Source organism: Bradyrhizobium icense (assembly GCF_001693385.1).
Classification (GTDB): domain Bacteria; phylum Pseudomonadota; class Alphaproteobacteria; order Rhizobiales; family Xanthobacteraceae; genus Bradyrhizobium; species Bradyrhizobium icense.
Window position 1 is genome coordinate 6,756,852 of the sequence record NZ_CP016428.1, and the last position, 115,343, is coordinate 6,872,194.

Genomic DNA, 115,343 nt, shown 5'->3' on the forward strand with positions numbered 1-115,343 from the left:
AACGAGCAGCAATCCAGACGAGCAGTGGGCTCAGCGCAGCGATCGCCAACTCAAAGGTCCAAGGCTGGTTCGGCAAGAAGACCATGCCCGCGCACAAGATAGCGGCCACTGTAAGCGCCAAAGCTCCTTCCCCGCGTTCGCGTCGTGTCGGAAAGTCACGCATCAACGACCCAAGCCCGATCGCTAGTGGTGCGACGCTGATGGTGCCAAGCGCGTCAGACGTGAGCCAGTGAAGCCAGATGGTCAGAATGGGCGCAGTCGAACTGTGGAACAAGACGAACCCGAGCGTGCCGACAACCCCTGAGATGGACGTTCCCGCAATCGTGACTGCGAAAAAGCCTATCACACGCCGCAGCTGGTTCAGCTCAAATGGCGAGCCGTAAATGCGTTCGATCAAGCCTGCTACGACAACAGCCTCACCGGCATTTGCCACCGCGGAGAAGATAGAGAGACCAAGATTGCGATCGCCAAGCAGATTGGCCGTTAACGTCGCTCCCATCACCCCGACGACAACCGGCCATCGCGCAGCAGAACCGACGCCGATCAAAATGCCGGAAGCCACCCCTGCAGCCGGCCAAAACACGGCAACGCCGTCAGGCTTTGCGAGCAAGGCAAGGCTTAAGCGCGCTGCCAGGAAATAGGCAATGGCCACGCCGAAAGTGGCAATTGCGAAAATGGCCCATGATGGCCGAGCTGTAGGCTGGCGCGCCGGCGACCAAATTCGTTCTAGTAACAGAACCACGGCCGATCTGCTTATTGGCTAAGGATGTGCAATCCTACCAATCAGGTCACGCCCCCGGCAACGTGGATTTCCGCGCTCTATCTGTCGCTGGCCCAGTTCCAATAGGCCGGCACGGCGACGGTTTGAAGGATGGGGAGGACTTCGATCATCATGACTGCTGTGGGTCATTTCGACCGAGTCTGCGGGCGCTCCCTACCATTTGACGTCTGCTTTGTCTCAGAAGCGACCGGCGGCCTGTGGCTGTGCGCTGACGAGTCCACGCCCTACTAGTTGGATCGCTGCGGCGGATTGGCGACCTGCGGCGTCAGCGCCAGCGGTGGACGCGGCGGCTTCGGTCTGGCGGCGCCTGGCGCGGGCCTCACATCGATCGGCGGCGGCAGCGGCGCAACCTGCGGCGCGCCTGCGACGGGCGCGGGCGGAGCGTTGACGGTCGGAGGACGCGGCGCCGCCGCCTTCTTCGCCGGAGGACGCCGCGGGGCGCCCTTCTGCGCCGCCGGCGCTGGCGGCGTCGCCTCCGGAATCGGCAATTGTCCATCCGCGGGCAGCACGATCGGCGGCGGCGCCGCCGGCGGCGACTCGCCACGCTCGATAGCATCGAGCCTTTTCGTTTCGTGATCGATCGCGCGGACCGCCAGCCACGAAGACAGAGGGGCAACGTCGACGCTGCGGCTCAGCGCGTCGGGCGTGCCCACGGCAAGCAGTTGAATTTCCGGACGCCCGGTCGTCATCGTGAGCGAAAGCGCGGTGCGGATATCGGCCTGATCGGCGGCAATATCATAGCCGCCTGAGACGGTGGCCCGCACGCCATTGCCATCGAGCGTCGTTGCGCCCACGCGAAGCCGGCCGTCCCTGATGGTGAACGGGATTTGTGCCGAAGGCACCGCAAGCACGCCGGCCGGAAGAGCGGATTCGACGATCTGCTTCAACCGGACGTCGTCCTTGGCCTGTCCGCTGTCATTGGCGCGGACCGCGACTTCGAAGGCGCGCGGATCGAGGCCTGAGATTCTCGCCGCTTCCAGCGTCAGCGTTCCGCTGCCGGACAGCGCGCCCGCCAGCGCCGAGGCGCTGCGGCCCTGGCCCGTCAGCGACATCTGCATCGAAGCGCGGCCGGCAGGCATCGCGAGATTGCGATAACGCAGCGCCGGGCCGTCAACACCAGAGAGCTGGACGCTCGCATTCACCGCAATTCCGTTCGCGCCCGGCTTCGCGTCCACGCTTGCGGTAACATCGCCGCCGCCGATCTTGCCTTTGATGTCCTCGAAGGTCAGCGACTGGCCGTCGCTCTTGACCACCCCACTCACCGGCTGCAATTCGCTTCCGCCCGGAAGCAGGCCGCGGAGCGCCTGAAACGCGATCCTGCCGCGCCAGCCTTTCGCGAGCCCGGCGCCGAGCGGCTCGGCGGCGTCGTGTCCGGCCGCGCCGACCGCCAGGGCAAAGGCTGGCGCCACCGCGACCTGCTCGGCGCCGATTTCACCCTCGATCTCCTTCTCCTCGCCAAGCGTCACCGCCACGCGGCCGCGCAGGCGCGAACCGCCGATGCTGCTGTCGAGATCGTCGAAGGTCAGCCGGTTGCCGGCGAGCTGCACGCGCGAGGAAAGGCCGATGTTCTGCGCCAGTGTATCCCCCGGTTTGAGATCGAGCAGCGGTCCGAAATCGGCGCTGCGAACTTTCAGGCCGAGAACTGCCGTCGGCTCCTGCGCCCATGGTTCGGCGGAGCCTTCCGCTTCGGCCTCGAGTCCCCCCATTCCCGAGATCTTTGCCTTGAGCCGCAACGGCGCACCCCACGCGCCCGTCGCGGTGCCCTCGAATTGCACGGGACCATCCTCCGCCGTGACCACGCGATCGAGGCCGAGCAAGACAAGCAAGGCGCGGCCTTGCTTGGACGATAATTTCGAATCGACCCAGACCTCGCTGCGCTGGAGCGCGGCGAGATCGATGCCCTGGATCGCCGCGGCGGCAGGTCTGGCGGTGATCGTGCTGGTGCCCTTGAGCAGCGGCGAGTCGAGGTCGGCCGTGGCGCGCGCCAGGACGCGATCGGACGGCCCGGCATTTTTGGTAAGGTCGAGCGCCAGTTTCAGCCGCGCCGGACCCGGGCTCGTCCCCATCGCATTGAGCCGCGCGGCCAACGGCGGTGAAAAGGGAACGATCAGGCTGGTCAGCCGGCCGAGCGAGGCGGCGCTCGAATTGAGCGCGAACCATCCGGTCGCGTTGACGCGGTCGAAATTGCCCGCGCCGTCCAGCGTCACGTTTTCAAGCTCGCCGATCTTCAACTGCTCGAGCGATATCTTCGCCGGCGAGTAAGCCAGCCTGGCGAGCAGCGGAGACAACTCCTGGCCGGCGAAGGTGGCGCGGCCGATATCGAGCGAAAGTTTTCCCTCGTCCGGCCACTCGCCTTGCGGGCCCGCAAGCGACCGCACAAAGGCCGTGGCGGCATCGAGATCGAGACGCGCCGCCTTCAGCTCCGCATCGATCCGGGAGCCGTGATCGGCCTGCCGGTGCGACACCGCCACCCGCCCCTCCACCGTGCCGCCATCGATATCGGCCTTCATGGTGTCGATGGCAAAGCCTTGGGGCGCCACGGTGATGTCGCCGCGCAGGCGAAGCGGCTTCTGGCTGCGATAGGTGCCGTCGCCGCGGCCCTGCAGCCAGGTCAAGAGCGCGTCCGGATCGGAGGAATCGACGCTGAGCGCGGCCTTGAATCGGTCCGGCACAGCGCTCTTCGCTGCAGCCTCGCTGAGCGAAACCCTGGTCGCGCCGGGCGCGCGGAACTCCAGCCTGTGGACGCGCCAGGACTTGGCATCGCCCTCAAGTTCGGCAGCGATGTCCTGCAAGGGGCGTCCGCCGAGTATGACCTGCTCGGAAGCGAGTTCGATCTGCGCGGGGATCGGCAGATGCGGAACGACCGATGTGAGCGCCCGCAGCGCCGGTAAGGCGCGCACCGGTTCAGAGGCATTGTCCTTGGTAACGAACCTGTCGGCATCGAGCTGACGCGCCGACAACGCCGCGCGCAACTGCGGCGTCGCACCGAAACGAATGTCGCCGCTGCCGGCAAGCTTCAGCCCGCGCTCCTCGGCGCCATAGGTCACCTCGACCTGTTCAAGCCGCGCCGCCGAATAGTCGGACTTGACCCTCGCCGCGATACGCCACGGTGGATCGTTGCCCTTGCCCTTCTGGCCGGGAGGAGCGACGAGCGTTATCGCACCTTCAAACCGCGGCGCGCGGGAATCGAAGTTCAGCGTGCCATCGAGATCGATGGCGAGCGAACGCTGGCCCGGATCGATATTGAGATGAACGCGGGTGCCGTTGCCGTCGGGGCCCTGCCCCGACGAGACGCGAAACGGATAGCGCGTGCCCGACAGCATGAAATTGCCGTCGCCGCGGATCGAACCGGCCAGCGAACGCACGTCGCCGCTGAACGCGATGTCGTTCAGTTCGAGCGTAGAGCGGCTGGCCGCGTCATGCAGGGCGATGCGGCCGGTGAGATTGAGCCGATCGATCGCCAGTGAACCCAGATTGAACGTCCCGGTCGATGCCGGCCAGTCGATCCGTCCTCTGGAATCGAGACCGAGATCGAGCGACATGCGGTTGATCGTCAGTTCGGTGGCGCGCACCTCGCCGCGCATCAGCGAGCCGAGGCTGAATTCCACGTCGAGCTTGTCGGCGCGAACCTTGCCGAGATCGTTGACGCCGCCGACCACGACCGAGTGCAGTTGCAGCGACGGCGCCGGCAGCAGGCGCGCGTCGAGCTTGCCGCCGACGCGGACCGGCGCGCCGATGATCCGGCTCGCCTCAGCCTCAAATTGCGGCCGGAACTGGTTCCAGTCGATGAAATACGGCCCGACCAGCGCGGCAACCAGCGCTAAGATGAAGGCGATTGCCAGGCCGAGCAGCGTCGTCTGCACGGTGCTTCCCCTTGAACCGCTCCGGCGCTGGCCGCGCGCCATGCCGGACCCGGACCCGGAGCTGCCCGGAATATAGAGAGAAGTGTGGCGAAGTCACAGCGGCATCCTGACAGGAGCCATTGCCCGGGCTCTGTCCACCAATCTGGGCCGCCGCAGGCGCTACCAGCTTGCCGGCAGGCGCTTCAGCCCACGCAGCACGAAGGTCGGCCGCCATTCCGCATTGACGGCGTCATCGAGCCGCAGGTCCGGGATCCGCCGAAGCAGGGTCGAGATCGCGATCTCGGCCTCGATCCGCGCCAGTTGGGCCCCGAGGCAGAAATGGATGCCGCCGCCGAACGATAGCGGCTTCACGTTGGGCCGGGTGATATCCAGCCGCTCCGGGTTATCAGGATAGACCGCCGGGTCGTGATTGGCCGAGCCGAGCAGGCACAGCACGCTCTCGCCCTTCGGAATGCGCTTTCCGCCGAGATCGTCGATGTCTTCCAGCGCCACCCGGCCGGTCAACTGCACCGAGGAATCGTAGCGCAGGAATTCCTCGATGGCGTTGGTGATGAGCTCGGGTCTCGCCTTGAGCAGCGCGAGCTGATCGGGATTGCGGTGCAGTGACAGGAGGCCGTTGCCGATCAGGTTGACGGTGGTCTCATGACCGGCGCCGAACAGCAGGATGATATTGGCGGTCAGCTCCTCGTTGGTGAGCTTGCTGCCGTCCTCCTCGGCCTGCACCAGTTGGGTGATCAGGTCGTTGCCTGGGCTCTTTCGCCTGAGATCGAACAATTGCTGGAAATACATCGCTGCCAGCGCGTTGCTGGCGTTACCCTGCTTGATCTCCTCCGGCGACAGCGGCACCGGATCGAGCAGGCGTCCGCCGTCGCGGGAGCCGGTATAGAACGCCTCGCGGTGGTCTTCGGGGATCCCGAGCATATCGCAGATGATAGTGACCGGCAGGCGGAACGCGAAATCCTCGATCAGGTCCATCTTGCCCTGCGGGATGATGCGGTCGAGCGTGTCGTCGACCACCTGCTGGATGCGCGGGCGCATGTCCTCGACCCGGCGCGCGGTAAAAGCCTTCACCACCAGCCCGCGCAGACGGGTGTGGTCCGGCGGGTCCTGCTGCAGCATCCAGTGGCTCATGCTGCGGAACACCGGCTCGTCCATGATCTTCGGGCCGTAGCGACGGATGGTGCGCTCGACATAGTCCTTGCCGAACCGCTTGTCGCGCATGACGAGGCTGACCTCGGCGTGGCGGCTTGCGACATACATGCCGAGCGGCGTCAGATGCACGGGATCGGTGGTGCGCATCCGCTCGTAGTGCGGGTAGGGGTTGCGAATGAATTCCGGGGCCAGCGGATTGAACAATGGCGCGCTGCTGGCAGGCTGAACATGCTCGTTCATGGTGACCTCATGCTGGCTATGCGCCATTCAGCGCGTTTTCCCCCGGGGCCGATTGAGACAAACTCGATACATTATTGTATTGAGTTGCATTCTCGCCTAAACTGGGCAGATGTCAAGAGTGCGAACCAGACCCACAAGGGACGATACCCGCGAAAAGCTGTTCGAGGCGGCGGCGCGCGTGTTCGAGGAACAGGGGATTGGCGGCGCCAGCATCGAGGCGATTGCGGCGGCGGCCGGCTTCACGCGGGGGGCATTTTATTCGAACTTCAAGAGCAAGGACGAGCTGATCATCGCCATGCTCGAGGATCACGTCGAGCAATCCATGAGGCGCATCCGCGATCTGCTCGAGCGGCATAAAAGCCTTGCCGATTTCATCGACGCGCTGAAGACCATGGACCGAAGCCAGCAGGATCCGCTCGGCCGCTCTCCCCTGCTGCACATGGAAATGATTCTGTTCGTGGCGCGCGCCGAAAAGCGCCGGCCTGAACTCGCCAAGCGGCTGCGCGCACGAAAAAAGCTGGTCACCGATATCATCGAGACCACGGCCAGGAACAGCGGCAGGACGACCATTCTCAATCCGACATGGGCCGGTGCGCTGGTGCTGGCGCTGGAGGATGGTTTTCGCCTGCACCGCCTGATCGATCCAGAGACCACGCCGCCCGACAGCTTTTTTCGCGCCATCGGCGACCTGCAGCGGGCGATGGGAATTTCATCGGCGTGAGGCGGAATGTCTTTCTCGCCGGAACGCGTCGCAAATGCTACCCTGCGCGAATGATCGCGACGCCAACACCGGACATTCGACACATTCTGCGTGCTAAACCGATGCGTCGCTTCGCTGCATCCGGATGGTCGCACCTGAATTACCTGATCCTGATTTCGCTGTGTTTTGCTACCGCGATCGGCGCCAAGGCCGAGGAAGTCATTTCGCTCGCGCTGCCTGTCAAATGTCAGCCGGGCCTGACCTGCTTCCTTCAAAACTACGTCGATCACGACGTGTCGGACAAGGCCCGCGACTATCGCTGCGGCGGGCGCAGCTATGACGGTCATGACGGCACCGACATCAGGATTCCGAACCTGGAAATGCAAAGACAGGGAATAGCGGTGCTTGCCGCGGCGCCGGGACGCGTCATCGGAACGCGAAACGATATGGAAGATGTCTCGGTTAGGACCGCGGGCAAGGCCGCGATCGCCGGGAAGGAATGCGGCAACGGCGCAGTCATCGAACACGAGGGTGGCTGGCGCACGCAATATTGCCACATGGCCAAGGGCAGCGTTCGGATCAACGCCGGCGATCAAGTCACGACGGGGCAGCCGATCGGCCTGGTCGGACTATCCGGCGACACCGAATTCTTCCATCTTCATTTCACGGTGCGGCATCGCGGAAAGATCGTGGATCCCTTTGCCTATGGTGCGGCCGAGAATTCCTGCGGCGGCGGCCGATCGATCTGGGCCGCTTCGCTCGGCGAACAGATGCAATACCGGCCCCGCGAAATCATCGATTACGGCTTTGCCGGCATCGCCCCGACGATGGAGCTGGTCGAGTCCGGAGAAATCGGCAAATATTCCGTCTCCTCCGCTTCGGACGCACTCGTCGCTTATGTGAGAGCCATAGGTTTACAGGCCGGCGACCAGCTATCCCTCGCGGTGCAAGGCCCGGGCGGCGTTTCTCTCTCGGCCACCGGCCTTCCCGCCCTCGACCGCGACAAGGCACAATTCCTTGTCATCGCCGGAAAGAAGCGCACGGAGGCAACGTGGCCCGCCGGCCGCTACACCGCGACGTATCGCGTGACCAGGGACGGTGCGGAAGTGTTGCGCAAAACGTTCGACGTTGAGCCGCGCCTGCGATGAGCCGTACCTCCAGTTGCGGCTACGCCTGGTCGTGCTTGAATGGCGCCTTGTGCATTTGTCCCGCGACCGCCCTCACCTTGCGCGGCGATGCCTGCCAGATCGCCACGGCCGACAGGATGCTGACGGCAATGCCGATCGCAAAGGCGAGCGTATAGCTGCCTGAAAGGTCGTACAGCAGCCCGGTCGCCCATGGGCCAGCCGCGCCGCCGGCCAGCGCCGCCAGCATAATGGTGCCGAAGATGCTGCCGTATTGCTTGCCCTGAAAGATTTCCAACACCACCGCGCCCATGATCGACGTCAGGCCATAGCCAAGCGCGCCTTGCGTGAAGATCATGAGATAGACCAGCGGTAATGCCGGTGCGAACTTCAAGGCGATCAGCGCCGCAAAGCAGATTGCAAAGCCAGCGCAACTGATCGCCCAGATCCATTCGCGCCCGATCCGATCGGAGAGATGCCCGAGCCAGACCTGGCCGGGGATGCCGAGCAGGCTGACGACGCCGAGCGCCCACACCGCGACGTTGGCGCTGAAGCCGATGTCGAGCAGGTACTTGGTCTGATGCACCTGCACCGCGTACCAGATGTAGAGGCCACAGAAATAGCCGAGTGCGATCCACCAGAATCGCGCGGTACGCAACGCGCGGCGCAGCGTCCAGTCGGTGGCGGCCCAGATGGGATCGACGACGTTCGAGCGAGGCGCGGCCGATGTCGCCGACGGCGCGGCGTCGCCATCTGGCAACAGCCCGATATCCTCCGGTCGCTTTCGCAGCAGGAGATTGATCGGCGCGAGCACGGCGAAGACCAAAATGCCCATCGCGGTACAGGCGGTGCGCCAGCCGGTCTGCTCGATCATGTGCTGCACCCACGGCAGCAAGGTCACCGAGCCGATGCCGACGCCGGCAAAGGCGAGCCCCATGGCGAGCCCGCGGCGGCGAATGAACCAGTTCGGCAGAAACAGCGATTGGCCGGAATAGCCGAGGCACACGCTGCCCGCGCCGACCAGCACGCCAATGGTGAGATAGAGATGCCAGGGCTGCGTCGTCAGCGGCGCGAGCAACAGCCCACCGCCCATCAGCGCGACGCCGAGCTCCATCACCGCGCGCGGCCCGAGGCGATCCATCATGCGCCCGATCAGCGGGCTGACGCCGCCGGAAACCACGAAGCCGAACGAAAACGCGCCCGCGGTGACGCCGCGATCCCATCCGAACTCGGAAATGATCGGCGGAAAGAACAGCGAGAACGCCGTCCGCGCATTGACCCCGATCGCCATGGTCACGAAGGTCACCACGACGATCAGCCAGCCGTAGAAGAAGGGAAGATGCATGGGGTTACAATCAGGTTGGTCGCTCTGACCGGGCGCAATCAACGCTTACGCCGTCATCGGAAGAACGTTGGTGACCCGGCTAGCTGCCTAGCGCGATCATGATTCGACGCGAAGAGCGATCACAATCTTATATTCGAACGAGCCCATTGTTTAAGTGTGTCCAGGACCTCGATTTCCGGCAAATCAAATATTTCCTGACGGGACGAAATTCCGATCGGATCTATTTCCTGGGTCTCCTTGAAAAGGAAGGCAGCCAAAAAATCCAGACCCAATTTGCGGAGACAAACGCCTGCCATGTATCGGCCGACTGAGCTCGCCGGCGGACCCAACATCGCTGCAACGATATATTCTTCGGCGGCCCGCTGCCAATTTTCCTGAAGATAATGTACCTGACCAAGCTCGACCCAGGCTTTTGAATCGAACGGATCTACGCGCGTTAGTTCGACCGCCCTCAATGCTGCCAGATCAAGATCATTCAGCCAAAGCGCCTCCTTCGTTCGACTTTCCAAAACGGCGTGCAGGTTTTCTCGATAAAGGATCTCATCCGCCGCGGTCGTCGGCGCGAGGTCCCGCGCACGGCGTTCCGCCATGTCCATCGTCCTGATCATCAATTCCCTGTCGCCGGCAGCTTGAGGAAGGAAGCCCATTCCGCGATGAAATCTGCTTTCAAACAATTGTGCAGTAAATGCATTCTCGTCGTCCTTCACGGCGGCAAAGGCAATTTCCAGCCGCTTGCTCCAATCGTCGAGCTCAGCGAGGGACGCGCGGGCCTTGGCTTTCTGAACGAAGACCATTGCTGTTGCATTGAATCTTACCGGCCCGTCGCTTCGATCATCGACAGCGATGTTCTCAAAAGCTGCCATGATTTCAGATTCATAACCCGATCTTCGCCTTGGCAATTCGTGCATGAACTTCGCCGACGCGCGGCAGAATACGAGTTGTGCAATAGAAGGATCGGAATCGCCTCCGCCGGGCCAATCCTGAGGGATGAGCTTGAGCAACAGCTCGTAGAAGCACATCGAATGAAGCAGTACCGCCAGCCGGTATTTGCGCGCAGACGAAAGTTTTGGCCAAAGCTCAAGATCGTGGCAAAGCTTGCGCCACCGATCGGTCCGCAGATCCTCGGCGAGGTCGCGGGGATCGCTGACTGCATAAGGCGCGCCGGCCTGCTCCGCGAGCTGCACGCGGAAGCCGGGAGATAATGCACGCTGCGGAAGGAAGATAGGGCCGTCCGGATCGGCATAGGCCTGCCAACCGGCCTCGATAGACTTGGCATGGGTGGGCCCGGCTTGGCACGGGCCCAGGTCAAGATACGGACGAAGCAGCCAGGTCGAAAAACGAGAGTCGAGACTGTCGCCGAGAGCCGGGTTAGCCAAATCGTGCATGCAAGAGACCGCCGCAGGCGGCACTCACATAGTCGCCGCTCTTCTTTTTCTTCTTTAGCCAGGCATGGTAGTCGGCATTCAGCTTCTCAAACTCAGCGGCAAACTCCGGGACTTCCTTCCTGAAATGCTTAATCGCCGGTTCGAGCGCCTTATACATGTGACATATCGGGGTGGCTTCGTAGATCTTGTCCTTGGTTCTGACACCGCGTATCAGAACCGCGATCGACTCCCATGTGACGATGAGGAGTTGAGCTGCCGCTCGCCCCTCGCTGGTCGATTCCGGACCGACTAGACCTTCGGCGCCGCCAAGATCGCGGCGCATCACCTCCGCCGCATAGTAGTTGGAGTCGCTTCGCATTCTTTCGATACCAAGCAGAAGCTCATTCTGATCCATGGGTGCCCCCGTTGCTTTGTACGAATGCCAAGCGCAAACGAAATCTATCCCGACATCTACAGCTTCACAAGCTCACCCCCAGAAACGCATCTCCATCGCGTCTGCCAGTGAATTGGAGATGCTGCGGTGGTGCTCTGCATTCGACTTCTGATGGCTAAGATCGAACACGTTGGCCAGCCCCTTATGGCAGTTCGCTTGTAGCGGCCGCATGCCTAATTCCTCAGCAAGCGTTAGGCCTTGAGTAAGCCAACTCTTCGCATCATCTAGGTTTCCCCGATACAGATCCACCTCGCCCAGCATCCGCAGCGAATAAGCCTCGTTTGCCCGCTCCTCATGTTTGCGGGCCAGTTCGAGCCCACGCGTGGCCGCCTTTAGCGCCTCGCCCTCCCGACCGAGTGAAAGGTAAGCCTCGCTGACGTAAGCCAAACGCAGCGAGTGACGGGCGACGAACCCCTTTGACTCCGCGACCTCGATACTCTGCTCCAGAATTGGAATCCCCTCGTTCGCCCGGCCGGCTAGAGCAAGGGCGTAACCAAAATGCAATGCAACGTAGGCAAAGCCGACGGGACTATCTGCAAACGCGCCGGCTGCCAGCGCGCGTTCGAACGAGCGTAGGGCGCGTCGCAAATTCCCCTGTCGCAAGGCGACGACACCGAGACCGAGATGCGCATAACCGCAACTGAAGGGATGACGGGCATTTTCGGCGATGCGAAGGGCATCTTCGCCGATATTGAAGGCTTCGGAAAATTGTCCGGTATCGGCCAAGCCCCATGCGATAAAGCTACGCGAGAACGCGGCGGGCAGGACAAACATCCCGAAGCGCTGGCTCGCCAGGCTGCCTTCCAACTGGGCAGCATTCCAACCGAAATGTTCGCGAGCCTTCTTGTAGTCTCCGCGGGTGTGGTGCGCCAATCCGAGCGGCAAATTGGTCACGACCTGGAGAGGCAAATCCGACTCCGCGGCGGCAAGAGCCCGCTCTCCAGCCTCGATCGACTCCCTGTATCGACCCAGCATCCAGAATTGTTCGGTCAAATAGGACTGCACCCATCCGTTGCGCTGCCTGTCTCCGATCCGATCCGCCAGTTGTTCAGCTTCGCGCAGACGAGAAGCGATTCGGTTGCGATCTCCGAGCGGTTGCAGCACATTGCGAATGTCGAATCGGATATCGATCGACTTCTGGATGGTCTCCCTGCTTTGCGGCAATCCAGCCAGCGCGTCGAGCGCTTGCTCGAAGAGTATTACAGCTTCAGGATAAGCTTCTCGATCCGCAGCCTTCGTTCCCGCTTGGCGCAGATACGTTACTGCCTTCTCCTGAAGCCCGCCACGTAGCGCATGATCTGCCAGGCGCTCAACATGCTCGCCTATGCGGCCAGCATAAATCCTTTCTATCGCAAGAACGACGCGCTGATGAATGTCGCGGCGCCTCTCGCTGCGCAGGCCTCCGTAGGCGACATCGTGGGTGAGAGCGTGCTTGAAGGAAAATTGAAGATCAGGAAACAACTGGGTGGGAAACACAAATTCGGCCGTCTGCAAATTGTTGAGGACTCCCCGGAGTTCGCTGTCGGGAAGACTACTTATTTCTTTCAGCAGCGAGAACGGAACGTCGTGTCCAATGACCGCCGCTTCCTGCAGCAACCTCTTCTCGGCTTTTGCCAGCGCATCGATACGCGCGGCTAGAACGGCCTGTACGGTAGGTGGTATTTCGTTTCCCGAAATAGCCTTAACCATCCTGTAGTTCTGTCGCGATCCCTCTAGAAGCTTTCGATCTACCAGCGTTCGAACGAGTTCTTCTACGAAGAATGGATTCCCGCCAGCACGATCAAGGACAAAGCTTTTTACGCTTTCGAGTGCCGGATCAGATCCCAGAAGCGAGTGCAGAAGCGTGGTGAGGCTTGTGCTCTGAAGAGGTTCAAGACGCAGGTTGCGGTAATTCGGCCGTCCCTTCCACCCGTCATCGAATTCCGGACGGTAGGTTACCAATAGCAACAAGCGCGCATCGCTTGCATTGACGACGATTTCGTTCAAAAGGCCCAAGGTAAGAGAGTCGTTCCAGTGCAGATCCTCGAAAACTGCCACGACGGGCTGCACGTTGTTTTCACGTAACAGCAATCTGGTAATTGCCTGGTAAGTGTGCTGTCGGTGCTGGAGCGGATCCAGCGCTTGGAATGGATGACCTGCATCCAATGCGTCCAACAAATCCAGCAACGGCGGGATAACGTCCTGCAGCGAGGGATCGAGTGCCAGAATCTTTTCTGTCACCTTCTCGCGGATCGACTTGGCGTTGTCGCGCTGACTGATCTTGAAATAATAGTGCCGGAGCAATTCGATCACCGGCAGATACGATGCCGCATGGCCGTATGAAGCCGAATTTGTTTCGAGAACCAGGCAGTCTTCGGTCCGGGATGAATGAACAAATTCATGAACCAGGCGAGATTTGCCCATTCCCGGCTCTCCGACGACTGCCACGACTTGGCCATGACCGCCACGGGCGTGATCCAGCGCCTGGGTGAGTCGCTGAATTTCCAGTTCGCGACCGACAAAGGGCGTCAACCCGCGCGAGGCGGCGGCCTGCAATTTTGTCCGCTCGAAGCCGCCTTCGGTGATCTCGAAGACTTCAACCGATTGCGCAAGCCCTTTTATCGTCATTTCGCCGAGCGACTTGGCTTCGACGTATCCCTCAACGAGCCGAATGGTATCGGCCGCGGCGAGCACAGAGCCCGGCATCGCCATTTGTTCCATGCGGGATGCCAGATGGGCCGTCTGTCCGACGACCGTGTAGTCCATGTAGAGATCGTTGTTGATTGAGGAGACGACAATCTCTCCGGAGTTGATACCGACGCGGATCGTGATTGGTGCTCCGTGAACGCGGCGGATCTCTTCCGCATAGCGGGCAATCGTCTGCTGCATTCTGAGGGCTGCATAACATGCGCGCACCGCATGATCTTCATGCGCGAGCGGGGCTCCGAACAGCGCCATGATGCCGTCCCCCATGACCCTGTTCACCATACCTTCATAATGATGGACGGCTTCGAGCATGTGATCGAGAACGGGATCGAGGAGCTTCTGTGCTTCCTCAGGGTCGCGATCTGCTATTATTCTGAGAGATCCGACGATGTCGGCAAACAGCACGGTGACTTGTTTGCGTTCCCCCTCAAGATCGCGTTTCGTCGTCATTATCCTGACGGCGAGATGTTTTGGAGTATAGTTGTCAGGTGACAAGAAGCGGTTTACCGCTCGATGTTCTTCGCCAAGTCCGATTGGATGGGCGCATTGGGAACAGAATTTGGCTCCCGATGACACGAAGCTACCACAATGAGGACAGCCGCGCTCGAAAGGAGCGGCACACTGCTCGCAGAACTTCGCTTCAGGCCGATTGTCGTGTTCGCACCTGGGACACTTCATCTGAACCGTCAGTTAAGCGGTTAGTATGCGACGTGATATCCTACTTCGCCAAACCGCATACAACAACCGGGAAGCGAGATCGCATGCGCTTGCTGACTGTATTGCGACTGGTAGGTCCTCTCCCAGCTTACAGGCCGCTCCTGCCGACCCGTGCACGTTGAGTGATAACACGAATGCTATCTTAACGGTTAAGAACTCCGCCGCTTCCAGCGCTGGGCATTGACCGCGCCGACCGGCACGTCGCCCGCAACAATGGCTTCGACCTGCCGCACCGTCTCCAGAGACTGGCTCTCGATCGCCGGCGGGGTCAGGCCGCCGATATGCGGGGTGGCGATGACGTTCGGCAAGCTTGCGAGCTCCGGCGATGGCATCTGGTCCAGTGCGCGGCCGACATCCATTGCGGCGCCGGCGATGCGGTTCTCGCGGAGCGCCGCTGCCAAAGCTGCCTCGTCGACGAGGTTGCCGCGCGACAGGTTGATGAAGAAGGCGTGCGGCTGCATGCGGGCCAGCGCCGCCTGCCCGATCAGATTTTCGGTCTGCTCGTTGGCGACCGCCAGGCAGACGACATAGTCGGAACGATCAAGCAGTTCGTCGAGCGGCACATGCCGGATCGCGGCGTCGCTCACCGTCGCAAAGGGATCGGCGACCATGATCTCCATGCCGAGCACCTTGGCGATATCAGCCAGGTAACGGCCGATGCTGCCATAGCCGATGATGCCGAGGCGGCTGCCGGCCAGTTGCCGGCCCATGATGATCTCAGGCTTGCGCCCGGCATGGTAGTCGGCGGTCGCGCGTGACACGCCGCGCGACAGATCGACCATGAAGCCGAGCGCGAGTTCGGCAACCGATTGAACGAAGCCGGGTCCCGCCCGCGTGACCAGAACGCCGGAGGCCGAAGCAGCGTCAACGTCGATGTTGCGGATGTCGACGGCGCAGCGAACGAAGGCGCGCAATCGTGGCAGCGCCGGAAATATCTCGCCCGGGCCCGCGGTGAGCCGGTCGGCCACGATGATGTCGACATCGCGGGCCGCCGCGATCAGGCCGGCGGCGTCGAGCGCATCGCCAGCTTCATGCAGCTTCACCTGCGCGATGGCTTGCAGCCCGTTGAGGCTGCGCGCGCCGTAATACTGGGCGCGGGACTGCGGCGTATGGGTCAGGAGGACTTTCAACGCGGAACGGCTTCCTATCGATCGCCGGCCAATGCAGCGCCCAAGGCCGGCCCATCTATCGCCAAATCGCCCTCGCGGGCAAGGCGGCGGGACCGCGTTGGACTACTTGGACCGGGCGATCGTCGTTCCGTCCCAATCTTCGCCGGCCGGGTTTTCGAGCTGCTGCCTGCAGCGTTCGATCATCGTCGTCGACGCTGCATCGTGCTCGCGGATTTCCAGCACCTTCTCGAACGCGCCGATCGCAGCCCGGAAGTCCCGCGCACGCCAGGCGGCCAGGCCGGCCTCGTATGAAGCCACCCAGGCGGGTGCGCCGACATCGTCGGCCATATCGAGCAATTCATAAATCTGCAATCCACCCGCACGGCCATAGACCGCCAGCCGGTCGAGTTCGCGAACCACGACGCGGTCGCCGGCGAGCCTTCGCGTTTCGGGGCCGATGATGATCGTGGAGCCGTAGGTCTTGTTGGTGCTCTCCAGCCGGCTCGCAATATTCACGGCATCGCCGATCACCGTGTAGTTCAGCCGCACCTCGGATCCGATGTTGCCGACCAGCATGTCGCCGGAGTTGATGCCAATGCGGATCCTGACCGGCTGGCCGTGGTCGTCGATGAGACCCGCCTCTTCCACCGCGCGCCGGCACGCCAAGGCCGCCCGGCAGCAATCGACGGCATGATCGGGATTGGGCACCGGCGCACCCCAGAACGCCATCACGGCATCGCCGATGAATTTGTCGATGGTGCCGTTCTGGTTTTGAATCTGCAGCGAGACGCAATCGAAATAGCGCGACAGCAGCGGGATGATGCGGTCGCCAAGCCGCTCCGACATGCCGGTGAAGCCGGCGAGATCGATGAACATCACGCTCATCGGCCGCACCGCGCCGCCAAGCCGCGCGCCGTTGCCGTCGCTGATCAGCCGCTTCACGAGGTCGGCGGGGATGTATTTGCGGAACGCGGCAAGCCCCTGCGCCATGTCGCCGATGGCACCCGAAAGATTCCCGATCTCGGTCAGCCGCGACGGATGCCGCCGCACCTTGTCGAGGTCAAAACGCTCGACATGCCTGATCTCGTTGACCACCTTGATCAGGGGAGCGGCGATCAGGCGCTGGGCAAGCCATGCCGACAGCACGCCAGCGAGAACGATCAAGACCGCAAGCCCGATCAGCAAATTCCGGATCGTCATCTGCACCGGTCCGAGAAATTCCGATTCCGGCACCACCGTCACCAGCGACCAGCCCGGAAACGAAATCGGCGTGATCACCGCCTGATAGGCCTTGCCGTCCCGCGTCACCGTCGTATTGAACGGCTGCCCCTCGCCGGGTTCGTAGGCGCTGCCGGCGTTTCGGATCGCATCGACCGCGACCGGAAACAGCGGATGATCGGTCTTCAGCGCCACCAGTTCGCTGGCATCGGGATCGGGCGAGGCCACCACCTTGCCGTCCCGCTCGAGAATGAAAGCGCCCGCCGACTTGCCGACCGTGAGCTGCGACAGGAAATTCGAGACGCGAGTCAGCTCGATGATGATCGCAACGACGCCGGCCGGTTTGCGATCGATTTCGATCGGGGCCGAAAAGGCCGCCGCCAGCCGCTCCCCGCGCGGATGCGTCGTCAGCGTCGACCAGTGTTCGTCGTTGGTCTCTTTGGCGACCCGAAACCATTCCTGCTCCGTCACGGAATAGTCGGTGTCTTCGAACCAGCTCCCCTTGAGCCGAAGATCGTTGCCGACGAGTTCGTAGCGATTGATGCGCAAATTGCGGTCGGGCGTGATCTCGAGCATTTCGATGACGTCGTTGCCGAGCTTGTGTCCGGCAAAGAACGAGCCGTCCGGCCATCCAAACGCCACCCAGGAAATCGTCGGTTGCGACAGCAACTGCGAGCGGAAAACGATCTCGCGTTTTCGGGCGTCGTGCGGATCGAACACTTTCTCCGCCAGCAGCGTTCGCACCGCCGTCATCGACGACCGCGCCTCCGTCGTGACCGACTGCAGTTCGTCGCTGACCGCCGATACGATCTGGTCGTTGATGGTGCTGGCGAGCGTCTGGCTGACCTGATGGGCGGTGCGCCACCACAAAAGATGCACGCCGACGGCGCTGACGACGATCGACGTCAGCACGAGGGCGGAAATGGCGCTGCGGATGCCAAGGCGCATACAGGGGTCCCGATGACGGTCTGATTACCGCCATACGGGACCATACCAGCGTCTGTTTCGCCGGCGAGGCAATTTCGGCGCCCCGGACACGGCTCTGTGACCGAAGGTGAGCCGTAATGACGACGAAACTTATCGATTGCCTGTTCCGTACAACCGAAGACGGCGCTATGCCTTGCGGCAGTTCTCGAAGGTCATGCAATGCACGATGTTTCCATCCCGGCGGCCCTGATTGCCGGTCTCGTCAGTTTCCTTTCGCCCTGCGTGCTGCCGCTGGTGCCGCCCTATCTGGTCTATCTCACCGGCGCGACCATCGAGCATGTCGCTAGCAAGGAGACGATGCAAACCTCCAAGCGCGCAGTGATGGCTGCGGCGCTGATGTTCGTGCTGGGCTTCTCCACTATCTTTGTCACTCTAGGCGCTACCGCGAGCTTTATTGGTCGGGGGTTACGCGATCTACGTGTCGCGTACCTCCATAAGGTTACAGAGATTCAGACTGCGTTGGGCTTCAATCTTCCATTCCCGGACGATCCGTTCGCGTTCTTAGCCGGCATCGTGATCATCATCATGGGCCTGCACTTCCTCGGCCTGACCCGGATCGGACTGTTGATGCGCGAAGGCCGGATGCCGATGCCGAAACCGGTCGGCCTCTGGGGCGCCTATGCCATGGGGCTGGCCTTCGCCTTCGGCTGGACCCCCTGCATCGGGCCCATTCTGGCGGCGATCCTGTCGATTGCGGCCGCCGAGGCCACCGTGACCAAGGGCGCCGGCCTGCTTGCGGTCTATTCCGCCGGGCTGGGAATCCCGTTCCTGCTGGCAGCCTTCATGATCGAGCAGTTCTCCTCGCTGTTTGCGCGGATGAAGCGGCATCTCGCCAAGGTCGAGCATGCCATGGGAATCCTGATGGTGATCACCGGCATCGGCTTCCTGACCGGCGCTGTTACCAGTGTCAGCATTTGGCTCTTGGAGACTTTCCCCGCACTGCAAAATTTCGGTTAGCCCCGTAACAAGCGGACCGGCATCAACGAAACTCCTCTCAGGACCAGACTGCCGCCACCGCGGCCGCGACGTTTTCCGCGCGAAGAGGCCGCAGGTCGCGGTTTCACGTCGCCAAAGTACTTGAAGGGGGCCGCATGTATTCCACCGTCAATCTCCTCATCCTGTTGCCGGCGCAGATCGCCTCGCATTTTTCCTGGGCTGGCCCCCTCATCATGCGGCTCATCGTCGGTTACACCTTCATGCTGGCGGGTTGGGGCAAGCTCACCCACCTGGAGCAGGTGACCGAAAACTTTGCCGGCTGGGGCATCCCTTTCCCGGCAATCCTCACCCCCTTCGTCTCCGGCGTCGAATTCTGCGGCGGCGCCATGCTGATCCTCGGCCTGTTCACGCGAATTCCGGCCGCGATGCTGGCGGTGGTCATGGTCGTCGCCATCAAGTCGGCGAAATGGGGCGACGTCGATTCGCTGGAGACGCTGCTCGGCTTCGAGGAAGCGACCTACTTCGCCGGCTTCATGTGGCTTGCGATTGCCGGCCCCGGCGCAGTGTCACTCGACCGGTTGCTGGTGAATGCCAGCGGTCAGCCCAAAGCTTCAACCTGACCCTCACAATCACGTGACATCGGCTAATGCTTGAGCCGTGATCGCGCCGCCTGCGTAGCTGGAGAGAACGCCACGCTTCCGGGAGCTACCATGAGACTCGTCCGCATTGCCGCCTTCGCCCTCGCCGCGCTTGCGGCATCGCCCTCGTTTGCTTCGGACGGGCCCAAATGGAGCGATTGGAGCGACGATCTGTTCGCCCGCGCGCAGGCTGAACAGCGCTTCGTCATCCTCGATCTCGAGGCGGTGTGGTGCCACTGGTGCCATGTCATGGAGAAGACGACCTACGCCAATCCCGAGGTCAGGGAATTGCTCGCCGCGAAATATCTGCCAGTGCGGGTCGATCAGGACGCCAACCCCGAACTGTCGAGCCGCTATGGCGACTGGGGCTGGCCGGCGACCATCGTGTTCGGCCCCGACGGCAGCGAGATCGCCAAGATCAGGGGATATATCGAGCCGGAACGGATGCAGGCGCTGCTCAAGGCGATCATCGACGACCCTTCGCCTGGACCGTCGGTCGCCGAAGCCTTTGAGGTGAAGCCATCGACCTTCGCTGTCCTCGACAAGGAACAGCGCGCCGCGCTGATGAAGAATGTCGACGAATCCTTTGAGGAAAAACTCGGCGGCTGGGGCGAGAACCAGAAATACATCGACGCCGACAGCATGGACCTCGCGATCACCCGCGCCGAGTCCGGCGACGCCATGGCGGCCAAGCGCGCCCGGCAGACGCTGGATGCCGCCATCGCGCTGATCGATCCGGTGTGGGGCGGCGTCTACCAATGTTCCGAAGCGGGCTCCTGGACGCATCCGCATTTCGAAAAGATCATGTCGTTTCAGGCACAATATCTCCGGCAGTACAGCCAGGCCTACGCGCTGTGGAAGGATCCGAAATACCTTGCTGCCGCACGTGACATCGAACGCTATCTCGCGGAATTTCTCAGGAGCCCTGAGGGCGCGTTCTATGTCAGCCAGGATGCCGACCTCGACCACGACACCGATGGACACAAATACTACGCACTGTCGGACGGCGAGCGCCGCAAGCTTGGCATGCCGCGCATCGACAAGAACCTTTATGCCCGCGAAAACGGCTGGGCGATCTCGGGGCTTTCGGCCTACTACAACGTCACCAATGATCCGAAGGTGCTGGCGATTGCCGAACGCGCGGCGAAATGGGTGATCGACAACCGCGCGCTGCCGCACGGCGGCTTCCGCCATGGCTCGAAAGATCGCGGCGGGCCATTCATCGGCGACACGCTGGCGATGGGCCAGGCCTTCCTCGATCTCTATGCTGCCACGGGAAACCGCGACTGGCTCACCAGAGCCGCCAAGGCCGGCGATTTCGTCGCGACCTTCCACGATGAGGCCGGCGGCTTCGTGACCTCGAAGACGGAGGAAGGCAAAACCGGCGTGCTCGCAAAACCTGCCAAACCGATCGACGATCAGGTTCAGGTCGCCCGCTTCATGAACTTGCTCAACCGTTACTTCGGCAACGAGTCCTATCGCGACGAGGCCGCGCACGCGATGCGCTATATCGCCAGCGCCTCGGCCGGGATGATGCGTCCGCTGCCCGGTGTTCTGCTCGCCGACGAAGAGCTCGCGGTGGAGCCTACCCACATGACGATCGTCGGACACAAGGACGACGCCCGCGCGAAAGACCTGCATGCCCTCGCCCGCGAGCTGCCGGCCCGCTACAAGCGCCTGGAGTGGCTTGATTTGCGCGAGGGCAAACTGCCCAACCCCGACGTCGAATATCCCGATCTCGGCGAACCCGCGGCGTTTGCCTGCAGCAACCGCATCTGCTCGTTTCCGTCCTTCAACGCCGAGGAGTTGCGGGCCACGGTCGCACAGATGGCGAAGCTGAAACCTGTGCGGGATAGCTGAATCGAATTTCCTTATGCAACGCAAACACCGCCGACACTCGGGCTAATCCGTTGAAGCGCCGCGCTTTCTGCGCGGCGCGCGCTTACGGAGATCACTGCTGCACGCAACGAAATACTCTCAAGCCGCCGGGGTTAGACATGGACGGGATGTCCAACCGCAAAAAAGAAAATTTTCTTTGAAACGCTGTAACCGCCCGATGCCCCGTAGCTGGTTTCGGATGAGCACTCAAATCACGGAGACCTGACCTCTTCCGGCACGCCACCGCGATCTGATTGCCATCCGTCCCTCCCCTGCGTCAGCGGGGTCTGTGATCGAACGATCAATAGGCCTCACGGCGTCACTTTTTTGTCTTCACACAACCATCGAGGAGATCGTCATGAAGTTGAATTCCAAATCCGGTGCGACGCTCGCCGCTGCCGCCGCCACGCTGTTCCTCGCCGGCTCGGTGGTATCGACGGTGTCGACGCCTGCGAACGCCGCCCAGGGCAAGTGCATGGCCGGCAATGCTTGCAAGGGCCAGAGCGCTTGCAAGGGCGCGGCCAACGCCTGCAAGGGCCAGAACGCCTGCAAGGGTCAAGGCTTCTCGGCGACCTCCGAGAAGGCTTGCGCCGCCATGGGCGCCAAGTTCGTCAAGGGTTGATCGATCCGATCAGGTGCCCAGACAGAGGGCTCGGCGCTGCCGGGCCCTCGTTGTTTCGTCTCGGCGGCTGAAATAAAATCGGCTCCGCGTGTAACTAAATCCAGACCCGCCACGTAGCTATCGCTGGGTGCAGTTTGTCGGCCGGAACTGTCGCGGCTTGCGAGCGATGCACCCTCACACTTCCTTCGGAGGATACAAATGAAGATGACTTCCAAGTCCGGCGCGACCCTCGCCGCCGCTGCAGCCACCCTGTTCCTGGCCGGCGCCACCGTGTCGACAGTGGCCCATGCCGCCGGCGAAGGTAAGTGCGTCGGCGCCAATGCCTGCAAGGGCCAGAGCGCTTGCAAGGGTGCCAGCAATGCCTGCAAGGGCCAGAACGCCTGCAAGGGTCAGGGCTTCTCGGCCATGACCAAGGAAAAGTGCGACGCCGCCAAGGGCAAGTACATGCCGTCTTAAGTCACGGTCCGATCGAGGCCCGGTGTAGGCCGGGCCTCGCATCCATGCTAGGTTGACGGTGCAGTTTGGGACGCCGAGCGGAGACGAGATGAACGTCGCAAGCAGATTGCCAGATACCTCGGCGGCCGCGCTTGCAGACCGCGCGGCGACATCGGCCAAGCCGCCCTTCCTCGGCTTCGGCCTCGGCTTGCGCCATCAACACTACGACGAAATCCTGAGCGGCAATCCGCCGATCGACTGGTTCGAGGTGATCAGCGAAAACTACATGCTGCCCGGCGGCCAGCCGCTGCGCACGCTCGACCGAATTTGCGAACGCTACCCCGTGGTGATGCATGGCGTGTCGATGTCGATCGCCTCCACCGCTCCGCCGAATTTCGAGTACCTGCAGGCTCTGAAGGATCTCGCTGGGCGTGTCGAGCCGAAATGGGTGTCGGACCATCTGTGCTGGACCGGCGTGCACGGCAAGAACCTGCATGATCTGCTGCCGATCCCCTACACCAGGGAAGCGCTCGATCACATCGTCGGCCGGGTCCAACTGGTGCAGGATTTTCTCGGCCGCGCCATCGTGCTCGAGAACGTCTCGACCTACGTCCAATTCAGCAATTCCGAAATGACGGAGTGGGAATTTCTGTCCGAGCTGTCGCGCCGCTCCGGATGCTGGCTTCTGTTCGACGTCAACAACGTCTACGTCAGCGCCTTCAACCACGGCTACGATCCCTTGACCTTCCTCAACGGAATTCCGGCGGATCGCGTGGTGCAGTTTCACATGGCCGGCCACAGCCATATGGGTACCCATATCATCGACACCCACGACCACCCGGTATGCGAGGACGTCTGGGAGCTCTATGCCGCGGCGTTGAAACGTTTCGGCCGGGTCTCGACCATGATCGAGCGCGACGACAACATCCCGCCGCTCGACGAATTGTTGCTTGAGGTTGCCAGGACCCGCGAGATGGCCGAGAAAATCTTGCCGAGGTGCACGCAGGCGGAATGAGCGATTTTGCGCGACAGCAAGCCGAGTTTCAGCGCGGCATCCTCGATGGCGACGATACGGTGCTGGCTGAAATCCTCGACAGCCCGCGCGAGAAGCGCGAGACGCTGTTCGGCGTCTATCGCTATGCCTACGGCTCGCGGCTGGTCGAGGCAATGCGCAACGACCATGAACTCCTGCATCTTTACCTCGGCGACGAAATGTTCGACGAGATGGGGCACGCTTACGTCAAGGCGCGCCCGTCCGCGCATCCGAACCTGCGCTGGTTCTCGCAAGGCCTGCCGGAGTTTTTGAAATCGGCGAGGCCCTACTCGGACCATCCCGTACTTTCCGATCTGGCCGCGCTGGAAAAAGCGCTCAACGACGCCTTCGACGCCGCGGAAAGCAAGGTCGTCGAACTGACCGACATGGCACGCTTTGCGCCGGAGGCATGGTCCGGCCTCAGCTTTCAGCCGCATCCCAGTGCATCCAGGCTCGAGCTGGCGACCAACGCGGCCGCGATCTGGCTCGCGCTCAAAAACGACGAAACGCCGTCGGACGCGACCCGACTGGAGCAGCCGGCGCATCTTCTGATCTGGCGTCAGGACGTCACGCCGATGTTCCGCGAGCTTTCGGCGGAAGAGGCGATGATGTGGGATGAGGCCGCGAACGGTACTCCCTTCGGCGTGCTCTGCGAGATGCTCGCGACCTATGACGACCCCGACGGCGCGGCAGGCCGCGGCGCCGGCTTTCTGCACGGCTGGATCACGGCGGGACTTTTGACGGATGTTTCCGTCGGCTCATGAAGGGGAGCGCTCGGCGAATGGGAATAGACACCGATCGCCACTTCATCGAGCGCATGCACTGGGACGAAGTCGCGCGGCGCATCGGTGATGGCGCGGCGGCGATATTGCCGATCGGCGCCGCCGCCAAGCAGCACGGCTTCCACCTGCCCCTCAACACCGACCGCATCCAGGCCGAATGGCTCGCAGCCAGGATGGCGAAAAAGATCGACGCGCTGATCTGGCCGACGCTCACCTACGGTCATTACCCGGCCTTCGTCGATTATGCCGGCAGCAGCAGCCTGTCGATTTCGACCTTCGAGGCGCTGGTGCGCGAGATCGCCGGGCAGATTCTCGCCGGCGGCTGCCCAAAGCTGCTGGTGCTCAATACCGGGATCAGCACGTTGGCCCCGGTCGATCGCGCACTGGCGCGCCTCGACAACGCGCGGATCAGGCATTTATGGATCCATGAAGGCCCGCGCTATCCGCGCGTGGCCAGGCAATTGGCCGAGCAGAGCCATGGCAGCCATGCGGATGAGCTGGAAACGTCGTTGATGCTGGCGCTGGCGCCGCATCTGGTCGACATGACCCGCGCCGAAGCCAGCCCCGTGATGAACCATGAGACACCGGGTGCATTGACGCCCTCGGATCCGAATTCGCCGAATTACAGCCGCTCCGGCAGCTATGGCGATCCGACACGGGCGACGTCGGCCAAGGGCGAAGCCTTGCTCGCCGCCATGCTCGACGATCTCCACGAGCAGGCCGCCTCGTTCATCGCGCAGGACCCCGCCGAGGACCGGTCGGCCGCGGTGCAAGCCGTGCTGAGATGAAGGTCGCCAGCGCCTTCCGCTGGACCGTTGCAGCCGCTGTCATCGCCGCGATGCTGCCAAGCGCCATTTCGTTCCGCGCCGACGCGCAATCGGAGTATATGCGCGGCGCCCGTATGCCGTACGATGCGTTCGACCGGCTGCCCAAGACTGACCTCGAAGTGCCCGGCGGCACCATCCATGTCGCGTTCGCGCCGGGCGACTTCATGCTATCAAGGGAAAAGCTGCTCGACTGGATCAGGATGTCGGCTCGGGCCGTGACGACCTATTACGGGCGATTTCCCGTCAACTCGCTCCGGCTGCTCCTGGTGCCGGTCGATGGCGGGCGCATTCGCGGCGGCACGACGTGGGGCTATCGCGGCGCCGCCATTCGCATTCCGCTCGGCCGCGATTCAAGCGAGGATGTGCTGCGCCGCGACTGGGTGATGGTGCACGAGATGGTGCATACCGCCCTGCCCGACATGCCCGACCGCTACGCGTGGCTCTCGGAGGGGTTGGCCGTTTATATCGAGCCGGTCGCGCGGGTGCAGGCCGGCGACCTCACGGCGCGGGAAATCTGGCAGGCGATGATGCGCGACATGCCGAAGGGGCTGCCGCAAGCCGGCGATCAGGGCCTCGACAACACCGGCACTTGGGGGCGGAAATATTGGGGCGGCGCGATGTTCTGCCTGCTCGCCGATATCGAAATCCGCAAAGCTACCGATAATCGCCTCGGCCTGCAGGACGCGATGCGCGGCGTGCTCGCCGCCGGCGGCAATCACGAGCAGGACTGGCCGATCGAGCGCATCCTTGCAACCGCCGACAAAGCCGTCGGCGTCGATGTGCTGACCCGGCTTCACAACGAGATGGGGCCGAAGCCGGTGACGCCCGATCTCGCGTCGCTGTGGCGCGACCTCGGCTTGAAGCGGACTGGCGAAGATATCGAGTTCGACGACACCGCGCCGCTGGCTGCAATCCGCAAGGCGATCACCGCGCCGCACGCACGATAAGACCGATGGGGAAGCGCGACATGATGATCCGGCAGCCAGCGCCGCCGGACCACCACAAGCGAAGTATCAGAACCGATAACTGGCGCCCACGCGCACGAAGTGCATCTCGTTGCGGAATTCAGCCCGCGTGCGGTCCCGGCTGGACAGCGTGACGCTGCCATAGTCGGCGTAGAGATACTCAGCGCGCCCGACGAAATGCTTGGTGAAAGCATACTCGATGCCGGCGCCCGCGATCAGCCCGGCCTTGACCTGTTCGTCCCAGATAGCCTGCTCCAAGGTGTCGCAACCCCTTTGCACCGTATAGCGGTAGCCATTATCGATACTGGCCACGCCGACACCGACCGCACCAAATGCGAGCAGGCGGTCGAACGCGTAGCCGGCGCGCAGGCGAGCCGAGCCGAACGCGCCGAACCGCGACAGCAGCGCGCTGTCGGCAAAGACGAGTTCGTCCCGCGACGAAGTGGACTTGCCCCAATCGAATTCGGCGCCAATTACCAAGCGGTTGGCGAACTGATAGTTGTAGCCGCCATAGACGCCGACGGCGAAGCCGCCCGCCTGCCCCTCCGCATGACGACAAGCACCATTTCGGCAGTAATCGGCCGCCCACGCCGCATACGCACCGCCGCCGTAAACGCCTGCATAGAATCCGGTCCAGTTGTAGTGAGGCGAAGGCAGGTCCGGAATACGGATTTCGGCAGCCTTCGCCGCCGGACCTGCCAGCAAAAAGCCGCAAGCGGCAACAATCCCCCAGGAAAGAAAACGCATTAACGCACCTCATCACGCACGACACTCGCAACACATGTTGCGGATCCAAGCTGAAGAGGGAACTTCGGGCGCGACGATGTTTAAGTCGGGCGGCGCTGTGTTGAAACGAGGCTATGTTTGGAACGAAATTGGGATCGCCGCCACAATGTACAACCTATGAGCGAAGAGCGTTGTTGCTGGCGCTTGCCCGCCACCTGCGGTTACAGTGCCAAGGTGGCGGGCCCGCGGGCTTACCTAGTTCGCCGGCACGATCTTGCCGGGATTGAAGATGTTCTGCGGATCGAGCGCGTGCTTCAGCGCGCGCATGGCGTCGATCGCCTCGGGGCCGAGCTCGGCCTTGAGGTATTTCTGCTTGCCCTGCCCGATGCCGTGCTCGCCGGTGCAGGTGCCGCCCATCGACTGCGCGCGTTCGACCAGGCGGTGCATGAATTCCTCGCCGCGCGCCATTTCTTCCTTGTTGTCGACGTCGCAGACCAGCGAGCAGTGGAAATTTCCGTCGCCGACATGGCCGACGATCGGCGACAGCAGGTTGAGCTGTTTTAAGTCTTCCTCGGTCTCGGTGACGCAATCGGCTAGCCTCGATATCGGCACGCAGACATCGGTCGCCACCACGCCGGCGCCGGGGCGCAGCGCCTTGACGGACCAATAGGCGTCATGCCGCGCCTGCCAGAGTTTTGTGCGGTCCTCAGGCTTGGTCGTCCAGGTGAAATCCCCACCGCCGCATTCCCTGGCGATCTCGCCAAAGTTCTTCGACTGCTCGGCCACCTCGACCTCGCTGCCGTGGAATTCCAACAGCAATAGCGGCGTCTCCGGCAGGGTCAGCTTGGAATAGGCGTTGCAGGCGCGCACCTGCTCGGCGTTGAGCAGTTCGATCCGCGCGAGGGGAATGCCGGTCTGGATCGCAAGGATGGTCGCCTGGCAAGCACCGCGCACCGTCTCGAACGAGCAGGCGGCGGCCGCGATCGTCTCGGGAATGCCGCGCAGCTTGATGGTGAGTTCGGAGATGATGCCGAGGGTACCCTCGGCGCCGACGAACAGATGTGTCAGGTCGTAGCCGGCCGCGGATTTTTTCGCTCGCGTGCCCGTCGTGATGATCTCGCCGTCGCCGCGCACCACTTTCAGCGCCAGCACGTTCTCGCGCATGGTCCCGTAACGCACCGCATTGGTGCCGGACGCCCGCGTCGCGGTCATGCCGCCGAGCGAAGCGTCGGCGCCGGGATCGATCGGGAAGAACAATCCCTGGTCGCGCAGATGCTCGTTCAGCGCCTTGCGGGTGACGCCGGGCTGGATCACGCAATCCAGGTCCTCGGCGTGAACTTCGAGAATCCGGTTCATGTCGCGCAAGTCGATGCAGACGCCGCCGGCCGGCGCATTGACCTGGCCCTCCAGCGAGGTGCCGGTTCCGAAGGCGATCACGGGCACGCCGTGTTTGGCGCAGATCCGCACCACGTCCTGGATGTCGGCAGTTTCCTGCGCCATCACCACCGCATCCGGCGGCTGGGTCGGCAGCCAGGTGGTGGTATGGGCATGCTGTTCGCGCACCGACTGCGAGGTGATCAGCCGGTTGCCAAACCGCGCCGCCAGCGCCTCCACGGCGCCTGCCAAAGCCTGCGGTTCCGGCCGCTTCACACTACCTGATATCGTCGTCGCCACGTCAAATTCCTCCCGAATTTGAGCGGACCGTGGCAAAGGATATAAATGGGGTCAAGATAGCGAAACGACAAAGGGATGGATGATGACGACCGCTGCCGCCGCCGGGGAAAAACTGAAAGATATACCGCTGCCGCCGGTCCCGTTTCTGTCCTCGGTGATGCGGATCGAGCCGCAATGGATCGACTATAACGGCCACCTCAACATGGCCTATTACAACGTGATGATGGATCGCGCCATCGACGAAATGTGGCTGCAGCTCGGGATCGGGCCGGCCTACATGAAGGAGCGCCACTGCTCGACTTTCACCGCGGAAGCCCATGTGCGCTACGTCAGAGAAATTCATCTCGGCGACCCCGTTCAGATTTCAGTTTATCTGTTGGGTGCCGACGAGAAGCGGCTGCACACGTTCGAGGAACTGCGCCACGCGACGGAAGGCTGGATCTCCGCGACTTCGGAAAACATGACGCTGCATATGGACATGAAGGCGAGGAAAGTTGCCCCCTTCCCGCCCGATATCCGCGCGCGCATCCAGGCGGTGATGGATTCGCACGCAACCGTGCCGCGGCCCGACGGGATCGGCCGCAAGGTTGCGATGCCCTCGAAATAACCTCTGAGCCTATGCCGGCAGACCTGCCTCGTGCAGGGTTCCGACCACCAGATCACGGTAATCTTGCGGCAGCGGCGGCATACCCCGCTGCACCTCCGACACCGTGAGATCAGGATAGTGGTGCCGCAGCGCCCCGAGACTGCGTCGGGCCTGTGGCCCTTGCCCGGCGAGCACGTGCGCCGGGCATAGCGTTCGATGCACCCAGCTTGCGGAAGGGTGCTCGGCCAACGCCCGCTCCTGCCAGTACGCCGCCTTGGCATATTGGCCGGCCTTGAAATGAGCACAGCCGATCCCGACCATGCTGTTGAAGGCAAGCGGATCGTGCGGCGCCAGATCGAGCGCGATCTTCAAACGCTCGATCGCGGATTCCGGTTCGCCCTTGTAGACGTCGATCCATCCGCTGCGGCTCCACGCCCAGACCGATCCACCGTCGACGGCGAGCGCCTTGCGAATGACCAGGTCCGCAGTATCGAGCTCCCCAAGCAACGTCAGCGCATTGCCGAGCACGGCAAGCACGGTAGCGTCGCCGCAAAGGGACTGAGCCCGACGCGCCAATTCGAGACTTCGGGACTTCTCTTCCACTGGCGCGGACGTGAAATGATAGACCGCGCGCTGAACGTACGCCCAGGCCGCCAGCGCAGTGGCGAGCGGATGGGTCGGGTCCTGGTCCATCGCGCGCTCCAGTAATTCAAGCGCGCGGGCATTGCCGTCGGCATCGAGAGCGACAACGCCCGGCATCGCACGCAACGCGAGATCGTGCGCGCTGAGCCCAGCGGCCGGCTTGTGCTGCGCGCGATCGATCTCGGCAAGGCGCAAACCTGACTGAAGCATCGCAGCGATCCTGATCGCGAGATGTTCGCTGGTTGCGGTTTCGTCGCGCAAGATATTGTCGGTACGATGCGCCCAAATCTGACAACCGGTTTCGCTGTCGATCAGACGGAAGATCAGGCGTGTCTGTGCGCCCGATCCCCGGATCGTGCCGGTCAGATGGTAGCGTGCGGTCCTCGACTGGCTTGCCACCGAAATCCCTGCGCGGCTCAGAGCAACGAGAAGGTCATCGGCGATATCGGCTGCGATCTCCTTACACTCCGCAGCCGTTTCGATCGGCCCAAACGCCAGCATGGGCCGGTCGCGCCGCGACACGAATAGCGAAGGCATCGCACCGAGCGTCGCCGTGAACGCCGCCTGCCGCTTCAGCGTCTGCGACGGCGTCTCGCCGTAGCGGCGGCGATACTCGGTCGAAAACCGCCCGAAATGGGGAAAGCCGCAGCGCAGCGCGACATCCATGATTTTGGCGTCTGGCGCACCCTGCAACAGTTCGCGGCGGGCGCATTCGAAACCGATTTCGCGAAGCACGGTGCGGGGCGTCTTGTCGAGAAACCGGAGGAATTGCCGTTGCAATGCCCTGGTGGATAGTCCGGCGACGGCGGCGAGTTCCGCCAGGTGCCAATTGTGGCCGACATTGGCACGCATCGCGTCCAGCGCACGCCTGACACCGCGGGGCAGTGGCGATGTCGCCGATGAAACCTTCTGGTCAGCAATCATCCGATACTCCGAGGACGCCTGGTGGTGAGTCCTGGGAACGGCAGAAAGGTTCACGTTCGGGATAGCCGTGTCGCGAACTGGATAGGCCTCTGGCGGCCTCGGTACTAAGCCGGCAGCACGCTGAAATCGGCAAGTTCACCCGCTCAAAGGATTAGAACATGGCTACATCCGCTGCCGCTCAAACCCTGCAACCCGGCCAGATCGATCTTTCCGCCCTGAAAACCAAGCAACACGGCGCCTGGTCCTCCGGCGATTACGCCGTCGTCGGCACCACGCTGCAGATCGTCGGCGAAGAACTGTGCGAAGCGCTAGATCTCAGAGGCGGCCAGAAGGTGCTCGATGTCGCCGCCGGCAACGGCAATGTCACTCTTGCTGCGGCGCGCCGCTGGTGCGAGGTAATGTCCACGGACTACGTGCCAAGCCTGCTTGAGCGCGGCCGCACCCGCGCCGCCGCGGAAGGCCTGTCGGTCCAGTTCAAGGAAGCGGATGCGGAAGCGCTCAACTTCGATGACGCCACGTTCGACGTCGTCGTTTCGACTTTCGGCGTGATGTTCACGCCGGACCAGGACCGCGCTGCTTCCGAATTGCTCCGGGTATGCAGGAGCGGCGGCAAGATCGGTCTCGCCAACTGGACGCCGGAAGGTTTTATCGGGCAGTTGTTCAAGACGCTCGGCAAATACCTGCCGCCGCCGGCGGGCGCGAAATCGCCCGCGCTGTGGGGCACGCAGGCGCGCATCACGGAGATGTTCGGAACGTCGGCCGCATCGATCAAGGCCGAGAAGCGGCACTTCATGTTCCGCTACCGCTCGCCGCTGCATTTTCTCGACGTGTTCAGGAATTACTACGGCCCGACGCTGAAAGCCTTTGCCGCGCTTGACGAAACCAACCAGCGTCGCCTTGCCGACGACATCCTGACGCTGATCGCGTCGATGAACCGCGCCGAGGACGGCACCATGGTGCTGCCGAGCGAATATCTCGAAATCGTCATCGTCAAACGTTGACGAAATCCAGCCGTAAGGCGGCGGCCCTGGGCTGGCCGCCGCCCGTCGGTATACTCACGAAGGAGCTTCCGAGATGATTTACCAGACGCCCGGGCTCATCGATTACCAGGAGGCCGGCAAGGGTCCGACCGTTGTGCTCGTACCGGGTTCATGCAGCACCGGTGCGGCCTGGCGCGCGGTCATGGCTCATTGGCAGGGCCGGTTCCGCTGCGTGACCACCAGCCTGCTCGGATATGGCGGCACCGCCGAGCGCCGCACCTCGGCTGATACGGATATCGCATATGAGCGCGAGGTACTCGAGGCGGTGATCCGTCGTGCAGGCGGTCCGGTGCATCTCGTCGGTCACTCGTTCGGCGGCTTGACCGCGCTTGCGGTCGCATTGCGAGGACGCGTTCCGCTGCTCAGCCTGACGATCGCCGAAGCACCGGCCGTGGACATCCTGAAAGAAACCGGAGAGCACCAGCACTATGATACTTTCCGGAACATGTCCCGCGCCTATTCAGATGCTTTCAGACGCGGTGAAGCCGATGCGATTGCGCGAATGATCGATTTCTACGGCGGCGTCGGCACGTTCGCCGCATGGCCGCAGCGCGTGCGCGACTACGCCATCGAAACCACACCGGCCAATTTGCTGGATTGGGAATCGGCGTATGGCTTTCGTCTTACGCCCGCGTCGCTGGCGACCGTGAAAATTCCCACGATGGTCTTGTGGGGTGAGACCAGTCATCCGGCCGCACGCCGGGCGAACGAGCTACTGAGCCGGTACATTCCACGTGCCGAGCGCGCCGCGATTGCCGGCGCGTCTCATTTCATGATCGCCACCCACCCGAAGCAATTCGCGGACCTGATCGTCCGCAATATCGAGCGGTCCTGTCTGGCGCTGGCTGCCGCGCAGTAGCGCGGCGCCACGCTTTTGTCGGTGCCGCGCTAGATGTTGCTTCGTCCACGCACCAGTCCGACAACGGCCGAGACCAGGAACAGGATTACGGCGATAAAGAAGATCGCCTTGGCGATTTCGACTGACGCGCCGGCGATTCCGCCGAAGCCAAGAACACCCGCGATCAGCGCGATGATCAGAAACGTAACGACCCAACTCAGCATGTCACGACCTCGATTGCCTGTTGCTCCTTCGATGGCGGCGACTGAGGCGTCGCACATCGCCTGCGGGACCAATCCGGGCCGGGAATGATGGTTCCGGGCGGCAAAAGCGCGAAATTTGACGTTTCGAGCGGAACAAAATCGCCGCACAGCCGCGAAATCAGGCCCGCAACCGCTACCGCATAAAACCTGTCAAAACGGCCGGACAGGCCCTATATGGCCCTTGATCCCTGCTATGAAGGCTCCCCTTTACCGCCTCACGGTGCCATCGTGGGGGCCGAGACGATTCGAGAAATGACCGAGCCGAGCAAACTGCCCCATCACGGCGTCCCCGAGCACCAGCCTGCGGCCGGCGGCATCGCCGCGCGTGCGCGGGCCGCCGCCGGCCCGCAATATCTGAGCGGGCTCAATCCGGAGCAGCGCGAGGCGGTCGAGACGCTGGACGGGCCGGTTCTGGTGCTGGCCGGCGCCGGCACCGGCAAGACCCGCGTGCTGACCACGCGCATTGCGCACATCTTGAGCCAGGGCCGCGCGCGGCCGCACGAAATTCTCTCGGTGACCTTCACCAACAAGGCCGCGCGCGAGATGAAGCTCCGCCTCGGCCAGATGCTCGGCCAGGCCGTCGAAGGCATGCCGTGGCTCGGCACCTTCCACTCGATCGGTGGGCGCATCCTGCGCATCCACGCCGAGCTGGTGCAGCTCAAATCCAATTTCACCGTGCTCGACGTCGACGATCAGGTCCGCCTGCTCAAGCAGTTGTTGCAGGCCGAGAACATCGATGACAAGCGCTGGCCCGCGCGGATGCTGGCCGGTCTGATCGACGGCTGGAAGAACCGTGGGCTGGCCCCCGGCCAGGTGCCGTCGGGCGAAGCCGCGATGTTCGGCAACGGCAAGGGCGGCAAGCTCTACGCCAGCTATCAGGAGCGGCTGAAAATCCTCAACGCCGCCGATTTCGGCGATCTGCTGCTCGAGAACATCCGGCTGTTTCGCGAGAACCCTGATGTGCTCAGGCAATACCAGAACCGCTTCAAGTTCATTCTGGTCGACGAATATCAGGATACCAACGTCGCGCAATATCTGTGGCTGCGGCTGCTGTCGCAGGCGCCGTCGAGGCCGGGCGTGCCGCTGTCGGCGATCATTCCCGGTGCTCCCGTCATTCCGGGGCGCGTCGGAGACGCGAACTCTGATGTGCAATCGCACATCAGAGAATCTGGAGATCAAGAGGACTCAGCTCGAGATTCCGGGTTCGCACCTGTCGGTGCGCCCCGGAATGACGCGGGAAATGCCGTCGCTCAGCCCTCTCCTCCCAAAAACATCTGCTGCGTCGGCGACGACGACCAGTCGATCTATGGCTGGCGCGGCGCGGAGGTCGACAACATCCTGCGCTTCGAGCACGATTTTCCCGGCGCAAAAGTTATCCGCCTTGAACGCAATTACCGCTCCACCGGCCACATCCTCGCCGCCGCCTCGCATCTGATCGCGCACAACGAAGGCCGGCTCGGCAAGACGCTGCGCACCGAGGATGTCGACGGCGAGAAGGTCACCGTCACCGGCTCCTGGGATTCGGAGGAGGAAGCCCGCGCCATCGGCGAGGAGATCGAGCAATTGCAGCGCGCGGGCGAGAACCTCAACGAGGTCGCGATCCTGGTGCGGGCCTCGTTCCAGATGCGCGAGTTCGAAGATCGTTTTGTGACCCTCGGCCTGCCCTACCGCGTGATCGGCGGTCCGCGGTTCTACGAACGCGCCGAAATCCGCGATGCGCTGGCTTATCTGCGCGTGATCAATTCGCCCGCCGACGACCTCGCCTTCGAGCGCATCGTCAATGTCCCGAAGCGCGGGCTCGGCGACGCCACCGTGCAGATGCTGCACGACCATGCTCGCAAGCGGCGCATGCCGCTGTTCGAGGCGGCACGGGCGGTGGTCGAAACCGACGAATTGAAACCGAAGGCGCGCGGCGCGCTGCGCGACCTCATTTTGCAGTTCGACCGCTGGCGCGCGCAGCGCGAGGTCGCCGCGCATACGGAGCTGGCCGAAATCGTGCTCGACGAGAGCGGCTATACCGAGATGTGGCAGAAGGACCGCTCCGCCGACGCCGCGGGCCGGCTGGACAATTTGAAGGAGCTGGTGCGCTCGATGGAGGAGTTCGAGAACCTGCAAGGATTCCTCGAACATATCTCGCTGGTGATGGACCGCGACGGCGGCGCCGAGGAAGAGGCAGTGTCGCTGATGACGCTGCATTCGGCCAAGGGGCTCGAATTCGACAATGTATTCCTGCCGGGCTGGGAGGAAGGCCTGTTTCCGAGCCAGCGCACGCTCGACGAACAGGGCCGCGCCGGCCTCGAAGAGGAGCGGCGCCTGGCCCATGTCGGCCTGACCCGCGCGCGCCGCCGCGCCAAACTCTATTTCGCCACCAACCGCCGCATTCACGGCACGTGGTCGACCACGATCCCCTCGCGTTTCCTCGACGAACTGCCGTCGGCCAATGTCGAGATCACCGAGTCCAAGGGCGGCTCCGGCTGGGGCGGCACCGGCGGCTACGGTCCGTCCCGTTTCGACAACGTCGAATCCTTCGGCTCCAGCTATTCGACACCGGGCTGGCAGCGCGCGCAGGCCAATCGCAACCGCGGCCAGGGCGGCCGCAGCGGTCAGGCCCGTGGCGGTTTCGAAGAAAGCCAATCGTCATTTTCAGGCGGCTTCTCCCGCAACAAGCGCGGCCCGCTGGTGATCGAAGGCGAGCTGGTCGCGAAATCCACCGGCACGGTTTCGGAATTCTCACTCGACGATCGCGTCTTCCATCAGAAATTCGGCTACGGCCATGTGGTGAAGATCGACGGCAACAAGCTGACGATCGCGTTTGAAAAGGCCGGCGAGAAGAAGGTGGTCGATAGCTTCGTGGAGCGGGTGTAATGGCTGTGCGCAGGACCCTTGCGATCTAAGCCCCATTGGGGTATCATCGTGAGATGGCTAAGCGCCCCGTTTCGGTGATCGAATTCGCAGGATATCGCCGCCGCGCTAGCGAACTTTTAACTGACAGACAGCGCGACGCCGTCATTGACATGGTTGCTTACGAGCCGACATGCGGCGACATCATGGAAAGAAAAATGACGAGCAAGAGAAGCCGGCTTGCCGACGACATTCGCGCGAGTCTACGCGACGCGCACAATCATGCTTCGGGAAAGACGACAAAGGCAATTGTGCATCGTGTCACTCCAAAGGAAACCGACGCGCGCGAAGCGCGGCTAATGCTTGGTCTGTCACAGGACGAGTTCGCCGCCCTGATTGGAACGGGAGTCGGAACTGTACGGAAGTGGGAGCTTGGTACGCGCCGCCCTTCCGGCGCAGCCCGCACGCTTATTAGCGTCATCAAGAAGGAACCCAAAGCTGTTCGTCGCGCTCTCGCGAAGGCAAACGAGGTGGCGTAAACAACGCTCTGATTTGACCGCTGCCTAGATCAGGATGAGATTAGGTTGGGCCGTGACGGCGGACCATCTCGTGCCCCGGACGCAAGCGGCGTGAGTGCCGCGAGCCGGGGCCCATTTTACTTTGCATGGGGTTGTTTTCGCGTTTTTGTGTCTAGGCCCTGCGGTGTACGCCGAAGAGTATCTGCACTGCGTCCGGGACACGAGATCGTTAGCTTCGCGCTAATGGCAAATCGCCTCGACTCCAACCCATTTCGCTCTAGCGTTGCGCAGGTCTGAACGGCCTGGCCGCTCGCGCCGCGGAGTAGGCGCTTTTCTCAGTTCTCCGCATTGCGGAGGACCTTCCGCGTTCCTATCTCCCGGTTCCCACCCCTTCCCAGCCTCGACCCGGCCGAAGCGCCGCTGTGTCGTTCGCCCATTTCCATTTCAGACTGCCATGCTCGCGATGCCCTCCATCATATCCGTCTCAAATCTCTCAAAAACCTACGGCTCCGGCTTCAAGGCGCTGAACGGCATCAATCTGGACATCAAGCGCGGCGAAATCTTCGCGCTGCTCGGGCCGAACGGCGCGGGCAAGACCACGGTGATCAGCATCATCTGCGGCATCGCCAATCTAAGCGAGGGCCGCGTCACGGTCGGCGGGCACGACATCAACCGCGACTATCGCGCCGCGCGCTCGCTGATCGGGCTGGTGCCGCAGGAACTGCACACTGATTCGTTTGAAACCGTATGGGCAACCGTCAGCTTCAGCCGCGGCCTGTTCGGCAAGCCGAAGAATCCGGCTCACATCGAGAAGGTGCTGAAGGACCTGTCGCTGTGGGACAAGAAGGACTCCAAGATCATCACGCTCTCCGGCGGCATGAAGCGCCGCGTGATGATTGCAAAGGCATTGTCGCACGAGCCGCAAATCCTGTTCCTGGACGAGCCGACCGCGGGCGTCGACGTCGAATTGCGCAAGGGCATGTGGGACGTGGTGCGCGGCCTGCAGGCCTCCGGCGTCACCATCATCCTGACCACGCATTACATCCAGGAAGCCGAGGAGATGGCCGACCGCATCGGCGTGATCAACAAGGGCGAGATCATCCTGGTCGAGGACAAGGCCGGGCTGATGCAGAAGCTTGGCAAGAAGCAATTGACGCTGCACCTGCAGCAGAAAATCGACGCCATTCCGTCCGCCCTCGCGCCTTACAAGCTTCAATTGTCCGGCGATGGCCGGCTGCTGACCTATGATTACGATACCAAGGGCGAGCGCACCGGGATCACCAGCCTGCTGACCGACCTCCGCAACGCCGGCATCCACATCTCCGACCTCGATACCACCCAGTCTTCGCTGGAAGACATCTTCGTCAGCCTGGTGAGGGCGCCATGAACTACCGTGCGATCCGCGCTATCTATCTGTTCGAAATGGCCCGTACCTGGCGCACGCTGCTGCAGAGCATCGTCTCGCCGGTGGTTTCTACCTCGCTCTATTTCGTGGTGTTCGGCGCCGCGATCGGTTCGCGCATCACCGAGGTCGAGGGCGTCAGCTACGGCACGTTCATCGTGCCGGGTCTCGTCATGCTGTCGGTGCTGACCCAGAGCATCGCCAACGCCTCGTTCGGAATCTATTTTCCGAAATTCGTCGGCACTATCTACGAGATACTGTCGGCGCCGGTTTCCTATATCGAAATCGTGATAGGCTATGTCGGCGCGGCCGCAACCAAATCCATTATCCTCGGCGTGATCATCATGGCGACCGCCGCGCTGTTCGTGCCGCTGCACATCCTTCATCCCTTCTGGATGCTGACCTTCCTGGTGCTGACGGCGGTGACGTTCAGCCTGTTCGGCTTCATCATCGGCATCTGGGCCGACGGGTTCGAGAAGCTGCAGATGATCCCGATGCTGGTGGTGACGCCGCTGACCTTTCTCGGCGGCAGTTTTTACTCGGTCAACATGCTGCCCTCTGGCTGGCGCACCGTCACCCTGCTCAATCCGGTCGTGTACCTGATCTCGGGCTTCCGCTGGAGCTTTTACGAGATCGCCGACGTCAGCGTGGGCTTGAGCCTCGGCATGACGCTCGGCTTCCTCGCCATCTGCATGGTGCTGGTGTGGTGGATCTTCAGGACCGGGTACCGGCTCAAGAATTGACGCGGGATCTGTAGCTCGCTCGCGAAAATGTCAGCACTTTGCCGCCGATTGCGCCGTCCCGCCGCCTTGTTTGCGCCGCGGGACGCGTTAACGATTGCGGACGCAGGCCACTGGAACCAGTGCCGGTTTCCGGGCATATTGGATGCCGGGGACGGAGAGCCGGCGCTTCATACAGGGGCCTGGAGGCCAAAGGTAAAATGCGTTCCTTCCTCATTGCCGTCACCGCCCTGACGCTGTTCGCCTCCGGCACAGCCCAAGCCAAAGTCGCCATAACTGTCGATAAGGACAACCAGCAGATGACCGTCGCCGTCGACGGCGTCGAGCGTTACCGCTGGCCGGTGTCTTCGGGCCTTCCCTCCTATGAGACTCCGAACGGCAGCTTCCGCGCCTTCCGGATGGAAGAGGACCACTATTCCAAGGAATTCGACGACGCGCCGATGCCGCATTCGATCTTTTTCACCAAGATCGGCCATGCCATCCACGGCACCGATTCCGTGAGCCGTCTCGGCAGCCCGGCCTCGCATGGCTGCGTACGGCTGTCGCGCGAGAATGCGGCGAAGCTCTGGGATCTGGTGAAGCAGGTAGGCGTGCTCAACACGACGGTGACGTTGACCGGCTCCTCCCAGGTCGCCCTGGCGCGCAATCCGCGGCGCGCCAATACGGCCGTGGCACGTCGCGCCCCGCAACCGCAATATGAGCAGCAATACGACGCCGCCGGCGATCCCGTCGTGATCACCCCGCCGCAGCAACGCACGGCACCGGTGGCGCGGGCCGACGACGGCTATATCTATCCCGCCGATGGCTCGTCGAACGAAGCGCGCTATCCCGCGCCCGGCCGCCGCGTCTACGACACCCAAGCCTATCAGCAGCAGCAGCAGTATTACGCCAACCGCGGCTATGCGCCGGCGCCGCAGGGCTACTATCAGCCACGGCCTTATTATCAGCAGCGCGGCCTGTTCAGCTATCAGGATTAGCCCGTGAGTTCATTGTGGTCGCAGCATCATCTGCGACCACGTCTCAGCCGTCCGTCGCGCTCGCCAACGGCCGGTCGCGTTGCGCGGTCGGCCGCGACTGTTGCCTAGCGTCGTTAGCAATCATCCCTGCCGCCATGGCGGCGACGAAGACGATGACCCCGGGCGACAGCGTCGCCAGGCTCTCCAGCGCCGGCCCAGGGCACAAACCGACTAATCCCCATCCGATTCCAAACAGCCCGGCGCCTGCGACCAGCGGCAAATCGATTCCCGATTTGCCCGGCCGAAAATATTGCCCGGCAAACCAAGGCCGTGCACCGCGGTCAGCCAGTCTGAAGCCGGGTATCGAAACAGCCAGCGCCGCAGCCATCACCACCGCGAGACTCGGATCCCACGCGCCGAAGATATCGAGGAAGCCGAGGACTTTGGTCGGCTGTACCATGCCTGATATCAGGAGGCCCGCGCCGAAGATCAGGCCGCAAATCAGGGGAGCAATGATCCACATGGCCTACCTCACAGTACGTGACGGGTGATCGCGACGGTGATAACCGCCGTCACCATGAAGACGATCGTGGCGGCTATGGAGCGTGGGGAAAGCCGCCCTATGCCGCAGATGCCATGACCGGAGGTGCAGCCGCCGCCGAGCCGCGTGCCGAAGCCGACCAGCAGGCCCGCCACGACAATGACGGCCCAACTCATCGGCAGCTTGGGTTGCGCCATTCCGTAACCGATCAGGCCGGCAAGAATAGGCGCCAGAATGAGCCCTGCGACGAAGGCAATGCGCCAGCCCTTGTCCTCGCCGCGCAAGTTCAACAGGCCGCTAAAGATGCCGCTGATCCCGGCGATCCGGCCGGTCGATAGCATCAGCAGCACGGCGGAAAGCCCGATCAGGACGCCGCCGATCGCGGCCGATACGGGAGTGAAATTGGCCATCGTCGCTCCATCGGTTCAGGGCTGACCACGATCATAGCCGCACCCTGCCCGGCTGCAACTCGCCTATTCCTCGCCTTTTCTAAGCCGCCGCCATACCGCGCCCAGCACGTTGGAATAATCGTCGGTCCAGACCCGCTGGTTTTTCCTGGCTTCCGTCAGCGCCCATTGCTCCGACGATGCCAGCTTGCCGACATCGGTCTCTTCCCTCGCCGAGACCACGACCGAGGTCGAGAAGATGTATTCGCTGTCGCGCCCGGAATCCTCGCTGTAGACCCAGCTCTTCAAGTCGTTGGCGTCGGCGATGCCGACGACCACGCTCGACAGTTCGAGATGCCGGTTGGAGACGTGCATCACCACAGCGCCCTGCGGCGCCAGCTTGGACTTGTAGATTTCCATCGCCTCTTCGGTCGCCAGGTGAACCGGGATCGCATCCGACGAATACGCATCGACGATGATCAGGTCATAGACGCCGTCGGGCTCGCGCGCGAAGGTGAGCCGCGCATCGCCGATCACGGGCTGCAGGTTCGGTTCGCAGACCTGGATGTAGGTAAAGTATTTCGGGTCACGCGCGGTATCGACCATGGTCTGGTCGATCTCGAAGAATTTCCAGTCCTCGCCGGGCTCCGAGGCGCAGGTCAGCGTGCCGGAGCCGAGCCCGATCACGGCCACACGCAGCGGCGCGCCCTTGCGTTCTCGGATCGCGGTGATCGCCTGACCGATGCCGCCGCTCTTGTGATAATAGGTGATCGGTTCCGGCTGTCCGGTGACCGGCGTGCCGTCGTCGTTCTTGAATTTCTCGGCGCCGTGGATCGTGGTGCCATGCATCAGCACGTGATACTGGCCGTTCGGCGTCACCACGATCTTGTGGACGCCGAAGAAGCTGCGCACCGTCTCCACCCGGCCGTCATCGGAAGGATAAGCGCGCAGCAGTACCAGCGCCACCGCGACGGTCGCAAAGATCTTCCAGCGGCCGGCGTTGAGCGCGAGCGCCAGCAGTGCCGCCAGCACCCCGACCGCGCCGATCACCCAGACGCGGTGATCTTCGAACCAGTTGAACACTTTTCCGGTCGACCAGGACGGCGCGATCAGCGCCACCGCCAGCACCGCAAGGAACGGCCAGTACCACGCGTTCCAGCGCGGCAAACGTTCGCCGCCGGCCGGGCGGCACAGCGCCGCGAGCGCCAGCAGGATCGGATATTCGGCGACCCATGAGAAGGTGAACGGCGCGATCAGGCCGGCGAACAAGCCGCCGACCATGCCGCCGAACGACAGCGCGACATAGAAGCCGGTGAGGTATTTCGCCGCCGGACGCGTGCGCGCCAGCTCGCCATGGCAGGCCATAGCAATGACGAAGAAGCAGAACTGGTGCCCGCCGAGCGTCAGCAGCAGATTCTGTTCACCGCCGAACGCGAGCAGCACCACGATGCCGGCGATTGCCAGCGGCTGTGCCAGCAGCATCCATTTGTGCGGCAATAGCGGGCGCGACTGGAAGACGAGCACCCAAGTCAAGAGATAAAGCGACAACGGCAGCACCCACAGCAAGGGCGCTGCGGCGACGTCGGTGGAAATATGGGCTGTCACTGCGATCAGCAGCCCCGACGGCACGGCGGCGAGGAATATCCAGCGGGCGCGCAAAATCCATGACGGCGCCGGCACGTCGCTATCGTCTGGCGCCAAGTTCAGTTCCCCCGCCCTCACTGGCGAGCGCAGCAGCAACACCCCGCAGGTAGCAATCAGCACGATCAGGAGGCCATAGCCGCCGGTCCAGATCAGGTTCTGCATGCGCAGCGTGAACATCGGTTCCAGCAGCACCGGATAGGACAACAGCGCCAGGAAGCTGCCGACATTCGAGGAAGCGTAGAGGAAGTACGGATCGGGACCGTTGGGGTGCCCGGTGCGGACGAACCAGGCCTGCAGCAGCGGGTTGTTGGCCGCGAGCGCGAAGAACGGCAGGCCGATCGACACGGCAAAGAGGCCGAGCAGCCAGAGCGCATAGCCTGAATTCGGCGGATCGCCCCACCCGCTCGCGATCGACAGCGGCATCGTCAGCATCGCAACTGCAAGCAGCAATAGATGGACCGCTACCGGAATCGTGCGATTACGGATCTGCATCAGAAAATGCGCATAGGCGTAGCCGCCGAGCAGCAGCGACTGGAAGAACACCATCGCCACCGACCAGACCGCCGGCGAGCCGCCGAGCCGCGGCAGCACCATTTTGGTGAACAGGGGTTGCACCGAAAACAGTAACAGCGCACTGACGAAGATCGCAGCAGTATAAACGACCAGCACCAGCCGGTTTCGCGAGGCAGACGGCTCAGAAATCATGAAAGCTCCGGCTTGAACCCGGCGGGAGCCGGCGGCGAGCATTCCGGCAGGTTGTGCCGGAAGCGCAGATAGGAGCATATGGCAACATGGCTAGCAAGAAACCGCAGGCTTGACGGAACGCTGATTGAGCGCGACAGCACGTGTGTTTGAGATGTCATTCTGGGGCGATGCGAGACATCGAACCAGGGTATGCCATTGCATATCCGAGAATCTCGAGATTTCCGGGTGTGGTCTGGTCCTTCGGACCATCCCGGAATGACGAGCCCATGCTAATCAAACCTTCTTGAAGCGGACATGAGCGAAACCGAAATCGTCATCATCGGTGCGGGGCATAACGGCCTCACCTGCGCGGCCTATCTGGCGATGGCCGGCCTGCGCGTGAAAGTGGTCGAGCGCCGCAAGACGGTCGGCGGCGCCGCAGTGACCGAGGAATTCCATCCCGGTTTCCGCAATTCGGTGGCCGCCTATACCGTCAGCCTGCTCAACCCGCAGATATCAGCCGACCTGAAGCTTGCCGAACACGGCCTGCGCATCGTCGAGCGCCGAGCACAGAATTTTCTGCCCGCCCCCGGCGGCAGCTTTCTCCTGACCGGCGAGGGCCGCACCCGGCAATCGGTGGCAAAACTCAGCGAGCGCGATGCCGTCACGATTGAGGCCTTCTCGCGCGAACTGGAAGCCATCGCCGATGTGCTCCGGCAATTCGTGCTGCGTGCGCCGCCGAACCTCGTCGAGGGTTTTGGGATCGGCGCGATCCGCGAGGCCTTCAACGCAGTCGGCACGGCCGGCATCCTACGCAAGCTCTCGCTCGAACAGCAGCGCAGTCTGCTCGACCTGTTCACGCGTTCGGCCGGCGAAATGCTGGACGAGCGTTTCGAGAACGACCTGGTGAAAGCGCTGTTCGGCTTCGACGCCATCGTCGGCAATTACGCCAGTCCCTACGCCGCCGGCTCCGCCTACGTGATGCTGCACCACGCATTCGGCGAGGTGAACGGCAAGAAGGGAGTATGGGGCCACGCCATCGGCGGCATGGGCGCGATCACGCAAGCGATGGCGCGTGCCGCGCGGGCGCATGGCGCCGAGATCGAAACGGAAGCCGGCGTGCGCGAGGTGATCGTCGAGGGTGGGCGCGCGATTGGCGTCATCCTCGACAATGGCGAGACCGTCCGCGCGAAGTACGTCGTCTCCGGCGTCAATCCGAAATTGCTGTATACGCGGCTCGTGCCGTCGGGCGCGCTGACGCCGGAATTCCTCGAACGCATCGCGCGCTGGCGCAACGCCTCCGGCACGTTCCGGATGAATGTCGCGCTGAACGCGCTGCCTTCCTTCACTGCCCTTCCCGGCGCCGGCGATCATCTCACCGCCGGCATCATTCTCGCGCCCAGCCTCGGTTACATGGATCGCGCCTGGCAGGACGCGCGAGAGCATGGCTGGAGCCGCGAGCCGGTGGTGGAAATGTTGATCCCCTCGACGCTCGACGATTCCCTCGCGCCGGACGGCCAGCATGTCGCGAGCCTGTTCTGCCAGCACGTCGCGCCAGAATTGCCGGAAGGAAGGTCATGGGACGATCACCGCGAGGAAGTCGCCGACCTCATGGTCGCGACGGTGGATAGATATGCACCGGGCTTTGGGACAAGCGTGATCGGCCGCCAGGTGCTGTCGCCGCTCGACCTCGAGCGGCAGTTCGGCCTGCTCGGCGGCGACATCTTTCACGGCGCACTGACGCTAAACCAATTGTTCTCGGCGCGGCCGATGCTGGGCTATGCCGATTATCGCGGGCCGCTGAAGGGCCTCTACCATTGCGGTTCGGGCGCGCATCCCGGCGGCGGCGTCACCGGCGCCCCCGGCCACAACGCCGCGAAGGTGATCCTGGGCGATCACCGCGCCCTGTTCAGGTAGCCAGAACGCAGTGGACAATGTGGGTAAAGCCGGTGGGCAACGACGGAAGAAGCCTGTGGATTGCCTGTTGATAACCCGTGGTAACTGCTGTGGAAGATCTCGGTATGCGTCCGTCGATAGCCGGTTGGTAATTTCCCAGTTCGGCTGTGGATAGGCGGTGGAACCATGCACCTTTTCCGAGTAGTCCGACATGAAACTTGCTCAAATTTGAACGAAACGCCCATACCCGATCGTATCCTTTCCCGCTTTCGCCAGGTCCTTCAATGACTTCCCTCGCCCCTACACATCGCGTCCATTTCGCTGTCGGCGACGAGCACACGGCTAAAGGCGTCGTCGACGTCCTGACCGAAGTTTTTTTTGAGGGCCAGGCCGCGATCGCCGCATTCGAACGGCCGGATGGCCGATGGGACGTTACGGTGCATTTTGCCGCGCCGCCCGATCAGACGCTGGTCCGCGAACTGGTGGCCAATGCGGCCGGCGCGGAAATCGCAGCCGGCATCGCCTTCGACACGGTCGAAGCCAAGGATTGGGTCAAGGCCAGCCTCGAAGACCTCGTACCGGTGGCTGCCGGACGCTTCGTGGTCCACGGCCAGCATGACCGCGACAGGATCGCCCCCAACAAGGTCGGCATCGAGATCGAGGCGGCGCTGGCCTTCGGCACCGGCCACCACGGCACCACGCGCGGCTGCCTGCTGCTGCTCGATCATGTCCTGAAAGCCTGGCGCCCGCGCCGCGTGCTCGATCTCGGCACCGGCAGCGGCGTGCTGGCGATTGCGGCGGCGAAGGCGCTGCACGAAAGGATACTGGCAAGCGATATCGATCCGCCCTCGGTGCGGGTCGCGCGCGACAATGCGCGGCTGAACGTATCGGGGCATCTGGTGCGGGCGGTCCGCGCCACCGGATTCTCGGCGCCGCAATTTGCAGAAGCCGCGCCGTTCGATCTGGTGCTGGCGAATATTCTGGCCAATCCATTGCGGCAACTGGCAGGGCCGATGGCACGGCATCTGGCGCCGTCGGCGCTGGTCATTCTCTCAGGGCTCCTGACGCATCAGGCGCCCGCCGTCATCGCCGCCTATCGCGCCCGCGGGCTGGTGCCGGTACGGCACCTGCGCATCGAAGGCTGGAGCAGCCTCCTGCTGCGCAAGGTGAACTAGAATCTAATCGGCTGGCTTGTGCCGGTTGCGGGCGATGACGCCCTTCTCTTGCTTCAACGACCGCTTGACGCGCGCTTCCGCGAACCGGTCGAGTATCTGAACGATGACGCCGCGCTGCTTCTTGTTGGCGACGGGCGGGACCGGGCCGCGGCGGTCCGGCGGCGAAATCTTCTCAAACGTGAAAGCAGGCATGGTGTATCCCCTCTTCGTTGAGTTGGAACACTCCTGGAGCTCTCTCCCGGTATCTTTGAGCTGAACGGCTACACCGCAACCGCTCCGTCCGACTAGCGCGGACGGACATATTGGAGCACAGATTATGCCAAATTGTGGCCGGTACCGCCAGATTGCGGACTGCTCCACCCAACCCTAAAGTGACCAGGCGATGTTCGAAGCCCATTTCCAGACATTCGAAGAACCCGAAGGCGGCGTGGCGCTGACCGCGCGGCTGGCCCGCTTCCGCGAGGAGCTGGCACGGCGGAAGCTGACGGGATTCGTGGTTCCGCGCGCCGATCAGCAGCAAAACGAATACGTCCCGGCCTCCGAAGAGCGCCTGGCCTGGCTGACCGGCTTCACTGGTTCGGCCGGCACGGCGATCGTCCTGACGCGCGAGGCCGCCGTTTTCGTCGATGGCCGTTACACGCTGCAGGCCGCCAAGCAGGTCGACCGCAAGGCCTGGCAGATCGAGCCGCTGGCCGATCCGCCACCGGAGCACTGGCTGACCAAGCACCTTGCGGCCGGCGACCGCCTCGGTTTCGACCCGTGGCTGCACACTTCGGCGGCAGCCGAGCGTCTGGCCGCTGCCTGCACCAAGGCGGGCGCGGAGCTGATTGCGGTCGAGAGCAACCCGCTGGATTCGATCTGGACCGAGCGCCCGGCCCCGCCGCTCGGCCGCGTCGCCACGCACGGCGTGCAGTTTTCCGGCGAGATCGAGGCCGAAAAACTCAAGCGCATCCGGCTGGAGATCAACAAGCTCGGCGTCGATGCGCTGGTGCTGTCGGACAGCCACGCGGTGGCCTGGACCTTCAACATTCGCGGCGCCGACGTCTCGCATACGCCGCTGCCTTTGTCCTACGCGCTGGTGCCGAAGGACGGCCGCCCTACCATCTTCATCGACCATCGCAAGCTTTCCAACCTGACGCGCGACCATCTCGAACAATCCGCCGACGTCCGGGAGCCCGACGGGTTGGTGCCTGAACTGACCGAGCTTGCGCGCAGCGGCGCCGCGATCGCCCTCGACAACGCCACCGCGGCGGACGCGCTGAGCCGGCTGATCGCGAGCGCCGGGGGAAAACCGGTCCGCGGCAACGATCCGGTGAGCCTGTTGAAGGCGGTGAAGAACATCACCGAGATCGAGGGCACGCGGACCGCGCACCAGCGCGACGCGGTGGCGCTGGCGCGCTTCCTCGCCTGGATCGACCGCGAGGCGCCATCGGGTGCGTTGACGGAGATCGACACCGTCGAGGCGCTGGAGACGTTCCGCCGTCAGACCTGCGCGCTGAAGGACGTTTCGTTTCCGACCATCGCCGGCACCGGGCCGAACGGCGCCATTGTGCATTACCGCGTCACCCGCAAGAGCAACCGGCGGATTTCGCCGGGCGATCTGCTGCTGATCGATTCTGGCGCGCAGTACGAGGACGGCACTACCGACGTCACCCGTACGATTGCGATCGGCAATCCCACCGACGAAATGCGCGATCGCTTCACCCGCGTGTTGCGCGGACACATCGCGATCGCCCGCGCAATTTTTCCCGACGGCACCACCGGCGCGCAGCTCGATTCCTTTGCGCGGCAATTCCTCTGGCAGGCCGGCCTCGATTTCGAGCACGGCACCGGACACGGCGTCGGCAGCTATCTTTCGGTGCATGAAGGCCCGGCGCGCATCTCGAAGCTCGGCACCACGCCCTTGAAGCGCGGCATGATCCTCTCCAACGAGCCCGGCTACTACAAGACCGATGCCTACGGCATCCGGATCGAGAACCTCGAACTCGTCATCGGCACCGATGTACCCGGCGCCGAGAAGCCGGTGAACGCGTTCGAGACGCTGACGCTGGCGCCGATCGACCGCCGCCTGATCGACGTGAACATGCTGAGCGCGACGGAGCTGAAATGGCTCAACGACTACCACGAACGCGTCAACCGCGCGGTGCGCCCGCACCTCGACGACAACGCCACGAAGCTGTGGCTGGATGAGGCGACGGCGGCGATGCTGCCGCTTTGATCGTTGACTAAAGCCGTGGCCCCGCGCCTCCTACAGCGATACGGCGCGGGCGCCGGACACAAAATCGCGAAAACAACCCCATGCACAGTAGAATCCAGCGGCCCGGCCTCGTACCCGCCTCCCCAATTCAGCATGGCCGCATGCCGAAACGTCCCTGTTCGCGCCGAACCACCACGCTACAGTCGATTCAACCAATAGGATCGGAACTGAATGCACGGCGTCGCGGGCAAGCCGCCCGACGCGGCGGCGAATGCCGTCGCGACCTCGAAGATCATGCTGCTGATGCTGGTCGCCATGACCGGCGTCGCGCCGATCTCGCTCTACATGCTGGTGCCGGCGCTGCCCGTGCTGGCAACGACGTTCGGCGGCGATATCTCCATCGCACAGATGACGGTGTCGCTTTACATGGTCGGCATCGCCTGCTCGCAGCTCATCATGGGGCCGCTGTCGGACAAGTTCGGACGCCGCCCGGTGCTGCTCGCGGGCCTTGCCCTGATGGTGGCGGCGAGCGTCGGCTGCTCGCTGGCGCAGACGCTGCCGCAACTGATTGCCGCACGTTTCCTGCAGGCGCTCGGCGGCGCGACCGGCATGGTGGTGAGCCGCGCCATCATTCGCGACCTCTACGGCCGCGACCGCATCAGCTCCATGATCAGCCTCGTGATCGCCGTCATGATGATGGCGCAGATGCTCAGCGCGCTGGTCGGCGGCCTGCTTGAGACCGCGTTCGGCTGGCGCGCCATCTTCTATTTCATCACGGCGGCGTCGCTCAGCGTCGCGGTGCTGATCGCGCTGGCGCTGCCGGAGACGCGCGGCGAACGCAGCGAGAGCAGCAGCTTCCGCGGCGACGTCGGCAAGCTGATCCGCAACCGCGCCTTCATCGGCTATGTGCTGTGCCAGGTGCTGGCTTCCCAGATCATTTTCATGTTCGCCGGCGGCGGACCTTACATCGTGGTGACGCAGATGGGCCGAACCACGGCCGAATACGGCGCGTGGTTCGCGACGACGGGATTTGCGTATCTGATCGGCAATTTGTTCTGCGTTCGCTTCGCGCCGCGGCATTCACTGGAGAAGCTGATCTGGTTCGGGCTCGCCGTGCAATTCGCCGGCAGCCTGCTGAACCTCGTCTGGAGCATTGCCGGGATCAACCAGGCGCCGCTCTGGCTGTTCGGCACCCAGATGATCGTGATGGTCGCCAACGCTTTCGTGATGAACAATGCCGCGGCCGGCGCCATCAGCGCCCGTCCCGAGGCCGCCGGCACCGCCTCGGGCGCGATGGGTTTTCTGCAGCAGGGCCTCGGCGCGCTGGTCTCGCAATTCGGCGCCTATCTCGGCGGCCACTCCACCACCACGCTGCCGCTGACGGCGGCGATCTTCGCACTCTCGATCGCGTGTGCCTCGGCGATGTTCTTCCTCGTGCCGCGGCGAAACGTCGTGGTGAGCGAGGAGCTGGTGAAGAAGGCGGAGGAGGAAGACTCGCGGATGTTGTGAGCCCCCGTCACTCCGGGGCGGCTCGAAGAGCCGAACTATGGTGCGCAATTGCGCCCCTGAGAATCTCGAGATTCCCCGGTGCGCAATTGCGCACCTGAGGTCTGGTCCTTCGGACCATCCCGGAACGACGGCGCCAGAACGGTCATATAATGCTTCGCCCGTCATTGCGAGCGATAACAGGCTCCGCGAAGCACGCCCTACTTTCTTACGCCGCAATGGATTGCTTGGCTGGCATCATGCCTGATTTTCTCAAAATTGTTGCGCTCGGCGCGCTGCTTGCGCTCTCGTCCAAGCCGCTTCTCGCAAGCGATCAGGGCGCGGCCGCGCCGGCGGCCTTCGATTGCTGGGAGCCGGAGCGCATTTTCAAGCAGTGTGCGGCGATGGGCCCCGACGGGCGGCCGCGCCTGAAGCGATCCTATCTGGCTCGACTTCGATATGACCGTGATGGGCTGGCCTCCGTCTTGCTAATGGGTGGGCCTGACACACGCGAAAGCCAATGGTTCTACGTTCGACGTGGCGTCATCCCGGTTCCGGTTGAATCAATGGACAACGGCCCCGACTATTTCGAGGATGGTCTTGCGCGGTCGCGGGTCGGAGGCAAGATTGGCTACATCGATCGCAAACTCAATCTCGTGATCCCAGCGGAGTATGACGGAGCCTATCCATTCAAGGATGGAGTTGCTGTCGTCTGCACGGCCTGCACGATTGCCGGCGAAGGTGAGCATAGCTGGTACGAGGGCGGGCAATGGGGACGCATCGACCGCAAGGGACGCGTGGTTTCGCCCTTCCGGCCGTGGGAGAAAGGTAAGCGCCTCGAATTCGACTGAGGGCTGGACGTCTGCGAAGAATTGATCGAGCAGGCGAAGTAATGCGCGACGTCAGCGCTCCACACTCTGGTGTCATCGCACGCGAAGGCGGGCGATCCAGTACACCGCGGCTTCTCCATCTATAACCAATGTGTCTGGAATACTGGTTCACCCGCTTTCGCGGGTGACGACAGCGGAGTGTGTCGCGCGCTTCCTCACTCCCCGATCAGCTTCAGCCACTCGTCCTCGGTCAGCACCGGCACGCCGTGCTTCTTGGCCTCCGCGAGTTTTGAACCCGCCCCTGGCCCTGCGACGACGTAATCCGTCTTCTTCGACACCGAACCCGCAGCCTTTGCGCCCAGCCGCTCAGCGGTGGCCTTGGCTTCGTCCCGCGTCATCTTTTCCAGCGAGCCGGTGAACACCACGGTCTTGCCGGCGACGGCCGAATTGCTCTTGGGCTTTTCGGCGTCGATGATCTCGTTGAGCTCCTTGACCAGGCGCTCGACGATGCCGCGGTTATGGCTTTCGCCGAAATAGGCGGCGACGCTCTTGATCACGGTGTCGCCGATCTGGTCGAGCGCATCCATCTCGGCAATGGTTTCCTCGTCGCCCTTGGCGACCTTGAGGCAGGCATCGTGGAAGGCATCCCACGAACCGTAGCCGCGCGCGAGCGCAAGCGCCGTGGTCTCGCCGACATGGCGCATGCCGAGCGCATAGATGAAGCGTTCCAGGGAGATGCGGCGGCGGCTGTCGATCGCCGCAAACAGGTTGCGCACCGAGGTTTCGCCATAGCCCTCTATTTCTTCGAGCTTCAGCTTGGCGTTGCGTTTTGGCAGCGTAAAGATATCGGCCGGCTCCCGCACCCATTCGCGGTCGAAGAAGTACTGGAGCTGCTTCTCGCCGAGCCCGTCGATGTCGAAGGCCCGGCGCGACACGAACAGCTTCAAGTGCTCGATCTTCTGGAACGGACAGGCGAACTCGCCGGTACAGCGGGCGCGCGAGCCTTCTTCGCCGGTCGCGGTCTCCTCGCGCACCACGTCGGTATGCAACGGGCACGGGCACTTCTTCGGGAAATGAAATTCCTTTGCGTCCTTCGGCCGCTTGTCGATGACGACATCGACCACCTGCGGGATCACATCGCCGGCGCGCTGGATCACGACGGTGTCGCCGAGCCTGATGTCACGGCCCTCGCGCAGCACTTCGCCCTTGTTGCCGATACCCTTGATGTAGTCCTCATTGTGCAGCGTGACGTTCTGCACAATGACGCCGCCGACGCCGACCGGCTCGAGCTTGCCGACCGGCGTGAACGAACCGGTGCGCCCGACCTGGATCTCGATGTCGCGCAGCACCGTCATGGCCCGCTCGGCGGGGAATTTGTGTGCAATCGCCCAGCGTGGCGTGCGCGAGACGAAGCCGAGCCGCTCCTGCCAGTCGATACGGTCGATCTTGTAGACGACGCCGTCGATATCGTAGTCGAGCTCGCCGCGCTGCTCCTCGATCTGGTGATGGAACGCGATCAGGTGCTCGACGGAGTGGCAAAGTTTTGTCAGCGGATTGGTCTTGAAGCCGCAGCGCTCGAACCAGTGGATCATGCCGGTTTGAGTCTTTTCCGGCATCGCGCTCATCTGGCCCCAGGAATAGGCGAAGAAGCCGAGCGGGCGCGAGGCGGTGATGGAGGGATCCTTCTGACGCAGCGAGCCGGCAGCCGAATTGCGCGGGTTTGCAAAGATGGTGTCGCCTGCGGCCTTCTGCCGCTCGTTCAGCGCGAGGAACGCCTTCTTGGTCATGTAGACCTCGCCGCGCACCTCGCAGACATCAGGAACGTTGCGGCCTTTCAGCTTCTGCGGCACGTCCTCGAGCGTCCGGATATTGGCGGTGACGTCCTCCCCTTCCGCGCCGTCGCCACGGGTGGCGGCAGTGATGAGTTCGCCGCCCTCGTAGCGCAGCGACATCGAGAGCCCGTCGATCTTCGGCTCGGCGGAAAAATCGATCTTGTCGTCGCTTAGCTTGAGAAAGCGCTCGATGCGGCCGATGAAGTCGAGCACGTCCTGCTCGGCGAAGGCGTTGTCGAGCGACAGCATCGGCACCGCATGCCGGACTTTCCTGAAACGGCCCAATGGCGCCGCGCCGATCTTTTGCGACGGCGATTCCGCTGTAACGAGTTCGGGAAACCGCTTTTCGATCGCATTGAAGCGCTGCCGCAAGGCGTCGTATTCGGCATCGCTGATGCTGGGCGCATCTTCCTGATAATAGCGCCTGTCGTGCCCTTCGAGCTCCAGCGCCAGCCGCATGTGCTCGACCTTGGCCTGGGCCGTGGTGAGTTTGGCGACGTCGGTGGGGGTTTTTGTTTTCGCTGTCTTGGCCATGTAGGTTGAATACGACGAACGTCGCTCGGAGAAAAGGCGGTGGCGGATATCGTTCCCCGGCTCTGCGGCGCAGCGTTTCACGCTGCACCGCGTCCGGGACACGAGCAGATCACGCCGTGGCCGCCCTTAACAGCCGCTCCGCCGCCGCCCGCGCCTCGGCGGTGATCTCCGCCCCTGCCAGCATGCGGGCGATTTCCTCGCGGCGGTGGTCGGCGGCGAGGGCGTTGACGCGGGTGGCGACGCGCTTGCCCTTGTCGAGCGCGTCCTTGGAAATCAAAAGATGCTGATTCGCCCTTGCGGCGACCTGCGGCGCATGCGTCACGGCCATCACCTGGACCTGGCCGGCGAGCCGCGACAACCGCGCGCCGATCGCATCCGCGACCGCGCCGCCGACTCCGGTATCGATTTCGTCGAACACCAGCGTGGGCGCGGAGCCGCGATCGGACAGCACCACTTTGAGCGCCAGCAGGAACCGCGACAGCTCGCCGCCGGAGGCGACCTTCATCAGCGGTCCCGGTTTTGTCCCCGGATTGGTCTGTACCCAGAACTCGACGCGATCGATGCCTTGCGGCCCCGGCGCATTCGCATCGGTTTCGACCTGCGTCATGAACTTCGCGCGATCGAGTTTCAACGGCGCCAGTTCGGCGTTGACGGCCTTGTTGAGTTTTTCGGCGGATTTGCTGCGGGCTGCCGACAGCTTCGCCGCCGCCGCACCGTAGCGCTGGTCGGCCTCGGCAGAAGCCGCTTCCAGCTTCTTCAGCCGATCGGCGCCGGCGTCGATCAGTGCGACATCGGAGACAAATTTGGCGGCCAGTGCCGCCAGTCCATCCACCGGCGTGGAGTATTTGCGCGAGGCGGCGCGCAGCGCAAACAGCCGCTCCTCGATGCGCTCGAGCTCGGCCGGATCGAAATCGGCCGCGATTAGGGCGGCGCTGAGATGTTGATCGGCCTCTTCCAGCGCGTTGATGGCGATGTCGATCGCCTTCACCGCCGGCTCGACCAGCGCCGGCGAATTGGCGGCGCGGCGCTCGAGGCGGCGCACGGCGGCCGCCAGCGCGGGCACCGGCGAGTTGTGGCCGCCGACAGCCTCCTGCGCCTCGCGCAGGTCGCTGGCGATCTTCTCGCCCTGCATCATGGTGGTGCGGCGTTCGGCGAGCGCCGTCTCCTCGCCATCCTTCGGCTTCAGCACTTTGAGCTCGTCGGCGGCGTGGCGCAGATAATCCGCCTCGCGGGCGGCGCGCTCCATGCTGGCGCGATGCTCGTCGAGCGTCTGGTTGGCGGTGCGCCGCGCCTCCCACAGCGTCTCCAGCGCCGCGACCTCTTTCTCCAGCCCGGCAAACGCATCGAGCAACTGCCGGTGCGTCGAGGCGTCGACCAGCGCGCGCTCGTCATGCTGGCCGTGAATCTCGACCAGCGCCGCCCCGACCGCTTTCAAGGTCTGCACGCTGATCGACTGATCGTTGATGAAGGCGCGGGTGCGGCCGTCGGCAAGCTGCACGCGGCGAAGAATCATCTCCCCGGTGTCGTCGAGGCCGTTCTCGGAAAGGATATTTGTCGCGGGATGGCCCTTGGGAACGTCGAAGGTGGCCGTCACCTGGCCCTGCTCCGCGCCATGGCGGACCAGGCCGGCATCGCCGCGGCCGCCGAGCGCCAGCGCGAAGGCATCGAGCAGGATGGATTTGCCCGCGCCGGTTTCGCCGGTCAGCACCGCGAGGCCGCGGGAGAATTCGATATCGAGCCGTTCGATCAGGACGATGTCACGGATCGACAGACGCGCCAGCATGCGAAGTAAATTCCTAGTGGTCCGGTTCTAACATTCGCTCCCCGTCCTGGGAGCCACTTTTGCGAATGTTAGAATCAAAAGGACCACTAGCAAATATCAAGCTGGTAGTGGAGCTTTATGGATTTGACATTCGCTTCACGAAGTCGCGGCAAGTATCGAGCGAATGTCAAATCCGCCCCCCTAGAGCATGCTTCAACTGAGTTGAATCATGTTCGTCGGTCATCTTCTTGTTTGAGCATGATCTTTTCGGAAAACCGGCGCCCACTTTTCCGGATCATGCTCTACCCGAGACCCAACTTCTTGAAGGCCCTGGAAATGTAGGAACCCTTGTTCTCGCTCGGCTCGAGACCGCCCGACTTTACAAGATTATAGGCGTCCTTGTACCAGCGGCTGTCAGGAAAATTGTGCCCAAGTACGGCCGCCGCCGTCTGCGCCTCGCCGACGATTCCGATCGCCATATAGGCTTCGGTGAGCCGCGCCAGCGCTTCCTCGACATGCCGCGTGGTCTGGTAGCGGGTGACCACGGTCTTGAAGCGGTTGATGGCGGCGGTGTAGTCGCGCCGTTCCATGTAGTAGCGGCCGACGTCCATTTCCTTGCCGGCGAGCTGGTCGCGCGCGCCTTCGAGCTTGGCCTTGGCGGAGTTGGCGTATTCCGAGGTCGGATATTTGCGAATCACCTCTTCGAGCGCCGCGATCGCCTTTTCGGTGCGGCCCTGGTCGCGGGAGATGTCCGGGATCTGGTCGTAATGCGAGGCCGCGATCAGATATTGCGCGTAGGCCGCGTCGGCACTGCCGGGATGCAGCGTGACGTAACGCGTCGCGGCGCCGATGCAGCTATCGTAATCGCCGGCATTGTAGAAGGAATAGGCCGACATCAGGAGCGATTTGCGCGCCCAGTCGGAATAAGGATGCTGGCGGTCGACTTCTTCGAACTTCTTCGATGCCGCCTTCAGATCCTTGCGCTGGTTCATCAGGTACAAGCCCTCATTGTAGAGCTTGTCCGCGGGCTCCTCGTTGAAGGTGTCGTCCTTGGCGGTGAACTTGTCCCACAGTGCGCCCGTGCCGCAACCGCTCAAGGGAATCGCGAGCGCAATCAGGCCAGCCGCCAGCCGCAGCGACCGTGCGGCGCGAGCGAAGCTGGAGCGCCCGAGTGATTTGCGTGGTTCGAGCGTCATACGCTGTGCCGACATGGAATCTGTGACCTGACGCCTTTGATGCGGCTAATGACTGAGGCCGCCCGTCCATGAACCGCGGTCATGGATGCCATAATTTCCCCTACCCCAAATTCCCAGAGCCCAACGCGTTTGTGCCCAAGTGTTTTTGTGCCCAAGTGTTCAAGAGCCTGTGGGGCTTTGTCATGCAGCCGCAGGTCTCTGTAGCCGAAAAATGGTCCTCGACCAACCGAATACGCAGCCAATTCGCCCGGATTAAGGCGGCTGAACGGCGTCCTTAGCAATTGTGGTTACTACGGAAAACGCGCGTGTACGGCCCGAAAAGGCCAGCATTTCGGAAAGCCAAAATCAGCCGATTTCGCAAGCAAAATCAGGAAACGTCGGGACCATAGGCCGGGGCAATCATGCCGCCCACCATGCCCGCGCCGGCCTCGACATGGGCGCGGGGACGGCGTGCCGGTTCGGCCTCGACCACCCGCCAGGCGCTGCGATCGGCCAACAGGGCAGTCAGCACGGCGTGGTTCAGCTTGTGGCCGCCACGTACCGACCGGTAGGCGCCGAGCAGCGGCAAACCAGCCAGGGTAAGATCGCCAACCGCATCCAGCGCCTTGTGGCGGGCGCACTCGTCGCTGAAGCGCAGCCCTTCGGTGTTGAGCAGACGGGCTTCGTCGAACACCACCGTATTCTCAAACGAGGCGCCACGCGCAAAACCGGCGCTCCAAAGCCGCGCGACGTTATTCATGAAGCCAAAGGTCCGGGCGCGGGAAATCTCGCGGCGGAAGCTTTCGGGGTTGAGATCGATGGAATATTTCTGGCAGCCGATCATGGCGTTATCGAAATCGATCTCGACCTCGACGCGGAACCCGTTCGCATGTGGGCGCAACTCGCCAAAACTGTCGCCGATTGCGATCTGCACCGGCTTCAGCACCTGAATGAAGCGGCGGGAAGCTGACTGGGTGACGATGCCGGCCTGATCGATGGCGGCGACGAATGCCGCCGCGCTGCCGTCCATGATCGGAACTTCGGGACCGTCGACTTCGATGATGGCGTTGTCGACACCCATGCCGCGCAGGGCAGCAAGGACATGTTCGGCAGTGGAGACCAGCGGACCTTCGCGGTCGCCAAGAACGGTCGCAAGGTCGGTCGCGGTGACGGATTCCGCGACCGCGGGAACCTCGCGGTCGGCCTCTTCAAGGCCGGTACGGACGAAAATAAAACCCGCATCCACGGGAGCCGGTCCAAGCGTCAGGCTGACAGGTAAACCGGAATGAACGCCAACGCCCGTTACGGTGGCTTGCGACCGAAGCGTGGTTTGGCGGCTGAATTTCATCGATAATTGCCCACTACCCGACTTAACCCAAAGACGGGAACCGCGCGCTAGCGCCGATTCGCGTTCTAGGCATCCCCAAGTCACGGCAGACCATAGTCATTGCCCTAAAGCGCACAACTCACGCTTCTTTACGGATTGTTACCCTATCTCTGCCGCATTCGCGCCAAGGGTTAACCAAATTCCGGCACGGCCGGACGCCGTTCGAGCTGCGATATCCGACCACGAAATGAATAATTAATGATTTAAAATCAGTTGGTTAGCCTGTCTGCCGAATCTGGGCACGGGGCCAAAGAGAAGGGCCTCGGCTGTTCCTGCCGAGGCCCTTTGGATCACTTCGATTGTAACAAATCTCAGTTGGCCTGACGTCGCAGGAAGGCCGGGATATCAAGATGGTCGTCTCCCTGTGGCGTCGGAGCAACAGGTGCCGGACGGCCATGGGCGTCCAGACCCTGCGGCGCCGGACGCTTTGCATACTCCGACACCGGCTCTTGATTCGCCATTTGCTGGGCGACGGTGCGCTGCGGCTTGCGTTCGGGCAACGGCGCCATCGACGGGCCGGAGGAACGTGCCGCGATCGGCGGCTCGGTCTCTTCGTCGCGACGGCCGAGGCCGACATTGGCGAGCCGCTGCAATAGCGACAGCCGGGTCTTCTGCGGATGCTCCTCCTCGGGCTCGCCACGGGCGTGCCGGATTTCGGCCTGCGCCGGCATGGGAAGTTCCTCGAACTTCGGCATCCGTGGCGTACGGGCCGGCGGACGTTCGGCCGCCTGCGGGATGAAGGTCTCGGGCGTCGCCGGCGCCTCCGGCTCGCCGCGGGCGGCCTCCTTGTCCGGGAACAGGGTCGGCTTCTGCGCGATCGGGCGAACCGTGACGTCGCCATAGGACGCCGGCTGAATCGGAGCCTGTTGCGGCGTCTCAACCGCCGCGGCAATCGCAGCAAGCGCCGCACGCTCGACATTGCCGCGCTGCGCCGGCGCAGCGGCAGGTGCCGGAGCAACCGCCTGCGGGGCAGCCGCCGGCTCGAGCTTCTGGGCGCGTTCGGCCAGGCGCGCATTGTCGGCGCGCAGGCGAGCGGTCAGTTCGGCCAGCCGGTTGTCCGGCGAGGACGTCGTGGCAGCGGCGGCCGGGGTGGCGGCGGCGACGGCGGGGGTGCCTGCATTGCGCGCGATCTGCGACTGGTCGATGCCGGTCGCGACCACGGAAACGCGAATGATGCCGTCGAGCGATTCGTCGAACGTGGCGCCGACGATGATGTTGGCATCCTGGTCGACTTCCTCGCGAATCCGCGTGGCGGCTTCGTCGACCTCGAACAGCGTGAGGTCCTTGCCGCCGGTGATCGAGATCAAAAGGCCGCGCGCACCCTTCATCGAGGAATCGTCGATCAGCGGGTTGGCGATCGCGGCTTCGGCCGCGGTCAGCGCGCGCTTCTCGCCGGTCGCCTCGCCGGTGCCCATCATCGCCTTGCCCATTTCCCTCATCACCGCCCTTACGTCGGCGAAGTCGAGATTGATCAGGCCTTCCTTCACCATGAGATCGGTGATGCAGGCGACGCCCGAATAGAGCACCTGGTCGGCCATCGCGAAGGCGTCGGCGAAGGTGGTCTTTTCGTTGGCGACCCGGAACAGGTTCTGGTTCGGAATGATCAGCAGCGTGTCGACCACCTTGTGCAGCTCGGCGATGCCGGACTCGGCGGTGCGCATGCGGCGCTGGCCTTCGAAGTGGAAGGGCTTGGTGACGACGCCGACGGTGAGGATGCCCAAGTCGCGCGCAGTCTTGGCAATCACCGGCGCTGCGCCGGTGCCAGTGCCGCCGCCCATGCCGGCGGTGACGAACACCATGTTGGCGCCCGAGAGATGGTCGCGCAGCTCGTCGATCACTTCCTGCGCCGCCGCCGCGCCGACATCAGGCTGGGACCCCGCGCCGAGGCCCTGCGTCACCTGGGTCCCCATCTGCACGATGCGCTGGGCCTTCGACATGGTCAGCGCCTGCGCGTCGGTGTTGGCGACGACGAAATCGACCCCCTGCAACCCGGCAGTGATCATGTTGTTGACGGCATTGCCGCCTGCTCCACCGACGCCGAAGACGGTAATCCGCGGTTTCAGCTCGCTGATGTCAGGGGGGGTCAGATTGAGTGCCATGGTTGCCTCTCTTACGACGCGCGCGTTGGTTCGCCCCGGCCGGCGGCCGCGGGATTTGGTGAAAATCGTTTGGTTACAGGACCGGTCATCAGAAGCCCTCGCGAAGCCATCGTCCGACCTTTCCGAAATAGCCGTCTGTCCCTGTCTTGAGCTGCCGCGTATGCCGCGGTTCGACGTGTTCGAGGTGAGCGTATTGCGGATAGACCAGGAGGCCGGTGGGCACCGCGAACGAGGCGCTCTTGGCCTCGCTGGGCAGCCGGCCGAAACCGAGCGGACGGCCGATCCGGACCGGCCGGTTGAGAATGCGGGTGGCGAGTTCCACGGTGCCGGTGAGCTGGGAGGCCCCGCCGCTCAGCACGACCCGCGCCCTCGGCTCTGCCGCAAAGGGGGAATCCGCGAGCCGGTCCCGGACCATTTCAAAAATCTCCTCGGCGCGATGCCGGACGATGTTCGCGATCGTGGCGCGCGAGACAATCTGCGGAGCGTCGTGTTCCTCGCCTGCAGCCGGCACGGACATCAGCTCGCGCGCGTCAGACCCGCCGGTCAGCACGGTGCCATATAAAGTCTTGATTCGCTCGGCATCCGCAATGCATGCGCCGACGCCGCGTGCAAGATCCATCGTCACGTGCTGGCCGCCGAGCGCAAATCCGCTCGCGTGCACGAAACGGCCGGCGGAATAGGTCGCAATCGTGGTCGATCCGGCGCCCATTTCGACCACGGCGGCGCCGAGATCGGCCTCGTCGTCGGTCAGCACGGACAGGCCTGCGACATAAGGACTCGCCGACATGGCCTCGACGTTGAGATGGCAGCGCTCGACCACCAGCATCAAATTGCGGGCGACCGTGGCATCCGCCGTCACCACGTTCATGTCGACGCCGAACTGGCGCGCAACCATGCCGCGGGGGTCGCGGATGCCCTTGACGCCGTCCAGCGCATAGCCGACGGGGAGCGCGTGCAGCACCGTGCGCCCCTCGCCCGTGGCGTGGCGCATGCCGGTAGAGGTCACCCGGGTGACGTCCTCGGCGGTGACCGCGCCGCCTCTGATATCGGCGGCCGCCTCGACAAGCTGCCCCTGCAGCCGGCCGCCGGAAACCGACAGCAATATTGATTCAACGCGGACCTTGGCCATGCGCTCGGCCAGCGCCACCGCCTGCCGCACCGCCTGCTCGCATTCGGCGAGATCGACCACTGCGCCCGCCTTGACGCCGCGCGACTGGATCTGGCTGTAGCCGATCAGTTCGACCGCATGGGTACGGCCGCGCAGCGCGTCGCTCGGCGGCGACGGCTTCAGCCGCGCGATCATGCAGGCGATCTTACTGGTGCCGACGTCGAGCGAGGCCACCAGCGCCGTGCGCTTGTGGTCGACGGGGCGTGTCTTCGGGGTCTGGTTGCGATCGAGGCCGGTCATGCTGAATCACCGGCCTTCTTCTTGGTCTTCTTGTCCTTGAACAGTTCTTCGCGGGCCTTGGCCGCATCTTCCGACAATTGCACCGTCAGCCGGTCCGGCAGGCGCATGTCGACGGCGACGATGTCGCGCGAGAACAGCCGGTCTTCCTTGTCGAGCTTGCTCAACGTCGCCAGCGCGTTGCCGACGTCGTTCTCCGGCAGGCGAACGTCGAGGCCGTCCTTCAGCCTCAGATTCCACCGCCGCTCGCCGACCAAAATTGCAGCCTTGGTCACCGAGCGGACCTGCGGATAGCGGTCGAGCAGCGCGAGGAAATCACGGGCCCTGACATCGGCACCCTTTCCAACCACCAGCGGCAGCGTCACGAAGCGGCGCGACACATAGGGCTCCAGCACCGCGCCATCCTCGGAGATCACGGACAGCCGGCCGTCCTGCTGCCACAGCGCGAACGCCGTGCGCTCGACGATGTCGATCTGCAACTGGCCGGGATAAAGCTTCAGGATGGTGGCGTCGGCGATCCACGGATTCGCCTTGAGCTTGTCGCGCACGGTGGCCGCGTCGAGAAACAACAGCGAGGAGCGGCCACTGACGCCGCCGATCGCAAGCACCTCGTCCTGACTCAACTGCTTGCGGCCGTTGATAACGACGGTCGTGATGCGGAACCCGGCCGAATTGGCCAGCGTGTTGCGGGTATCGCGGAGCGCAACCATGAATTCGTCAACATGACCGCCCTTGACGATGCCGAGGCCGGCGCTGCCGAGCAGCATCAGCACGGTCAAAGCAATGCCGGTCCGATTCGGCAGATAGCGTTCGACCAGAAGGACCAGGCGATTCGGCGGCTCGCGATCGATCACAGGCTTCGCCGGGACACGGGCGCGACGGCCCAGCCGCTCGCGCAGCAGCACCACCGCTCCAATAGCGGCTGCTTTCAGGTCAGCCTGGGGCCCCACCGATCTCAGCGACCGCGTGAGGCGTCCTGCACCATCCATTGCACGAGCCTGTCCAAGTGTTGTTCCCGCAAGCTTTTTTGCGGGTCTTGGCCCAGATGACGTCTCGGCGGTGCCGGACTTAAGTGCTGACCTGAAGTCGGAACAGCGCACACCCCGGCAGCCAAGCGCCACATGCGCCGCCAGCGTTAACCTTCGGACTTAGTGGTAAACAAAGTGTAAAATCGGGGGGCTGCGGATAAGTTTTGGTGCGTCTTTTGAGTAGTTTGCCGGCCAACTGTTAGGATTTTGAAACAATTTTCATGGTCGGGCCGTGGTTCCCCGTTAACGACCGGCCGGGCCGGTCAGGCCCGCTCCCGGCTGCGCCGTTCGGCCAAGACGATCTGGTCACGCAGGAAATCCGGAAATTCGATCCCCTGGGCCTTGAGCGCCTTCGGGTAGAGCGAGGCCGCGGTCAGCCCCGGCAGGGTATTGGTTTCGAGGTAGACCGGCCCCTTCGCCGAGACGATGAAGTCGGTCCGGGAATAGCCGCTGCAGGAGAGCGCTTTGTGCGCTCGCAGCGCCTGATCCTGCAGTTGCACAGTGACGTCCGGAGAAAAGCGTCCCGGGCAGATCTCCTGAGTCGATTTGAGCAGGTATTTGGCGGTGTAGTCGAACGTGCCCTCGCCCGGGACGATCTCGATCGGCGGCAGCGACATCAATGCGCCATCCGATTGCTCCAGCACGCCGCAGGTTGCTTCCACGCCGGCGATGAACGGCTCGATCAGATATTCTTCGGTCCTGGCGGCGTTGCGGACCGCGACGAGGTCCTGCTTTGCATTGACGAAGATCAGGCCATAGCTCGAACCGTCCCGCGCCGGCTTCGCGATCAGCCTGCCGTATTCGGCAAACGCTCCGTCGAGGTCTTCAAGGGCAATACCTGCCGGAGCCGCGACACCTGCAATCGCCGCAAACCGTTTCGCCGCCACCTTGTCGAAGGCGAGGTTCGACGACGCCGAGCCGGACCCGGTGAAGGGAATGCTGCGCATTTCGCACATCGCCTGCAATTCGCCGTTCTCGGCCCGGCCGCCGTGCAGCCCGAGCACCAGCACGCGGTCTTCCGCCCTCGCCTTGTCGAGCGCCGCTTCCAGCGCAATGCCGCGGTTGCCGGGCTTGAATTCATCCTCGAAGGGACGCGAATGCTCGAGCAGCGCGTTCGAGCCGACCTCGTGGACGGTATCGGCGACGCACCAGAACCAGAGATCGGCTTCCGGCAAGGCGCGGTGCAACGCCTGCGCGCTCGCCACCGAAACCAGCCGCTCTTTATTGGTACCGCCGAACAGAATGGTCGTTCGCATCAGCCTTGCTGCCTCGCTTGCTTCGTCATTCCGGGGCGATGCGAAGCATCGAACCCGGAATCTCGACTATGCGGGAATTCCGATCCGCTTGATTTCCCAATGTAGCTCTATGCCAGAATTCGCTTTAACGCGCTCGCGCACGGTTTCGCCCAGCGTTTCAATATCATGCCCGGTGGCGTTGCCGGTGTTGATGAGGAAATTGCAGTGCATTTCCGAGACCTGCGCCCCGCCGACGCAAAGCCCGCGGCAACCGGCGGCATCGATCAGTTTCCACGCGCTGTTGCCGGGCGGATTCTTGAAGGTGGAGCCACCGGTCTTTTCGCGAATCGGCTGCGCCGTTTCGCGATGGTTTTGCACCTCGTTCATCCGCGCGCGAATGGTTTCGGCGTCCGCGACCTGCCCGCGAAAGCGCGCGGAGGTGAAAATGACTGATGGATCGATGCCGCTGTTGCGGTAGACGAACTTCATGTCGGCATTGGAGAAGACATGCTTCGTACCGTCACGGCCGATGCCGGTCGCCTCGACCAGCACGTCCTTGGTCTCGCTTCCATTGGCGCCGGCATTCATCCGCAGCGCGCCGCCGATGGTGCCGGGAATGCCGAAGAAGAATTCCATGCCGCCGATGCCGGCCGCCGCCGCGGTCTCCGCCACGCGCTTGTCGAGCGCGGCCGTGCCGGCGGTGACCGTATCACCTGAAGCCGAAGTCTCGCCGAACGCCCGCGGCGACAGGCGGATCACCACGCCCGGCATACCGCCGTCGCGCACGATCAAATTGGAGCCGACGCCGACGACATAGACCGGCAACTCGTTCGGAAGCAGCTTTAAGAAGTAGGCGAGATCCTCTTCATCCGCCGGCGTGAACAGCACCTGCGCCGGCCCGCCGACACGAAACCAGGTCAATTCGGCCAGCGACTGGTTCGCCAGCAACCGCCCGCGCAATAGCGGCATCGCGGCTTTCAGATCGGGCGTGATGTCGGGGAAGGTCACAGCTAATCCAACGCCTTCAGTTCGCCGGGCAGTGCGTAGGCCCATTGCGTGATGTTGCCGGCGCCGAGGCAGACGACGAGGTCGCCGGGGCCCGCGATGCCGCGGACGACTTTTGCCAGTTCCGTCGAACTCGGCAGCGGAATCACCTCGCGGTGGCCGTGGGCACGCAAGCCGAGCACAAAATGGTCGCGGTCGATGCCTTCGATCGGCGCCTCGCCGGCCGGATAAACCTCGGCAACAACAACCGCGTCGGCATCGTTGAAACACGTGCAGAATTCCTCGAACAGCGATTGCAGGCGGGTGAAGCGGTGCGGCTGCACCACGGCGATGATCTTGCCCCTATAGGAGTCACGCGCAGCCTTCAATACCGCGGCGATCTCGACGGGATGATGGCCATAATCGTCGATGACTGTGACGCCGTTCCACTCGCCGGTGCGGGTGAACCGCCGCTTGACGCCGCCGAACGCCGCGATTGCCTTGCGGATCGCTTCGTCGGAAATGCCGAGTTCGTGCGCTACCGCAATTGCCGCCGTCGCATTCGACGCATTGTGCCGGCCCGGCATCGGCAACACGATGTCCGTTATCTCGTGCGTGGCATCGGTCTTGCGGTTGCGGATCGCGACCTTGAATTTCGATCCGCCGGCGATCGGCGTCAGGTCCATCAGCCGTGCATCGGCCTGCGGGTTCTCGCCATAGGTGATGATGCGGCGATCCTCGATCCTGCCGACGATGCTCTGCACCACCGGATGATCGATGCACATCACCGCAAAACCGTAGAACGGCACGTTCTCGACGAAATTGCGAAACGCCTCCTGGATCGCCTCGAAGGTCTTGAAGTGATCGAGATGCTCGGGGTCGACATTGGTGACGATGGCGATCTCGGTCGGCAGTTTCAAAAACGTGCCGTCGCTCTCGTCGGCCTCGACCACCATCCAGTCGCCCGCCCCGAGCCGCGCATTGGTGCCGTAGGCGTTGATGATGCCGCCGTTGATCACCGTCGGGTCGAGATTGCCGCCGTCCAGAAGGGCTGCGACCATCGATGTCGTCGTGGTCTTGCCATGGGTGCCGGCGATCGCGACGCAGCTTTTCAGCCGCATCAGTTCGGCCAGCATTTCGGCCCGGCGCACCACCGGAATGCGCTGCGCGCGCGCTGCCATCAATTCGGGATTGTCGCGCTTGATCGCGGTCGAGACCACGACCACGTCGGCGCCGTCGACATTCTCCGCCTTGTGGCCGACCGAAACCTTGACGCCCTTCTCCCGCAGCCGCGCGACATTGCCGCTTTCGGAGGCGTCCGAGCCCTGCACGGTGTAACCGAGATTGACGAGCACTTCGGCAATGCCGCTCATGCCGATGCCGCCGATCCCGACGAAGTGAATGGGTCCGATCTCGCGCGGCAGTCTCATTGCATTCTCACCTTCGTCGTCATGCCCGGGCTTGTCCCGGGCATCCACGTCTTCTTCTCACTGACTTATGAAAGACGTGGATGGCCGGGACAAGGCCGGCCATGACCCGATAATGCTGAAAAATCATCTGGAACAGCCTAGATTCCGGCCGTTTTCGTCACCAGATCGGCCAGCCGTTCCGCGGCATCGAGCCGGCCGACCCGGCGGGCGGCCTCCGCCATCGCGATCAGGCGTACAGGCTCGGCGGCAAAGGCAGAGATTTCGGCAGCCAGCCGGTCGGGCGTGAATTCTGCTTGCGGAATCCGCAAAGCACCGTCCACCTTCGCCAATACACCGGCATTGGCGAACTGGTCCTGGTCGATCGCGCCGGGCAGCGGCACCAAAATCGAGGGCCGGCCGATCGCGGCGAGTTCCGCCACGGTACCGGCGCCGGAGCGCGAGACCACGAGATGGCTGGACGCCAGCCGCGCCGGCAGGTCGGCAAAGAACGGCGCGAGCTCGGCCTTGATCTTGAGCCGGTCGTAGATCGCCCGCACCCGCGCCATGTCTTCCTCGCGCACCTGCTGCGTCAGCACGATGCGGCTCCACAGCACCGGCTCCAGTCGTTCGATCGCGCCCGGCACGATGTCGCTCATCACCCGCGCGCCCTGGCTGCCGCCGACCACCAGCAAGCGCAGCGGCCCGTTCGGTTCGGGCGATGCAAACGGCACCGCGGCAGCGTCGAGGATCGCCGGGCGCATCGGCGTGCCGACCGTCGTGGTTTTTCCCCCGAGCGAGGGATCGCGATCGAGCACGCCGGGCAGCGAGGTCGCGATCGCATTGACGTGCTTGGAGAGAAAACGGTTGGCGCGGCCGAGCACGGCGTTGGCATCGTGAATGACGCCGGGCACACCGAGCAGCCGTGCCGCGATCAAGGGCGGCAGCGTCGGATAACCGCCGAAGCCGACCACGGCTGCCGGCTTCAGCCGCCGCACCAGATTGAGCGCTACGCCCGTTCCGTAGCCGAGCGTGATAATGGTGCGCGCCACCGACAACGGATTGCGGCCGCGCACGGTCTCGCTCGGCACCACATCGATACTGTCTCGGGTGAACAGGCCGCTGTAGCGCAGCGCACGGGCGTCGGTGGCGAGCCGAACGCGCAGGCCGCGCTTGATGAGCTCAACGCCGAGCGCTTCGGCGGGAAACAAATGGCCGCCTGTGCCGCCCGCGGCCAGCAGAATGAGGGGCGTGTTGTCCATGGCTTCAAATAGCCGACGCCGCAGCGCTAGTCACGCCCTCAAGCGTAGCTGCGCGCCACGCCGGCCGCGTTCATCGATTCCACTTCGGTGCGCGGGCGCTGCCGCGTCAGCGCCAGCATCATGCCGACGCCATAGGCGAGCGAAATGATCGAGGAACCGCCATAGGAGATAAAGGGTAGCGTCATGCCCTTGGCCGGAATCAGTTGCAGATTGACCGCCATGTTGATCGCGGCCTGCACGCCGAACAGGATCGCCAGTCCCGACGCCGCAAAGCGCGCGAACATGTCCTCGCTGGCATAGGCGCGCGTCAGCGTTCGGATCACGACGAAGGCAAATAGTGCAACCAGCGCCAGACACAGGATGATGCCGAATTCTTCGGCAGCGACCGCAAACACGAAGTCGGTATGGCTGTCCGGAAGACTGCGCTTGGCAATGCCTTCGCCGGGCCCGAGCCCGAACCAGCCGCCGTTCCAGAACGCCTCCATCGCCATGTCGACCTGAAAGGTGTCGCCGGAGGCCGGGTTCAGGAAGCGCCTGATGCGTCCGGCGACGTGCGGGACCAGGAGATACGCGCCGAACAAACCAGCCATCGAAACGCCGGCAAGGCCGAACACCCAGATCATCCGCATGCCGGCGATGAAGAACAGAGCGCCCCAGACCATCAGGATCAACATGGTCTGGCCGAAGTCCGGTTCCATCACCAAGAGCGCGACCAGCGTCAACAGCAGCGTGATCGCCATCGAGGTCGCCGGCATTTCCGGTCGCCTCGTCGATTCCGCAAACAGCCACGCTGCCATCACGACGAAAGCGGGCTTGGCCGATTCGGAGGCCTGGATGTTGACGCCGAGCAGCGTGATCCAGCGCCGCGAGCCCTTCACTTCGGCGCCGAACGCCAGCGTCGCCACGATCAAAACAACACTCACCACGAACACCAGCAGCGCGAGACGGCGGATCTGCCGGGGCGACAGGAACGATACCCCGATCAGCACCAGCAGGGACGGCAGCAGGAACAGCATGTGCCGGCTGAAGAAATGGAAGGGATCGAGCCCGATCCGCGTCGCCACCGGCGGGCTCGCCGCCAGCGACAGGATGACGCCACCCAGCATCAGCGCACCGATCGCGAGCAGCAGCGGCTTGTCCACGGTCCACCACCAGTCCGAAAACGGGGTGCGTTGGTCACGGGCGAGCATGGGCGTCCCCAAAATGGCAGAGTAACGCCCATTGGTGGCGCAGGATGGTTTATGGGGGGTTAATGAATTGCAAATGATTGCGGGATCTCGTGCCCCGGATGCAGCGCAGCGCGGAGCGGCGCGCTGCCAGGCCGGGGCCCATGGTGCTGTGGGTCCCGGCTCTGCGTCGCGGCATTACATGCCGCAACACGTCCAGGATATGATAGCGATCGGCAAGATTCATCTTATTCTTGTCTCGGCTGCGATTAGCTCTCTCCCGTCCGCGGTCATGATCGTCAGCCGCACCTGTTCGCCGCTGCCGCCTGCAGGAATCGGCGCGGAAATGCGATTTCCGTTTTTCGGGTTGGCTTTCACGGCGTCATTGAACAATATCGCATCGCCGCGTTTCAACGTTACGCGCAACGGCGCGGCCGGTTCGATGCTGAAGAACTGAAGATTCACGCCGGAGGCCGCGGCCGAGAGATTGATCACGATATTCTCGTTCGCATCGGTCGCATTGCTCATGCCGACGATCGGGCTATAGGTCTCCGTAACAGACACTTCGCCCCCTGCGGGAAGCTTGGCGCGGTGGAAAAACTGGTCCGACACGCCCGCCCACAATTCGACGTAAGGCCGCGCTTCGCTCGGATCCTTGCGTGCGTCGGCTTCGTTCGTGAACGACGGAAATCCCCACGTCCACATCTTCAGGCCCGGCGTGACCCTATTGTCAGCGATGCGGATGATCCCCTCTTCGTTGTCGTGATTGATGACACCCCAAAAATTCCCGCCTTGCATATCGGGCGCCGCGTACGCGATGCCCATAGTCGGCCAGTTCTTGAAGTAGCGCAGTTTTTCAAAACGGCTCCTGCCCAGACCCAAGCTCTCGTCGCCTTCGGAAAGGTTGGCCGACCAGGCAGGCGTGCTGTAGGCCTGGATCGGCGCAATGATTTCGGCGCCGCCGGTCGTCTTGGGATTGTTCGGGTCCGATCCCGGCGCCAGCGTCATGCACGTCCAGTACTCGTAGTCGACGGTCTTGTCCTGCGGATTTCTCAGCAGCACGCGCGTATCGAGCGCGGCGCGATCGGCTTTCAGCGTGACATAGTAAGTCGCTTCGATGCCCGTCGCCCCCTTGAGGAACTGCGCTGGTGCCGCAGAATATGCGAAATCATCCTTGAGCGACATCGACACCGTCACCTCTTGGGCACTCTCCTTCACGATCTTAAAGTCCCACGGCTTCAGCCACGTCCGGCCGTGCTCGGGATCCGGGAATGTGGGAAAAATGCCGCCATACACCATCAGCCAATCGTAATAAAAATTCCCGGCACTGATCCCGTAAGGTACGCCGACTTCCGTGCGATACAGTTGTTCGTGACCGGTCGGTTTGTAGATGATGGAAAGAATGCGCCCGCCAAATTCGGGGACCAGCGTCACCTTCAGATAACGATTTTCGAGCACGTGGGTCTTGAACGTGCGATCGACGATGGTCTTCTTGTCGAGCGACCCGCTGACGAATCCGCTCTCCGCAGAGGTCGCGTATTTGACCGTGCTCCACGAAATCGACGACTCGCTGAGAGATACACTGTCGGATATCGGCGCCGCATCCACGGCGGAATGAAACGCGAAGGCCGCCGATAGTGCAGCCGCGAAACGGACACCGGAGCGTGCGGGAACCTGAGTTGCCATTTACGAAGCCTTCGAATGAGCAGGAGCGACCATCCAGCGCGCCCGCAGCAATTTCGAAACTGCGGCATGCCGGCTCATTCAGCCGAGAGCAATCCCTTCAACATAGGCACCTCCGGCACGTCGGAAACCCGGTCTCGCGCCGCGCGAAGCAGATCCCGATCGGCTTTAGGAAGAGACGGCAAATCACCGTCCTTAAAGAAACCTAGGGCCCTCAGAGGAAGTGCGGGATCTCGTCGGTAGTTTACCGCAAACGCCCCCAATGCCTTCTCCAGCGAAACACCCGCGGAGAGCATTGCAGAGATGTCGCGATAATCCTTGGCTTCGGCGCGATCCAAAATCGCCTTCAGCTTGGTCGCAAGCAGGTCTTCGAGCGAAGCTACGAACAGTACCGAATCCCGTGTTCGAAGCGGATCGTTGATCCGCCCAAGCGCGAGCCCCCCAAAGAAGGACACCTTGACCGATCCGGACGACATCGGCACGTCCATGACCAGGGAATTTTTGTCTTCCTGAATAGTCCGTGCATTCCGGACAAACTGAAAACTTGTCTCGATGCGCGCTTTGTCCAAGGGCTCGGCCTTGAAGAAATCAAAATCGATCGAGACGCGATGACCCAAGTGGAGCGCAACGGCAGTGCCGCCATACAACACGAATGACAGATCGGGTGCCGGAGCCAGTTGAGGCCAGATCTCCTTCTGGGCCGGCGGAAGGATTTCGATGCGGGGTTCAAACGGATCCGGCATCGAACGATCTCACCGGAGCGGCGTCGGGTATCCGGCGGCCGGTTGCGCGCATCAGGCGGCCACGCCAAAATTCCCATGACCGCTCATCGATCCACCCCGGCTGCGCCTGAAGCATCGTTTCGGCAAGTCGATCGTAGCCAACCATCTGCTCCAACTGCCTCACCTCCTCAAAACCCGCCATGCTCATCGCCTGGGCGAGAATCCTAATATCCGAGCGGGGCTGAGGACCAACAGGCTCCCACCAAAAAAACTTCCTCTCCAGATCAGACAAAAACTCCTTGGGGAGGTCGCGGGTCGGTGAAGTTTCCATGGCAATAAGTTTAGCACGCGCCGCCAAACTAAGCCAGTCGGGGCCCAAGTGGAGCCGATGGTTCGGCCCTTACACCACCGGCTTCACGCCGGGCATCGCCGTCACCAGATCGCGGAACGCCGCGCCGCGGATTTCGAAGTTGCGGTACTGGTCGAACGAGGCGCAGGCCGGCGACAGCAGCACCACCGGATCGATGAGCCCCGACGCCTCCGCGTCTCGTGCGGCATTGGCAACCGCTACATCGAGTGTCTCCGAAATCTCGTGCGGCACGCGCTCTCCCAGAGTGTCCGCAAACTCCTGCGCGGCCTCGCCGATCAGATAGGCTTTTCGGATGCGCGGAAAGTATTCGGTGAGACCCGTGATGCCGCCCTGCTTCGGCTTGCCGCCGGCGATCCAGAAGATGTCGGCAAAGGACGACAGCGCATGCGCGGCGGCATCTGCGTTGGTGCCCTTGGAGTCATTGACGAACAGCACGTTGCCGCGGCGGCCGACCTGCTCCATGCGGTGCGCGAGACCCGGAAAGCTGCGCAGGCCGTTCTGCAACGTGTCGGTCGAAATGCCCATCGCCAGCGCGCAGGCCGAGGCGCAGGCCGCGTTCTGCGCGTTGTGCAGCCCGCGCAGCGAACCGATGCCGCCCAGCCTTGCAACCTCGTTGCGTGCGCCGCCGGATGCCTGCACGACGGTTTCGCGCTCGACATAGATGCCGTCGGGCAAAGGATCCTTCACAGATATCCGCACCACGCGCTTGCCTGCCTGGTCGAGCCGGTCGGCGATGTTGCGGCACCAGATATCGTCGACGCCGACGATGGAGGCGCCCTGCGGCTGCACGCCGGCGACGAGCCGCGCCTTCACCGCAGCATAGTTTTCCAGCGTGCCATGGCGATCGATGTGGTCTTCGCTGACATTGAGCAAAATGCCGACGGAGGGATCGAGCGAGGGCGCGAGATCGATCTGGTAGGATGACATCTCGACCACATGCACCCGTCCCATCCGCGGCGGCTCCAGCGAGAGGATCGCCGTCCCGATGTTGCCGCCCATCTGGGTGTCGTAGCCGGCGACCTTCATCAGATGCGCGATCAGCGCCGTCGTGGTCGACTTGCCGTTGGTGCCGGTGATGGCAACGAAGGGTGCGTCCGGCGCGTGACGGCGGCGCTCGCGGCAAAACAGTTCGATGTCGCCGATCACCTCACAGCCGGCCTGCCGCGCCATCAGCACGGACCAATGCGGCGCGGGATGCGTCAGCGGCGCCCCGGGCGTGAGGATCAGCGCCGAGAAATTCGACCACGATACCGCACGAAGATCGGCGGTGGTGAAACCGGCTTGCGCCGCCTTGGCGACATTGTCGGCGCTGTCGTCGCCCGCGATCACTTCCGCGCCGCCGGCTTTGAGCGCGTGGCAGCTCGCAAGGCCCGAACCGCCGAGGCCGAACACGGCGACCGTCTTGCCCGCGAATGACGTGACGGGAATCATGATGCCTCGACGGTCATTCCGGGGCGATGCGTCAGCATCGAACCCGGAATCTCGAGATTCCGGGTTCGTGCTTCGCACGCCCCGGAATGACAGCCGTAGAATTGCATGATTGTCACCGCAGCTTCAGCGTGGAGAGACCGGCGAGCGCCAGCATCACCGAGATGATCCAGAACCGGATCACGATCTGCGGCTCGGTCCAGCCCTTCTGCTCGAAATGATGATGCAGCGGCGCCATCCGGAACACGCGTTTGCCCGTCAGCTTGAACGAGGCCACCTGCACGATCACGGAGACGGCTTCCAGGACGAACAATCCGCCGATCACGGCGAGTACGATCTCGTGTTTCACCGCGACCGCAGTGGCGCCGAGCATACCGCCGAGCGCGAGCGATCCGGTATCGCCCATGAAGATCGAGGCCGGCGGTGCGTTGAACCAGAGGAAGCCGAGGCCGGCGCCAAGCACAGCGCCGCACAGCACCGCGAGCTCGCCGGTGCCGGCGACGTAGCGGATCTGCAGATAGTCGGAGAACACCGCGTTGCCGGTCAGATACGAGATCATGCCGAAACTGGCGGCAGCGATCATGACGGGCACGATCGCAAGCCCGTCGAGACCGTCGGTCAGGTTTACAGCGTTGCCGGCGCCGACGATGACGAAGGCGCCGAAGATCACGAAGAACCAGCCGAAATTGATCACCACATCCTTGAGGAAGGGTACCGCCAGCGACGTCGATGTCGCATCGCGGCCGAGCCGCACCAGCGCGTAGCAGGCCGCGATCGCAATCACCGCTTCGATCATAAGCCGCAACTTGCCGGCAAAGCCGCTATGGCTCTGTTTCGTCACCTTCAGATAGTCGTCATAAAATCCGACGAAGCCGAAGCCGAGCGTCACCGCCAGCACGATCCAGACATAGGGGTTGAGTGGGTTGGCCCACAGCAGCGTCGCCACCACGAGGCCCGAGAGGATCATCAGCCCGCCCATCGTCGGCGTGCCCTTCTTGGAAATCAGATGCGATTGCGGGCCGTCGGTGCGGATCGGCTGGCCCTTGCCCTGCCGGAGCCGCAAGTGATCGATGATCCAGGGCCCGAACAGGAACACGAACAGCGCGCCCGTCACCATCGCCCCGCCGGTGCGGAAGGTGATGTAGCGAAACACGTTGAAGAAGCCGCGGAAGATGCCAAAACCGGGAACGGTGTTGGAAAGCTCGATCAGCCAGTAAAACATTCAAAAGGCCCTATCACGCGGCTTGGTTGCGCCGTCTTTGGCGGGAAGCGCTCCGGGAACGCGTTCGTTCCGGGAACGCCTTGATAATCGTTTTCATCCTCAAACCAAGCAAATCTTGGTCACGCACGGGGTATTGACGAATCGCGTTTCGCGGAAGCAACGCACCCGCCGGGTGCGGACAGTTTACGCCTTTGCCTGCAAGGCGGCCAGCAGCCTGGGCACAAACTTGTTCACCCAGAACATCTTTTTGCTGCCCTTGACCACCACCACGTCCCCGTCCCGCAGCAGTGCGGCGATTTGTTGGGGATCGAGCGTGACCGGGTCTTCATGCCAGCCGAGCGCCCGCTCCGGCGGCACGAGGTCGTATAGGTGGCGCATCAGGGGGCCGACACAGTAGATGCCGTCGATATCAGGCAGGTCCTTCGCGAGTTTCTCGTGATAGGCGGGCGCATCCGCGCCCAATTCCAGCATGTCGCCGAGAATGGCAATGCGCCGGCCTGATTTCACCGGCCGCGCTTTCAGACTGCCGAGCGCGGCCACCATGCTGGCGGGGTTGCCGTTGAAACTGTCGTCGATCACGGTGACGCCATGAGCCGCCTGCTCCACGCCGCGGCCGGTCATGATGCCGACATCGCCGAGTTCCTTCGCCAGCGCCGCCGGATCGAGCCCCGCGGCATGGATCGATGCCAGCGCGGCCAACGCGTTCTGCAGACGATGCGGCGCACCAGGCGTCAGGCCGAATTCGATTGGCTTGCCGTTCACTTGCGCGGCGACGTCCCAGCTCTCGCCCCGGGCGGTATGCCTCAATGCGTGAATATCCGAATCTTCACCGAAGCGAACGACCTTGCCGTTCCATTCCGGCGCCTCGACATCATCAGGCAACACCAGCACGCCGTCCTTCGGCAAGCCTTGCGCGATACTAACCTTCTCGCGCCGGATCGCTTCCAGGCTGCCCAGCTTTTCCAGATGCACAGGCTGCACGTTCACGACCAGCGCGACGGTTGGCTTTGTCAGCTCGCTCAGCCGCGCGATCTCGCCGGTCTGGTTCATGCCCATCTCGACGACCCATACGCTCGCTCGCGGGCTGGCATTGCAGAGCGTCAGCGGCACGCCCCAAAAATTGTTAAAGCTGCTCGGGCTGGCATAGGCATTCGGATAGGCGGCGAGGAACTCCTTGGTACTGGTCTTGCCGGCACTGCCGGTCAGGCCGATTAGCGGCCCGGCAAACCGCGCCCGCGCCGCGCGCGCGAGCGCCCACAGGCCATCGATCAATGTATCCTTGACGATCAACTGCGGAACGCGGACGCCATCGATGGCGTGCGGGACGATCATCGCCGCCGCGCCGGCCGCCCCGGCCTTGTCGGCGAATTCCCAGCCGTCGCGCGCGCTGGCGAAACTGGAGATGAAGCCGCCGCTCGGCGTGCCGCTCAACGCCACGAACAGGCTTCCGGGCTTCACCAGGCGGCTGTCCTGGGTGACGAAATCAATCGGCGTGTCGGGGTATTCGCCTGATAGTCCCAGCGCGCGTGCAATCTCGGCAACCGTCCACAATGGTGTCGCGCTCATGCCAGCCTCGTTGCGAGCGCGGCGGCCACCGCCTCGTGATCGCTGAACGGCAAAACCTTGTCGCCGACGATCTGGCCGGTCTCGTGGCCCTTGCCGGCGATCAGCAGCGCATCGCCCGGCTGCAGCGCTGCGATCCCTGCCCTGATCGCCTCGGTGCGATCGCCGATTTCGGCTGCGCCCTTGGCCGCGGCCAGAATGGCGGCGCGGATCGCTGCCGGATTTTCGCTGCGCGGATTGTCGTCGGTGACGATGACCTGATCGGCATTCTCGGCCGCAATCGCGCCCATGATCGGGCGCTTGCCGGCGTCGCGGTCGCCGCCGGCGCCGAAGATGACGACGAGCTTGCGCTTTGCATAAGGCCGCAGCGCCTGCAACGCCTTCGCCAGCGCGTCCGGCTTGTGCGCGTAATCGACGAAGATCGGCGCGCCATTGTGTTCACCGACCCGCTCCAGCCGCCCCTTGGCGCCTTCGAGATGTTCGAGCGCGTCGAACACGGCCGCCGGCTCGCTGCCGGTGCCGATCGCGAGCCCGGCGGCGACCAGCGCGTTCTCGATCTGGAACTCGCCGACCAGCGGCAGCTTGACCGTGTAATTGCGCCCGCGGTGTTCGAGCGCGAGGTCTTGCGCGAATCCTTCGACGGTGACGCCAACCAGGCGGATGCCTTCACCGGCGCCATCGGCATTGCTACCGACGGCAATGACTCGCAAGCCGCGCGCCTGCGCTGCCTCGATCGCCTGCTGCGAACAATCATGATTGGCCGAAACCACGGCCGCGCCTTCGGGCGCGATCAGATCGCGGAACAACCGCAGCTTGGCGGCGAGGTAATGCGCCTCGTCCGGATGGTAATCCATGTGGTCGCGCGAAAGATTGGTGAAGCCACCGGCGGCGATGCGCACGCCGTCGAGCCGGAACTGGTCGAGCCCATGCGAGGAGGCCTCAAAGGCGAGATGCGTGACGCCATCGCCCGCGATCTCGTCGAGCTGCCTGTGCAGCGCGATCGGATCCGGCGTGGTCAGCGAGCCGTAGACCGTGCGTGTGGGCGACACCAGACCGATGGTGCCGATGCTCGCGGAAGCGTGGCCGAGCCGTTCCCAGATCTGCCGCGTGAACGCGGCCACCGAGGTCTTGCCGCTCGTACCCGTGACGGCTGCGATCGTTGCAGGCTGCTGCGGATAGAATCTCGCCGCCGCCAATGCCAGCGCGCGGCGCGGATTCGGCGTGACGACAAAGGGAACGCGGGCGTTCGAAGAGACGCGTTCGCCGGCTACCGCAACCGCGCCCGCCTTGACCGCGGATTCAATGAAGCGGGAGCCGTCGGTCTTGGTCCCCGCGAGCGCGAAGAACAGATCACCGGGCTTCACCGCTCGGCTGTCGACGCTAAGACCTTTCACTTCGACGGCTTCCGCCTGCGGTTCGATCGCAGCGTCATCGCTGAAGAGGTCGCGAAGTTTCATCTCGTTCCAGTCCGTCCCGGCGCAGTCTGGCGCGCGTGACAGTACGCCTTACTGGGTTGTCTTCGATGCCGCAAGAATAAGGCGGTCGGACGGCGGCAGGTCGAAGCGCGGCTCAATGCCCAGCAGCGGACCGATGCGGGCAATCACCTTGCCGCCGGTCGGTACCGCGTTCCAGCCCGAGGTGATGAAGCCATGGGTCTCCGGCAGCGCCTTCGGCTCGTCCAGCATGACCAAAAGCTGATACTGCGGATTGTCGGCCGGGATGATCGCGGTGAAGGAATTGAGCACCTGCTTCTTGGAATAGCGGCCGTTGACCACCTTTTCCGAGGTGCCGGTCTTGCCGCCGATGTAGTAGCCCTTCACGTCGGCCTTCTTGGCGGTTCCGATCTCGGCGTTCTGCCGCATCAGATACCGCATCTTGTCGGAGGTTTCGGTTCGGAGCACCTTCTTGGCGATGGCGCGCGCCTCCTCTTCCGACCGCTTGAGGAAGGTCGGGGGAATCAGAAGACCGCCATTGATGCAGGCGTTGATGCCCATCACGGCCTGCAACGGGGCCACCGCGATACCATGGCCGAACGACGCCGTGATGGTGTTGAGCTCGGTCCAGCGCTTCGGCACGATTGGCGAAGCGCTTTCTGGCAGTTCGGTGCGCAGCCGGTCCATCTGGCCGAGCTTTTTCAGGAATGCCTTGTGTGCCTCGACGCCTTGCGCCAAGGCGATCTTGGCCGCGCCGACGTTGGAGGAGAAGGTGAACACTTCCGACAGCGTGATCGGACGGCCGACCGGATGGGTGTCGTGAATGGTGAACTTGCCGAACTTCAGCGTCCCGCGCCCGTCATAGAGCGTGTTGAGGTTGGCCTTGCCGGAATCCAGCGCCATCGCCAGCGTCAGCGCCTTGAAGGTCGAGCCCATTTCGAACACGCCCGTGGTCAGGCGGTTAATGCGGTCGGGGTCGTGCGCCTCCTTCGGATTGTTCGGGTCGAAATCCGGCAGCGACACCAGGGCCACGATTTCGCCGGTCCGGACGTTGGAGACGAGGCCGGAAGCCGCCTTGGCCTTGTACTTCTCTTTCGCCTTCAGCAGCTCGTCCCGCAGCGCATGCTCGACGCGCAGATCGATCGACAGTTCCACCGGCTTCTGCAAGCGATCGGTGGCAAAGCCCGCGCGGTGCAGGTCGGCCAGACCGTTATTGTCCAGCCATTTCTCCATTCCGGCGATGCCCGCGTTGTCGATGTTGACCAGGCCGATCAAATGCGCGACGGCGGCGCCGGTCGGGTAGACGCGCTTGTTCTCGCGCAGGAAGCCGATGCCGGGAATGCCGAGTTTGTGAATGTCGTGCTGCTGTTTTGGCGTGATCTCGCGCTTCAGCCAGACAAAGCCCTTGCGTGACGACAGGCGCGTGCGCGCCTCCGCGATGTCGAGGTCCGGCAGGGCTGCGGTCAGCAGCTCGATGGCCTCGTCCTTGTCGATGATGCGCCTGGGCTCTCCGAACAGGCTCGGCGCCTTGACGTCGGTCGCCAGCACCTCGCCGTTGCGGTCGACGATGTCGGGCCGCGCGGTTGCAATCGCGTCCTGCGAGGCGGTGCGGCGCGCGCCGTGGCTGTCGGCGCCGATCGCGAACATCACCAGACGTCCGGCCAGCACCGCATAAATCGCCGCGAATAGCAGGATCGCAAGGCCCACACGGGCTCGCGCCTTGGCGGCACGGTCGACGTTACGCCCGTAGAGCAGGCTGCGGATCAACCGCTGCCGCCACGGCTCCGCAGGCCTCCTGGAGGTGGTAAGCGACCGGCCGGTCATTGCTGATCTCCCGGTGCGGGCACGGAGCCGGTTGTGGGCGGCGCCTCGGCGGCAGCCTCGATGGTGTTGATCATCGCGCCGATCGGATCGGGGGCGCCCGGCCGTGCAAAAGCCGGCGGCCGCTCCGGCAAGTTCTTCAACTGGTCATACTGCGTGGCGACCAGCGGCTTCAGGCCGAGATGACGCTCGGCAAGTCCCTGCAGCCGCGCCGGCGCATCGAGCTTGGCCCATTCGGCGCGCAGCGCCGCAATCGCATCGCGCTGCTCGCGGATCTCGGCATTCAGCCGCAGCACACGCTCGACGCGCGCGGTCGATTCCATCTTGATCCGGTAGACATAGGCGGCCGCGAACACCAGCACGCCGATGACGAGGAAGTGGATGATCCGCATGGTCAGCCTCCCCTCATCACGTCGGCAAGCGTAGGCCACGCCGGCAGGCGGCCTGCTGCATGCGCCGGCGCCGCGGTGCGCTCGGCCGCGCGCAGTTTTGCCGAACGCGCGCGCGGATTGGCGGCAAGCTCGGCTTCACCGGGGGTAACCGGACGCTTCGTCAGAATCTGAAAACTCGGCACCGCCTGCGCCACTTCGGGCAGATGGCGCGACCCCCCGCCAGCCTTGCCGCGCGCGTTGAGGAAATCCTTGACGATTCGGTCTTCCAGCGAATGGAACGAGACGACCACCAACCGCCCGCCGGGCTTCAGTACGCGCTCCGCCGCCGCAAGCGCGAGATGCAGTTCGTCGAGTTCGGCATTGACGAAGATCCGCAAGCCCTGGAACGTGCGGGTTGCCGGGTGAATCTCGCTGGGCTTCGAGCGAACCACCCTGCCAACGATATCGGCCAGTTGTTGGGTGGTCGTAATCGGCGCCTCTTTCCGCGCCGCCACGATAGCGCGCGCGACGGCGCGGGAATGGCGTTCTTCGCCAAAAATATAGATGATGTTGGCGAGATCGGTCTCGGAGGCCTTCGCCACCACATCGGCCGCCGTCGGTCCGTCATGGCCCATCCGCATGTCGAGCGGGCCGCCGAGCCGGAACGAGAAACCGCGCTCGGCCCGATCGAGCTGCATCGAGGAAACGCCGACGTCCATCACGACGCCGTCCACCGCCTCCACGCCTTGCGAGGCGCAGATTTCGGCCATGTTGGAGAATCGATCCTCGACCAGGGTCAGCCGGCCGCCGGACTGCTCGACCAGATCGAACCCGCCGGTAACCGCCGACCGGTCGCGGTCGATGCCAATGACCTGAGTTCCCGGAATCTCGAGAATCGCGCGGCTGTAGCCGCCGGCGCCGAAGGTGGCGTCGACATAGGTGCCGCCGTCCCTGGGACCTAGCATCTCGACCGCCTCGCGGCCGAGCACCGAAATATGGAGGGGCGCAGCCGGGCTCATGCGCCATCCTCTGGCGTTTCCCAGTCTGTGGTACGAAAACTGGACGCGAACGGGCCCATTGCGCCTCAAATCTTTGCGCCTCGCCGGGCTTTTCCGGCCCAAAAGCCGCGAACAGGCGGAATTGCCGCTTCTCGCCCGGCCCCGCGACCCCTCATTTCCAGACGGAATTTGCTGGGTTGCCATAGCATTTTCGAGCGTGAAAGAGGGCCTCGGCCGTCCCCAACCCGGTTCGGCTCTTCACCACTTAGTAACGGCACTTAGCGTTAAGAAAGCGTTGATGGTCGCTCGCGGATTTTGCGCGCTTTCGAAACACTGAGAAATGGTGATGCGCCTCGCACACACTTGGTCAAAATGCGAGATGGAACTCGGCCGGTGGATTGCGCGACTGCACCGCAAATGAATAGTAAACAGCATTGCCCTTGAACACGATGTTGCCGCTCTGCCGCCCAGTTTGGGTTTAAAAAATGGCTACTGGTTCGTTCACATCTGCTGGTATTGATTCGAGGCGTCAACGCGCCCTTCCCGTGCCCAGGGCCAACGCCGACATGAAGACCTTTACTCCGGATTCCTCGATCGCATCCGATGTCATCCCGTCGCCGAACTGTGGCGACCGCAACAACGGCCGCGTCGCCGACATGATCCTGCTGCACTACACCGGCATGCCGGATGTGGAAGGCGCAATCGCCCAGCTCTGCACCCCCGGCACCGACGTATCAGCCCATTACATCGTGCTGGAGGACGGCCGCATCGTGCAGTGCGTGCCGGAGGCCAAGCGCGCCTGGCACGCCGGGGTATCGTGCTGGGCCGGCGAGGAAGACATCAATTCCTGCTCGATCGGCGTCGAGATCATCAATCGCGGCCACGATTGGGGCTATCCGGATTTCCCGTCGCGCCAGATCGCGGCCGTGATCGCGCTGTGCCGCGGCATCATGCTCCGTCGCAAGATAGCTGCGCATCGCGTGCTCGGGCATTCCGACGTCGCGCCGGCGCGCAAGAGGGACCCCGGCGAAAAATTTCCGTGGCATTTGCTGGCGAATTCCGGCGTCGGCCATTGGGTGCAGCCGGCGCCGATCGTGCGCGGCGAAACGCTCAAGCTCGGCAGCATCTCAGACGGCGTCGCCAATATGCAGGCGGCGCTGGCCAAATACGGCTACAAGATCCCGACCCAGGGCAAGTTCGACGGCCCGACCATGGAAGTGGTCACGGCGTTCCAGCGCCACTTCCGCCCCGCGCGCGTCGACGGCATCGCCGATCACTCGACCATGAGCACGCTGCACGCGCTATTGGCGAGCCTGCCGGCAGAGGCGACGACGGTGGTCGCGGCGAGGTAACTGCGCTCCTCGCCCCGCTCTTGCCGGGTCGAGACGAGCGAAGCTCGCGCTTAGAGGGTCGGGGTGAGGGGCTGTCTCCGCAAACTCGAAAGATCTGAGGACGCGGTGAGCCCCCCTCACCCGAATTGCACCGGCGATGCTTCGCATCGCCGAGGCAATCCGACTTCTCCCCGCAAGAGCGGGGCGAATCTAACCCATCTCCGCAATCCTTCGCGCATACAGCCTTCGCAGCGGCTCCAACTGCGTCGCAGCCGTCGCCTCCTGATAAGCCTCCCGCGCCGCGTCATTCCGGCCGAGCCTGCGCAGCAAATCAGCGCGGACGGCCGGCAGCAGCTCATAGCTCTTCAGCTCGCCGCGCGCCTCCAGTGCATCGACCAGATCGAGCGCCCGCGCTGGGCCATCGACCATCGACACCGCTGCGGCGTGATTGAGTTCGATCACCGGCGATGGGCTGATCCGCAGCAGCACTTCATAGAGGCCGGCGATCTGCCGCCAGTCGGTGTCTTCATAACCGGGCGCCCGCGCATGAAGCGCGGCGATCGCCGCCTGCACCGCGTAGGATTGCGGCCGGCCCGGCATCCGCAGCGCCTCTTCTACAAGGAGCAATCCTTCCGAAATCTGCGCACGATCCCATAATTTGCGATCCTGCTCTTCCAGCAGCACGATATCGCCGCCCGCGGTCTCGCGGCGGCGCGGCGTGAATCGTGCAGCAGCATCAGAGCCAGCAGCCCCTTGATCTCGCCGCGTTCGGGCATCAACGCATCGAGCAGCCGCGCCAGCCGAATCGCTTCGCGCGCGAGATCCGGCCGCATCAGGCCTTCCCCTGACGTGGCGGCATATCCCTCGGTGAAGACGAGGTAGACCACCGCGAGGACGCCGCGCAGCCGCGGCTCCAGTGCTTCGCATTCCGGCACCTCATAGGGAATGCCAGCGAGGCGGATTTTTTGCTTGGCGCGCAGCAGGCGTTGCGCCATCGCATCTTCGCTGGCGAGAAAGGCGCGCGCGACCTCGGCTGTCGTGAGGCCGCATACGGTGCGCAGCGTCAGCGCGACCTGTACTTCGGTGGCAAAGGACGGGTGACAGCAGGTGAAGATCAGCCGCAGCATGTCGTCGTCGAGCACGTTGCCGTCGTCCTCGTAGGGTGCCGACGCATTGAGCAGGATTTCGCGCGTCAGTTCCTCCTGCTTGCCGCGAAACACGACGTTGCGTCTGATACGATCGATCGCCTTGTTTCGCCCGACATTGACCAGCCAGGCGCGCGGATTGGACGGCGGGCCCGCGGCAGGCCAGCGTTCCAAAGCCACCGCGAACGCATCCTGCAAAGCATCCTCAGCCAGATCGAAATCGCCGACGAGACGGATCAGCGTGGCAAGCGCCCGCCCCGTCTCGTCGCGGAAGACTTTTTCGATTTCGCGAGGTGTCATTGGTATCCAACGTCGTCATTCCGGGGCAATGCGAAGCATCGAACCCGGAACGACGCCTAGTCATAAATCATGATCGGCCTGACCTCGATCGAACCATCCTTGGCGCCGGGAATGCGGGCGGCGATGCCCAGAGCCGTGTCGAGATCCTTGGCTTCGACCAGATAATAGCCGCCGAGCTGCTCTCGCGTCTCTGCGAACGGACCGTCCGTCGTCATGACCTTGCCGTCGCGGACCCGCACGGTGGTTGCCGTCGTTGACGGCTGCAAGCCGTCGCCGGCCTTGAAATGGCCGCTCTGGATGATGGATTGGGTGAACGCGCCGTATTCCGCCGTCATCTGCTTACGTGCCGCTGCGTCCATTTTGCCAAGCTCGGCTTCGCTTCGATAGATCAACAACAGGTACTGCATTTCGAGAACTCCTCTTGATCGGCTGGATTGCCGACACCCAGTCGAACGGGCCCCTCGCTAGACGACATCGTCACGATAATTTTTTTGAGCGGCGCGGGGGAGCCGGAATCCGCGCGGGCAAGGACGGGATCAAGACTGGCTCCCGGTCCCGGCGAGCCGCCGCTTCAACTCCCTCACTTCGGCAAAGCGCTTGGTCACGTCGCGCATGACCGCCACGGTGCCCGCAACCTCCTGCGCTTCGTCCCGCAGCAGGACGATGGTGAATTCGACCGATATTCTTCGGCCGTCCTTCGTCAGGCCAGGCACCGACAACAAATCGCCATGCCCGTATCGGCTCGTTCCCGTCTCCATGGTGTGCCGAAATCCGGCCCAGTGCCGTGCGCGCAAATTTTCAGGAATGATCAGGTCGAGCGACTGGCCGGTGGCTTCCGCAGCCGTGAAGCCGAATATCCGCTCCGCGCCGGGATTCCAGAACGTGATGCGCCCATCGCGATCGGTCGCAATGATCGCGTCAGAAGCGCTGTGCAGCAGAGCTTCGCCAAGACCGGAAGGAATGTTCATCGCTCGCATCCAGAAATCGAACCTACCGGCATCAAATGCCGTGCTGTCGCGCATGTCAAAATCACGCTGACGGAACCGGATTAACCTTGACGGCGCGCCCCCGAGCCCCCATTCGTAATGGCATCAGTCGGCCGGACGGCCGCTTCCGCTATGGTCGAAAGGCTGCGGGGGAGGAAAGTCCGGGCTCCATCGACATGCGGTGCCGGATAACGTCCGGCGGGGGTAACCCCAGGGAAAGTGCCACAGAGAACGAACCGCTCCCCACCCGAAAGGGAGGGGAGTAAGGGTGAAAAGGTGCGGTAAGAGCGCACCGCGTTTCCGGCAACGGAGACGGCATGGCAAACCCCACCGGGAGCAAAACCGAATAGGGACGGCAACGCGGGCTGTTCGCGAAAGCGATAACGCCGCAGGGCGATGTCAAGCTCGCCGTCCGGGTAGGTTGCTCGAGACCATGTGCGAACATGGTCCCAGAGGAATGGCCGTCACGTACCATTTGCAAGAATGGTACCCTACAGAACCCGGCTTACAGGCTGGCTGATATCTCATAAGCGTTTTCGAGCGAAGTGGTCTTCCGGTTCGCTTAAAGAAAACGCGTCTTGCTGAGGAAGTGAATGAGGGGCTCGGCGCGAATACGCCGGGCCCCTCGCCATTTTCGATCAGAACCTGTAGCGAGCGAGGCGCTCGCGCGTAACAATCTCAATCGCGCCCAGCTTCTCCGATCGCCTGTGCCAGCCGCGCCGGATTGCTGAAGAACATTTCATGGCTGCCGTCGCATTCGACCAGGCGAAACAGGCCCAGCCGCTCCGACAAGCGCGGATGCCATGGCAGGCCGTGCGGCAAAGCAATGTCCTGCCGGCAGTTGACATAGGACTTGCCGACCGGCAGTTCCGCCAAGGGGCGCTTCAGCGCGATCTTGTCGGTGAACGTCTTGTACGGATGCAGATTGAGTCTGGCGTAGGCGGCTTTCGCCAGTTCAAGATCGGCGTCGTTGATGAAGGCATCGCGCCAGATTTCGAACGGCAGCATCACGGCGTTGTTGTTGGCAGCCGCCACCGCATCGAACAGCCCGACATAATGCGGCGGTACCATGTCGTTGAGACACTGCCCGTCCAAGGGCACGAAGGCGTTGACATAAACCAGGCGTTTGATCCTGTCCGTCAGACGGTCCGCGACACCTGAAATTACCATCCCGCCATAGGAGTGGCCGACCAGCCTGATGTCGCGCAGATTATTCGCCTCGATGTAAGCGCCGACAGACGAGATCGCCTGCTCGAGTCCTGTTTTCTCGCGATCGTCATCCTTGTTGTTGCCGGCGATCGTCGGGCAATGCACGACATGGCCGCTTTTGCGAAGATGTCCTGCCACCGCTTCCATCTCGGCGCCGGTATGCCACGCGCCGTGAACAAGAACATAGATGTCTGACATTCCGTCTCCCCCCGATTTTCTGGAAAGCAGACATTGATGGGGACGCCTTTTCCCGGATGGCCGGATTCGGCCACCGCCATCGCCGGATTACGCCAGGCCTCTAGCGCTGCTGCCGGAAGGCGCCCGGCGTCATGCCGAGATATCTGCGGCATTGCCGGATGAAGTGGGATGGATCGGACAGACCGACGCGCAGCCCGATTCCGCCGACGCTGATGCGATCGAACCGCGGCTCGCTCAGCATCCTGCGCGCCGCCGCCATGCGGCAATCGTTGAGCAAGCCGCTGAACGTCAGGCCCGCTCTGTTGAGACAGCGGTGCAGGGTTCGCTCGGAGACGTGCAGATGATCGGCGACGGTCGCAGCCGTCAATCCCGGTTCGGCATAGCGCAACCGGATGACGCGGCCGATCTGGTCCAACAGCCTCGCGGCATCGCGTTGCTCGGAGGGCGCCGCCGGAATCTCACTCCCCAACCCAAGCGCCAGCAGCGCTCCAAGCTGGTCGGTCAAAACCTGCGCCGGTAGCGGTTGCTCGATCGCCAGTTGAGGCGTCAACTGGCGGGCAAATGTGCTGAGCGCCGCGCCCCAGCCGGCGCGCCCGTCAATACGCTGTCCGATGCGCCGCTCCGGATCGGTGATCCAGGATTCGACCCACGGAATCGGAAGCTCCAGCGACAGCGTGTTTGAAGTTACCGGAAAGTTGAACTCATAGCAGCGCCGGGAGTCCAGCAGCACGAGATCGCCGGGCTGCAGGCGCGACGCATGGCCGTTCTGCATGGCGGTCCAGTCATTGTCGGTCTTGCACAGCAGGTAATAGTAGTTCGACGCGCTGCGCGCGAGGCTGGCTTTCCTGCGGTAGACGTGCTGCGCCGAGCCCTCGACCCGGTTGATGCCGATCGTGTCGAGTTGCCCGCGCTGAACGGAGCAGTCGAAGCCCGACCGCACCGGCGTCGTGATGTCCATTTCAAGAAAGCATTCGCAGACGGCGCCGATCCAATAGTCCAGGCGCCGTTCCGGCTCTACCAGGCCGGTCGACCACGTCTCGATGACTGAAGTCGTTCTGGCCGCCATGGCCCTGCCTCCGCGATCGATGTCGACTACCGGTTGGCTAGCTTGTTAGGCACACCGTGGAGAGTCAATCCGAGCTACGCCACGATCTTTTGCAGCAGCGCCATCAGCGCTTCCGGCGCGGTGACATTCGGCGAATGGCTGGCGTCGATCTCGTGATAGCTCCAGGCGGGATCGCCCTTCGTCATCCTGGCGAACGGCCCAAAAGTATCGGCTGGCGTGATGCGGGTGGCGTAGATGTAGCTGCGCGGCAGGGTCAGCGCGCCGCCCTGCAGCTTGAGCCTGGTCTCGAAACATTTGATCGGCATGTCGACGCGGCGCGCGCTGAGCCATTCGACGTCGGCGGGCGAAGTATCCGGCGGCGTCGGGTTTGGCGGCACGCGCCAGCCGTCGCCGGTCTTGGCCAACTCCTCCATCCGCGCCCGCGCCGCCTCGTTCAGATCGAGCAGCGATTGCCCGTCCTGCGGCACGAAAGCGTCGATATAGATGAGCTGCTTGACCTTGTCGCGCGCCCGGTCGGCGACGCCGGTCGCGACCATGCCGCCATAGCTGTGGCCGATCAGCACGAAGTCTCGCAGGTCTTCATACTCGATGACGTGCAAAACGTCTTCGATATGCGAATTGAGATCGATCGCGGGATGCGCCAGATGCGCGCGCTCGCCGAGGCCGGTGTAGGTCGGCGTAACCAGGCGATGCCCGGCCGCCTGCGTCAGCGGATGCATCTTCTTCCAGGCCCAACCCGCGGACCACGCGCCGTGACAGACGAGGAAGGTTTTCGAAGTTGCGCTCATCGGCCCGTTTCCCACCAAGTTATTGTTGAAGGCTTGGATTGCGATAGTACCAGTCCGTCGCCTCGTGTAAACGTGGCCGCAAATTTCAACGTCGTCATTCCGGGACGCAGCGAAGATGCGAACCCGGAATCTCGAGATTCCGGGTCTGGTCCTTCGGACCATCCCGGAATGACGGGAGGAAAGAGAAGCGTGGACCTAACCACCTACGCGATCTTATTGGCCGGCGCGCTCGCCGGCGGTTTTGTCTCCGGACTTTCCGGTTTCGGCACGGCGGTGATGGCGCTGGGGATCTGGCTTTACATCTTGCCGCCGGCCATTGCCGTGCCGCTGGTCCTGATCTGCTCGGTCAGTTCGCAGATCTCGACGCTGCCGTCGATGTGGAAAGTTCTCGACTTCAAGCTGGCCGGACCGTTCGTCGCCGGCGGTCTTGTCGGCATGCCGATCGGGGCGCTGCTGGTCGCGCGCGCCGACCCGCAAAACTTCAAGCTCAGCGTCGGCGTGATGCTGCTGGTGTTTCCCACCGCGCTCTATTTCATCCGAAAGCCGATGGCCTTCCGCTTTGGCGGCCGGCCGGCAGACGCAGCCATCGGATTTGCCGGCGGCATCCTCGGCGGCCTCGCCGGCCTGTCGGGCCCGCTGCCGACCCTGTGGGCCAGCATCCGCGGCTGGACCAAGGACCAGCGCCGCGGCGTTTTCCAGATCTTCAACGGCAGCGTGCTCGGCGCCGCGCTCATCCTGCAGATCGCCAGCGGTTTCGTTAAATGGGACGTGTTCTGGCTGGCGATGCTGGCGCTGCCCGGCACGCTGATCGGCGCCCGTCTTGGCATGCGCACCTATCATGCCCTCAATGACCGAAACTTCTACGACGTCGTGCTGGCTCTCTTGTTTCTGTCGGGAATCGGATTGGTATGGAGCAGCATTGCTCCGAGATAGCCGCGCATAGCCGCCATGTGCTCCGAGTAGATTGCTGTACGCTGACCTGCAAAGCGGCTAACCAATCGCGTCATGAGCTCCCCTGCTTCACGCGAGCGCCTCGGCCTGTTGCTGGGCTTCATCGGCATGGCGATCTTCGGCGGCACGCTGCCGGCGACGCGGATTGCGGTTGCTGAAATTGATCCGATTGCACTGACCGCGCTACGCACCGCGATCGCCGGACTGTGCTCGCTGGCGCTCGTTCTCGTGTTGCGCCGACCGCTGCCGCCCCGCGCCTTGTGGCCGCAACTCGTGGTCGCCATGCTCTGTGTCGCGGTCCTGTTTCCGCTGTTGATGTCGATGGGGATGCAGAGGGTCGACGCCTCGCATGGCGGCGTGGTGCTGGGCGTGCTGCCGATCGCCACTGCGCTGGTCGCCGTCGCCATCACCCATGAGCGGCCGCGGCCGCTGTTCTGGATCGCTTCGGTCGCCGGCGCCGGGCTGGTGATCGCATTCGCATTGCGGCAAGGCGGCGGCGCGCTGGTCGCCGGTGATTTATTCCTGTTTGCATCGGTCGCCGTCGCCGCGATCGGCTACGCATTCTCCGGCCGGCTCACCTCGCAAATGCCTGGCTGGGAGGTGATAAGCTGGATTCTGGTCATTGCACTGCCGCTGTCGATCCCGGCAGCCGTGCTGACCATGCCCGCCGATATCAGCCACATCGCCCTGAAGCCCTGGCTCGGCCTGCTCTACGTCGCACTGTTCTCGCAATGGATCGGCTTCTTCGCGTGGAATGCGGGGCTCGCGATGGGCGGCATCGCGCGGGTCTCGCAGATCCAGCTGCTGCAGCCCTTCGTCACCTTTGCGCTGGCGGCGTTTTTCAACGACGAGACCATCACGCTGCAGATCGTGCTGTTCGCCGCCGCCGTCGTGGTGACGGTCGCCATCTCGACGCGCACGCGGGCCAAAGCGGCTCCATCGGTGCCGCAGCGGAATCGCGAGCCGCCTCAGCTCGCGGCGTCCTGATCGATCAGGACCGGACTTTCCGCGATCAGTTCGGCCCTGGTCTTTTCCGACTGGATGGTGCGAAGCAGGACCCTCGCGGTTTTCAGATGGTCCGCCCTTACGCAGAGCCGGATGATCTGGCTCACCGAGACGTCGCGCATGGCGTCGTCGGAGATTTTCATGGCGACCTCGAGCGCGCATTTGATCGCGGCCTGATATCGCTCGGCTTCGGCGCTCTTCTCAATCTCAGCCTTGCGGCCGCGCAGCGTCGCCATTCTCTCGGCAATGGCGCCGGCCGCGACGCAAATCTCGCGAATCCTTTGCGCCGCCTCGATATCCCCTGCGGGCTGAACGTCGGTTCCCCAGACCTCCGGCGGCCGATTCCTTCGAAACCAGCGCATCGCGCGAGCTCCTCTCGATGCCGGAAAACATATTCCGACATCGATCGGGTTCGCAACTATACGGCCCTCACTCCGCCGCCGAAATGCGGCCGAACTCGGTCGCCTGCAGCTCGAACAGCCCGCGATAGATGCCGCCGGGACGCGCGGTCAGCGCCGCGTGTGTGCCCTGCTCGACGATCTCGCCGCGGTCGAACACCAGGATGCGGTCGAGGCTACGCACCGTCGACAGGCGGTGCGCGATCACGATCGAGGTGCGTCCCTTCATCAGCCGCTCCATCGCCTGCTGGATCAGCGCTTCCGATTCCGAATCGAGGCTTGAGGTTGCCTCGTCCAGGATCAAGACCGGCGCGTCCGCCAGGAACGCGCGCGCCAACGCGACGCGCTGCCGCTCGCCGCCCGACAGCTTGACACCGCGTTCGCCGACCAGCGTGCCGTAACCTTTCGGCAGCCGCAGGATGAAGTCATGCGCGTTGGCGAGCCGCGCCGCCTGCTCGATCGCCGCCATGCTGGCGCCCGGCCGGCCATAGGCGATGTTCTCGGCAAGCGTACGGTGAAACAGGATCGGCTCCTGCTGCACGATCGCGATCTGGCTACGCAGCGATTGCTGCATGGCCAGCGCGATATCCTGGCCGTCGATCAGGATCTTGCCGCCGCCGATGTCGTAGAGCCGCTGTACCAGCTTGACGAAAGTGGTCTTGCCGGAGCCGGAGCGGCCGACCAGGCCGACCCTTTCGCCGGCGCGGATCTCCACCGACAGACCGTCATATAACGGCACGCGATGGCCGCCATAATGGAACGTCACGTTGTCGAACACGATGCGGCCGCCCTGGATGTCGATCGGCTTCGCATCCGGCGCGTCGGCAATGCCGATCGGCTCGTCGTGAATCGCGACCAGCTCCTCCATGTCGTTGACCGAACGCTGCAGGTTGTTGATGTGCATGCCGACGTCGCGCAAGTAGGCGTGGATGATGTAGTAGCTGGTCAGCACATAGGTGACGTCGCCCGGCGTGGCGCGGCCGCCGATCCACAACAGGATCGCGCCGCCGATCACCGACGCGCGGAAGCACAACAGCACCGCGAGTTGCGCCGTCGAGGTGTAGTTGTAGCGGTACCACGTCCGCCGCACGCGCGTGCGCCAGCGTCCGACGACGCCGGCCAGCCGCGCGTCCTCGCGGGCCTCCGCGCCGAACGATTTCACCACCGCGTTGCAGGTCAAGGCATCCGCCAGCGTGCCGCCGACCTTGGTGTCCCAGGCGTTGGAGACGCGCGCGGCCGGCGCGATGTAGTTCATCGAGAACGCCATCGTCATCGAGACGTAGATCACCGTGCCGACCGCGATGACCGCGCCGAGCACCGGCCAGTGCAACCCGAGCAGTATCATCGAGCCGACCAGCACCAGGAGTGAGGGCAGCAGCGCCATCAAGATGGTGTCGTTGAGCAGGTCGAGCGCCCACATGCCGCGCGTAATCTTGCGCACGGTCGAGCCGGCAAACGAGTTGGCGTGCCAGTCGGTCGAGAAGCGCTGTACGCGCGCGAAAGCGTCGCGCGACACGTCGGACATCGTCTTCAGCGTGAACGGCACGATGGCTTGCAGGCCGGTCAGACGCAGGATCATCGATATGAGTCCGAGCGCGACGATCCCGCCGAAGGCCACGAACGCAGCCTGTCGCGCCGCCGGGTCGGAAGTGCCCAGCGTCAACGCATCGATCAGCCGGCCGGAGAATATCGGCATGAAAAGGTCGGCCGCGGTTGCCCCCAGCAGGCCGCCGGTTACGACGGCGGCGCGGCCGGGCTGCTGCAGCCAGTGGCGGAACACGAACGGGATCACCACGCGTATCGCCGCGGGTCGTTTTTCTGTTTGAACGGTCATGGCGTCATCCGGCTGCGCGAAAGGCGCACGCCGGCTCCATCTGGGTTTTGACGCACAGACGGCCTCGAGCCGAACGCATGCGTCGTTGAAAACTGTCGTTAAGTCGTTGGGAAGCTTGGAAAGATCGGGCGTCAGGCCCGATCAGGGCCGGTGGTGCTCGCGCTCAGCGACGCGACCGAAAATCCACCACGAGCATCGGACGCGAGGGCGCGATCTGCGAATACATCGAAATCATGCAAATCTCCCCGGCTCGAGCGGCAATGCGCAGCTTATAAATGCATCGCGGGTGATTTGCAACATGACAAGGGCGTGATGTGCATCGTCACGCCACTTTCAATGCGCGTCACCCCCGGCCACCGCTGCGGAAGGCTTTTTCAATACCAGGACAAACAGGCTGAGGCCGAAATAGAACACCGTCAGCATGAAGAAGGCGTCGCCATAGCCCATCACGACGGCCTGGCGGTGCACGATCTGCGACAGTTGCTTCATCGCCATCAGCGCGGCATCGCCCATGCCCTGCATGCGCTGGGTCAACATGTTGAGCGTCTCGACCGCGGTGGCGTTGCCCCAGGTGACGCTGTCGTGCAGGCGCGAAATGTGCAGGTCGGTGCGTTCGTTCAGCACCTGGTTGATGACGGCCAAGCCCACCGCGCCGCCGAGATTTCGTGTCAGGTTGAACAGCCCGGAGGCGTTCTTCACCCGCTCCGGCGCCAGCGTGCCGAGCGCGATCGTATTGGTCGGCACCATCGCCAGCATCATGCCGACGCCGCGCAAGATCTGCGGCATCAGCAATTCGTAGAAATCATATTCCTTCGTGATCCAGGTCATCTGGTAGGAGCCGAGCGCGAACAGCACGAGGCCGATCGCGATCAAATAGCGCATGTCGTACTTCGCCATCAGCCGCCCGACGATCGGCGCGGCCAGAAACATCGTGATGCCCGAGACGAACATGGTCTCGCCGATCATCAGTGGGCTATAGCCGCGCACTTCGGCGAGATAGCGCGGGTACATATAGGTAAGGCCGTAAAGCCCGATGCCGACGCAAAACGAGATCAGGCAGCCGACGCCGAAATTACGGTCGGTGAAGGTCCTGATGTCGACGATCGGCTCCCGCGCGCTCAGCACCCGCCAGAAGAAGGCGACTGCCGAGACCGCGCAGATCGCCGCGCACACCGCAACGGACGTATCTTCCAGCCATTGCGACTGCGGCCCCTCTTCCAGCACATATTCGAGCGTGCCGAGGAAGCCCGCCATGAACAGCAAGCCCCACCAATCGAAATGCTCGAGCAGGGCAAAGTTCGGCTTGTCGAAATCGCACAGCGCGAGCACGCCGATGGTGATGCCGATGCCGGGCACGATGTTGATGAAGAACAGCCAGTGCCACGACATCATGTCGGTGATGAATCCGCCGACGGTCGGCCCGATCGTCGGCGCCAGCGTCGCGACCAGCCCGATGATCGGGCCGACGATGTGGAACTTCGAGCGGGGAAACACCGTGTAGGCGGACGCGAACACGGTGGGGATCATGCCCGCGCCCAGAAAGCCCTGGATCGCGCGCCACAGGATCATCTGCTCGATGGTCGAGGCAAAGCCGCAGAAGAAGCTCGCGACCGTGAAGCCGGCGGCGGAAATCGCAAACAGAAGACGCGTGCCGAACGCGCGCGACAGGAAGCCGGAGAGCGGGATCGCGATCACTTCGGCGATCAGGTAGGAGGTCTGCACCCACGACACTTCGCTGGAGCTGGCCGAAAGGCCGGCCTGAATCTGCTGCAGCGACGCCGAGACGACCTGGATGTCCAGGATCGACATGAACATCCCGAACACCATGATGAGGAACGCAAACAGCCGCCGCGGCGGAATCCGCTCGTCGGCCGCGGCGTTCGTCATCGAGGGCGATGCGGTGGTGGCGTCAGCCATGATCAGCTCGGCACAGGCCCCGGGCGTTTCGCCCGGAGGATTGAGAAAGAACTACTGCGGTTGAACCGTCGCGGGGGCGTCGAGGTCAGCCTCGCTGTCCGCATCGGCCGCGCCCTCGCGGGTGTCGACGGTCACATAGACGGACATGCCGGCGCGCAGCAGGTTCTGCTTCGCCACTTCCTTTGGCACGCGAATCCGAACCGGCAGCCGCTGCACGATCTTGGTGAAGTTGCCGGTGGCGTTGTCCGGCGGAAGCAGCGTGAACACCGATCCTGCCGCGGGTGAAATGCTGTCGACGACGCCGGAGAACTTGCGATGGCCGTAGGCATCGACCGAAATCTTCGCCGGCTGGCCGGGACGAATGCGCTTGAGCTGGGTTTCCTTGTAGTTGGCGTCGATGAAGACGTCGCTGAGCGGCACCACATTGGCGAGCCGCTGCCCGGCCTGGATGAAGTCGCCGGCATTGACGAGGCGGTTGGAGAAGGTGCCGTCGACGGGCGCGCGCACCGAGGTGAAGGCAAGGTCGCGCTCCGCCTTGGCGAGCTGGGTCTGCAATTCCGCGAGTTGCGCGCGGGCCTCGGCCTGCTGCGCTTTGGTCACCTCGACATTGTCGCGCGCGGCGTCATGGGCCGCCTGCGCCGACTTCACCGCGGCAAGGCTCTGGTCGCGGCCTGCTTCGGAAACCTCGAAGGCGGCGCGCGAGGCAAAACCCTTGGTGCTCAGCGCCTGTTGGCGATCGAAGTCGAGGCCGGCGCGCTTCATCGCCGCTTCCGCAGAAGCGAGCTCCGCCCTGGTCTGCTCGACGGCGCTTTCCAGCGCCGTGACCTGACGGCCGATGCGGTCGATGGTAGCCTGCTGGGTCGCGATCTTGCTGCGCGCGGCTTCCACCGCGATGCGATAGTCGCCGTCATCGATCCTGAAAATCACGTCGCCGGCGCGAACGAGCGAATTGTCGCGCGGCAGGATTGCCGCGACATGGCCCGATACCCGGGCGCCGAGCGTGGTGTTGTTGGCGCGAACGTAGGCATTGTCCGTCGAGACATAGAAGCGCCCGACGAAAACGAAGTAGACGCCGTAACCGATCGCGGCCAGCGCGAGCAAACCGAGCGCGCCGATCATGACAAATTTGCGCTTGCCCGGTTTCGCCGCCGATGCATCGACGGACGCCGCGGCCGGCTTTTCAACTGCGGGACCGCCGGGCGGCTCCGCGGGACGACGCCGCGTTTCATCAGCAATGTGACTCCGCACCTGGTCGGCAAGCCGGGCGCTGGCTTCCCGCGCGGCTTCGTCCTCCTCCGTTTCCGGATCGGCGCGAACGACGCGTGCGGCCTGGTCTCTCGCTGCGGCCATTACCCGGCCTCCCCCATTCCAAATGTCGCGATGCAAGTGGCCGCGGAAACCGGCGGGCCGCATTGGCGCGTCTAACTCAAAATATCATTGACCGAACGGTTCGGTCAAGTTACGTTACTGACCATACTAAAGCGAGAAAAGGCCTCCCACAGCATCCCGGGTTGAATTCTTGCGCGAGAAGATAAACCAATGGTTGCACCTAGAGCAAACGCGATTCATCCCTTAGGCGAGGAGGATAGTTCGAAGCGCCGCCAGATTCTGGACGGCGCGCGAAAGGTGTTCATGGATCTCGGCTTTGATGGGGCCAGCATGAACGAGATCGCCCGCGCCGCCGGCGTTTCCAAAGGCACGCTTTATGTCTACTTCGCCGACAAGAGTCGGCTGTTCGAAGCCATCGTCGAGGACGAAGCGCTCGAAAAAAGCAAGATCGCCTACAATCTCGATCCCAAACGCGATGTCGAAACCACGCTGCGCGAATTCGGCCAAACCTACATCAGTTCGATGTGCCGGCCGGGCGGCGGATCGTCGATCCGCACGGTGATGGCAATCGCCGAACGGATGCCGGACGTCGGACGCCAATTCTATGAGAACGTGCTGGCAAAGACGATAAATCGCCTCGCCGGGTATCTGCAGGCGCATGTCCAGCCGAACGATCTTGCGATCGACGATTGCGGCCTCGCCGCCGCGCAGTTCCTGCAGATGTGCCAAGCGACGCTGTTTCTGCCGTTCGTGTTTCAGGCCGAGCCGGCGCCATCGGCAGAGCGCATCGCGCGCGTGGTCGACAGCGCGACACGGATGTTTCTGCAGACTTATCGGGCGAAGCAGAAGTGAACCCGGTCTTCACTTACAGACCATGTCCTAGAACCTGTACGTCGCGCTTCCCAGCACGGTGCGGCCGATGCCGAAGAAGCAGTCGCCGCGCGCGAGGCAGGTGGTGACATGGCGCTTGTCGGCCAGGTTGCTGGCGTTGACCTGAAACCGCCACGGGCCGGTCTCGTAGCGGATCATGGCGTCGAACAGCGTGTAATCAGGCGTGCGGATGGTGTCGGTGCCGTCCCAGGACTCGCCGATATAGCGCACGCCGCCGCCGACAGTGACGCCGTTTAGCCCGAGCGCAGTGAGACGGTACTTCGCCCACAGCGAGGCCTGATGATCGGGCACGGTTTCGACACGCTTGCCGGCATTGTCGCCGCTTTCCACCCGAGCAGCGAGGTAGGAATAGGCGCCGATCAGATCGAGGTCCGGCGTTACGCGGCTGATCACTTCGAGCTCGGCACCACGAATGCGCACCTGCCCGGTCTGGACTGAGAACGGAGAGCCGGCGGGATCGGTTGCCAGCCGGTTCTTCTCGGTGGTGTCGAAGACAGCGCCATTGATCGCAGTGCCGGCAAACGGATTGTACTTGAAGCCAAGCTCCACCTGCTCGCCGCGCGAGGCCCGGCAGACACCGACACATACTCCGCTGCCGAAGTTCGGATTGAACGACTGCGCGTACGAGACATACGGCGTCAGGCCGAACGGCAGCTCATACATCAGCCCGGCGCGGCCGGTGGTGGCTTTGGTGTTTTCCACCGGCGATCCCACGACGTCGCTGGTGACGTAGTCCTGGCGCAGTCCGACGATGGCCAGCCATGGCCCCAGCCGCATCTGGTCCTGCGCATAAAGCCCGAGTTGGGTTTGCCGCAGATCCGGCTCGGGTGACATCGCCGGAGCAGTCACGCCGCTATAAACTGGAGCGTAGAGATCGAACGGCGTAGGGTCGGTGGCGAAGCCGGATTGCGCGCGCTCCCTGAGCTCGCGGTAGTCGACGCCGAACAGCAGCTTGTGCGCAACCGGCCCGGTGAGCAATTTCAACTCGGCATTGCTGTCCGACGTCAGGCTATCCTTGACCGTCTCGCGACTCCATATGCTGCGTGCCACGGTGCGTCTGCTGGAATCGAGAAACGGGAAATCCGGGTTGCTCGGATTAACGAAATTCAAATCTGGCCACGTCGACCGGTAGATGCCCTCGACGTGGGCGTAACGCATGTTCTGCCGGATCTTCAGGCCATCGCGAAAGCTGTGCTCGAACAGGCTAGAGATCGCGCCGGTCTCGGTCTGGTACTTGTCGAAGCCCGGCTCGCCGGCGAAACGCCGCACCGGAATCAGGCCGTTCGGGCCGGGATACAGCGTGCCCTCATGCGGCAGGAACGCGGTGGAGGAGCCGGTCTTGTCCTTCTGATAGGTGCCTAGCACGGTCCAGTTGGTATTGTTGGTCGGCCGCCAGGTCAGCGATGGCGCCAGCACAATGCGATCATCAGGCACGTAATCGGTCTGTGTACCGCTGTCGCGGAGCACGCCGATGAAGCGATACAGCCACTCGCCGTCCTTGGTCAGCTTACCTGTCGAGTCGAGTTGCACCTGCTTGCGGTTGAAGCTGCCATATTGAACGCCGATCTCGTTGAAGCTTTCCGCCTGCGGACGCTTCGAGATCAAGTTCAGCAAGCCGGCCGTCGAAGTGTCGCCATAGAGAACCGAGGCGGGGCCGCGCAACACCTCGATGCGTTCCAGCGTGTAGGGCTCGGGCCGCCATTCGTTGAAGGTGAAGGTATTCACCATGCGGGTGCCGTCCAGATAGATGTTGGGATCTTGGCCGCGGATCCGCGGATAGTCGCCGCGCGAATCCGGGCCATAGGCATCGGCGAACACGCCGGGTACGTAGCGCAGCGATTCCTGCACGGTGAGCGCGCCCTGGTCAGTAACGCGGTCGGCGGTGACCACCGTGATCGATTGCGGTGTTTCGCGCAGCGGCGTGTCGGTCTTGGTGCCAGTTGCGCTCTGGCCGGCGAGATAGCCGCGCACGGGGCCGGTTGCGGTTTCAGCGCGCGCGCCTGCGGCAGCATCGGGCGCCGTCTGTCCGCGCTGGGCCGTGCGACGGCTTGCGGCCGACGCGGCTTGCCGCCTGGACGCGGGCCGGGAGTGCGCGGCCGGCGCACGTGAGGGCTGGTCGACGACGACGGCAGGCAATTCTCGCGCGGACGATTGCGCTTCCGCCGGCGTTATGTCGATCATCGCGGCGAGCATCGGCAGCGCGGCGCCGAGCCATCCCGCGGTCTTCAGGCATGCAGTCATTTCCAGTCCTCATCGCTTCGCGCGGGACCAGTAACAAGCGTGACCATAGTGATGAAGTGCGCGAAGGATGAAACAGCGCACCAATCACGGGTTTAGAATTAGTATTGCTCCAAGAAACTGGATTGCGCCGATCGGCAGTTGTGAAGAATTGGCAATACGTGGCGCTGGGCGAGTACGCTGATGCATCGTTGTTGTCGCCACTATGGCGCAGCAGCAGTTCGCAGGGAACCGGCCAAGGAGTGGGAACAAAACGGCGCCGTCGCACGTTACGGTTGTGGTTCGCAAGGACATCAACGAAAATGCCTTGGCCTAGGAACCAAAGTTACGCTGGATAGTTTATCTCCGCTCGGAGGCAGGGATGATGTCCGTCAAGACCGCGCTTTTCTGGATGACCGGCGTGCCGCTGTCGATCATTCTCCTGCTCGCACTCTTCCTCCATCCCGGCTGACGCGTTCGTTAGCGACGCGTCAGTGCGGGTCTTTCGGCGCCTGCGTCGCCACATCAACCGGCGCGGGACTTCGATGGAGCCGCTTGGCCTATGAGGGCCGAAAGCGAAAACCCGTTGATACAATGGTCTCGTTGGCCTGCGAACAGCGTAGGCCGCGATCGCACTAGCCCTCATCGGTTCGTTTCAAATTCTTCCTATCTGCAATAGTGGGCCCCGGCTCTGCGACACCACTCCGTGGTGCACCGCGTCCGGGGCATGTGCGGCCACGACGCCCACCCCGACTTGACGTTTTATATAATTCTGTCAAATTCGTAAAATGGGTCCGCGCACGCGCATTCTCGATGCCGCGATGCTGGTATTCCGCCGGCACGGTTTTCGGCGCTCGTCGATCGAGCAGGCGGCGGAGGCCGCCGGGCTGACGCGGCAGGCGCTCTACCATCATTTCAAATCCAAGGAAGCGCTGTTTCGCGCCGTCATCGAACTGCTGCATGAGGAAGCGCTCGCCGCCGAAATCGCCGCGGCCAGCGCCGCCGAGAAGCAAGGCGGCAGCCTCGCCGATATTCTCGTCGCATCGGTCTCCGCCAAGCTCGGGCAGTTCGCCGCTTCGCTCGACGGATCGCCCCACGTCGAGGAACTGTTCTCCGAACATCTCCTGCAGGCGCGCGACCTCTATCAGAAATATGCCGCCGCCTATGCGGATCAGCTCGATGCGACGATCACACGCGTTTGCCGCAAGCAGGGCCTCGTTCTCAACGCCGGCATGACGCCGCGCGATCTTGCGCGATGCGTGGAGATGGCGGTCAACGGCACCAAATCCGCCTACCCTGCGATGCAGCCGGCCGATGCCTTCCTGAAGGATCTGGAAATCATGTTGCGCACGCTGATCGCCGGGGCCGTCGGCTCGGCGAAGCAGCCGCGCGGGGCCAAACCGAAGCCAGCCAAGAAAACCGACAAGAAATCCGCCCGCAAACCTGGAGATCGCAGATGAGCACCATGACGATCAACGGCAAGCTCGCTCCCCTCCCCGATGATCCCGATGCGCTGCTGGTCGACGTCGTGCGCGACGCGCTCGACCTCACCGGCACCAAGCTTGTGTGCGGGGCCGGCGTCTGCGGCGCCTGCACGGTGCTTGTCGATGGCGAGCCTGCCGTGAGTTGCCTGATGCCGGCGCGCACCGCCGCGGATAGAAACGTGACCACGGTCGAAGGCATCGGCGCGGAAAAGCTGCACCCGGTGCAGAAGGCCTTCATGGCGCACGATGCGCTGCAATGCGGATTCTGCACGCCGGGCTTCATCGTCGAGGCTGTGGCGTTTCACGATTCCTGGCGCGCGGCCAAGGGAACGGCGCTGCCGTCGCGCGAGGAAATCGGCGCGGCGCTGTCGGGACATCTCTGCCGCTGCGGCGCCTATGACGGCATCTTCCGCGCCGTGGCAGATGCCTGCGCCGGCCGCTTCGACGGCGAGGAGTTCGTTCCGCCGCGCTTGGAAGCGCGCGACAAGGTGACGGGGTCGGCGAAGTATACCGTCGATATCCATCATGACGGCCAACTCGAAGGCGTGATCCTGCGCTCGCCGTTCGCGCATGCGCGCATCCGTGAAATCGATCTGGCGGCGGCGCGCACGATGCCGGGTGTGAGTGCAGCGATCTCGCTGCTCGGCGATGACCGCATCGTTCGCTTTGTCGGTGAGCCCATCGCCGCCGTCGCCGCCAGGGATCGCAGGACGGCACTGGCCGCCATCGCCGCCATCAAGCTCGTAGGCGAACGCCTGCCGTCGGTGATCGGGCTCGATGAAGCGCGCAGGGCCGATGCGCCCATCGTGTTCGAAAAATCCGCGCGCAAGAAGGCCGGCAACGTCTCCGAAGGAGGCGGTGCGCCGGCTTCCTGGAAAGGCAATATCCGCGGCCCCTCGGCGGCGTTCTCCAAGAAGCCGAAGAAGGTGCGAAGCTGGATCGACAGCGCGCGCTCCGCGAATAATCCACTGCTGGTGGAGGGCACCTTCCGCACCGGCACGCAACAGCATGCCTGCCTCGAGCCGCATGCGGCGGTCGCGCGTTTCGACGGCGACCGGCTCACGGTGCATGTCTCGACGCAAGCGGTGTTTCATCTGATGGAGCTGATCGCCAAGCGCTACAGGCTCGGCCACGACAAGGTGCGCGTAATTGCCGACCATGTCGGCGGCGGTTTTGGTTCGAAGGCCGCGCTTGGCGTGGAAACGACGACCGCGATCGATCTCGCACGCGAAGCCAAGGCGCCGGTCAGAGTTGCCTACGACCGGCACGAGGAGCTTTCGGTGACCGGCTATCGGCCGGCGACGGAAATGAAAATTGCACTGCTGCCATCCGAGCAAGGCGAACTGAAAGCCCTTTCATTGACCGCCTATGCCGACACGGGCGCCGCGACCAATTCGACCATCGCGGCACTCGCCCGCCTGATCTATCCCGCAGAAGGCAAGGAACTCGCCGATTTCGACGTCATCAGCAATTTGCCGGCCGGTGCCCCCTTCCGTGGCCCCGGCGGGCCGCCGATGGCATTTGCGCTGGAGCAGGCAATCGACGAAGCTGCGCTGCGCATGAACGTCGATCCGATCGCGCTGCGCAAGCGCTGGGATCCCGATCCCAACCGCCAGCGGCTGTACGATTGGGCTTCGAGTCTCGAGGTCTGGCGCAACCGGATGCCGGTCGCTGCGCAAGGCGGCCGTTATCGCCGCGGCGTCGGCGTCGCCACCGGCTACTGGCTCTATCTGTGGCAGCCCGGCTCGAAGGTCGAGGTGGCCGTAAAGGGCGGACGGCTGGTGGCGAGCACGGCGACACAGGACATCGGCACCGGCACCCGTACCGTGATCGCCAATACGCTCGCGCACGAATTCGGACTTGAGCCGCATGAGGTCGAGGTCAGGATCGGCGATTCAAAACTGCCGGAAGGGCCGGGCTCGGGCGGCAGCCGGGTCACGGCTTCGGTGATCCCGCCGATGCTGCTCGCCATCGAGCAGTTGAAAACCGCGATCCGGCAAAACGCAAGGCGGCAACCGGTCTCCGGCTCCAATGCGCCATGGCGCGAAATGCTGGCGGCCTCGCCTGACCTCAGCGTTTCCAGCGTGCGGCCGGAAGACTCCAGGCAGATGGCGCCGGGCATCCAGTCGCCGCTCAAGCAGGCCGGCTTCATGGGCTGGATCTTCGGCTGGATGATGCGGCGCTTCTCCAACCTTGCGATCGGTGCCGGCGTGCCGAGTTCGGTGCAGGTCGTCGAAGTCGAAGTCGATAGCTGGCTCGGCCACGTACGTGTCATCAACGTGCACACCGGCATCGCGGTCGGCAGGATCGTGGCGCCCGCGCTGGCGCACAGCCAGGCAGCTGGCGCGGTCATCCAGGGCGTCGGCTACGCGCTCTATGAAGCACGCGAGGTCGATTCCCGTACCGGCGACGTGCTCAGTGGCGGCATGGAGGACTATCGCATTCCCGGGATCGCCGACACACCAATAATCGACGTGCATTTCGACCAGGGCGGATACGACCACGTGCTCGGCGGCGGCGTCGGTATCGGCGAGGTCGCAACCGTGCCGACCTCGCCCGCGATCGCCAACGCCATTCACAGCGCGATCGGCGTTCGGCTGACCGAACTGCCGATCCGCCCCGACCGTCTCGTCGCCGCGCTCAAAGGGAGGGCCGCCGCATGACACCGACAGCCATGACCGCCACGCAATCAGGCGAATTCCGCGCCGCCGGCACCGACCTCAGCGAGAGGCGCCGCAGCGGCGTCTCGACCGGACCGTTGATCGATATCACCGCCGCACCCGACATGATTGCGATGCATTGGGACACCGACGGCAGTTTGCGCCTCGGCGCCTTCACCACCATTGCCGCCATCACCGCCGATCCGCGCCTCGCCGCGGCCTATCCGGGCATCGCCGCCTCCGCGCAAGGGTTGGCCACGCCGCAGGTCCGTCACCTCGCCACCCTCGGCGGCAATCTCGCGCAACGTTCGCGCTGCTGGTATTTTCGAAATCCGCACATCGCCTGCCTCAGGAAGGGCGGACCGGATTGTCCGGCGCGATCGGGCAATCATCTCTACCATGTCGCGTTCGACCTTGGCCCGTGCGTAGCGCCGCATCCCTCGACGATGGCGGCGGCGCTGCTGGCCTATGAGGCGAAAGTAACTACCGACCAGAGGAGTTCGCTGACGATCGGCGAGCTCCTCGGCGACGGCTCCAATGGCGGCTCCGACAATGCGCTTCAGCCAGGCGAGATGATCAAGAGCGTCACACTTCCCTCGCCGCTGCAAGACGAGCGCGGGCTCTACAAGCGCGCGATCAGCCGCACCCATGCCGAATGGCCGCTGGTTGAACTCTGCGCCCGCGCCGTGGTGAAGAACGGCGCGTTCCAGTTCGTCCGCCTGGCCGCCGGCGGCATCGCCCCGGTGCCGCTGCGGCTTGCGGCTGCGGAAGCCGTGTTGCAAGGCAACGCGGCGAGCGCAGCGAACATTGTCAGCGCCGCCGAGCAGGCGACGGCGGGCGCAAAGCCGCTACCGATGACGGGATACAAGCTCGATCTGCTGAAGGGCGTGGTACGGGATTTGCTTGAGCGGCTGGCAGAGTAGATGCGAAACTTACAAGAACGCCGGCGCCGAAGCGCTGATAATGTTGCTGCGAAGCTGATGAAGATCGGCGAGCGGTATGCGGCGTTACCCGACGCCGGCCGGATGCCTGACGAACTTCTCGGTTATGACGAGCGCCGCTTGCCCACATGATCGTTAGCCGATTACGTGATCGTAGGACGGACAATTCGCACGACGTCAATGATCGTGGAACGCGTCTTCCTCGTTGACCTTGCTGTTGCCCTTGAACCAGCGCGACCAGGGCTTTTTGCTGCCGAGCGATCCTGTCGAATAGGGATCACGTGACGCGTAAGGATTACGCTGGGCGCGCGCGGCGACCTGCTCACCCGACACCGCGGCGGGCTGACAGATGGTGCGACGCGAAGGACGGCGCATCAAATCGACGTGAATGTGGTCTTCGTGGTGGGAGTTGGAGCCCGGCGCCAGCACGGTGTTGAACTGCTGACAGGCGGCCGCCTGCACGTCGCGCAGAAAGCCCTGCTCTTCCGGCACGCCGCGCCAGCCGCCTTTCACCGTGATGCGCCTGCCGTCGGCGAGCGTGAAGGCTGCGATGTCGAGCGCGTTGCCGAACGCATGCTCGGAAATATGCGCATGCGGATTGCCGTTCATGCCGCGACAGGAATAGGCGGAGATCTGCTTGATCTCGACGACGCGCACGCCGAACCAGCGCATTGCCGCCGGCTGCACGGAATCGGTGAGCCAGCGGTCGAGCGCGGAGACGATCGGGCACGCCAGTGTCGCCGGCGGCTTCATCGAGACCTGACCGAAGGCGCTGACGGAATTGCCTTGCGCGGGACCGAGCCGCGGCGCCGCCGGCGATGGCGAATAGGATGGCTGCGCATACGGCGGGGAAGGAGGCGCGGTGTAACGGTCGCGCGGTGGATAGGATGGTTGCGCCGCATAACCGCCGCCGCGCGACGTCGGCACGCCTTCGGGGGGCAGATCGATATCATCCTGCTGCGGGGCCACACCCGGCGCGGACAGCGAGATCGGGCCGTTCGACGGCGCGGCATAGTTCGGCTGGCGCGGCGCCGGATCCGGATAGCTTCCTGAATGGCTCCCGGGATAGTTCCCAGAATAGTTTCCAGAATAGTTTCCTTGGGACGGAGCCGGCGCCGGGGCGCGCGCGATCGGCCAGCGCGGCTGATTGCCGATATTGGCCGGCGGCCGCAGGCTTTCGTCGGCAAAGCCGAAAGAGGTGATGTTTTCGCCGAGCGCCGCCACTTTCAGCGGATATTCCGCACCGCACACGCCGGGACCGGAGATCGGGTCGATCCGAACCAATTCCGGGCTCTCCTTGACCGCGCCGGACTTCAGGCAAGCGACTTCGGCCTCGGTACGCCATGGTTCGCGCTCGGCGGACTGAAAAAATCCGCGGCCACAACCCGCTAGCGAGACGAGGACGAAGGAGCCGACGAGATACAAACGAACTCCGCGCGTCATCCCGCGCACGTTCAACCAATTTATTTAAAGACTCTTCAACATGTTGATTTTACGTTTTTTTTACCATGTTGCCGGAGGCCGAGGCCTGTGGAGAGCGCGTGGATGGACAGCAGCGCTGACTTTTTGGGTCGGGAACGCTTTGCTAACCTAAAGTGTTAGGTGCGGGCACGACGTGAACCCAGGGAGCCTTCCCAATGGATTTCGTAAGTCCTCTCGTCAGCAGACTTGGCGTTGTAACCGCGTATGTTGCATTCGCCTTCGTCGGCGCGATTGTGCTTGGCGTGTTCTAGACTTCCCGTCCACACAATGGACCTAAGCGTCCGGTGACCCGCGTCACCGGGCGTTTTCGTGCGATCTACGAACGCGGATCGGCGGACACCATCACCAGGCTGTCAGCGCGGCGCATGACGCGGCTCCAGTTGTTGCCGGAGCAATAGAAACGGAGAAGCGCGCAGGCTTCGACACGAAGCGTGTTGATCTCCTTCATCGACATCGTGCCGTAATAGGTCTCGCCGCTGTCCTGGCTGTAGACACTGCCGGTCCATTGCCGTTCCGCCTTCGGCTTCATGTTGATCAGGATCGCCTCGCCCTTCTCGGACGATGCATTGAGCACGTAGCCGCACAGCGCGCTGCCGCATTTTGCGATCCGCACCGTCCCCTTGCCTTCGGTCTGCCAATCGCCGATCGGAGAATCCGATGGCGCTTCCTCGGCCTGATGCGAGACGCGTTCAGCTGGCGGCGCAGGCTGCACCGTTTCGACCGGTTTCGCGGGCGGTGGTGGTGGCAATGGAATCGAAACCTGCTGAGACGACGCGGGCGCAGGCGGCGGCGCTGGCGGAAGCGGCGGTGGCGCTGCGACGATTTGCGTCGTCGATGCAGCCGGGGTGAAGACGGCCGGCGGTAGTGTGACGACGGTGGCCTTGGCCGGTGGCGTGGTCGCTGGCGGCGCAGGCGGCGAAACCGCTTGCGGCGCAGGCTTCGCCGGCGCGACCCGGTCGCGATCCTCTTCATAGCGGTCGCGCTTGTGGCGCCAGTTGAGGCTTCTGGAGACCGACATCGAGGCACAGGACGTCGAACGGCAATGCCTGGAGGATTCGATGTGCACCCGATGGCCGCCGATCTTGAATGAAATCGAGCCGCCGGCCTGGACGGAAGAACTGAGCAGCATCAGCACGGCGAGAAAACAAAACCGTTTCATCGAAGCCTCCCGCGAGCGAGGCGGAAAACTAGTCGCGAGGAACCTTGACCGGATGTGATTTGAATCACCGAGCCGCTTCGGCACTGCCTGATGCTTCGTGACCTGAATCACAGAGCGCATCCCCGCGCCCGCGTAGGCTCAGCCCACGTTCACCGCCACCGCGCACAAGCCGCCCAGGAGGCTCTCATGAAGAAGCTGTACATCCTCGCCGCATTGTTGATGGCCACCACCTCGGCGCATGCGGGCGGCATTACCCTCCAGATCAATGGCGAGCGCATTCGTGTCGAATCGCCGCGCAACTGCAACGCCATTTCCTGCATCAAGATTACCGCGCCCGGCTATAACGGCACGCTCGGCAATATCGACCTCAAGGGCATGGGCTCGAAGAGCAAGGACGACGACGTCGCCGACACCACCCCGGCGAAACCGTCTGCTCCCGCCCCGGCCCAGGCGGCCGCGCCGCAGCCTGCGGCGTCCGCGCCAGCAACAGCAACGCCTGCGCCCGCTCAAACCACCGTCGCGACCGCAACACCGGCGCAAACCGAGGTCGCACCGCCCACTCCGCCCCCGCCGCCCGCCCCGGTCGCCGCCGCGCCTGCACCGCAGCCGGCTACGGCCGCAGCCGCAGCGCCCGCTGCCGATCCGAATTCGCCGATCGGCGTCTGGGCGACGGAAGAGAACAAGGGCAACGTTCGCATCGAGCAATGCGGCGCCAATCTGTGCGGCTATTCCGTCAACACCGGCGAACGGATCCTGATCAACATGAAGCCCCAGGGCAGCAAGTGGACCGGCCGTATTCACGATCCCGACAGCGGCCGCAAATACGACTCCACGATCGCGCTGAAGGGCACCAGTTCGCTGCGCGTCCAGGGCTGCGCCTTCGGCGGCATGTTCTGCGGCGGCCAGACCTGGAAGCGCGTGAGCTGACTACCAATCGTTACCAGTCTCATCATTCCCCGGACGCGGTGCGCCACGACGTGGTGCACCGCTGAGCCGGGGTCCACTGTGCCACGCGATGTAGGTCCCGTTTCTGCGACGCAGCGCTGGCGCGCTGCATCGCGCCCGGGACGCGGGTTAGCGAAACAACCGAAGCAGATTTTGAAAAAAGCCTACGGGCTGGGCTTTGGGCACTTCGACAGGCTGCACCGCCATCGGCAGCCCTGCGCCTTCCACACCATTCGCTGCCGCCAGCGCGATCGGCCCGACATTTTCCAGAAACGCGCGCTCATGGCCGCGCGACAGCCGTTCGACGGCCTGCTCCAGCGGCAGCCAGTCCACCGCCTTCACGTCGCGCATCGGTTTGCGCATCGGCATCTCGCCCGCTTCCATGCGCCAAAATGCACCACCTTGGCGCCGCCGCTGACATCATAAGCCAGCGTGCCCAGAAATTCATGCACAGCAACGTCGTGCCCGGTTTCTTCCATCACCTCGCGTTCGGCGGCGGCGCGTGGCGTCTCGCCGTCGTCGAGCTTGCCCTTGGGCAGCACCCATTCATTGCGCTTGCGCAGGCGCACCACGGCGACCAGCGGCGGCTCCGCCTGTCGCAACACGATTCCTCCCGCCGCCATGACAGGCGCTCTCGCCATCGATCTCTTCCCGCGTTTCGCGACTGCGACCGCGAGCATATAGAGACAATAGTCCGGAGAATCGAGATTAAACCTGTGGCTTTCGCAACAGTCGTTCGCCGGCGCGGATGCGCCCTCCCTCCGCGACGTTGTCGCAAAATTCGAAATTCTCCGGCACCAGCACGATGATGGTCGAGCCGTGCTCGAACCAGCCGAGCTCGTCGCCCTTGCGCACCTTCGCATCGCAAGGAAACACCGTCGGTCCCCTGCTCTGCGCATTGAGCGTGCGATCGAGGAAATGCAGCCGGATGCTGGCGACCAGAATGGCGGCGACCGGCACCAGCGTCAGTGCCTCGCCGGACGGCAGGCGCGCCTGCAGCACCGCGCGCTCGTTCTTGCAGAACAGACGCTCGACCCGCTTCAGCGCGATCGGATTGACGTTCCAGACGTCGCCATGGATGAAGGTCACCCGCTCGATGCTCATGTCATACGGCGCGTGAAAGCGGTGATACATGCTGGACGTCAGCCGGAGCGTCAGGAAGCGGCCGTTGCGGTGTTGCTCGACCAGCGCAGGATCGCCGAGCAGGTCGAGCAGCGAATAGGGCGCGCCCTTGATCTGGAACAGCTCGGTATCGGCGATCTTGCCGAACGCGCCAATGATGCCGTCCGAAGGACTGGACACGACGGCAGGGTCCGGATCCGCCGGCCGCAGCCCGGGGCGCAATTCGCGCGTAAAGCAATCGTGCAGACTCTTGAATTCGGCTTTCTTCGCTTCCGACAGATCGAGATCGGAAAACAGCCGCCAGCACCAGATCGAAACATCGCGCACGAGCGGGTTTTCGATCTTGCTGAACCAGCCCATGAAGCGGGTCAGTGCCGCCCGCGGGATGCGGTTGGTCAGGAGGAAATTGAGGTCTTCCTGCTGGGTGAGGCGGGCGATCAGGCGCCGGATTGTCATCAATCTGTCAGCAGGATTGGCTAGCGCTTCAGGCATGGATTCGTCCCTTCCGATTCTTTCCCTGTCCGCGGCTGCGGTCGCTGGCGCCGCGGCAGTGTTCCCCAAGTTGCAGGCGCGGCTGGCGCTGTCGCGCGCAAAACACCGCTCGCTGACCGGACATTCCAAAATGTCCAAGACGGTCGCGCGGCTGGTGCCGCATTATGAATTCGACATCGACGACTTCTTCTGTTCCGACGGCGCCCCCGTCGACGTCGCCATGCAGCGGCAGGACGCCTTCTTCCGCCTCGCCTGCCTCTACGAGGAACGCTATGCGAAGGGACGGAAGATGACGGCCGAAGCGGCCGAGCACATCTCCGACCTGCAGTTCACCGAAACCTACCGGGTGCCGTTCCAGTACAGCCGGCTGGTGCGGGAAAATCTCGGCACCGGCGCCTTCATGCAGTCTTCCGCCGGCGTCACCGTCAACGATGTCGACGGCAACACCTTCTACGACCTGACCGGCTCCTACGGCGTCAACATTTTCGGCAACGATTTTTACAAGGAGTGCATCACGGAAGCCGAAAAGCGCGCCCGCGCGCTTGGCCCCGTGCTCGGCCCCTATCATCCCGTCATCACCGACAACGTCCGCCGGCTGTGCGAGATCTCCGGCCTCGACGAAGTCTCGTTCCACATGTCCGGCACCGAAGCCGTCATGCAGGCAGTGCGCCTGGCGCGCTACCATACCAGGCGCACGCATCTGGTTCGTTTCGCCGGCGCCTATCACGGCTGGTGGGGCGACGTGCAGCCAGGCGTCGGCAATCCCGTATCGCCGCACGAGACCTATACGCTGGCCGACATGTCGGAGCGCACGCTGCATGTGCTGCGAACGCGCAAGGACATCGCCTGCGTGCTGGTCAATCCGCTGCAGGCGCTGCATCCCAACGCCAACGCGCCCGGCGATTCCGCCCTCGTGGACTCCTCCCGCAAGGGCGCGTTCGATCGCGCGGCCTACACCGACTGGCTGAAGAAGTTGCGCGAGGTCTGCACTGCGCGCGGCATCGTCTTGATCTTCGACGAAGTCTTCGTCGGCTTCCGCCTCGCCGCCGGCGGCGCCCAGGAATATTTCGGCGTCCGCGCCGACATGGTGACTTACGGCAAGAGTCTCGCCGGGGGCCTGCCGGTCGGCGTGGTCTGCGGCCGCAAGGAATTGATGCGGCGTTTTCGCGATGATCGTCCCGCCGACGTCTGCTTCGCCCGCGGTACCTTCAACTCGCATCCCTACGTCATGACGGCGATGGACGAATTTTTGAGCCGCCTCGCCAGCCCGAACTTCAATGCGGTCTATCAGGGGCTCGATGAGACCTGGAACGGCCGCGCCAAGGCGTTGAACGATCGGCTGGCCGCGCAGGATCTGCCCGTCCGCGTCAGCAATCTCTCCTCGATCTGGATGGTGCAATATACCGAGCCGTCCCGCTACAACTGGATGCTTCAATACTACCTGCGCGCCGAAGGGTTGGCGCTGAGCTGGGTCGGCACCGGCCGGCTGATCTTCAGCCTCAACTACACGGATGCGGACTTCAATGAAGTCGCCGACCGCTTTGTTACGGCTGCCGAGAAGATGAAGCGCGACGGCTGGTGGTGGCATGACGGCTCGCTCACCAACAAGGATATCAAGCGGCGGATCCTGAAAGAGATGCTTGCCAAGCGGCTCGGGCGCTAGCGGCGTTCTTCTATTTACCGTCATAGCCTCGGCTACTCACTCGTCATTGCGAGGAGCCAACAGGTGGCGCGAATGCGCGCCATGACAGGCTCCGCGACGAAGCAATCCATCTATCCCCGGAAGGAGAGATGGATTGCTTCGCTTCGCTCGTAATGACGACCTCACAATTGCTTTCTTAGTTCTTCTGACGTTCAAGACGTGGATGGCCGGGACAAGCCCGGCCATGACGACTTCGCTAGATCAAGCGGCAACAATCACGCGTGCTTGACGTGCTTCTCCAGGCCCGGATCGATCAGTTCGCCCTTCATGAGAGCCAGCGGCGCCTTGTAGTACAGCTTGAGGTCGCTGAAGGGGTCGGTGAGGATCTTGGTCATCCAGACCAAGCCGGTCTCGACGTCGCGGATGAAGAACAGGTGCACGGTGCGGAACAACAATCCGCCGATACCGACCGCCAGCCACACCTTGGCAACCTGCCGCATGAAGTCGGCGCTTGTGGTCCAGGGCTCGACCAGTCCGAACAGCGTCGGGCTGAAATACAGCACCAGCGGCGACAGCGCCCAGATCGTCATCAGCACGACTTTGCGCTGCAGATTGTAGCCGACCTTGATCTCTTCCTTGTGCTCGTGGGTCGCCTGGTTAACGTGGTCATAGCCCTTCGGCTCGAAGAAGAAGTGACCGGCCTGCCGCGTTGTCATCGAGACCAGCCAGCCGACCAGCGCCGACACCACGGGATCGAAGAACAGCATCACATAGGCGAACAGGAAGCTCGCCGCGCTGACGAAGTGCAGCGACTGGTTGATGCGGCTGTGGTGATAGTAGCGATGGTCGTCCCAGCGCTGGGTACGCAGTTCCTGCAGAAAGTTCTTGATCATGTTCTCCCCCAAATTCCGATGGGATCGGGTCTACTGAGATTCGATGTCCGGCATGTGACATCATGATAATGACATGTGACCGTTCGCAGTGACGCGATGACGCAACCGCAATCAGGCGCGTCAGGCAGCCGCGGCGACGTCGATTTTGCGAAAGCGCACCAGCGAGAAATGGCCGAGCGGCGGCACCAGGCGGCGCTCCGCCAGTTCCATGCCGCGCGCGCCGGCCAGCCATTGCGCATAGCGCGACCAGGCGAATTCGGCGGTGCGGAAGCCGAGCGGGCGCACCACCGGCTGCAGCCGCCGCTCGATGAAGCGGCGCATGCCGGCATCGGCGCTGACGCGGGTGAGGATGATGAGTTCGCCGCCCGGCCGCAGCACGCGGGCGAACTCGTCGAGCGCCTTTTCCGGGTTCGGCACCGCGGTGACGACATATTGCGCCATCACCACGTCGAAACAATCGTCGGGGAATTCGAGGTTTTCGGCGTCCATCACCGCGAGCCCCTCGACGTTCTTCAGGCCGAGTTCATCGACGCGCTTCTTCGCCTTCTCCAGCATCGCTTCCGAAATGTCGGTGCCGAAGATGCGCAGGTGCGGCGCGTATAGCGGCAGCGAAATGCCGGTGCCGACGCCGACCTCGAGCACGCGGCCGCCGATCTTGTTGGTGGCGGCAATCGCCGCCCTGCGGCCCTTGCTGAACACGCCGCCGAACACGAGGTCGTAGACCGGCGCCCAGCGATCGTAGGCCTGCTCGACCATTTCGCGGTCGAAATCGAGTGGCCTCGTGCCGTCAAGCTTGATGATGTCTGCCATGGTTGGTTTGCCTTTTCGTCTCACGCATATGACTGGTGTTGATGGTCGAACTGCTCTGTTCAGCCCTGCACGGCGCTCGCAGCGGGCGCCCGGCGCGCCGGACGCAGCGCGCGGCTCGGCTGCAGCGCGGTCAGGTTGCCGATGAACTGCCGCGCGCTGTTTTCCCAGGAGCGCGCCAGCGCAAAATTCCGGCAGGCCTCGCGCGACATCGTCAGCGCGCGCAAGCACGCGCCGCGCAGATCGGTGTCGAGTGCGCCGATCGGATGGCCGGCAATGACGTCCTTCGGGCCGGTGACCGGGAATGCCGCGACCGGCGTGCCGCACGCCAATGCCTCGAGCTGCACGACGCCGAACGTATCGGTAAGGCTCGGAAACACGAAGACGTCGGCAGCGGCGAGATGCGCGGTCAACTCCCCGCCCTTCTTCTCGCCGAGAAAAATTGCATCAGGGTATTGTTTCGTAAGCTGCGCCTTCTGCGGTCCGTCGCCGACGACGACTTTCGATCCCGGCAGGTCGAGCGACAGAAACGCCTCGAGATTCTTTTCCACCGCGACGCGGCCCATCGTCATGAAGATCGGCCGCGGCAGATCGAGCGTCGCAGGCGTATGCGGGTTGAACAAGTCGGTGTCGACGCCGCGCGTCCAGAAGCCGAGCTTGCGAAAACCCCGCGCGGAAAGTTCCTGACGAAGGGAATCGGTTGCGACCATGACGGTGGAAGACGGGGCATGAAAGTGCCGCAGCACCGCATAGCCGACGGCGGCCGGCAGCCCGGTGCGGACGGCGATATATTCGGGAAAGCGCGTCGTATAGGACGTGGTGAACGAAAGCTTGCGGCGGCGGCAATAGGCGCGAACCATCCAGCCGATCGGTCCCTCGGTTGCGATGTGGATGGCATCGGGCGCCGCCTCTTCGATCCGCCGCGCGATCTCGCGCCGGTTCGGCAGCGCGACGCGCAAGCCGGGATAGGTCGGCACGCCGAGGGAAGGAAACCCGTCTGGAGTGAGGAAGCTGATTTCGGCGTCGAGCGCAGAGGCGCTGCGCGCCAGCGACGTCAGCGTGCGGACGACACCGTTCACCTGCGGATGCCACGCATCGGTCGCAATCAATATCTTCATGTCCGGACCCGAGGTTAATGATTCTCAAATCCGACGTTCAGCCATGGATATTTCAAGCGTATGACGTCATCGATGTGTAAGGATGTTTTTAAAGTCCCCTCCACGCATTTTCGTGTAACGTGACAGCAAGATGACAGGCCGTAACGACAATCCTGCGCGATCACGCCGGCGGCGAAAGCGGAAGAGCTATGCCCTTCTCATCCTTGCCGCCGGCCTGCTCGCGTTCGGCGTCGCGGCGGGCACGCTCTATTACGTGCTGCGGCCGACGACGCTGCGGATAGCGGTCGGCCCTGCCGGCAGTGACGACCAGAAACTGGTCCAGTTGATGGCGCAGACGTTTGCGCGCGAGGGCGGCTCGGTGCGGCTGGCGCCGATCACGACCGAGGGGACGGCGGAGAGCATCGCGTTGTTCGCGGCCGGCAAGGCCGATCTCGCCGTCGCGCGCGGCGACCTGAACCTGCCGACGAGTGCCGAGTCGGTTGCCATCCTGCGCAAGAACGTCGTCGTGTTGTGGGCGCCTTCCGGCCGTCCCGCCAGGGGCTCGAAGAAACAGCCAACGCCCAAGATCAAGAGTCTCGACGAACTGGCCGGCCACCGCGTCGGCGTGATCGGGCGGACGCAGGCCAATATCGCGCTGTTGCGTGGAATCCTGAAAGAGTCCGGCATCAATCCCGACAGGGTCGCGATCAGCCAGTTCGCCACCAATCAGCTCGGCGAAATGGCGCGCGATCAGTCGGTCGACGCCTTCATGGCGGTCGGCCCGCTCAAGAGCAAGATCACCGTCGACGCGATCGCTGCAACCGCGGCTGTCCGCGGCGAGCCGAAATTCCTGCCGATCGAGGTTTCCGAGGCGATCGCCAAGAAAAATCCGATCTACGAATCCGAGGAAATTCCTGCCAGCATCTTCGGCTCTTCGCCGCAGCGGCCGGAGGACAAGGTCGACACCGTTGCCGTCAGCCACCTGATCATCGCGCCGAAGTCATTGTCTGACACGGCGGTTGCCGCCTTCGCCCGCCAGCTATTCAGCAACCGCCAGCAGCTCGCGCGTGAATTGCCGACCGCCTCGCAGATCGAGAAGCCCGATACCGACAAGGACGCGGCGCTGCCGGCGCATGCGGGAGCAGCGGCCTATATCGACGGCAACGAGCGAACCTTCCTCGAAAAATACACCGACTACATCTGGTTCGCGATCCTGATACTGTCGGGCCTGGGCTCGGCCGGCGCGTGGTTCAAGCATTACTGGAATAAGGACGAGCGCGAACAGTACATCGCCCATCGCGATCATCTGCTTGAGTTGATTTCCAGGGCAAGGAAGGCCGAAACGCCGGAAGAGCTGGCCGAGATGCAAGCTGCAGCCGACGGCATGTTACGCGAGGCGTTCAATTGCTATGACGACGGCACCGTCGAGGAAGGCGACCTCTCGGTGATCGCCCTCGCGCTCGAACAATTCCATCACGCCGTCGCCGACCGCCGCGCGGTGCTCGGGACCGGCAGCGCCGAATCGCCGCGGATGCGCGCGCTCCAGACCTGATCTGGTCGGCGGGCTTTTCCGTCGCTCAAGTAGACTTTCCGGCGCAGCGGCCGGACTGGACCCGCCGTCCACGTGGTGGCCGGGTGAGCGATAACGGGCCGCGCCTATGGCGGTAAACGGTTGTAGGAAGAACTCGAAGACGTGCTCACCAAACGCCTCAAGAATGCGTTGGCGTAACAGCGTTTTTTGGCTCAACGCGAGCTATTGTTCTGCTGCCAACTGGACCATCTGGCGCCCGCCATTCATCTCCTTGAGGCTGTTGACGTAATCCTCAGGACGCTTCCAGCGGACAGGAGTTTTCAATCCCAGGAAACTTGCGATGCTGCCGATAAACGCGTTGCAATTGGTTGTTTCGGCGTTCCAGACCGGTGAACTCGCCTGCAATTTCTTGATGTATGCGAAAGCCTTTTTGGCGTCCGGCTCATTCAAGTAGACCCGGTAACTAGCGGTCAGGTACTGCGGATCAAGATCACCGTAGCTTGCCCCGGTCTCGGACGGCACCCACGTCAAATGACCAATTATATAAGGCAGGGTGTCACCTGCGGGGGTAAGCCCCGCGACCTCAACTGCTCGCTCGCTTGTCTTCCCATACCAGACAAAAGCATGTCCCCAGCTCGCCGCCGTTCTGGCTCTGAAATCAACATAGTACGGCCCCTTCGCTGATCCCGACCCCGGCTTTCGAGTCGACTGTCGGGCCGGTTTCGACTCGATGGGCGCTTCACCGGAAGCAAGCGCATTCGCGTCAGCGGTGCGCTTGTGGATCTCCCGCTTGTGGGGAATGGAGCGTTCCGAACCGGTGCGAGTTTCAATCTCGCGTGCGGAAGCTGATTGAATTTCGAGCGTAACAGCGGATGTGCAGAACCCCGCAAGGAGGCATAGCGCCAATCTGTTCAGTCCATTCGCCATGCCTTCTCCCAATTGCCGTCCGAAAGGTGGGCGATGAAGGTCAGATGTACGAGACTTGCGCCAACAGCTCGTATTAGTAGCGCCGCACCGCCGGACCAACTGGGGTCTTACCGATTGGGGTCTTACCGATTGGTGTCTTGCCAATCGGCATCTTGCCGACTTGAGCCGTTTGATAGACGGGCTGGCGACGCGGTATGTCGGCAGCGGCAGCAGCAGTCACCAGAGCAAGCGTTGCACCTGTCACGATCAGAAATTTCACCACGGTGCCTCTCCTTGGGTTGGAACAAAGCAGTAAGCTACCGAGCTTTCCCTTTGAAATAGGGCATAAGAATGAACCTCCGAAAATACGTTTACAGTGCAGCAGATATGACACGCTCGGGAACCCGTGCTTGATGAATAGAGCGACCGCGCTGAACGCGGTGGTCGAGCCGATTCATCCCAAGGCGATGCCGGTGATCCTGACAACCTCATCTGGATTTCTTTTTTCTTCATGCCCGCCAATCATCCCTATTCGCAACGATCAGTGTTTCACTTGAAAATGCCGCAAGGCATTTCGTGTATTCTCAGTTTGGAGATTTCAATGAAGGACATCTCACATTGGAGAATACCGCCAAGCTCGATAAATGTGATGGAGGTTACCGTCACACCTTGTGTTGACGATGCGGAGGCAGGGCCCAACGCTAAGCTAGAGAGCCAAAAATCTCCCATGGCCGTCTCATAACGCAAGAAGGCCCCCGGAGCGGTAATCTCCGGGGGCTCTTAGGTCATCGGGATCGGGTACGTCCGCCGATCCAAATGACCGTAGACCAGACAATCACGTCACCAGATCATGTGCGGAATGTGACCGCCGAAAGTCGTGGCTGTGATGATATTCCGTCTGAAAGCTGTTGGCAGACAGTTCGCGCTTGCGCCAATCGGCGCGACGCCGATGCTCGACCGCCAATGCCTTGCGCGCCTGCGCGCGCGCCCGTGTTTCGAGATCGGCTTCATAAGCGTCCACGGCTTCGGCAGCACTGATAGGCTGCTCGGTATTGGTCTTGCAGGGACGCGCCAGTGGGCTGCTGTGGGGCGCGGTTAGGTGGCGCGGACGCAGTCCACGGCGGATGAGGCATCTGTCTCCGCGGAGAGAACCCTCACCCGTCTCCCGCAAGGGGAGAGGGAAGTAAGTGCTCCGGTCGTCCCCGGCGGCCCCGCAACGAAACCTTAACGAAACAATTCCCTAACGCGACGAAACCATTTTGGCGATTTCGTGCAAATGTCCTGAAACGGTTCATCGGTAGAGGTTTCCCCAACGACGCGCCGAAACTGGTGCGACAACCAGGGGGACGATCATGTCCAATTCATCGACACGGAGCCGCTTCGCGGCTGCAGCCTTCGCTACGCTCGCGATTGGCGCGACCGCATTTTCCGCGCCCGCCACTGCGGCTCCACTGCCGCTGTTTCCGTTTTTCCTGCCGCAGATCGAAGCGGCCCCGCCGCCGGTTGCGGCTGCGCCCCAGGAAGAAGAGCGCTTCGAGCTGCCGGCCCGCCTGCGCCGCCAGGTCGTGAACTACTATACGCGCGAGGCGCCGGGCACGATCATCATCGACACCCCGAACACCTATCTCTACCTCGTGCTCGGCAACGGCCAGGCGATGCGCTACGGCATCGGCATCGGCCGCGACGGCTTCACCTGGTCAGGCACCCAGACCATCACCCGCAAGGCCGAATGGCCGGCCTGGACCCCGCCTCCGCAAATGATCGCCCGCCAACCTTATTTGCCGCGCCACATGACCGGCGGCCCGGGCAACCCGCTCGGCGCCCGCGCGATGTATCTCGGCGGCACCATCTATCGCATTCACGGAACCAACGCGCCGGAGACGATCGG

92 protein-coding genes, 1 other RNA gene and 3 pseudogenes (2 of these 96 cut by a window edge) are annotated in these 115,343 nt (G+C 63.4%); 36 read left to right on the forward strand and 60 right to left on the reverse strand.

Going from position 1 to position 115,343, the window contains the following annotated elements; all coding sequences use genetic code 11:
- The 3 genes from LMTR13_RS31270 to LMTR13_RS31280 form a co-directional block, all read right to left on the reverse strand.
- A protein-coding gene (locus LMTR13_RS31270) for an ATP-binding protein (RefSeq protein WP_083219298.1) crosses the window boundary here: on the reverse strand, nucleotides 1-742 show its 5' end (the start). It extends 1,706 nt beyond the left edge of the window; 742 of the gene's 2,448 nt are visible here — the first part of the coding sequence; its start codon is at nucleotides 740-742; its stop codon lies off the left edge, out of view.
- A gap of 266 nt (nucleotides 743-1,008) precedes the next feature.
- A complete protein-coding gene (locus LMTR13_RS31275; protein ID WP_065733111.1) occupies nucleotides 1,009-4,644 on the reverse strand; it encodes an AsmA family protein in 3,636 nt (1,211 codons plus the stop codon).
- A gap of 159 nt (nucleotides 4,645-4,803) precedes the next feature.
- On the reverse strand, nucleotides 4,804-6,036 hold the full coding sequence (locus LMTR13_RS31280) for a cytochrome P450 (protein WP_065733112.1): 1,233 nt from the start codon (nucleotides 6,034-6,036) through the stop codon (nucleotides 4,804-4,806).
- A gap of 109 nt (nucleotides 6,037-6,145) precedes the next feature.
- Between LMTR13_RS31280 and LMTR13_RS31285 the strand changes: the two genes are divergently transcribed.
- Both LMTR13_RS31285 and LMTR13_RS31290 read left to right on the forward strand, forming a co-directional pair.
- A complete protein-coding gene (locus tag LMTR13_RS31285) occupies nucleotides 6,146-6,757 on the forward strand; it encodes a TetR/AcrR family transcriptional regulator (protein WP_065731126.1) in 612 nt (203 codons plus the stop codon).
- Nucleotides 6,758-6,858: 101 nt separating this feature from the next.
- A complete protein-coding gene (locus LMTR13_RS31290; RefSeq protein WP_083219299.1) occupies nucleotides 6,859-7,884 on the forward strand; it encodes a M23 family metallopeptidase in 1,026 nt (341 codons plus the stop codon).
- A gap of 19 nt (nucleotides 7,885-7,903) precedes the next feature.
- Here the strand turns inward: LMTR13_RS31290 and LMTR13_RS31295 are convergent, their stop codons facing one another.
- From LMTR13_RS31295 to LMTR13_RS31325, 7 genes and pseudogenes are all read right to left on the reverse strand, one after another.
- Nucleotides 7,904-9,205, reverse strand: coding sequence for an MFS transporter (locus tag LMTR13_RS31295; protein ID WP_065731127.1), 1,302 nt, complete (start codon nucleotides 9,203-9,205; stop codon nucleotides 7,904-7,906).
- A 119-nt stretch (nucleotides 9,206-9,324) separates the two neighbouring features.
- On the reverse strand, nucleotides 9,325-10,590 hold the full coding sequence (locus LMTR13_RS31300; protein ID WP_065731128.1) for a hypothetical protein: 1,266 nt from the start codon (nucleotides 10,588-10,590) through the stop codon (nucleotides 9,325-9,327).
- Nucleotides 10,574-10,984, reverse strand: a complete 411-nt coding sequence (locus LMTR13_RS31305) for a hypothetical protein (protein ID WP_065731129.1) — start codon at nucleotides 10,982-10,984, stop codon at nucleotides 10,574-10,576. Before LMTR13_RS31305 ends, LMTR13_RS31300 begins: the two co-directional genes overlap by 17 nt.
- Before the next feature lie 72 nt (nucleotides 10,985-11,056).
- Nucleotides 11,057-14,158: an ATP-binding protein gene (locus LMTR13_RS31310; protein WP_236843202.1), complete on the reverse strand. Its 3,102-nt coding sequence runs from the start codon at nucleotides 14,156-14,158 to the stop codon at nucleotides 11,057-11,059.
- Between the two features lie 153 nt (nucleotides 14,159-14,311).
- Nucleotides 14,312-14,386: pseudogene (locus LMTR13_RS43910) on the reverse strand (zinc-ribbon domain-containing protein); the annotation flags it as partial.
- Between the two features lie 188 nt (nucleotides 14,387-14,574).
- A complete protein-coding gene (locus LMTR13_RS31320; protein WP_065731132.1) occupies nucleotides 14,575-15,555 on the reverse strand; it encodes a hydroxyacid dehydrogenase in 981 nt (326 codons plus the stop codon).
- 102 nt (nucleotides 15,556-15,657) lie between these two features.
- Complete coding sequence (locus LMTR13_RS31325; protein WP_065731133.1) at nucleotides 15,658-17,700, reverse strand: adenylate/guanylate cyclase domain-containing protein; 2,043 nt, start codon at nucleotides 17,698-17,700, stop codon at nucleotides 15,658-15,660.
- A 198-nt stretch (nucleotides 17,701-17,898) separates the two neighbouring features.
- On the opposite strand from LMTR13_RS31325, the gene LMTR13_RS31330 reads away from it, so the two are divergent.
- The 9 genes from LMTR13_RS31330 to LMTR13_RS31370 all read left to right on the forward strand — a co-directional run bounded on the left by LMTR13_RS31330 (nucleotide 17,899) and on the right by LMTR13_RS31370 (nucleotide 25,837).
- Nucleotides 17,899-18,696 carry a cytochrome c biogenesis CcdA family protein gene (locus LMTR13_RS31330; protein WP_065731134.1) on the forward strand — a complete coding sequence of 266 codons (798 nt, stop codon included), beginning with the start codon at nucleotides 17,899-17,901 and terminating at the stop codon, nucleotides 18,694-18,696.
- A 134-nt stretch (nucleotides 18,697-18,830) separates the two neighbouring features.
- Nucleotides 18,831-19,295, forward strand: coding sequence for a DoxX family protein (locus tag LMTR13_RS31335; protein WP_065731135.1), 465 nt, complete (start codon nucleotides 18,831-18,833; stop codon nucleotides 19,293-19,295).
- A 90-nt stretch (nucleotides 19,296-19,385) separates the two neighbouring features.
- Nucleotides 19,386-21,173, forward strand: coding sequence for a thioredoxin domain-containing protein (locus LMTR13_RS31340; protein ID WP_065731136.1), 1,788 nt, complete (start codon nucleotides 19,386-19,388; stop codon nucleotides 21,171-21,173).
- Nucleotides 21,174-21,549: 376 nt separating this feature from the next.
- Nucleotides 21,550-21,813 (forward strand): BufA2 family periplasmic bufferin-type metallophore, encoded by a 264-nt coding sequence (gene bufA2 / locus LMTR13_RS31345; protein WP_197520947.1) that lies wholly within the window; start codon nucleotides 21,550-21,552, stop codon nucleotides 21,811-21,813.
- Between the two features lie 198 nt (nucleotides 21,814-22,011).
- Nucleotides 22,012-22,269 (forward strand): BufA2 family periplasmic bufferin-type metallophore, encoded by a 258-nt coding sequence (gene bufA2 / locus LMTR13_RS31350; RefSeq protein WP_065731137.1) that lies wholly within the window; start codon nucleotides 22,012-22,014, stop codon nucleotides 22,267-22,269.
- Between the two features lie 88 nt (nucleotides 22,270-22,357).
- Entirely contained in the window at nucleotides 22,358-23,263 is a 906-nt protein-coding gene (gene bufB, locus LMTR13_RS31355; protein WP_083219302.1) for an MNIO family bufferin maturase, read from the forward strand.
- Entirely contained in the window at nucleotides 23,260-24,045 is a 786-nt protein-coding gene (locus LMTR13_RS31360; RefSeq protein WP_065731138.1) for an HvfC/BufC N-terminal domain-containing protein, read from the forward strand. The genes bufB and LMTR13_RS31360 overlap by 4 nt, the downstream gene beginning before the upstream one ends.
- A 17-nt stretch (nucleotides 24,046-24,062) precedes the next feature.
- On the forward strand, nucleotides 24,063-24,851 hold the full coding sequence (locus LMTR13_RS31365; protein ID WP_065731139.1) for a creatininase family protein: 789 nt from the start codon (nucleotides 24,063-24,065) through the stop codon (nucleotides 24,849-24,851).
- Entirely contained in the window at nucleotides 24,848-25,837 is a 990-nt protein-coding gene (locus tag LMTR13_RS31370; protein ID WP_236843203.1) for a hypothetical protein, read from the forward strand. The genes LMTR13_RS31365 and LMTR13_RS31370 overlap by 4 nt, the downstream gene beginning before the upstream one ends.
- Before the next feature lie 66 nt (nucleotides 25,838-25,903).
- Here the strand turns inward: LMTR13_RS31370 and LMTR13_RS31375 are convergent, their stop codons facing one another.
- Nucleotides 25,904-26,602: an outer membrane protein gene (locus LMTR13_RS31375; protein WP_083219304.1), complete on the reverse strand. Its 699-nt coding sequence runs from the start codon at nucleotides 26,600-26,602 to the stop codon at nucleotides 25,904-25,906.
- 234 nt (nucleotides 26,603-26,836) lie between these two features.
- The gene (locus LMTR13_RS31380; protein ID WP_065731141.1) at nucleotides 26,837-28,255 is read right to left on the reverse strand and encodes an FAD-binding oxidoreductase; all 1,419 of its coding nucleotides are present in this window, start codon (nucleotides 28,253-28,255) and stop codon (nucleotides 26,837-26,839) included.
- A gap of 82 nt (nucleotides 28,256-28,337) precedes the next feature.
- Between LMTR13_RS31380 and LMTR13_RS31385 the strand changes: the two genes are divergently transcribed.
- Entirely contained in the window at nucleotides 28,338-28,862 is a 525-nt protein-coding gene (locus LMTR13_RS31385; protein WP_065733116.1) for a thioesterase family protein, read from the forward strand.
- Nucleotides 28,863-28,871: 9 nt separating this feature from the next.
- Here LMTR13_RS31385 and LMTR13_RS31390 read toward each other — a convergent pair whose 3' ends face one another.
- Complete coding sequence (locus tag LMTR13_RS31390; protein ID WP_065731142.1) at nucleotides 28,872-30,407, reverse strand: helix-turn-helix domain-containing protein; 1,536 nt, start codon at nucleotides 30,405-30,407, stop codon at nucleotides 28,872-28,874.
- A 158-nt stretch (nucleotides 30,408-30,565) separates the two neighbouring features.
- Between LMTR13_RS31390 and LMTR13_RS31395 the strand changes: the two genes are divergently transcribed.
- Both LMTR13_RS31395 and LMTR13_RS31400 read left to right on the forward strand, forming a co-directional pair.
- Nucleotides 30,566-31,408, forward strand: a complete 843-nt coding sequence (locus LMTR13_RS31395; RefSeq protein ID WP_065731143.1) for a class I SAM-dependent methyltransferase — start codon at nucleotides 30,566-30,568, stop codon at nucleotides 31,406-31,408.
- Between the two features lie 73 nt (nucleotides 31,409-31,481).
- Nucleotides 31,482-32,306: an alpha/beta fold hydrolase gene (locus LMTR13_RS31400; RefSeq protein WP_065731144.1), complete on the forward strand. Its 825-nt coding sequence runs from the start codon at nucleotides 31,482-31,484 to the stop codon at nucleotides 32,304-32,306.
- A 29-nt stretch (nucleotides 32,307-32,335) separates the two neighbouring features.
- Here the strand turns inward: LMTR13_RS31400 and LMTR13_RS31405 are convergent, their stop codons facing one another.
- A complete protein-coding gene (locus LMTR13_RS31405) occupies nucleotides 32,336-32,509 on the reverse strand; it encodes a DUF1328 domain-containing protein (protein WP_065733117.1) in 174 nt (57 codons plus the stop codon).
- A gap of 291 nt (nucleotides 32,510-32,800) precedes the next feature.
- Between LMTR13_RS31405 and LMTR13_RS31410 the strand changes: the two genes are divergently transcribed.
- From LMTR13_RS31410 to LMTR13_RS31430, 5 genes are all read left to right on the forward strand, one after another.
- Nucleotides 32,801-35,413: an ATP-dependent helicase gene (locus LMTR13_RS31410; RefSeq protein WP_065731145.1), complete on the forward strand. Its 2,613-nt coding sequence runs from the start codon at nucleotides 32,801-32,803 to the stop codon at nucleotides 35,411-35,413.
- 53 nt (nucleotides 35,414-35,466) lie between these two features.
- Nucleotides 35,467-35,928, forward strand: coding sequence for a helix-turn-helix domain-containing protein (locus LMTR13_RS31415; protein ID WP_083219305.1), 462 nt, complete (start codon nucleotides 35,467-35,469; stop codon nucleotides 35,926-35,928).
- A 442-nt stretch (nucleotides 35,929-36,370) separates the two neighbouring features.
- Nucleotides 36,371-37,294: an ABC transporter ATP-binding protein gene (locus LMTR13_RS31420; protein ID WP_065733119.1), complete on the forward strand. Its 924-nt coding sequence runs from the start codon at nucleotides 36,371-36,373 to the stop codon at nucleotides 37,292-37,294.
- Nucleotides 37,291-38,052, forward strand: coding sequence for an ABC transporter permease (locus LMTR13_RS31425; protein WP_065731146.1), 762 nt, complete (start codon nucleotides 37,291-37,293; stop codon nucleotides 38,050-38,052). Before LMTR13_RS31420 ends, LMTR13_RS31425 begins: the two co-directional genes overlap by 4 nt.
- Before the next feature lie 197 nt (nucleotides 38,053-38,249).
- Nucleotides 38,250-39,026, forward strand: a complete 777-nt coding sequence (locus tag LMTR13_RS31430) for a L,D-transpeptidase (protein WP_065731147.1) — start codon at nucleotides 38,250-38,252, stop codon at nucleotides 39,024-39,026.
- A gap of 43 nt (nucleotides 39,027-39,069) precedes the next feature.
- On the opposite strand, the gene LMTR13_RS31435 is transcribed toward LMTR13_RS31430, so the two are convergent.
- From LMTR13_RS31435 to LMTR13_RS31445, 3 genes are all read right to left on the reverse strand, one after another.
- Nucleotides 39,070-39,528 (reverse strand): DUF6691 family protein, encoded by a 459-nt coding sequence (locus LMTR13_RS31435; protein WP_065731148.1) that lies wholly within the window; start codon nucleotides 39,526-39,528, stop codon nucleotides 39,070-39,072.
- Nucleotides 39,529-39,536: 8 nt separating this feature from the next.
- Nucleotides 39,537-39,956 carry a YeeE/YedE family protein gene (locus LMTR13_RS31440; protein ID WP_065731149.1) on the reverse strand — a complete coding sequence of 140 codons (420 nt, stop codon included), beginning with the start codon at nucleotides 39,954-39,956 and terminating at the stop codon, nucleotides 39,537-39,539.
- A gap of 63 nt (nucleotides 39,957-40,019) precedes the next feature.
- Nucleotides 40,020-42,281, reverse strand: coding sequence for a fused MFS/spermidine synthase (locus tag LMTR13_RS31445; protein ID WP_065733120.1), 2,262 nt, complete (start codon nucleotides 42,279-42,281; stop codon nucleotides 40,020-40,022).
- Nucleotides 42,282-42,575: 294 nt separating this feature from the next.
- Here LMTR13_RS31445 and LMTR13_RS31450 point away from each other — a divergent pair, with 294 nt between their 5' ends.
- Complete coding sequence (locus LMTR13_RS31450) at nucleotides 42,576-44,177, forward strand: phytoene desaturase family protein (RefSeq protein ID WP_065731150.1); 1,602 nt, start codon at nucleotides 42,576-42,578, stop codon at nucleotides 44,175-44,177.
- A 263-nt stretch (nucleotides 44,178-44,440) separates the two neighbouring features.
- Nucleotides 44,441-45,331 (forward strand): 50S ribosomal protein L11 methyltransferase, encoded by an 891-nt coding sequence (locus LMTR13_RS31455; protein ID WP_065731151.1) that lies wholly within the window; start codon nucleotides 44,441-44,443, stop codon nucleotides 45,329-45,331.
- 3 nt (nucleotides 45,332-45,334) lie between these two features.
- Here the strand turns inward: LMTR13_RS31455 and LMTR13_RS31460 are convergent, their stop codons facing one another.
- Complete coding sequence (locus LMTR13_RS31460) at nucleotides 45,335-45,523, reverse strand: hypothetical protein (RefSeq protein ID WP_065731152.1); 189 nt, start codon at nucleotides 45,521-45,523, stop codon at nucleotides 45,335-45,337.
- Nucleotides 45,524-45,713: 190 nt separating this feature from the next.
- Here LMTR13_RS31460 and LMTR13_RS31465 point away from each other — a divergent pair, with 190 nt between their 5' ends.
- The 3 genes from LMTR13_RS31465 to LMTR13_RS31475 all read left to right on the forward strand — a co-directional run bounded on the left by LMTR13_RS31465 (nucleotide 45,714) and on the right by LMTR13_RS31475 (nucleotide 49,864).
- Nucleotides 45,714-47,549, forward strand: a complete 1,836-nt coding sequence (locus LMTR13_RS31465) for an aminopeptidase P family protein (protein ID WP_065731153.1) — start codon at nucleotides 45,714-45,716, stop codon at nucleotides 47,547-47,549.
- 210 nt (nucleotides 47,550-47,759) lie between these two features.
- Nucleotides 47,760-49,037, forward strand: coding sequence for a multidrug effflux MFS transporter (locus LMTR13_RS31470; protein WP_065731154.1), 1,278 nt, complete (start codon nucleotides 47,760-47,762; stop codon nucleotides 49,035-49,037).
- Between the two features lie 236 nt (nucleotides 49,038-49,273).
- On the forward strand, nucleotides 49,274-49,864 hold the full coding sequence (locus LMTR13_RS31475; protein WP_065731155.1) for a WG repeat-containing protein: 591 nt from the start codon (nucleotides 49,274-49,276) through the stop codon (nucleotides 49,862-49,864).
- A 194-nt stretch (nucleotides 49,865-50,058) separates the two neighbouring features.
- Here LMTR13_RS31475 and ligA read toward each other — a convergent pair whose 3' ends face one another.
- From ligA to rsmH, 22 genes are all read right to left on the reverse strand, one after another.
- On the reverse strand, nucleotides 50,059-52,209 hold the full coding sequence (ligA, locus tag LMTR13_RS31480) for an NAD-dependent DNA ligase LigA (RefSeq protein WP_065731156.1): 2,151 nt from the start codon (nucleotides 52,207-52,209) through the stop codon (nucleotides 50,059-50,061).
- A gap of 109 nt (nucleotides 52,210-52,318) precedes the next feature.
- On the reverse strand, nucleotides 52,319-53,992 hold the full coding sequence (recN, locus tag LMTR13_RS31485; RefSeq protein ID WP_065731157.1) for a DNA repair protein RecN: 1,674 nt from the start codon (nucleotides 53,990-53,992) through the stop codon (nucleotides 52,319-52,321).
- A 281-nt stretch (nucleotides 53,993-54,273) separates the two neighbouring features.
- Nucleotides 54,274-55,182 carry an outer membrane protein assembly factor BamD gene (locus tag LMTR13_RS31490; RefSeq protein ID WP_065731158.1) on the reverse strand — a complete coding sequence of 303 codons (909 nt, stop codon included), beginning with the start codon at nucleotides 55,180-55,182 and terminating at the stop codon, nucleotides 54,274-54,276.
- 352 nt (nucleotides 55,183-55,534) lie between these two features.
- Complete coding sequence (lpxC, locus tag LMTR13_RS31495) at nucleotides 55,535-56,494, reverse strand: UDP-3-O-acyl-N-acetylglucosamine deacetylase (protein WP_065731159.1); 960 nt, start codon at nucleotides 56,492-56,494, stop codon at nucleotides 55,535-55,537.
- Nucleotides 56,495-56,844: 350 nt separating this feature from the next.
- Entirely contained in the window at nucleotides 56,845-58,632 is a 1,788-nt protein-coding gene (ftsZ, locus tag LMTR13_RS31500) for a cell division protein FtsZ (protein WP_065731160.1), read from the reverse strand.
- A gap of 88 nt (nucleotides 58,633-58,720) precedes the next feature.
- Entirely contained in the window at nucleotides 58,721-60,040 is a 1,320-nt protein-coding gene (gene ftsA, locus LMTR13_RS31505; RefSeq protein WP_065731161.1) for a cell division protein FtsA, read from the reverse strand.
- Nucleotides 60,037-61,026, reverse strand: a complete 990-nt coding sequence (locus LMTR13_RS31510) for a cell division protein FtsQ/DivIB (RefSeq protein ID WP_065731162.1) — start codon at nucleotides 61,024-61,026, stop codon at nucleotides 60,037-60,039. Before LMTR13_RS31510 ends, ftsA begins: the two co-directional genes overlap by 4 nt.
- 302 nt (nucleotides 61,027-61,328) lie before the next feature.
- Entirely contained in the window at nucleotides 61,329-62,321 is a 993-nt protein-coding gene (locus LMTR13_RS31515) for a D-alanine--D-alanine ligase family protein (protein ID WP_065731163.1), read from the reverse strand.
- A 66-nt stretch (nucleotides 62,322-62,387) separates the two neighbouring features.
- Nucleotides 62,388-63,308, reverse strand: a complete 921-nt coding sequence (gene murB, locus LMTR13_RS31520) for a UDP-N-acetylmuramate dehydrogenase (RefSeq protein WP_065731164.1) — start codon at nucleotides 63,306-63,308, stop codon at nucleotides 62,388-62,390.
- A gap of 2 nt (nucleotides 63,309-63,310) precedes the next feature.
- Nucleotides 63,311-64,714, reverse strand: coding sequence for a UDP-N-acetylmuramate--L-alanine ligase (gene murC / locus LMTR13_RS31525; protein WP_065731165.1), 1,404 nt, complete (start codon nucleotides 64,712-64,714; stop codon nucleotides 63,311-63,313).
- A 137-nt stretch (nucleotides 64,715-64,851) separates the two neighbouring features.
- Complete coding sequence (gene murG / locus LMTR13_RS31530; RefSeq protein ID WP_065731166.1) at nucleotides 64,852-65,952, reverse strand: undecaprenyldiphospho-muramoylpentapeptide beta-N-acetylglucosaminyltransferase; 1,101 nt, start codon at nucleotides 65,950-65,952, stop codon at nucleotides 64,852-64,854.
- 38 nt (nucleotides 65,953-65,990) lie between these two features.
- Nucleotides 65,991-67,142 carry a putative lipid II flippase FtsW gene (gene ftsW / locus LMTR13_RS31535; RefSeq protein WP_065731167.1) on the reverse strand — a complete coding sequence of 384 codons (1,152 nt, stop codon included), beginning with the start codon at nucleotides 67,140-67,142 and terminating at the stop codon, nucleotides 65,991-65,993.
- Between the two features lie 219 nt (nucleotides 67,143-67,361).
- A complete protein-coding gene (locus LMTR13_RS31540; RefSeq protein WP_065731168.1) occupies nucleotides 67,362-68,804 on the reverse strand; it encodes a DUF5107 domain-containing protein in 1,443 nt (480 codons plus the stop codon).
- A 74-nt stretch (nucleotides 68,805-68,878) separates the two neighbouring features.
- Nucleotides 68,879-69,544 (reverse strand): nucleotidyl transferase AbiEii/AbiGii toxin family protein, encoded by a 666-nt coding sequence (locus tag LMTR13_RS31545; RefSeq protein WP_065731169.1) that lies wholly within the window; start codon nucleotides 69,542-69,544, stop codon nucleotides 68,879-68,881.
- On the reverse strand, nucleotides 69,528-69,854 hold the full coding sequence (locus LMTR13_RS31550; RefSeq protein ID WP_065731170.1) for a hypothetical protein: 327 nt from the start codon (nucleotides 69,852-69,854) through the stop codon (nucleotides 69,528-69,530). Before LMTR13_RS31550 ends, LMTR13_RS31545 begins: the two co-directional genes overlap by 17 nt.
- A 69-nt stretch (nucleotides 69,855-69,923) precedes the next feature.
- Entirely contained in the window at nucleotides 69,924-71,324 is a 1,401-nt protein-coding gene (gene murD, locus LMTR13_RS31555; protein WP_065731171.1) for a UDP-N-acetylmuramoyl-L-alanine--D-glutamate ligase, read from the reverse strand.
- A gap of 112 nt (nucleotides 71,325-71,436) precedes the next feature.
- The gene (mraY, locus tag LMTR13_RS31560; protein WP_065731172.1) at nucleotides 71,437-72,543 is read right to left on the reverse strand and encodes a phospho-N-acetylmuramoyl-pentapeptide-transferase; all 1,107 of its coding nucleotides are present in this window, start codon (nucleotides 72,541-72,543) and stop codon (nucleotides 71,437-71,439) included.
- A gap of 183 nt (nucleotides 72,544-72,726) precedes the next feature.
- Nucleotides 72,727-74,109 carry a UDP-N-acetylmuramoyl-tripeptide--D-alanyl-D-alanine ligase gene (locus LMTR13_RS31565; RefSeq protein ID WP_065731173.1) on the reverse strand — a complete coding sequence of 461 codons (1,383 nt, stop codon included), beginning with the start codon at nucleotides 74,107-74,109 and terminating at the stop codon, nucleotides 72,727-72,729.
- Entirely contained in the window at nucleotides 74,106-75,563 is a 1,458-nt protein-coding gene (locus LMTR13_RS31570) for a UDP-N-acetylmuramoyl-L-alanyl-D-glutamate--2,6-diaminopimelate ligase (RefSeq protein ID WP_065731174.1), read from the reverse strand. The genes LMTR13_RS31565 and LMTR13_RS31570 overlap by 4 nt, the downstream gene beginning before the upstream one ends.
- 48 nt (nucleotides 75,564-75,611) lie before the next feature.
- Complete coding sequence (locus LMTR13_RS31575; RefSeq protein WP_065731175.1) at nucleotides 75,612-77,363, reverse strand: peptidoglycan D,D-transpeptidase FtsI family protein; 1,752 nt, start codon at nucleotides 77,361-77,363, stop codon at nucleotides 75,612-75,614.
- Nucleotides 77,360-77,752 carry a cell division protein FtsL gene (gene ftsL / locus LMTR13_RS31580; protein WP_065731176.1) on the reverse strand — a complete coding sequence of 131 codons (393 nt, stop codon included), beginning with the start codon at nucleotides 77,750-77,752 and terminating at the stop codon, nucleotides 77,360-77,362. Before ftsL ends, LMTR13_RS31575 begins: the two co-directional genes overlap by 4 nt.
- A gap of 2 nt (nucleotides 77,753-77,754) precedes the next feature.
- Complete coding sequence (gene rsmH / locus LMTR13_RS31585) at nucleotides 77,755-78,933, reverse strand: 16S rRNA (cytosine(1402)-N(4))-methyltransferase RsmH (RefSeq protein WP_083219306.1); 1,179 nt, start codon at nucleotides 78,931-78,933, stop codon at nucleotides 77,755-77,757.
- Nucleotides 78,934-79,295: 362 nt separating this feature from the next.
- On the opposite strand from rsmH, the gene LMTR13_RS31590 reads away from it, so the two are divergent.
- Nucleotides 79,296-80,081 (forward strand): N-acetylmuramoyl-L-alanine amidase, encoded by a 786-nt coding sequence (locus LMTR13_RS31590; RefSeq protein WP_065733121.1) that lies wholly within the window; start codon nucleotides 79,296-79,298, stop codon nucleotides 80,079-80,081.
- Nucleotides 80,082-80,270: 189 nt separating this feature from the next.
- Here LMTR13_RS31590 and LMTR13_RS31595 read toward each other — a convergent pair.
- From LMTR13_RS31595 to LMTR13_RS31605, 3 genes and pseudogenes are all read right to left on the reverse strand, one after another.
- A pseudogene (locus LMTR13_RS31595) lies at nucleotides 80,271-81,505 on the reverse strand (RNA polymerase sigma factor).
- A gap of 56 nt (nucleotides 81,506-81,561) precedes the next feature.
- Nucleotides 81,562-81,912, reverse strand: a complete 351-nt coding sequence (locus LMTR13_RS31600; RefSeq protein WP_065731178.1) for a YciI family protein — start codon at nucleotides 81,910-81,912, stop codon at nucleotides 81,562-81,564.
- A gap of 129 nt (nucleotides 81,913-82,041) precedes the next feature.
- On the reverse strand, nucleotides 82,042-82,473 hold the full coding sequence (locus LMTR13_RS31605; RefSeq protein ID WP_065733122.1) for a PAS domain-containing protein: 432 nt from the start codon (nucleotides 82,471-82,473) through the stop codon (nucleotides 82,042-82,044).
- Nucleotides 82,474-82,596: 123 nt separating this feature from the next.
- On the opposite strand from LMTR13_RS31605, the gene rnpB reads away from it, so the two are divergent.
- Nucleotides 82,597-83,015, forward strand: an RNA gene (gene rnpB, locus LMTR13_RS31610) — RNase P RNA component class A.
- A gap of 154 nt (nucleotides 83,016-83,169) precedes the next feature.
- Here rnpB and LMTR13_RS31615 read toward each other — a convergent pair.
- From LMTR13_RS31615 to LMTR13_RS31625, 3 genes are all read right to left on the reverse strand, one after another.
- Nucleotides 83,170-83,898 (reverse strand): alpha/beta hydrolase, encoded by a 729-nt coding sequence (locus tag LMTR13_RS31615; protein WP_065731179.1) that lies wholly within the window; start codon nucleotides 83,896-83,898, stop codon nucleotides 83,170-83,172.
- Nucleotides 83,899-83,998: 100 nt separating this feature from the next.
- The gene (locus tag LMTR13_RS31620) at nucleotides 83,999-84,964 is read right to left on the reverse strand and encodes a helix-turn-helix transcriptional regulator (RefSeq protein WP_065731180.1); all 966 of its coding nucleotides are present in this window, start codon (nucleotides 84,962-84,964) and stop codon (nucleotides 83,999-84,001) included.
- Nucleotides 84,965-85,038: 74 nt separating this feature from the next.
- A complete protein-coding gene (locus LMTR13_RS31625; RefSeq protein WP_065731181.1) occupies nucleotides 85,039-85,752 on the reverse strand; it encodes an alpha/beta fold hydrolase in 714 nt (237 codons plus the stop codon).
- 189 nt (nucleotides 85,753-85,941) lie between these two features.
- Here LMTR13_RS31625 and LMTR13_RS31630 point away from each other — a divergent pair, with 189 nt between their 5' ends.
- Nucleotides 85,942-86,685, forward strand: coding sequence for a sulfite exporter TauE/SafE family protein (locus LMTR13_RS31630; protein WP_065733123.1), 744 nt, complete (start codon nucleotides 85,942-85,944; stop codon nucleotides 86,683-86,685).
- A gap of 72 nt (nucleotides 86,686-86,757) precedes the next feature.
- Nucleotides 86,758-87,690 carry a DMT family transporter gene (locus LMTR13_RS31635; RefSeq protein WP_065731182.1) on the forward strand — a complete coding sequence of 311 codons (933 nt, stop codon included), beginning with the start codon at nucleotides 86,758-86,760 and terminating at the stop codon, nucleotides 87,688-87,690.
- Here the strand turns inward: LMTR13_RS31635 and LMTR13_RS31640 are convergent.
- The 4 genes from LMTR13_RS31640 to LMTR13_RS31655 all read right to left on the reverse strand — a co-directional run bounded on the left by LMTR13_RS31640 (nucleotide 87,672) and on the right by LMTR13_RS31655 (nucleotide 93,207).
- Nucleotides 87,672-88,070: a hypothetical protein gene (locus LMTR13_RS31640; protein WP_065731183.1), complete on the reverse strand. Its 399-nt coding sequence runs from the start codon at nucleotides 88,068-88,070 to the stop codon at nucleotides 87,672-87,674. The two genes, LMTR13_RS31635 and LMTR13_RS31640, sit on opposite strands and share 19 nt — an antisense overlap.
- A 67-nt stretch (nucleotides 88,071-88,137) precedes the next feature.
- Complete coding sequence (locus tag LMTR13_RS31645) at nucleotides 88,138-89,940, reverse strand: ABC transporter ATP-binding protein (RefSeq protein WP_065731184.1); 1,803 nt, start codon at nucleotides 89,938-89,940, stop codon at nucleotides 88,138-88,140.
- 333 nt (nucleotides 89,941-90,273) lie between these two features.
- On the reverse strand, nucleotides 90,274-91,857 hold the full coding sequence (locus LMTR13_RS31650) for a DHA2 family efflux MFS transporter permease subunit (RefSeq protein WP_065731185.1): 1,584 nt from the start codon (nucleotides 91,855-91,857) through the stop codon (nucleotides 90,274-90,276).
- Nucleotides 91,858-91,908: 51 nt separating this feature from the next.
- On the reverse strand, nucleotides 91,909-93,207 hold the full coding sequence (locus LMTR13_RS31655; RefSeq protein ID WP_065731186.1) for an HlyD family secretion protein: 1,299 nt from the start codon (nucleotides 93,205-93,207) through the stop codon (nucleotides 91,909-91,911).
- A gap of 189 nt (nucleotides 93,208-93,396) precedes the next feature.
- Here LMTR13_RS31655 and LMTR13_RS31660 point away from each other — a divergent pair, with 189 nt between their 5' ends.
- A complete protein-coding gene (locus LMTR13_RS31660; RefSeq protein ID WP_065731187.1) occupies nucleotides 93,397-94,038 on the forward strand; it encodes a TetR/AcrR family transcriptional regulator in 642 nt (213 codons plus the stop codon).
- Between the two features lie 27 nt (nucleotides 94,039-94,065).
- On the opposite strand, the gene LMTR13_RS31665 is transcribed toward LMTR13_RS31660, so the two are convergent.
- The gene (locus tag LMTR13_RS31665; RefSeq protein WP_065731188.1) at nucleotides 94,066-96,318 is read right to left on the reverse strand and encodes a TonB-dependent siderophore receptor; all 2,253 of its coding nucleotides are present in this window, start codon (nucleotides 96,316-96,318) and stop codon (nucleotides 94,066-94,068) included.
- A gap of 764 nt (nucleotides 96,319-97,082) precedes the next feature.
- Between LMTR13_RS31665 and LMTR13_RS31670 the strand changes: the two genes are divergently transcribed.
- The 3 genes from LMTR13_RS31670 to LMTR13_RS31680 are packed head-to-tail and all read left to right on the forward strand — an operon-like array spanning nucleotide 97,083 to nucleotide 101,361.
- The gene (locus LMTR13_RS31670; protein ID WP_083219307.1) at nucleotides 97,083-97,754 is read left to right on the forward strand and encodes a TetR/AcrR family transcriptional regulator; all 672 of its coding nucleotides are present in this window, start codon (nucleotides 97,083-97,085) and stop codon (nucleotides 97,752-97,754) included.
- Nucleotides 97,751-100,441: a molybdopterin-dependent oxidoreductase gene (locus tag LMTR13_RS31675; protein ID WP_065731189.1), complete on the forward strand. Its 2,691-nt coding sequence runs from the start codon at nucleotides 97,751-97,753 to the stop codon at nucleotides 100,439-100,441. The genes LMTR13_RS31670 and LMTR13_RS31675 overlap by 4 nt, the downstream gene beginning before the upstream one ends.
- Nucleotides 100,438-101,361 (forward strand): FAD binding domain-containing protein, encoded by a 924-nt coding sequence (locus LMTR13_RS31680; protein ID WP_065731190.1) that lies wholly within the window; start codon nucleotides 100,438-100,440, stop codon nucleotides 101,359-101,361. Before LMTR13_RS31675 ends, LMTR13_RS31680 begins: the two co-directional genes overlap by 4 nt.
- Before the next feature lie 195 nt (nucleotides 101,362-101,556).
- On the opposite strand, the gene LMTR13_RS31685 is transcribed toward LMTR13_RS31680, so the two are convergent.
- Nucleotides 101,557-102,822, reverse strand: a complete 1,266-nt coding sequence (locus LMTR13_RS31685) for an extensin-like domain-containing protein (RefSeq protein WP_065731191.1) — start codon at nucleotides 102,820-102,822, stop codon at nucleotides 101,557-101,559.
- Nucleotides 102,823-103,177: 355 nt separating this feature from the next.
- On the reverse strand, nucleotides 103,178-104,020 hold the full coding sequence (locus LMTR13_RS31690) for a DUF2147 domain-containing protein (protein ID WP_065731192.1): 843 nt from the start codon (nucleotides 104,018-104,020) through the stop codon (nucleotides 103,178-103,180).
- A 186-nt stretch (nucleotides 104,021-104,206) separates the two neighbouring features.
- Here LMTR13_RS31690 and LMTR13_RS31695 point away from each other — a divergent pair, with 186 nt between their 5' ends.
- Nucleotides 104,207-104,947 (forward strand): DUF2147 domain-containing protein, encoded by a 741-nt coding sequence (locus tag LMTR13_RS31695; protein WP_065731193.1) that lies wholly within the window; start codon nucleotides 104,207-104,209, stop codon nucleotides 104,945-104,947.
- 147 nt (nucleotides 104,948-105,094) lie between these two features.
- Here LMTR13_RS31695 and LMTR13_RS31700 read toward each other — a convergent pair.
- Both LMTR13_RS31700 and asd read right to left on the reverse strand, forming a co-directional pair.
- Nucleotides 105,095-105,606, reverse strand: a pseudogene (locus LMTR13_RS31700) (NUDIX hydrolase).
- Nucleotides 105,607-105,673: 67 nt separating this feature from the next.
- Nucleotides 105,674-106,543, reverse strand: a complete 870-nt coding sequence (gene asd, locus LMTR13_RS31705) for an archaetidylserine decarboxylase (protein ID WP_065731194.1) — start codon at nucleotides 106,541-106,543, stop codon at nucleotides 105,674-105,676.
- A gap of 34 nt (nucleotides 106,544-106,577) precedes the next feature.
- On the opposite strand from asd, the gene LMTR13_RS31710 reads away from it, so the two are divergent.
- Nucleotides 106,578-108,242, forward strand: a complete 1,665-nt coding sequence (locus tag LMTR13_RS31710; RefSeq protein ID WP_065731195.1) for an aminotransferase class III-fold pyridoxal phosphate-dependent enzyme — start codon at nucleotides 106,578-106,580, stop codon at nucleotides 108,240-108,242.
- 254 nt (nucleotides 108,243-108,496) lie between these two features.
- On the opposite strand, the gene LMTR13_RS31715 is transcribed toward LMTR13_RS31710, so the two are convergent.
- The 3 genes from LMTR13_RS31715 to LMTR13_RS31725 all read right to left on the reverse strand — a co-directional run bounded on the left by LMTR13_RS31715 (nucleotide 108,497) and on the right by LMTR13_RS31725 (nucleotide 111,039).
- Nucleotides 108,497-109,114: a hypothetical protein gene (locus LMTR13_RS31715; protein ID WP_065731196.1), complete on the reverse strand. Its 618-nt coding sequence runs from the start codon at nucleotides 109,112-109,114 to the stop codon at nucleotides 108,497-108,499.
- A 120-nt stretch (nucleotides 109,115-109,234) separates the two neighbouring features.
- Nucleotides 109,235-109,924: a class I SAM-dependent methyltransferase gene (locus tag LMTR13_RS31720; RefSeq protein WP_065731197.1), complete on the reverse strand. Its 690-nt coding sequence runs from the start codon at nucleotides 109,922-109,924 to the stop codon at nucleotides 109,235-109,237.
- A 59-nt stretch (nucleotides 109,925-109,983) separates the two neighbouring features.
- A complete protein-coding gene (locus LMTR13_RS31725) occupies nucleotides 109,984-111,039 on the reverse strand; it encodes a glycosyltransferase family 4 protein (RefSeq protein ID WP_065731198.1) in 1,056 nt (351 codons plus the stop codon).
- Nucleotides 111,040-111,169: 130 nt separating this feature from the next.
- On the opposite strand from LMTR13_RS31725, the gene LMTR13_RS31730 reads away from it, so the two are divergent.
- Complete coding sequence (locus LMTR13_RS31730) at nucleotides 111,170-112,570, forward strand: TAXI family TRAP transporter solute-binding subunit (RefSeq protein ID WP_065731199.1); 1,401 nt, start codon at nucleotides 111,170-111,172, stop codon at nucleotides 112,568-112,570.
- 201 nt (nucleotides 112,571-112,771) lie between these two features.
- Here the strand turns inward: LMTR13_RS31730 and LMTR13_RS31735 are convergent, their stop codons facing one another.
- Together LMTR13_RS31735 and LMTR13_RS40035 are read right to left on the reverse strand one after the other, a co-directional pair.
- Nucleotides 112,772-113,476 carry a hypothetical protein gene (locus tag LMTR13_RS31735; RefSeq protein ID WP_156795871.1) on the reverse strand — a complete coding sequence of 235 codons (705 nt, stop codon included), beginning with the start codon at nucleotides 113,474-113,476 and terminating at the stop codon, nucleotides 112,772-112,774.
- 73 nt (nucleotides 113,477-113,549) lie between these two features.
- A complete protein-coding gene (locus LMTR13_RS40035) occupies nucleotides 113,550-113,738 on the reverse strand; it encodes a hypothetical protein (RefSeq protein ID WP_083219308.1) in 189 nt (62 codons plus the stop codon).
- Between the two features lie 1,069 nt (nucleotides 113,739-114,807).
- On the opposite strand from LMTR13_RS40035, the gene LMTR13_RS31745 reads away from it, so the two are divergent.
- On the forward strand, nucleotides 114,808-115,343 hold the 5' portion of the coding sequence (locus LMTR13_RS31745) for a L,D-transpeptidase (protein ID WP_065731201.1). 139 nt of this gene lie beyond the right edge of the window; the window shows 536 of its 675 coding nt (coding positions 1-536); it begins with the start codon at nucleotides 114,808-114,810; its stop codon lies off the right edge, out of view.

Excerpts from the sequence above, each read along its gene's own strand:
- LMTR13_RS31280 (WP_065733112.1), bottom strand. The coding sequence starts at position 6,036 with ATGAACGAGCATGTTCAGCCTGCCAGCAGCGCGCCATTGTTCAATCCG.
- LMTR13_RS31285 (WP_065731126.1), top strand. The coding sequence starts at position 6,146 with ATGTCAAGAGTGCGAACCAGACCCACAAGGGACGATACCCGCGAAAAG.
- LMTR13_RS31290 (WP_083219299.1), top strand. The coding sequence starts at position 6,859 with ATGCGTCGCTTCGCTGCATCCGGATGGTCGCACCTGAATTACCTGATC.
- LMTR13_RS31295 (WP_065731127.1), bottom strand. The coding sequence starts at position 9,205 with ATGCATCTTCCCTTCTTCTACGGCTGGCTGATCGTCGTGGTGACCTTC.
- LMTR13_RS31300 (WP_065731128.1), bottom strand. The coding sequence starts at position 10,590 with ATGCACGATTTGGCTAACCCGGCTCTCGGCGACAGTCTCGACTCTCGT.
- LMTR13_RS31305 (WP_065731129.1), bottom strand. The coding sequence starts at position 10,984 with ATGGATCAGAATGAGCTTCTGCTTGGTATCGAAAGAATGCGAAGCGAC.
- LMTR13_RS31310 (WP_236843202.1), bottom strand. The coding sequence starts at position 14,158 with ATGACGACGAAACGCGATCTTGAGGGGGAACGCAAACAAGTCACCGTG.
- LMTR13_RS31325 (WP_065731133.1), bottom strand. The coding sequence starts at position 17,700 with ATGCGCCTTGGCATCCGCAGCGCCATTTCCGCCCTCGTGCTGACGTCG.
- LMTR13_RS31330 (WP_065731134.1), top strand. The coding sequence starts at position 17,899 with ATGCACGATGTTTCCATCCCGGCGGCCCTGATTGCCGGTCTCGTCAGT.
- LMTR13_RS31335 (WP_065731135.1), top strand. The coding sequence starts at position 18,831 with ATGTATTCCACCGTCAATCTCCTCATCCTGTTGCCGGCGCAGATCGCC.
- LMTR13_RS31340 (WP_065731136.1), top strand. The coding sequence starts at position 19,386 with ATGAGACTCGTCCGCATTGCCGCCTTCGCCCTCGCCGCGCTTGCGGCA.
- bufA2 (WP_197520947.1), top strand. The coding sequence starts at position 21,550 with ATGAAGTTGAATTCCAAATCCGGTGCGACGCTCGCCGCTGCCGCCGCC.
- bufA2 (WP_065731137.1), top strand. The coding sequence starts at position 22,012 with ATGAAGATGACTTCCAAGTCCGGCGCGACCCTCGCCGCCGCTGCAGCC.
- bufB (WP_083219302.1), top strand. The coding sequence starts at position 22,358 with ATGAACGTCGCAAGCAGATTGCCAGATACCTCGGCGGCCGCGCTTGCA.
- LMTR13_RS31360 (WP_065731138.1), top strand. The coding sequence starts at position 23,260 with ATGAGCGATTTTGCGCGACAGCAAGCCGAGTTTCAGCGCGGCATCCTC.
- LMTR13_RS31365 (WP_065731139.1), top strand. The coding sequence starts at position 24,063 with ATGGGAATAGACACCGATCGCCACTTCATCGAGCGCATGCACTGGGAC.
- LMTR13_RS31370 (WP_236843203.1), top strand. The coding sequence starts at position 24,848 with ATGAAGGTCGCCAGCGCCTTCCGCTGGACCGTTGCAGCCGCTGTCATC.
- LMTR13_RS31375 (WP_083219304.1), bottom strand. The coding sequence starts at position 26,602 with ATGCGTTTTCTTTCCTGGGGGATTGTTGCCGCTTGCGGCTTTTTGCTG.
- LMTR13_RS31385 (WP_065733116.1), top strand. The coding sequence starts at position 28,338 with ATGACGACCGCTGCCGCCGCCGGGGAAAAACTGAAAGATATACCGCTG.
- LMTR13_RS31390 (WP_065731142.1), bottom strand. The coding sequence starts at position 30,407 with ATGATTGCTGACCAGAAGGTTTCATCGGCGACATCGCCACTGCCCCGC.
- LMTR13_RS31395 (WP_065731143.1), top strand. The coding sequence starts at position 30,566 with ATGGCTACATCCGCTGCCGCTCAAACCCTGCAACCCGGCCAGATCGAT.
- LMTR13_RS31400 (WP_065731144.1), top strand. The coding sequence starts at position 31,482 with ATGATTTACCAGACGCCCGGGCTCATCGATTACCAGGAGGCCGGCAAG.
- LMTR13_RS31405 (WP_065733117.1), bottom strand. The coding sequence starts at position 32,509 with ATGCTGAGTTGGGTCGTTACGTTTCTGATCATCGCGCTGATCGCGGGT.
- LMTR13_RS31410 (WP_065731145.1), top strand. The coding sequence starts at position 32,801 with ATGACCGAGCCGAGCAAACTGCCCCATCACGGCGTCCCCGAGCACCAG.
- LMTR13_RS31415 (WP_083219305.1), top strand. The coding sequence starts at position 35,467 with ATGGCTAAGCGCCCCGTTTCGGTGATCGAATTCGCAGGATATCGCCGC.
- LMTR13_RS31420 (WP_065733119.1), top strand. The coding sequence starts at position 36,371 with ATGCCCTCCATCATATCCGTCTCAAATCTCTCAAAAACCTACGGCTCC.
- LMTR13_RS31425 (WP_065731146.1), top strand. The coding sequence starts at position 37,291 with ATGAACTACCGTGCGATCCGCGCTATCTATCTGTTCGAAATGGCCCGT.
- LMTR13_RS31430 (WP_065731147.1), top strand. The coding sequence starts at position 38,250 with ATGCGTTCCTTCCTCATTGCCGTCACCGCCCTGACGCTGTTCGCCTCC.
- LMTR13_RS31435 (WP_065731148.1), bottom strand. The coding sequence starts at position 39,528 with ATGTGGATCATTGCTCCCCTGATTTGCGGCCTGATCTTCGGCGCGGGC.
- LMTR13_RS31440 (WP_065731149.1), bottom strand. The coding sequence starts at position 39,956 with ATGGCCAATTTCACTCCCGTATCGGCCGCGATCGGCGGCGTCCTGATC.
- LMTR13_RS31445 (WP_065733120.1), bottom strand. The coding sequence starts at position 42,281 with ATGATTTCTGAGCCGTCTGCCTCGCGAAACCGGCTGGTGCTGGTCGTT.
- LMTR13_RS31450 (WP_065731150.1), top strand. The coding sequence starts at position 42,576 with ATGAGCGAAACCGAAATCGTCATCATCGGTGCGGGGCATAACGGCCTC.
- LMTR13_RS31455 (WP_065731151.1), top strand. The coding sequence starts at position 44,441 with ATGACTTCCCTCGCCCCTACACATCGCGTCCATTTCGCTGTCGGCGAC.
- LMTR13_RS31460 (WP_065731152.1), bottom strand. The coding sequence starts at position 45,523 with ATGCCTGCTTTCACGTTTGAGAAGATTTCGCCGCCGGACCGCCGCGGC.
- LMTR13_RS31465 (WP_065731153.1), top strand. The coding sequence starts at position 45,714 with ATGTTCGAAGCCCATTTCCAGACATTCGAAGAACCCGAAGGCGGCGTG.
- LMTR13_RS31470 (WP_065731154.1), top strand. The coding sequence starts at position 47,760 with ATGCACGGCGTCGCGGGCAAGCCGCCCGACGCGGCGGCGAATGCCGTC.
- LMTR13_RS31475 (WP_065731155.1), top strand. The coding sequence starts at position 49,274 with ATGCCTGATTTTCTCAAAATTGTTGCGCTCGGCGCGCTGCTTGCGCTC.
- ligA (WP_065731156.1), bottom strand. The coding sequence starts at position 52,209 with ATGGCCAAGACAGCGAAAACAAAAACCCCCACCGACGTCGCCAAACTC.
- recN (WP_065731157.1), bottom strand. The coding sequence starts at position 53,992 with ATGCTGGCGCGTCTGTCGATCCGTGACATCGTCCTGATCGAACGGCTC.
- LMTR13_RS31490 (WP_065731158.1), bottom strand. The coding sequence starts at position 55,182 with ATGTCGGCACAGCGTATGACGCTCGAACCACGCAAATCACTCGGGCGC.
- lpxC (WP_065731159.1), bottom strand. The coding sequence starts at position 56,494 with ATGAAATTCAGCCGCCAAACCACGCTTCGGTCGCAAGCCACCGTAACG.
- ftsZ (WP_065731160.1), bottom strand. The coding sequence starts at position 58,632 with ATGGCACTCAATCTGACCCCCCCTGACATCAGCGAGCTGAAACCGCGG.
- ftsA (WP_065731161.1), bottom strand. The coding sequence starts at position 60,040 with ATGACCGGCCTCGATCGCAACCAGACCCCGAAGACACGCCCCGTCGAC.
- LMTR13_RS31510 (WP_065731162.1), bottom strand. The coding sequence starts at position 61,026 with ATGGATGGTGCAGGACGCCTCACGCGGTCGCTGAGATCGGTGGGGCCC.
- LMTR13_RS31515 (WP_065731163.1), bottom strand. The coding sequence starts at position 62,321 with ATGCGAACGACCATTCTGTTCGGCGGTACCAATAAAGAGCGGCTGGTT.
- murC (WP_065731165.1), bottom strand. The coding sequence starts at position 64,714 with ATGAGACTGCCGCGCGAGATCGGACCCATTCACTTCGTCGGGATCGGC.
- murG (WP_065731166.1), bottom strand. The coding sequence starts at position 65,952 with ATGGACAACACGCCCCTCATTCTGCTGGCCGCGGGCGGCACAGGCGGC.
- ftsW (WP_065731167.1), bottom strand. The coding sequence starts at position 67,142 with ATGCTCGCCCGTGACCAACGCACCCCGTTTTCGGACTGGTGGTGGACC.
- LMTR13_RS31540 (WP_065731168.1), bottom strand. The coding sequence starts at position 68,804 with ATGGCAACTCAGGTTCCCGCACGCTCCGGTGTCCGTTTCGCGGCTGCA.
- LMTR13_RS31545 (WP_065731169.1), bottom strand. The coding sequence starts at position 69,544 with ATGCCGGATCCGTTTGAACCCCGCATCGAAATCCTTCCGCCGGCCCAG.
- LMTR13_RS31550 (WP_065731170.1), bottom strand. The coding sequence starts at position 69,854 with ATGGAAACTTCACCGACCCGCGACCTCCCCAAGGAGTTTTTGTCTGAT.
- murD (WP_065731171.1), bottom strand. The coding sequence starts at position 71,324 with ATGATTCCCGTCACGTCATTCGCGGGCAAGACGGTCGCCGTGTTCGGC.
- mraY (WP_065731172.1), bottom strand. The coding sequence starts at position 72,543 with ATGTTTTACTGGCTGATCGAGCTTTCCAACACCGTTCCCGGTTTTGGC.
- LMTR13_RS31565 (WP_065731173.1), bottom strand. The coding sequence starts at position 74,109 with ATGAGCGCGACACCATTGTGGACGGTTGCCGAGATTGCACGCGCGCTG.
- LMTR13_RS31570 (WP_065731174.1), bottom strand. The coding sequence starts at position 75,563 with ATGAAACTTCGCGACCTCTTCAGCGATGACGCTGCGATCGAACCGCAG.
- LMTR13_RS31575 (WP_065731175.1), bottom strand. The coding sequence starts at position 77,363 with ATGACCGGCCGGTCGCTTACCACCTCCAGGAGGCCTGCGGAGCCGTGG.
- ftsL (WP_065731176.1), bottom strand. The coding sequence starts at position 77,752 with ATGCGGATCATCCACTTCCTCGTCATCGGCGTGCTGGTGTTCGCGGCC.
- rsmH (WP_083219306.1), bottom strand. The coding sequence starts at position 78,933 with ATGGCAACCCAGCAAATTCCGTCTGGAAATGAGGGGTCGCGGGGCCGG.
- LMTR13_RS31590 (WP_065733121.1), top strand. The coding sequence starts at position 79,296 with ATGAAGACCTTTACTCCGGATTCCTCGATCGCATCCGATGTCATCCCG.
- LMTR13_RS31600 (WP_065731178.1), bottom strand. The coding sequence starts at position 81,912 with ATGCAGTACCTGTTGTTGATCTATCGAAGCGAAGCCGAGCTTGGCAAA.
- LMTR13_RS31605 (WP_065733122.1), bottom strand. The coding sequence starts at position 82,473 with ATGAACATTCCTTCCGGTCTTGGCGAAGCTCTGCTGCACAGCGCTTCT.
- LMTR13_RS31615 (WP_065731179.1), bottom strand. The coding sequence starts at position 83,898 with ATGTCAGACATCTATGTTCTTGTTCACGGCGCGTGGCATACCGGCGCC.
- LMTR13_RS31620 (WP_065731180.1), bottom strand. The coding sequence starts at position 84,964 with ATGGCGGCCAGAACGACTTCAGTCATCGAGACGTGGTCGACCGGCCTG.
- LMTR13_RS31625 (WP_065731181.1), bottom strand. The coding sequence starts at position 85,752 with ATGAGCGCAACTTCGAAAACCTTCCTCGTCTGTCACGGCGCGTGGTCC.
- LMTR13_RS31635 (WP_065731182.1), top strand. The coding sequence starts at position 86,758 with ATGAGCTCCCCTGCTTCACGCGAGCGCCTCGGCCTGTTGCTGGGCTTC.
- LMTR13_RS31640 (WP_065731183.1), bottom strand. The coding sequence starts at position 88,070 with ATGCGCTGGTTTCGAAGGAATCGGCCGCCGGAGGTCTGGGGAACCGAC.
- LMTR13_RS31645 (WP_065731184.1), bottom strand. The coding sequence starts at position 89,940 with ATGACCGTTCAAACAGAAAAACGACCCGCGGCGATACGCGTGGTGATC.
- LMTR13_RS31650 (WP_065731185.1), bottom strand. The coding sequence starts at position 91,857 with ATGGCTGACGCCACCACCGCATCGCCCTCGATGACGAACGCCGCGGCC.
- LMTR13_RS31655 (WP_065731186.1), bottom strand. The coding sequence starts at position 93,207 with ATGGCCGCAGCGAGAGACCAGGCCGCACGCGTCGTTCGCGCCGATCCG.
- LMTR13_RS31660 (WP_065731187.1), top strand. The coding sequence starts at position 93,397 with ATGGTTGCACCTAGAGCAAACGCGATTCATCCCTTAGGCGAGGAGGAT.
- LMTR13_RS31665 (WP_065731188.1), bottom strand. The coding sequence starts at position 96,318 with ATGACTGCATGCCTGAAGACCGCGGGATGGCTCGGCGCCGCGCTGCCG.
- LMTR13_RS31670 (WP_083219307.1), top strand. The coding sequence starts at position 97,083 with ATGGGTCCGCGCACGCGCATTCTCGATGCCGCGATGCTGGTATTCCGC.
- LMTR13_RS31675 (WP_065731189.1), top strand. The coding sequence starts at position 97,751 with ATGAGCACCATGACGATCAACGGCAAGCTCGCTCCCCTCCCCGATGAT.
- LMTR13_RS31680 (WP_065731190.1), top strand. The coding sequence starts at position 100,438 with ATGACACCGACAGCCATGACCGCCACGCAATCAGGCGAATTCCGCGCC.
- LMTR13_RS31685 (WP_065731191.1), bottom strand. The coding sequence starts at position 102,822 with ATGACGCGCGGAGTTCGTTTGTATCTCGTCGGCTCCTTCGTCCTCGTC.
- LMTR13_RS31690 (WP_065731192.1), bottom strand. The coding sequence starts at position 104,020 with ATGAAACGGTTTTGTTTTCTCGCCGTGCTGATGCTGCTCAGTTCTTCC.
- LMTR13_RS31695 (WP_065731193.1), top strand. The coding sequence starts at position 104,207 with ATGAAGAAGCTGTACATCCTCGCCGCATTGTTGATGGCCACCACCTCG.
- asd (WP_065731194.1), bottom strand. The coding sequence starts at position 106,543 with ATGACAATCCGGCGCCTGATCGCCCGCCTCACCCAGCAGGAAGACCTC.
- LMTR13_RS31710 (WP_065731195.1), top strand. The coding sequence starts at position 106,578 with ATGGATTCGTCCCTTCCGATTCTTTCCCTGTCCGCGGCTGCGGTCGCT.
- LMTR13_RS31715 (WP_065731196.1), bottom strand. The coding sequence starts at position 109,114 with ATGATCAAGAACTTTCTGCAGGAACTGCGTACCCAGCGCTGGGACGAC.
- LMTR13_RS31720 (WP_065731197.1), bottom strand. The coding sequence starts at position 109,924 with ATGGCAGACATCATCAAGCTTGACGGCACGAGGCCACTCGATTTCGAC.
- LMTR13_RS31725 (WP_065731198.1), bottom strand. The coding sequence starts at position 111,039 with ATGAAGATATTGATTGCGACCGATGCGTGGCATCCGCAGGTGAACGGT.
- LMTR13_RS31730 (WP_065731199.1), top strand. The coding sequence starts at position 111,170 with ATGACAGGCCGTAACGACAATCCTGCGCGATCACGCCGGCGGCGAAAG.
- LMTR13_RS31735 (WP_156795871.1), bottom strand. The coding sequence starts at position 113,476 with ATGGCGAATGGACTGAACAGATTGGCGCTATGCCTCCTTGCGGGGTTC.